The following is a 115,343-nucleotide window of genomic DNA, read 5'->3' as shown; positions in this document are numbered from 1 at the left end:
GTTTACGCGCATCGATATGAGCTGATCTCGTACCATTTCATGATCCTTTTCTGTAATACGATACTCATTGCCCTTCTTCTGGAACAAATAAAGATCCTCTTGCTTTGTTAAATCCTTCGTTAAATAGTTGCGAATAAAGGAGATATCCGACTCTATCTCTCTTACCTCAAACATTTTCTCTCGACCTGAGTTCGGTTGAACCCCTAACTTTATCATCTCTTCCGTTGGATGATTATAGCGATGTTCAATATCCTCAAAAATTTTCACGCCAAGGTAATAAGGATTAATAGATGTTTTTGAAGGCTGCACAACACCTGCATTTAATTTTGCATATTCAATCGTCTCCGCTGTTGTTAGCTTAAGCTCACGCATTATACGTTGGTGCCAAAAGGAAGCCCAGCCCTCATTCATAATTTTCGTCTCTAATTGCGGCCAAAAATAAAGCATTTCCTCACGCATCATCGTTAGTATATCTCGCTGCCAGTCCTCCAGTTCTCGACTATGCTCCTCTAAAAATTGCAATAAATCTTTTTCGGGCCTTGGCGGGAAGTTCTTTATTTTTCGCCTTATCAATTTATACTCTTTTTCCTTATCATCTAAACGCCATAGATCATCATACGGTGATCTTGCTGGAAGAATTTCTTCATCAAATTCTACCTCCGTATTCCAGGACAATTTTGGTCGTAAAAGGGATGGATCGATATGCTCCTGAATCGCTAAAACTGCATCTAAAAACTGTTCGACCTCATCCTTTCCATATTCCCTTTCGTACCCAGCTATCCGTTCAGCTGTTGCAGTCATGCTCTCCACCATATCTCTTCTAGTATTGGAGAAGCGTACATTATTTTTAAAGAAATCACAGTGCGCCAATACATGCGCAATAATTAACTTATTTTGTGTTAACGTATTTGTATCAAGTAAAAATGCATAGCATGGATTTGAGTTAATGACTAGCTCATAAATTTGGCTTAGCCCTAAATCATATTGAAGCTTCATTTTATGAAATTGTTTGCCAAAGCTCCAATGCGAAAATCGAGTAGGCATACCATATGCGCCAAATGTATAAATAATATCTGCTGGACAAATTTCATAGCGCATTGGAAAGAAATCTAAGCCAAAGCTTGAGGCAATTTCTGTAATTTCATCAATCGCTCGTTGAAGCTCTTTCATTTCCATTTTTCCGCCCCCTCCCTTGAACATGATTACTTACCATAATTCAACTTCGGTCACCATTTAAGATTCACTTTTTTTGAAAAAGCTCTTTAAGGCATCGTAAACATCGCCTTTTTTCCTCAAAATATGATACCTAAATTTAGGGTCATCTATTTTTTTGTATGTGTACATAAGTGTAGAAAAGCGGTTATGCTGATTGACTTCACCATACCCAAACATGCTCGATACGTCCATTAACTCTCCGACTAGCTTCAAGCACTTTTCATTGTCCATTGAAATATTTTCACCATCAGAAAAATGGACTGGATAAATATTGTAGCGAGAAGGATTATACTTTTCCCGAATTAGGTCTAATGCTTTTATATAGGCAGATGAGCAAATGGTTCCTCCGCTTTCTCCCTTCGTGAAAAATTCATCTTCTGTCACTACTTTCGCCTCTGTATGATGGGCAATAAACTCAATTTCTACAGTTCCATACTTTGAGCGTAAAAATTTCGTCATCCAAAAGAAGAAGCTTCTAGCACAATATTTTTCGAAGGAGCCCATCGAGCCACTTGTATCCATCATCGCAAGAACCACTGCCTTCGATTCAGGTTTCTCCACTTCATCCCAAGTTTTAAAACGTAGATCCTCATTATGAATCGGCGTAATTTCTGGTTTACCCTGCATCGCATTACGCTTTATCGCATTAAGGATTGTGCTCTTTTTATCAACATTCCCCATCAGACCTTTTTTCCGGATATCGTTAAACTCAATTTTTTCCGTTTTAATATCTGCTTTTTCTTTCTGTTGTAAGTTTGGTAGTTCAAGCTCATTAAATAGCACATTCTGAATTTCTTCAATACTTACTTCAGCTTCATAATAGTCATGACCTGGCTTGTCACCAGCTTCTTTTCCTTGACCATTAGCCTGATTGCCTCTGCTAGCATCACGTGCAACCACATCACCTACATTACTATCTCCTTGTCCTTGCCCAACATGCTTGGAATTATCATAGTTATATCGAATTTTATATTCATCAAGTGAACGTATAGGAATTTTAATAACCTCTCGACCATTGGACATCACAATACTTTCCTCGCTAACTAAATCAGGTAAATTATTCTTGATAGCATCTTTCACTTTTTCCATATGACGTTGCTGGTCCTGGTGCCCTTTACGATGGAGGGACCAATTTTCCTGAGAGATGACAAAGCGTTTATTTTCGTGTTCAGTCATTTTTATCCTCACCCATCTATCAAATTTGCTTTTTCTATACTATGCTAGTAATTCGCTTTCTTGAACTCCTTTAGTAAAATCAATTACACTTCGTTTTTTTAAATGAAGATAAAAGGAGTGCCCTAAAATGGGACACTCCTAATCACTCCTATCAATAGTCTTCATTTTTCCATTGAATAGGTCAAAACCATTAACGGTTTAACAGACTACCTACATATTGCAATAATTCATTAGCAGACGTTGTATTATAGCCATGTTCATCAACAAGTCTTGCTACAACCTCATTAATTTTCTTCAGCTGTGATTCATCCGGCATTTTCGAGGATGTTGTAATTTTCACGACATCCTTGAGATCCGCAAATAGTTTCTTCTGGATTGCTTCTCGTAATCTTTCATGAGAATTATAGTCAAAACGTTTTCCCTTTCGAGCATAAGCAGAAATACGAATTAATATCTCCTCACGAAATGCTTTTTTTGCATTTTCCGAGATGCCAATTTGTTCCTCAATAGAGCGCATTAATTTTTCATCAGGATTCATTTCTTCACCAGTCAATGGATCTAAAATTTTATTTTTATTACAAAACGCTTCTACATTATCGAGGTAATTATTCATCAATGTTTTTGCAGACTCTTCATACGAATAAACAAAAGCTTTTTGTACTTCGTTTTTGGCAATATCATCATACTCTCTTCGAGCAACTGCAATATAGTTCATATATTTTTCTCGATCTTCCTGAGAGATCGAAGCATGCTGGTCAAGCCCATCCTTTAGTGCTCGCAGAACATCTAACGCATTAATAGATGGTACCTCTTTTCGAATAATAGCAGAAGAAATACGATTAATAATATACCGTGGATCAATACCGTTCATGCCTTCGTTTGGAAACTCTTTTTTAAGCTCCTCTAAGTCAACGGAATTAAATCCCTCCACATTTTCTCCGTCGTACAGTCGCATTTTTTTAATAAGATCCACACCTTGCTTTTTCGGTACTTCAAGTCTTGTTAGAACCGAAAAGATTGCTGCGGCCTTTAATGCATGTGGCGCAATATGAACATGTGCCATATCACTTTCTTTAATCATTTTTTCGTAAATCAGTTCTTCCTGACTAACTTTTAAGTTATACGGAATCGGCATCACAATAATACGTGAATGCAACGCCTCATTCTTTTTATTTGAAATAAATGAACGATATTCCGTTTCGTTTGTATGTGCAACAATTAACTCATCTGCACTAATTAATGCAAATCGACCTGCTTTAAAATTACCTTCCTGTGTTAAAGACAGTAAATTCCACAAGAATTTTTCATCAAGCTTTAACATTTCCTGAAATTCCATCATACCCCTGTTAGCTTTATTTAGCTCACCGTCAAAGCGATAAGCACGAGGGTCAGATTCTGAACCAAATTCTCCGATTGTTGAGAAATCAATACTACCTGTTAAATCGGCAATATCCTGTGATTTTGGATCTGATGGCGTAAATGTTCCTATGCCCACACGTTTGTCTTCAGAAAAAGTAATACGTTCAACCATCACATTTTCAATACGTCCATCGTACTCTTTTTCAAGACGCATCGTATTTAAAGGCGATAAGCTTCCTTCAATTCGTATACCATACTCCTCATAAAAATCATTACGCAAATGATGTGGAATTAAATGTAGAGGATCCTCATGCATTGGACATCCCTTAATGGCGAAAACTGCACCTTCATCTGTTCTCGAAAATTGTTCGAGTCCGCGTTTCAACAAGGTCACTATTGTTGATTTACCACCACTAACTGGTCCCATTAATAACAAAATACGCTTCCTAACATCTAATCTTCGTGCTGCCGGATGGAAATATTCCTCCACCAGTCTTTCAATTGCTGTTTCAAGCCCAAAAATTTCTTGCCCAAAAAACTCATACATTTTTTGCCCATCGCGTTCCTCTACACCAGCACTTTTTACCATATTGTAGACGCGTGAATGGGCTGTTTGAGCAACTTCAGGTCTTTCCTTGATAATATTTAAGTAATCTGCAAATGTTCCTTCCCACTTCAACCGATTTTCTTCTTCGCGGTAGCTTTTCACTTTATCTAAAATGTTAATAGCCTTCCCTCCATTCAGGGCTTGATTTATAACATAGTATGAAGTAAATGACATTATGATGCCGAATACTTTTTTGCATTATTTAAAGATTTCTATGCAAAGTGCCTAACTACACCATTTACTAAAGATTTTTACGTTAAAAAATCATCCTATTCCCCTGAATGAAGCTAAAAAATCCATCTACATTTTGTCCAGTAGATGGGTTAAAATTATTTAACGTCGTCTCCGAATACGTTCTAACAATAATCCATCCGACTGATTATTTTCACCTATGACAAAATCCTTCATATAGTAAGTTAAGTAGTCTCCAAACTGATTAGTTGTATTTTTCAATAGTTCATCAACATAATAAGCACCTTTCTCAATATTATCTTTTAGTAAGACAGCTAAAGATGCATAAACGCCACATGCAACTTGAAAATACGTAGCATTCGTTTGAAACTGAGAAAAAATCTCTTCGTTTTTCATAACATTGTACATATATTTCTCCCGTCCTTTATAGACAAGCAAAATACCGCATAAATCCTCTCCATCCAATGGAGCATTCAGTGGGTCAAGCACTTCCATTTCAAAATCCCATAATACATCTAAATCATCAATATTAGATGTTATTAACTCAGTAGTATGCTCATTGACTTTATAAAGAAACCCACTTTCCACATTCAACATTTTTCCTAAGCTATACACTTCTTCATGAGGCATTAAACAACCAAAAAATTGTTTATCCCCTAGCGTCACTTTAAATTCTACGTCATACACTTTTTCGTATAAAAATAGCGGAGTTCTTTGACTCATGAACATGGGATAGCTCAATATAGCTTCATCTAAAAAACATTCCGGTGACCAAGTTGTATAAATAACATTTTTCTTGGCTTTGCTTTTATCCTTAAAGAAAGAACTATCATGCTCAACAATATAGCAAGCTACTAATGAATCGTCGTCCACTTCCTTTTGCAATTCAAATGCCATCCATTGTACAACACCAGGATTCATGCCAGAACACACTATTGCAACTGCATTTGAAATTTTCTCTTTGTGTTTTTCTAAATGCCTAATCCTTTCAATCAATCCAAAACCCTCATACAATTCCTCATTTTCATCTATAAATGGATTTTCTAATGCTGTATTTACATAATTAATGCCCATATTATTACAACATTTCATCACTTCCACTGTATCCGCCCAGGAAACATCAATGACAACAGTAGTATTTGTTTTTTTCAGATGTTCCATTAATGCTACTTGATTAATTAAATCAAATTGATGAATGACAAGCTGATTTTTTAAATTTGGATATAAATGCGCAAGAGACTTCTGATCAATTTCTCTTTTGTCTACTAAATGAATTAAGCTTTTTTCGATAATAGGATTAATAGGATCAGACTTGTCTTGAACTGTTTTATTTAATATCGCAAGTACCGCTTTCGCAACACCTCCGCAGCTACCTAGTATCGTAATAGAATTGTTATATACTACCATTCTATCACCTCACTTTCCTATAAATAGCATATGTATTAGAACGCATTTGACTTAGGTAGTAACCTTTCAAATAAGCGTTATAGATTGGCAATTTATGATGTGTAAAAGGACTTATGAAAAAATCTTTTTCGGTTATTCTAACTGTAGAAAGGAGGTCCATTATTGAATCGGCATTTTATTTTCCTGTTATCATGGATGTTATTATGGAGCTTTACTCTCCCCACTGTTGCTTTAGCAAAAGAAGAACCAACCCAAGAAGAAATTATGCAGGAACGTATGGCCTATTACGTACAATTTGACGAGTTACTTATCCCATGGCATTTCTTAGCAGCCATTGACCAATATGAACGAAATTTGCAATCTGTTCGTAAAGATATTCCGAAACGAGATGGTATCGTTGCCATTCAATTTTCTGATGAATATTGGTCAGGTGCTTTAAATCCTGTACGAGATGATACTCGCCCAGAAACAATTAGTTACTTTGGCGGGATGGGATTAGATGGCAATGGTGACGGAGTTGCCAGCCCAAAAGATGATGTCGATATAATTTTCTCCATGGCTACATTTTTAAGTAAATTTGGAACAAGTGATGAGGATTTTAAATTAGCTTTATGGGAGTATTACGGAAGTGAACAGGCTGTAAATCAAATCTTCACCATTTCCAAAATGTATAGTCATTTCAAAACAACTGAGCTCGATGCCCACACATTCCCCGTTCCTACTAATTACGATTACAGTTATCGGAGTACATGGGGTGCCAATAGGGGCTGGGGTGGACGCCGTATTCATGAAGGCACAGATATTTTCGCTAGCTATGGTACTCCAGTACTTTCTACCTCCTATGGAGTAGTGGAAATAAAGGGCTGGAACCAATTTGGTGGTTGGCGTATAGGAATTCGAGATAATCATAACTCATACCATTATTATGCCCATCTTGGTAGTTATAATAAGAAAATTAAAGTTGGAGACCTTGTCGAACCTGGTACTGTTCTCGGTACGGTTGGTAGCTCTGGCTACGGTAAAGAAGGGACATCCGGAAAATTCCCGCCTCATCTTCACTATGGCATATATAAGTTCAATGGTCGTACAGAATGGGCATTTGATCCGTATCCATCATTACTACAATGGGAACGACTAGCAAAAAAAGCAAAACAATAATGACAAAAACATTTTAGAGTACTTGCTGCATTTTTACAGTAAGTGCTCTTTTCATTAGGTAGGTAAAAATTCATAAAGGCATTAAGTAATTTTCAGAATTTTACTAAATATATATATATTTAACTACTCGCATCATTAACACCAAAGTGTTATTGTACTAAAAAACTATTTTTATTTTTTCCACCAAAAGTACTTATTTATAAATAGATTTAGTTATAAAATAATATTTGTACTATAACAATTGAAAAAGGAAAGGATGGGAAAGATGAAAGAGATTTTTCAGTTTAAAACACTTAAAGCCCGAATATTAAGTGCATTTCTTCTTTTAATCGTATTAGTTGTTTGTTTTAATACCTATACTTACATTTCCAATTCTAAGATGGAAAAACAAGCAGAAGATTTAGTGAAGGAAGATTTAATTGTCTTAATGGCAAGTAAAAATTTAGCACTGTCTGTGAACGTTCGTCTCTCTGCAGCTTTAAGCTATGTTGTATCAGGTAATGAAAAATACATAGAAACTTTTAATGAACATCGTAAAATTGCTGAGGAAAGCAATAGCATCATGGAAAAATACGATAAAAATCCTGAGCGTGAGAAGCTGGTAGAAATGGCACGCGAGTGGAGCAACCGTGTCAATACCGAGGTATTCGATGTCTATAAAAAAGGCGATAAAGAATTAGCAATAAAAAATTTAACGGCTACTAATGATCTTGTAACAGAAGTTCGTGATGGTTATGAAAAATTAGCCAATACTCGCTCAGCTGAAATTACGAAAGTAGGAGAAAACGTAGTATCTACAAGCTTAAACAATAAAACAATTGGGCTGATTGTTAGTATAGTATTGACAATTGTAGGTATTCTAATTGCCATAATCACTGCTAGCAAAATTTCTAAGCCCATTACGATTGTCTCAAAGCGTATGAGCGAATTAGCCAATGGTAATTTACAACATGAACTACTTCCAATAACTACCCAAGATGAGATTGGTCAATTAATGCTTTCAGCGAATGAAATGAATGAAAAATTAAAGCAAACGATCAGCTCTATTCATACTGTTTCCGAAACAGTAGCAGCTAGTAGCGAAGAGCTTGCTCAATCTTCTAATGAAGTACAAACAGGTACAGAACAAATTACCGTGACTATGCAGGAACTAGCCTCTGGTACAGAAACACAAGCATCCACAGCAGGTGATTTAGCCGAAACAATGGCTTCTTTCCAACAGAGTATTCATGAAACAACACAAGAAGGTATTGAATTAATAGAGCACTCCGATCATGTGCAAAATCTAACAACTACAGGTAAAGAGTTAATGGTACAATCCACACAACAAATGGCTGCCATTAATGAAATTGTTTTAGATTCAGTGAAAAAAGTTGAGGGCTTAAATGTACAGTCCGCTGAAATTTCCAAACTTGTTTCAGTCATTGACGACATTTCAAATCAAACAAATTTACTTGCCTTAAATGCTGCCATCGAAGCTGCACGTGCTGGAGAGCATGGAAAAGGCTTTGCTGTAGTAGCCGATGAAGTTCGTAAGCTTGCAGAACAAGTCCAATTCTCTGTCACTGATATTTCAACAATCGTCAACCGTATTCAAGGTGAAACGGGCAATGTAACAACTGCTTTACAATCAGGCTATGAGGAAGTAAAAAGAGGAACAACACAACTAAATCAAACAAATGAAACATTTGAACAAATTTCGGTAGCTGTTGAAGATATGATTCTTAATATAAATACCATTTCAGGTAATCTAAATAAAGTTGCTCACAGTTCCAAATCCATCAATGCGGCAATTGATGAAATGGCTTCTATTTCTCAAGAGTCTGCAGCTGGCGTCGAACAAACAACAGCAACTGTAGAGGAAACAGCCGCTACTATGGAAGAAATTTCAAAGAGCGCGAATCAGCTCGCTGGAATGGCTGAAGAGTTAAACTCACAACTACAGCAATTTAAAATTTAAAGTACAAGTAGCTCATCACCATAAGGTGTGGTTGATCTCCGTTCCGACTGGGTACTTTCCTGGGGGCGCCTCATCACTTCTTTGATGCACCCAAGCACTTTGAGGTGATACCTGATCATTTCTCTGTTGTACCCGAGCACTTCGGGGGATACTGATCATTTCTATTTCTCTGGCACACCCGAGCACTTCAAGTAGCTACCGGAGCATTTGAAATCTCTACCGAAAAAAGCTATCTCGACATTACGTTCGAGATAGCTTTCTACTTTAAGTTAATCTTATTGCCAATGTCTAATTGGTACCCTTTCAAGCTCATAGCGTTTAATAATAACACTAATTTTCTGAAACCATTCCTCACATAACTCTAGCGCTTCTTGATAGTCATCCTCTTCCCGTGATATCGGCTCACTGTTATCCATAAAAACATATTCTAAAATAGGGTCAGATAAGTTATCAGCTACAATTTTCAACGTCAATTGAGATACTTCGTTATCCTCAGCGTCCTCTTCATCTAATTCCTCTTCTATGTCGTGATCTTCCCCTAGTAATGAGCCACTTATTAAGTTATTACTAGTTCTTGCAATATACATTTCGTCCTCTACTATAGCAACTTCATATATTTTATTAAAGGGGATTTCTTGTTTAATCAATTCCTCTTCTAAATGTTCTCTACTTGCGAGGAAAAGTGTATTTGTAGGCTCATTTAATAATAAAGCACTTAAACAATCATTTGATATGATGCAATGTGTATGAGGAATAGCCATTAGCTCCTCCTCACTTGCCTCTTTCATTTCATTCAACCAGCTAATATAAACATATCGTTCTTTCACATACCGAATAACCCCTGTTATTACTAGCCCTAAACCAATTAAGAAATAACCCTTACTAAATATGGCTGTTTCGACTGCATTTGCTAGTAATAAATAGATAAGCCCTAGAAAAAAGAGAAAAAAGGTTTTCATCCATATCCCACCTTCAAAAGATAATCAATAGAAAAATTGCATCCATATTAGTAGAAATTTTATTCTAACGATTATCTTTTCATTCTTAATTTCTGTGGGAATTATCTACATTGCTAACACTAACATCAAACTTTGAAAAAAACGCATTGTAAATCTTTGAGATATCCCCCTCGATTTTATTCAGGGCGTAAAGAAAAAACAGCTACAACGCAATTATAAAACGTTGTAGCTGCTACTATGATTTTTTAATAATCATTCACCCCTAAATGATTATTCGTATAAAAGTTACTTATCCATTTATTGTCATAACTAGGACTGCCGGTACAAATGATACAGTAAACATACTCACATACCACAAAGATGTACGGCGTAATGAAAAACGAACTTGTTTCTTTTCTGCATAAAAGATATCTAACATAACTGAAGCAACAACAAGTGGGATCGTAACACATGCGATAGCAACTAATAAAATATCTAAACCAAACATAAAAACACCCCTCTGTTCGTGAACATTTATTTTCCCTTTGTGACAACTTTGTGTCAATTACAGTGTACACAATTTCGCCACATTTTGTCAACTAGATTTAATTAAGAAAATTTCGATTTTTACAGTATTTTTTTAATCTAATCGAGAAATTTACGTAAAACTGCTTGCAAAAAAGCAGCTACAAAATTGCAGCTGCTTTGTTATTCATTATTTTAATCTCTATATTTATATGTCAAACCTCTTAAAAAATTCCTCACGAATCGATCGCCACATTCCTTATAGTTGCGATGACCTGGATTTCTTAAAATGGCACCTAACTCGCCCTTCGAAACTCTAACGCCCCCATCATATAAAAGATCTAACATGTCTTCGCTCGTTAAGGCTAATGCAATTTTAACTTTCTTTAACAGCATATTATTAGGGCTTTCTTTCCCTGAAACAGGTAGTGGTCCTTCAGGCTCACCAGGCTTAGGCTTTTGTGGTCCTCGTTTAAATGTAATAAATCCATTTAAGAAAGCCTCTACCATTTTATTATTACATTTGATGTATTCTTCAGGTGCTTCTTCCTCATCATTAATTTTAATAAGCATGTTCAATACTTCTTCCTTTGTAAAATCCATGCCACCTAGCTTAAAAATTTCAACCATGTCCTTATTTTTAATATCTAGTGCATATCGCAAACGAATTAATATATCATTATTCGTCATTTAAAAACCTCCTTTATGTATTAATAAAGCCTAAATTATAAAATGCCAGGCTTAATTATAACAGAGAGCATCACTTTTTCAGCTAGCTTTCTGAAATTCCTATTATATTTAGACTGCGCATTTCCTTCTTTTTAAATGTATGAAAAGTAAACTCTCGACCATTCTAATCACAAGGAGGTGAGAAAAATGGCTAACAATAATCGCAGTTCAAATAAACTTCTTGTACCTGGTGTACAACAGGCTGTAGATCAAATGAAATATGAAATTGCCCAAGAATTTAACGTACAGTTAGGGCCAGAAGCTTCTTCTCGCGCAAACGGTTCTGTTGGAGGAGAAATTACAAAACGCCTCGTAGAAATGGCTGAAAAACGTTCAAGAGGTTTATAATTAAAATTTTTAAAAAAGAACGAATCCCTTTTGATTGGAATTCGTTCTTTCGTGTTTTCATTATTTTATTTCAACCGGTTGTAAATCCTCATTTGAACCCTTTTTTAAAGTCAGCATTACGATAAAGGAAATGCAATATAAGGCAGCTAAGTAGATCATTACGACCGTCATATCATAGCTTTGAAGAATATAACCTACAAAGATCGGTGAAAACCCTCCAATTGCTCTACCAAAGTTAAAAATCGTGTTTGTAGCTGTACTTCGAATTTGCACCGGATAGAAGCTACTAATTAAAGCTCCATACCCTGCGAACATACCATTTGAGAAGAAGCCGACAATCGCGCCACCGATTAAAATAGCGACACTTCCCGTTGCATAAGAGTATAAAAACACAGCACATGCAGAGGCAAGTAAAAAGATACCGAAAGCTCGCTTTGCACCAAATCGGTCCATAAATCGTCCAAATGTTAACATCCCGATAATCATGCCAACTGCTGTACTAATTGTCCAAAGAGCCGAGCTTGAAACCGATAATCCTTGAGATTGCTGCAACATAGATGGCAACCAAATCATTAAGCCATTGTAACCAGCAATTTGAACAGTTGCCATAACAATTAATGAAATTGTCGTTATCGACGTTCGAGGTGTATCAAATAGTTGTGCCAGCTTACCTTTTTCATGTTGCTTATCGATTTTTTTATTTTTCTGAGCAGCCAACCACTCTGGTGATTCCTCAAGATTCTTTCGTACAATAAATGCGAAAATAACAGGTACCACACCAACAAAGAATAAAGCTCTCCATCCTAAAGTCGGAAGAATAACGGCACTTAGTAACGCTGCTAAAATAACTCCGTATTGTGCACCTACACTAACATATGAAGAGGCTCTTCCTTGCTTATTCTTCGGCCAAGCCTCGGCAACAAGAGCCATACCAATTCCGTATTCGCCACCTGCACCAAGACCCGCGATAAATCTATAAATATAAACTTGTTCAATATTTGTTGCTAATCCAGTTAAAGCTGTACCAATCGCAAACAATAAGATGGTATAAGTAAATATTTTTACACGCCCATACTTATCTGCTAAAACCCCGAAAATGATGCCTCCTAACAGCATACCGATATTCGTTACAGAAGAAATGAGCCCACCCGTTGCGAAATCAATGTTAAATTCCGAAATAATCATTGTCATCGCAAAGGAGATAAACATAATGTCCATTCCTTCCAACGTTAAACCAGCTACTGAAGCTACCACTGTTTTCTTACGATAATCCATTCTTACAATCCTCCAGTTTTCATTGTTAAAATCTCTTTTACCTATTTGAGGGAATGGATTACACAAGTCTTGTCCATTCTCTTTTGAAGCCTCACGGGACTCCCTTTAAAAGAGGTACTATAAATCAATTTCGCCTTAGCGTAATTGCGTTCGGAATCGGCTTTGTGCTTAGGCCTGCACGATGCAGGTCAGTTAGCCGTTATCGCATGGATGCGATGATTTTAGGCTAACATCCTTTAAGAACTCCTTTCCGATTTCCGTGACATCCGCCGGAGGCTTTGGGCCAACATTATGTTGGTCACTCAAGCGTTTTCACAGGATGTGAAGTTCTTAGCCTGAGTTCCTCTATTTCAGTAGGTGTTTGAATAACCTTTGAAAGGGAACCATAAAAGCATTCATCTCACTATCTTTAGAGATGGAAGTCTTCTACTGAATGAAGATAAAAAAAGCCCTTCTGTCGTAGTGGACAAAAAGGGCATACCAAAGCAAAGATATTATTAGCTTAAAAATATCACGTAGCCCTTTTCAGCCTCTCTGGACCGTATTAAAGGAAATTTATTTCGTGATACATACTAGCAGAATAGAACATGTGATGTCAATAGCCGTTTCATGCTATAGAAGTAGATTAATATACTTCATTAACCCTCATAAATAAAGAACTTCTTATATAAATCCATATAGCGAATGGGTGAATACTCGTTAACATCTAGCAAAACATAGTTCTTATTTTTGGTACTACATGATCCAACGATATTCATTGATTACATTCCAGATTTTCACGTAGCTGTTCCTATCTCCTTGAACTTCAATCCATTAATTCTGTTTTTTTCAATAAAATCTTTAAAGTTTCGTGTACAAAAATAAAAACAATTAATTTTAATGTCTCTAAATAAAGTTTCATTTTCTATTTTTTCTAAATTAAATCTGATGTTTTCACCTCGTAACATTGCAAGAGATTCTTGCATATCTAAACCATCAAAATTAATTGCTGTCACCACATTCGTTAAATTTATATATATATATTCCTCTGAAATGCCTTTGATTTTTATTGGGAAGGTTTCTATAATGTCAGAAAACTCCTCAATAAAAAGCTTTTCAAATTTCTTTTTTACTATAAATGTAGCTCCATAACAACGTGAATCAAAATCTAACAATTTTCCTCTATTAAGTTTACCTTCTGAGATACCAAAAACCTCTTCGTTCCAATCCAGAGTAATCTTCTGTCCAGTAAAAGATGCAAAAAGATTAACATCTTCTTTCTCATTCAAAAAAGTTAACTCTTTAAAATCATAGTCATTTCCAAATCTATATACTTTCATTAACAACACCTCTTTTTACTAAATTTTAACATTAAATAATAGATCATTCCTTATATTCTCTAGTTCGGTTAGCACTGCTTCTCTCACTTTTGCTCCACCAAAACGTTCAGCAGCCCACATTTTAGACATAAAAAGATAATGATGTGACACAATTACAAATGGCTGAAATGCTAAATGTTTCGCAAAATACCTATAGTCAATATGAGACTAGTAAATTTGAATGGACTGCTAGCACTTTAATCAAAATTGCTGGTTATTTCAATTTCAGTATTGATTTCTTACTTGATCGAACAAACAGAAAAAATAGTAATGTTGAAAATAGTAAAATACAAAAATAAGTTAGATTTGTAACGAAAATGCAGAGAATTGCGATTAAGTAAAGTTGCAATTCTCTGCATTTTTAGTATCCATTTTCATAATCACTCAATACAAGAAAAGATTAAACAGTCTTAGCCATTTAGAGTTCAAAGCTCAAGCCGCTTACCGTTATTTTATTTCCAATATCCACCTGACAGGGTGCAGTTCATTTAAAAAAAGTGAAATACTTAGATGGTCATGAATTAATATGGTACCTGTAGTTAGGACACTTGAAAAAGAGTGTGCTAACTGCAGGTATTTTTTATATACTAGACTTTCAAGATTAAAGGATGAACTAGAGGCTACTATGAGTAAAATTTTATTTTCACCAAAACAGGTACTACAACTTCAAAAAAATCCAAACGTACAACAGGTTAGCGAACGTACGATTACCTATACAGATACATTTAAGAGTCAATTCATTGATGAATACTTCGCAGGGAAAACACCGAGACAAATTTTTAAGGAATGTGGCTTTGATGAAGAGATAATCGGGATCAAACGTATTGAACAATCAGCCTTTCGTTGGCGAAAAGCATATGAAAAGAACGGTTTAATTGGTTTAACGGATACACGCAAATCTGGATCAGGTAGACCGATTAAACGTGAATTAACAGCGGCAGAAGTCATTGAAAGACAAGCTGCACGCATTCAACTATTAGAGGGGCAAGTAGATTTACTAAAAAAGCTCGAAGCGACAGAAAGGAGGCTGCTAAACGACAGCCAAAAACTAAGCACAAATAAGGTCTTTCAACTCATTTCAGATACGCTCACTCAGTTTCCATTTGAACGGATGGTGACGTATTTTTGTGACCTCTTAAAGGTTTCTCGCTCAGGCTATTATAGCTATTTACAGGCGAGTGATGCGCGAGCCGTGAGAGAACAGAAGGATTTAAAGGCACGCGATTTGATTTTAAAAGCCTTTGATCGTCGTGGTTATAAAAAAGGCTCTCGTTCGATTAAAATGACACTCGAGCAGGATTTTCAATGTGTTATGAGCCGTAAAAAAATCCAGCGTATTATGCGCAAGTACGGGATTGTCTGCCCGCATCGTAAACCGAATCCCTATAAACAAATGGCGAAAGCAACGAAGGAACATCGTGTTGTGCCAAATAAATTAAATCGTGAGTTTAAGCAAGGTATCCCTGGGAAAGTATTATTAACGGACATCAGCTATGTACCATATAACGGAAAGTGTATGGCTTATTTGTCGACGATAAAAGATGCCTCGACGAACGAAATTTTAGCGTACCATGTCTCAGACCGAATCACGCTCGAAATCGCTACGGAAACGATTGAAAAATTGATCAGTAATAAGCGCATTCAGCTTCATCCAGAGGCCTTTATCCATTCAGATCAAGGGGTTCACTATACAAGCCCACGCTATCAAACGCTCTTAAAAAAACATGGCCTAGGTCAATCGATGTCACGCCGAGGAAACTGTTGGGACAATGCACCACAGGAATCGTTTTTCGGTCATTTTAAAGACGAAGTAGACTTTAGCTCCTTGAAGACACTTGAGGAACTAAAAGCCAAAATCAATCACTACATGGTCTATTACAATAATTATCGTTATCAATGGAATCTAAAAAGGATGGCTCCTGTGCAATACAGAAACCATCTATTAGCTGCTTAATCTCTTTTTTTAGTTTGTCCTTGACTTGGGTACCACATTAAATCATTCTATTTCTTTTTCACTTGTTGCTTTCCCTTTATTTATCTCCTCTTGCTTCTTTTAATAATTCTTCTGCATGATCTAATTCATAGTTTAAAAGATCATCGACATCGTCATCTTTTCCTTTTAGCGATAATGCTTTTTCTAAATACATTACTCCATCCTCTAATTTATTATCAGATAAAAAATATTCTCCTAAAATGCAAGAGCTTTTAATAGAATAAATAGTATCATTTTCTTCGACTGCACAATTATAGATTTTTTTCAAAATTTCAATAGCATCATCAAAATTCCCAAAATCTAGTAATATCAATGCCTTATTTAACTGGTTTTTATTATCCATATAAAATTCTCCTTTTATTTAATTGATATTGTAGTAACTCCCCAATTTGATATTAACTTAATTAATCAACAACATTTAAATAAGTATCCTAAACTATCAAGAGCACTGCCAGAAACCAGCAATGACCTCTCCTGTTTCATTATGCCTATATAGATATAATGCACCGTACATAAACACACAATCCATATTATCACTATAGCCTTCCTCCTCTATTTGGAGAAAAAAGGAATAATGATTATTTTCCAACTCTTTATAATAATAACTTTTAGGTTGAATAAGACGTGGTTCTCCCAAAACTTTAATAAACAAAAAATTATTCCCTTGGTTTTCCGAATAATCGCTTATTGAGTTCATACCTAAATCTAAAATACTTTTACCAGTATTGCTTCCAACTTCGGAGTATTTATGCTCTATAACTCTTACTTCAATTGAAGGATAAATATTTTTTCCAATAAAGTATCAAAATTCTTATGAATAATAATTGAAAGCATAACATCCTCTTTTTCTGGATGAACTAGAGTAGCATAAAACCTGAAATCATCAGGTATTTGTTCTTCAATCAATTTTGGAGGATTACCACCTATTCTACCTCTCACATGATCATCAAAAGGAATACATTGAGCAAACAATTAAAATCCACCCTTCCATTTTATTAGTTTTTAAGACATTTTATAAAACTTGTTCCTTAGCAAAATTAATTGCATCCGAAAGTCTTATCAAAAAGGCAAATGTTCATAAAAAAGAGTAGCAATAATTCCCAAAGAATTTGTGCTACTCTTTTGATGTAAATTAGAAATTGCGGTTTTCATCGGCACTACAGTGTAAGAATTAGAATTACGACTCTGTATGAAATGCTATAGTGTATTAGCAATTGCTGAAATAAAAACTAATTAGATACGAATTAGATACGACCTGTTTCTTTTATACTTTATCCCTAAACAAGTTAACAATTGTCAATTGTCTCTTATCCCAAAATCATTAAATTTGGAAAGAGTTTCAAGACTAACATCATAGTGATTTCCTATTGGTGTATTAAAATATTTCATACTTTCCTTTTCAATCAACCATGACAATTTTCCATCTTCTATAAATGTGTTTGAAACTAATCTAATAGATTCTATTGATTCTAGTTTATCTAAAAAATTTAATGATAGTATATTTCCACATGCTTCTATTGTTAATACTTTCAAATTTGGTAACGTTCCAATAACCTCCCAATCATTAACCTTTTTACAATTTTGAATCCATAACTCTTCAATAGAAGAGTTATTCTCAATTCCTTTAATTGATTCTAATTTTTGTAGATACCGTAATTCAACTCTTTGTAAAGAGTTTAACCCTTTTAAGCCATCGATATTTCGAATAGGTGATGACCATATTTCTAAGATTTCCAGCCTTTTTAAAGCTTTAAACTCTTCAGCATTATTGTTTTTATTTTTATAGTGATGAATAACTAATCGTTTTAAATTTGTACAAGCGAAAAGATTTCGAATCTTCTTATCATATAAAACAAGTAAATCTTGGAGTTTTGATAACGTAGATAAATCTAATTTTTCTTCAATACTTCCCTTAAAGCTTAGATACTTTAATTCATTTAAAGCTTCAATAGAGCTTAAATCACTAATGTTATTCCTTCCTAAATCTAAATACTCTAAATTAGGCAGTTGCTTTAAAAATCCAACATCTGATAAGGACCTATCATTAACCCGAATAGCAAGTCCATCTAATTCTTCATTTTCAATTTTATCCTTTATATTAGGCTCCATTAAAGGCGATCTTTGAACGTATACTTGATATTTACCAAAGTCTGTTTCCACATTTACCGGATTTCCCACTATATCACTCCTGAGATCTCTTACTTTTTCTATTACTATTTTTAAGTACATTTTATTTTTTTACCTGGACTGTTGATAGCATTTGAAAGTTCCATTTTATTCGGATTAAATTCAGAATCATCAAACATCTCTATTGTATCATCTTCTAATTTAAATAAATCTTTATCTGTTAAGGTATTCGGATCATGGATAAAGCCACTTTATCTAATACAGCTGGATCTAGTTTTCCTTTGTAGCAACATTTTTGCATGGCGAACTGATCACTTTGCTGAGATTGCTGATTATTTGTACTACCAACGACTTAGAAAGAAAACTATTCAAAACAACTTCTTAACGTTTGGTTGAGCAAATCTTTATTAAAATCTAATTTCTTAGCGATGCTTTTTTCCTTTATGGACTCCGAACTATATATTAAAAGTTTCATTAAAGCATTTTTGAACATCACTTCATTTCCGTCTTCATCATCACTCCAACCAGTTTCATCCATACAAATATGGAGATCCATACACTTTTTTTGGGGTTTATAACTAAGTTTATATACCCCACTTCTTTCGTAATATCTAGTCATATCTCCATTAATAAATAATAAATAAGAAATCTCTGTTATATCATTTCCATAATTTTCATTTTCGAATTTTTCCTTTATTAAATCTTTATATTTATAAACTGTTAATCGAACATTTGAAACTCCACCATTTGCCACGGTTATATATATATCCATCAAAAACTCTCCTCTACCACTATGGATGTGGACATGAGCTTCCTGCCCTTTCATATATTTTCTGCGCTTTGAGGCTTAATGCTTCACCTAGTTTACTACCTGCGTGTTTTTCTTTAATAATCAGCTAGAATGACATTCCCTATACCGTCATGTATACACGCTTTCTATATTAGAAGTTCAGTAATAAAGTATTAAAAAGGGCAACAAACCCTAAAACAAGGATTTATTGCCTTTTTAAAAAATTTCTTTGAAAAAGGTAAAGATTTTTTGCAAATTTAGATACCCTCTAAAAAATTATCATCTAACTGAATAATTATTTCTTTATAGAGTTTTTGAGTATCAATATCTAAATTTGTCTCATAAAGATACTCTTTTAATATTTTGCAAATAGGATATTTAATTTCATTCGGTATATTTTTTATATTGCCTTTTACAACCCACCTAAATAATCTCATAGACTTTATTTTGGGAGGAATGCTTGCCATTGAGATAATATAGTTCCATTTATTTGAATATTCCTCGAATTGAGGTAATTTAACAAGTCCTGCCGCTACTGCAAGTCTAATTTTATTATTTTTATGATTTACAAATTGTAGAAAGAAATTATAAATATTTTGGGTATCCGCTTCAAATTCATCATAAAGCTGGCGCATAGACCAAAAAACTCTATCAGAAATTTGACCTAATGACCATAGTACCTGTTCTACAACCTTTTCATCTGATTCATATCGATACCCAACATTAATTAATTTTTGTATAAAATCTGTATTAGATAAAAATTCCGAAATTGGTGATCCAGTCTCTAATCTAGTTGCTTTTTCAATAGTCTTAATTAATGATAATGGATTTTCTGGAGTCGAATTGCACAAATCTTCAAGTGCTTTTGTCACTGCTTCTAATTTTTTTATGTTGGACATTTTATTTTACCTCCTCTATCAACATTTACCGTTTTCGCTTTCTTCATTTGACTTTCTATTTCTGCCTGAGTTAAAAAAGTCCTACCTTTAGCTATTTTTTCAGGACCATTATATTGATGATAAAATCCTACTGAAACAGGTCTTGGAGCATTATATAAATTAGCATCCGCTTGGAATGCATGATATAATGCTGACCCTTCAAGATTTCTTGTTGCAATTCTGTCTGGAAGGGCATCTAAATAACTTACTTGACTAAATATTTTTTTGTAGTATTTCCATTAGCATGTTCTATAAGTCTCACTTGTATTGGCCTATCGGTAATACCATGATAAACTATATTTCCCAGATCATCTTTTAACTGATAATATGACCACAAGCCAAATGGATCAAATGAATTATTTGTATTTCTTACATATCCATACAGTGTTGGATTCCCACCAGCAAGTCCAATCGGATCTATTTAGGTATAATTCCCTTGTTCCGGGTCGTAGTATCGGAATCTATTATAATACAATCCTATTTCTACATCTTCATACTGTCCTTGATAACGGAATGGAATAAAGTCTTTCTCACCTGTAAATTCATTCACTCTACCGTTGATATCAAGCTCAGCTGACCAAACCCTATTACCTTGTTCACCATAGGCTTCAACAGGCGTTCCTAGATAATCACTAATAATGCTGTAAATACCTTCATTCGTAATTTTAGCTGAAGGTACGAACCCATCGTTAAATACCCATGTGACTAGATTGTCTGATATTTCAGACTTGTTATCTAAAGAATATCCCTCTAGATTTTCAAATATATCTGAATTATTCTCCGAGAAATACTCATGTAGGATAGTATTCCCATCCCAAACGAAACTTGTTGTTTTCTCGTCTGCATAAACGAAAATAATTTTTCTATATTCATTCCCTATCTTTTTTCCGCCAGAGCCTACAGCTTTTAACCTATTTTTCCTAGACTAATTTTATCAAAGTTTGAGCTCAATGTTTTTTTAACAAACAGCATTTTTTGTGTCCTGCACTTCAATAAGTAGCGCAATGATTGTTTCTGTAAACGTATCATTAAACTGATTGTTAGGAAAACATATGATATTTCCAGCTCGAATGTACCTAAAATTCCAGAGACAACAAACACTACGGATTGTCATTACACTCTTGGTTTCTCAAGGTATTATATAATATTCTGCTCTTTATTTGACTTGATTCACAAATGAATATCAAACCATAATAATTGAGTAGTACCCTTTGTTTTGCATATATTTTCGTTTCACATGTGAAAATATTGCTTTTCACACTATTCTGCATGTCCAACTTTTTCATATCGTAATCCTTTGATTTGATTATTATTCATTAAATCAATAAAAGAATCTGTAACAAAATAGCTCGCTGACATTTTACTATCTCTAAATATCGCTTGTTTTTTTACGATTGGAAGATCAAATACGTACCTATTATTTCTTACCATTTCCATTATTTCGTCTGAAGACATTTTATCTACATTTTTTATCGATATAATTTTATTAGTTACATTTATAAAATAATACGGGCCTCTATCTGTATTAACTGGCAAAACTTCTATTTCTTCACTATAATTAGCTTCAAAAATCCTTTTAAGGTCATTATTTACGATTAAGATACCATCAAAATAGCATGAAGCATCAAAATCTTCAAATCGTTTATCCTTTTTCTTTCCTTTTTCTTCGAAAATTTCTAACTCTAAAGGAATCCAATTATCCCCTAAGTTTTGACCTTCAAAGTTTAAATAGTTAGACGTACTTCCTGGTTTAAATACAAAAAACTTAAAAACCTCATAGTCACTTTTAATTTCATAAATATTCACAGCTAATACACCTTCTTGTCAAATAATAGTTCATTCCTAATTCTCTCTAATTCTTTTTCTACGGCGGATTTTCCTCCTGCTTTACTTGCATTGATTATTTGTTTGTTTACATCTTCATAATATATATTTGTATGAATCACCCTATGATATGCGCCTGGTTGTTTACTATTAGGGTTTATGTATTTCAAATAAATACCATTATCAGGCGATTCATCTGTGAAAATCTCACTCACAAAATAACTTTAAAACCCCTTTTTCTGATTAAGAAATAGGGGCGCTTTTTGTTATGTTTAAATAAAGTAAAAACAAAGGGCAATAAACCCTAATTAATGAATTTATTGCCACTTCTAAGTTTATTTACATAAATTGAACATCTAGTGATTTTTGCAAGTATAGATACCCTCTCATTTTTTTGCATTTAAAACATTTTAATATTCTTCGTCCCATATATTTGATTTCCAACTGTTGCTATCGGCATGAAATTTTCGGACATATGATTTCTATACACGAAATCTCCTCATTATAGTTCAATAGTTACTTTATTTCATCTGTCAACTTCATGGGGAGAATACCAGAGAATCAAAAACCAAAGTGCTTTTTGTAAACATCCTTTATTATTATTTCCTCTGTAATAGCTTTAAAATCTACTGATTTGTGATAACTACTGCTATCGGCATTATATTTCTGCTCTTCAAATGGTGCGGGAAAGGGAATACTATTGATATAAGTATAGTTTAACCCTTTTTTCAACTCATCCATTTTCTCCTTGGTTACTTTTTTTGGGAAACTAGCCACTAAAAAAGAACCGAACATATCATAGACTATATCTGCATAATCTGAAGGAAGTATTATCGCAGATATTTTCTTAGAAACAACTCTAATAGAAACTTCCTTTACCCCATTCATTTTTTTGGGTTTTGTATCTGGTCGGAATTTATTTTCTTCTGTATTAAACTGAGTTTCATAAAAAAATTTATGTAACTCTGAGTCGAATACTACAAAACTAAGTGTGAAACTATAATCAACTTTATCATCCTTCAAAAGTTTATTGGGAATGAGAATGTTTTCTCTTATATAATCGAAAACATACTCACTAATTTTATACGATACCCTTGGTCTATTAAGTAGTTCATTCGGCTCATGGCTAAAAAGCCTACTAATTATATATGTCATATTTTTTTCCTTTCTGTAAATGGGGGTTACTCACTCATGTTTTTGAGCACGGAGTGTCATATGGATTAAACACTAAATACACAGCACATTAATTTCATCTCTAATACACAAAAACATAGGTAAAGAAATCAAAGGCTACTTGCGTATGATTATCTTTCGCAAAAACAATATCGTCATAGGCCTTGTACTTTAATTGAACATCGTCAGAGAAAAAGCAATAAACCCTGCCAATGGATTTATTGCTAAAAATTAATTACATTGATTTAAATCGGTTTATTATTTATCTTTCCTTTATTATATCTATAGATATTCTGGACGTTGCAAACTGCCCTCTTTAATAAAAGTTACTCCATTAATTTTATTTTCTTTACACAAATTCACAAAAACTTCATCCACAACAATCAAATGTTTAGATTCTTCCATTCTGACGATATGATGCACACCGAGAGAATCAGGAATATATACAACATGGTTAATACTAATCGGACCATCAGGTATTGATTTTATCGATGGTTTATACTCAGATTTTTCTTTATTAAGACAAACTACAGAGTTTGAAACAATCATTGCGAAAAAATCATTATTGTGGTCTTTTGTTTCTGTTGATTTTATTTCAACTGGAATAAAGATACAATCATTTTCACAATGTCGTTCAATTATTTCTTTAAATTTTGCACTTACTAAAGGTGGACCTACAGTTGGTAAAATATCATATGCAGATAGATAAGCGTCAAATTTATCCACAATATATGTTAGATCCCCATCTACTTGACATCGATTTCCTTCCTCCAATTCTCGTCTATCGTATCTATTCTCGTCGCTATAAAAGAAGAACACATCCCTTTTATAAAAACATGATAATTTATGATACATAATCATCCCCCTATCCTTTACAGCGTAGTTTGACTTTCCCATGTCTTAACTCTTGTCTTTGTTCATTTATTAAAACCTGTATAGCCTCATAGTATTATCGTTGTGTTCTATTTTTATCTTTGCTCGCATCCATAATATCATCCAATCGTCCTCTAATAACAATTTCCCATTTTTAATGATAAGCAAAAAATCCTTTGCTAGCGAGGGTTTCTCCCCTTTGATTTTTCGTGTCAAATAAAATTGTCAGCAGAGGAGAGTATTAAGTTAAAAAAACACATGTAGATAGAAGCTTTTAGCCTCACCTTTACATGTGTTCATTTTTTACTCGCTTATTTAATATTAATTTACGTATTCACAATTCTAACCACTTTCTTGCAGTCCATAATTCTCGATTACTTATCAAGGTCTGAAGACCAATCAATTTCATCTCTAAACCAATTCTCTACTTTGATCTGCCCAGAATCCATTTTTATAGGAATTTCTTTTCCCCATTTTATAATATTATCAATAAATTCTTCGTTATCTAACCCTTCAAACGTTCTCTTTTTTAATGCTTCTCTTAAATATTCAATAAAGATATTTCCTAGATAATATCGTTGTTCAATCTTATACATTTTTATATAATCTTCCAATTTTACAGAAATATCAATAGCCAAACAATTATCTTTTTTTGTATATCTAATAAAAGATCTTCTCTTATAAGATTCTGGTAAACAACGAAACCCTACTAGAATAGTAACATCTACATAGGCATACTTACTATGAATTATAGGTTTTAAATAGTTACGTAACTCACTTGCCAATTCTCCAACCTTTGAACCCGCCGTATCAGTTACAATGTTAAAATGCATATGATATCATACCCTTTCACATTTAATGACGACATTTATTTCCTGATGGTAAATGTCCTTTCCATTGTTTATAAACCCGGAAACTAAATCCCCTATTGCTCTTTGATCATATTATTTTGTAATGTACAAGATATGATACAGCTTCATCATAGTTTGAAAAATTTTTTACTTGAGTTCAGATTTATTCAAGTGCTTAATGCCCCCATAATGTTAATTTATAATTATATTGTTTTTTCAGGTTATCAAATTCTAACGAAAGAAAATTATTCAAAACAACTTTTTAACGTTTGGTCGAACAAATCTTTATTAAAATCTAATTTCTTAGCGATGCTTTTTTCCTTTATGGACTCCGAACTATATATTAAAAGTTTCATTAAAGCATTTTTGAATATCACTTCATTTCTGTCTTCATCATCACTCCAACCAGTTTCATCCATACAAATATGGAGATCCATACACTTTTTTTGGGTTTATAACTAAGTTTATAGACCCCACTACTTTCGTAATATCTAGTCACATCTCCATTAATAAATAAAAAATAAGAAATCTCCGTTATATCATTTCCATAATTTTTATTTGCGAATTTTTCCTTTATTGAATCTTTATATTTATAAACTGTTAATCGAATATTTGAAACTCCACCATTTGCCACGGTTATATATATATCCATCAAAAACTCTCCTCTATCACTATGAATGTGGACATGGGCTTCCTGCCCTTTCATATATTTTCTGTGCTTTGGGGATTAATGTTTCACCTAGTTTACTGCCTGTCTGTTTTTCTTTAATAATCAGACCAAATGACATTCCCTATACCGTCATGCTGATACGCTTCGCCTCTTTTGTTGACGACTATCTCGATTAATCAAAACGTGGTTACTATATTCATCATAAGCCATAGGTAACTCGAATATCCATTAATCCATTTACCATAACCTTACAATAAAGATGAATAAATCTAATTTAAAGAAAGAGTGGCAATAAATCCAGATTTTATGGATCTTTGCTACTCTTTTATTAGGTTGAAATAAATGTTCTTTTTGTAAGAACAGCTAACAAGTATTAATTTCACATCTGAAGAAATTCTTAATTAACATAGAGATATACAAGCTTCCATTCAGAATTATATTATTTTAAATCAACAAATTCCGGACTACGTACATTTCCTTCTTTAACTAATAGAACACCTTTAATTTTTTCTGTTCTGCAAGCATCCACGAAAACTTCATCTACGATTATCTCTTCTTTTGATTCTTTCATTCTTACTACATGATATCCGTTTAGGGATTCTGGAATAAGAGCAATAATACTTAAACTAATTGGCCCATCAGGTATGGATTTAACTAGTGGTTCATAGTCTGATCTATTATGATCTAAACAAGGAATTTGATTTAAAACATTCATTACAAAGAAGGAATCATTTATTTCTCCCGTTTCTGTAGATTTTATAATTGCTGGGATAAACTCACAATCTGAACCTAATTCTTCTATTAGCATTTTTAGCTTTAAACTTACTAATTTACCACCGACTGTTGGTAAAATATCATATTGTTCTAAATAAGAATCGAACCTATCTACCACGTATAATAGTTTTTCACTCTGAGAATAAGGTATTCCTTTTTCCAAATCAAATCTATTATAATTGTTTTCATCAGAATAAAAGAAATATACATCTCGTTTGTATGAAGCTAACAATCTGAAATAACTCATATCATAATCATCCCGCCAGTCTCCAATCAACTTATATAACTGCCATACGTTTTAACAAATGTCATCCACAACTTTTGGTGATGAGCCACATATATGGCAATAGAATCTTTAATTGGTTATTTTTATCTGTAAATATGCTATTAAACCATAGTTAAAAAGTCAACATCCATACGAACTATTATTCTGAATAAACAAAAAAATAATACTGAAGGTCGGGAAAATTTGAATTTTAGTAGTTAGATATACTGTGTGAGAGAAGGATAAAGTGATACTTTAAGCAGTGGGGGGTATCTTGCTTTACGGACAGTTAATGTGGGATCAATCAGAAGGGCTTTATTGCAAAAGAAAATGGTACGGAAGATATTTCCGTACCATTAAAAAACAAAAGCAACAGCTTCTTTAATTTAATATTAAATTAAAACTAATTATCGCTTAAGGCTTTATACTTTCTTCCTTTTAAATTTAGCTTTGCTACGCACTCCACATGTACAGAGTATATGTGGCAACATAAGGATGCTGGTGGGTTTATTACATTCTTAAGAGTTACATCATTTCACTGTCCCCGTCCCATCAACATTCTTTTTCAAAGTTATCAAGCAATGCACGCACTTCATCTGTTGATTTCGTGTTCATCAATTGATTTCTTAATTCACCAGCTCCACGGAATCCTTTGACATAAATTTTGAAAAAGCGATGCAGCCCTGTGATTGAACGTGGTAGTGCTTCCGCATATTGATCTTGAAGATCAAGCTGCAGTCTTAAAAGATCAAGGTACTCTTTACTGCTATGCTCTTTTGGTTCCTTTTCAAAAGCAAAAGGATTTTTAAATATACCTCGCCCAATCATAACGCCATCAATCCCGTATTGTTCAGCAAGCTGCAGCCCAGTTTGACGGTCAGGAATGTCTCCATTGATTGTTAGTAGCGTATTTGGTGCAATACGGTCACGTAATTTTTTGATTTCCGGAATTAGCTCCCAATGCGCATCTACTTGGCTCATTTCCTTTCTTGTACGTAAATGAATAGAAAGGTTCGCTATATCCTGTTTTAAAATATGCGTTAGCCAATCCTCCCACTCATTTACATCGCTAAAGCCAAGTCGTGTTTTCACGCTGACAGGCAGTCCGCCCGCTTTTGCTGCTTGAATAAGCTCTGCCGCTACATCTGGACGCAAAATAAGGCCACTACCTTTCCCCCTCGATGCCACATTCGGTACAGGGCAACCCATATTAATATCGATGCCTTTAAATCCTAGCTCTGCCATACCAATACTCATTTGACGGAAGTACTCGGGATTATCCCCCCAAATATGTGCCACCATTGGCTGTTCATCTTCTGTAAAAATCAAACGACCACGCACACTTTTCATGCCCTCTGGATGACAATAGCTATCCGAGTTTGTAAACTCTGTGAAAAATACATCCGGTCGACCGGCTTCACTTACTACGTGACGAAAAACAACATCTGTCACATCTTCCATTGGTGCAAGTACAAAAAATGGTCGTGGTAAATCACGCCAAAAATTATCTATCATGTCAAACTCAAATCCTCTCACTATGGATACACCTTTAACTCTCGATCAAAAAGATAAAGCCCAATGTTCCACTTCTTTTACACTTATATCATGCTTAATAACTTATTATCAATACAAGTACATATGGACATTTATAATTTGTGAAAATCAGCAATGTTTATTTTAACGAAAGTCGGTGCTGAATGGTAATTTTTCTATATTAACTGCTTTTCTATTATACCAACTCCAACCAAGCTATCCCTTCACATTGTGGTGAGACTAGCCAGTTGCGGAACTTTAAAATAACAGTAAAAGCAGACGGCCAATTAGAGGTGCAATATCGCATTTCTAAACCGTCTGCTTTTTAATTTCAACGAATATTAAGTTAGCTATTCCAAGTTACGCACAGCATTCACTGTGTGCTGAGTGTTTGAAGCAACATAGGATTGTAGGTAGCTTTATGTAACCGGCTGCTAATCATTACTTCCATGATTTAATGAAGAAAGTAATTTTTCTGCATCATTTTTTAAATCTACAAGATACTCTGCTTCTTGAACTAGTTTTTGCATTGTATTTAATTCATCATCGCTAATTCCAACTAACTCTTCAAACATTTCTACTGATTCTCGCGAAATGAAAGAAATATCCTTCATTGCTTCCATAATTTGCAGAGAGCTCGAAGATAGTTCTTCTGTGCTTGCAGATGATTCCACATTATTTTCAGCAATAATTTTTGTAGTATCTACAATTTTTTCGAACATATTCCCGATTTCTAGTATTTTAGTATTTGTTTGTTCAAACTCTTCTGTTCCTTGCTTCATTGATATGACAACTTTGTTCGTCTCTTCTTGAATATTTTTTACAATATTCGAAACTTCATCAGCTGACTGACGTGATTGTTCAGCCAATTTACGAACCTCATCAGCAACTACAGCAAACCCTTTACCGTGTTCTCCTGCACGAGCTGCTTCGATAGCTGCGTTCAATGCTAATAAATTTATTTGCTCTGAAATCCCTGTAATTACTTTAACAATATTACCAATTTCGTACGATTTTTCTCCAAGTATATTGATTGCATCAAATGTCGTATTAATCGTTTGATTAAAATGCTCCATTTTCACCAACGAATCTTTTAACTTTTCATTGCCTTCTTGCGTTAATTCTAACGTCGTATTCGATTGTTCTGAAATTTGGTTAGATCTTATAGATAGCTCTTCAATAGCCACTGTGATGTCTTCGATAGAAGTAGCACTCTCTTCAGTAGCGACTAGTTGCTTTTTTAATCCTTTACCGACTTCATCGATTGCGGCCCTTACAGTATCAGCCTTCTCAGTTGCGTAATCTCCATGTTCTAAAAGATTTTTACTTTTTTCATTCACATTATTTGCGAATTTATTAAATTGCTCACTTACTTGACCTGCTGATATTTCATGCATTCCATTTAGTGCCTCTTTATTTATATGGGAATGACGTTTAAGTGAAAAATATCGGTAAGCAAAATACAAAGATGTACATAATAAAACGACAATAATTCCTAGCATAATAGCTTCCATGAAAAAAATTCTCCTATTCTACTAACGTATTAGTGAAGAAATTTTATAGTTCTTTTACAATGATGTAAATTCCATCTGCTACAGTCGGTGGAATACTGCTTAGATGTTCATTGCTTTCATATTTATGAACAATAAAACCCCCTTCTACGTTTACATATTTTGTTAGTCCGTGATACTTCTCCAGCACACGCATTGACTTTGGATTTGTCGCTTCAGCTAATACTAATCTTAAGCCTTCTTCTGTTGCTTTCTTTATTAATACATCGCCTAAATTTTGTACAATATCATGACGATTATGCTCACCAATTACACCTAATAAAAATAAATGTAACACTTCTCCATCTTCCATATCTTTTCCATAACGATTTTTATAATCTTCTAGGAAACGTTCATCAATATCCTCTAATACACGCATAACAATATTCATATCTGCAAATGTGCCTTCAAAAATATCCTCTTCGATAATTTCAAAGACATTCGTATCCCCAACTAATGCGCCTACAACATTTTGCTCTTGATCTAGTGCAACAGCACAGTATCCTTGATGAACATTTGCTTCAATATATTCCTTCGTAAATTGATAGAAATCTTCGTAAGGTAGTTTTAAGGCGTACCCGATAATCGGTTCTTGCACCCATTTGCCAGCAACCTCTACCCCAATAAATGTTTTTGCTAAACATTCTGCTGTCTTTTCAATTAAATCTGGTTGGTCCTTTGTAAGGATTTCATAAGTATATAATTCTTGAATTGTTTGCATCCTAAATTCCTCTTTTTCAAAATGTGATTATAGTTAATTAAAGACTAACGCATTGGTAATTGCGAAACATTGTCGACTACGGTTCCTGGGAAATTAACTCCCTCTAAAGCATTTCGCACTTGCACATAGGCAATTTTAGAGGTTGGATTAACAATAAATATATCTTTAAAGCCTAGTGAAGCATAAAACATTAATGTTTGTCCTAGTTCTGCAGAAATCTTTGAAGGGAGGGGTGATTGATGTGTTGCATCAACAACAAATGTATAGGTATTTTTCTGTACTTTTGACCCTGTCTCTGTCAAATCTTTTAAATAATCCTCTACAAGCGCTGGTTTAATAAACCCTATTATTTGGACGTGTACTTCTTTTTTGGCTTCATAAATCGCCATTTTATATTTCTCTTTATCAACGACTATCATCTCAAATCTCCTTTTTATAATTTTCTTAAAGCTGTTAGCATTTTTGTAATAAATATAAATAAATACATATTCAGTCCTTTGATTTTTTCCACAAAAAAACTATCCCTGAACATAATTAGGATAGCCAAAAAATCGCTTATCATCTTGGCAACCCGACTATCATTTTCCAAGAGGATTTTAGACTCGTAGCTTTGCGTCCTTACCTTTCGATAAGTTTGCCGTTTTCAATTTATTAAAATTACGCTGACATATTACTATTAGATTATAAATGTTTTGTAAAATTTTGTCGACTGTAGGTATTTTTCTCTAAAGAATATCGGAAGATTTAGAGAATTTTTCCGTATATTTAAAGGAATGGACAAGAAAATACTGTTTGGTGATTTTTTCACAGAGAGAATTTCTAATCATGCCCAGATTGTAGGAAAAGCAAATGGCTGCCTATTCTTTCACATTCATCTAATAAGAAGAATCAACTTCATTTTTCATAAATGCGTTATTTCACTTTATTCATTCCTTATTTGGAAACGTAACGATAAAAAAGAGTGGAATTTTAGGCTACATCCTAAAAATCCACTCATTATTATAATGCTACTTAAGCAATTTATCGATTATGCCTCGACACAATTGCGTCCGGAGGCTATAGGTCGACAGATGGTTTTAGTGCGAAAGCGTAGTGCTAACGCAACGGTAGCAACAGATAAATTGCCACAGGACGTGGTGTTCTTAAACTGAGTTCCTCTATTTTAGTGGATGTTTGAACACCCGCTGAAATAAGTTAAATACGAGTTCCACCATTGCCTTCCTGAATCTGTTCATTAAGCTGTTTCTTTACGTTCTCCGGTTTCTTCGACCAATAAGTAGCGAGAATCGGACCAGAAATATTATGCCAAACAGCACCAAGAACACTAGGTAATGCAGCTAAGGGACCAAAATGGGCAGTGGCTAACGCTACACCTAATCCAGAGTTTTGCATGCCCACTTCAATCGAAATAGCTCTTCGATTACTTTCATCAAGCCCTAGCACAAGAGCTGTTAAATAGCCAAACAGCAATCCGAATGCATTATGGAACACTACTGCCATAAAAATAATGGATCCTGCCGAAGCGATGCTATTGACATTACCAGCAACAACAGCAGAAACAATGATCATAATAGCAACAACTGAGATAAGAGGAACAACATTAATGCTTTTTTCTACGACCTGAGGGACCAATCTCCTTACAACAATACCTAGGATAATTGGGAAAATGATTACTTGAATAATTGAAGTAAACATTGCTATTGGATCCACTGGCATCCATTTGCCTGCAAGTAATAGCAGTATTAATGGTGTTGCAATTGGCGCTAATAACGTCGAAAAAGATGTCATTGTGATTGATAATGGTACATTGCCTTTAGCTAGATACACCATGACGTTTGAAGCAGTCCCCCCCGGCACAGAACCAAGAAGGACTAGCCCCGCAGCTAATTCCGCTGGCAAGTTCATAATATAAGCAATACAAAAAGCTGTAAGTGGCATGATAATATATTGGGCACATACACCAATGATGACGGGCATTGGATTCGTTAAAATCAGTTTAAAATCAACCGCTTTTAACGTCAGCCCCATACCAAACATAACAATGCCTAGCAAAATCGTGATATATCCTCCAAATATTAAAAATGGATCTGGAGCTATAAAGGCAATAACAGCTATACAGATGACCCATACGGCAAAGTATTTTCCAGCTATCGTACTAATGGCTTCTAAAATTTTCATACTTCCACCCCTATTTCTTTATTTTTAATATTTTATTTGGATTCAAAAGTGCGTCAGGATCGAGCGCTTGTTTAATCTTTTCCATCACAATCAATGCTTTTCCATGTTCTTTCTCTTGATATTTCTGTTTACCAATACCGACACCATGTTCTCCTGTACAAGTTCCCCCTTGTTCAAGTGCATACATCACAATCAATTCATTAAATTCATCCGCTTTTTTTATTTCATTAGAATCATTCATATCAATCATTAAAAGAACATGGAAATTGCCATCACCGACATGGCCAACAATCCCCCCTGTAAGCGCTAATAAATCAAGCGCTTCTCTCGCATGGGCAATAGCACCTGCTAACTCGGAAATCGGTAAACAAACATCGGTCACCATTAGCTTTTTCCCTGGATGTCCATGGATATAGGCGTAAGCTAAATTGTGGCGAGCTTCCCACAGCTGATTTCGAGCTGCATTATCGGTTTCAAATTCAATATTTTCACAATTGTGAACCACTACAATTTCTTTCATAAATTCAACGTCTTGCTTTAGGCCAGCTTCATTTCCATGAAACTCTAAAAATAAGGTTGATTGTTCCTTATAATCTGTTTTACTATGCAAGTTTATCTGTTTCATTGAAATTTCATCTACAAGTTCAACTCTTGCAATTGGGATTCCAGCTTGTAAAATACTAACGACTGCTTCGATAGCATCATTGACTGTTTTGAAGGATGCTCGAGCAGCCATAACATACTCTGGAATCCCATAGACTCGTACCGTCAATTCAGTAAAGCAACCAAGAGTTCCCTCAGATCCTACAAATAGACCGTTTAAATGATAGCCAGATGAAGATTTTTCTGCTAAATTCCCCGTGTGAATCACCGTACCATCTGAGAGAACAACCTCTAAATCTCGAACCTGATCGCGCAAAGTCCCATATTTAACAGATGTTGTTCCACTAGCATTTGTTGCTGCCATACCCCCAAGTGTTGCATCTGCTCCCGGGTCTACAGAGAAAAACAATCCGTATTTTTTCAACTCTTTATTCAACTGAGAACGCGTCACCCCTGGTTGAACTTTCACAAGAAAGTCCTTCTCCCTAACTTCTAATATTTTGTTCATGAGGGAAAAATCAACCATTATCCCATGGTCATAAGGAATAACATGCCCCTCTAAGCTTGTTCCTCTTCCATATGGCACTATCGGTACTTTATATTGATTTGCTATGTTTATTATTTTACTCACTTCTTCCGTCGTTGCCGGAAACACAACAATATCTGGTAAACTGGCACTATGATACGATTCATCACTGCTATGTTGTTCTAAAATCGTTTGATTGATTGTTACTTGACTTTCTGTAAGAATTCTCTGTAGAGCAATCACTAACTCTTCATTTGTCGTAATCATTTCATTCTCCCCTTTTTACTCTCATTCTTTCAAAGTATTTGCTAATGGTATTTTAGTTGTTTGAATTACAAATATATATGTCATACCAATTTATTGAATTATTCAAATTGGTCCAACCTTTATTAATTGTACTAAATATTCAGAAAATATCAATAATTATTATTTTTATTAAATTGATAATCCCGAAGTATTTCTGTATGATTAAAGCGTTTACAGTACTATGTATTTGAGGGGAATGACATAGGTAATGCCACAACCAAAGAAAAAAGCATATGAAGTAATTGTTGATCAAATAAGGGAATATTTTTTAAATGGGGAATTACAGCCCGGAGAAAAACTCCCGACGGAAAGAGAATTAGCGAGTCGTTTTAATGTAAGTCGAACATCGGTTAGAGAGGCACTTCGGAAGCTTGAAATCAAAGGAATTATTGAAATTAAACAAGGCAGTGGCAGCTTTATCAGAACACCAGAATACCATTCATTAGGAGAAGAACTTTCATCTACAATCATAAAAACTGAAAAAAAACTAATATATGAAATGTTAGAACTTCGCCAGGCACTTGAAGTTGAATGTGCCTTTTTAGCTTCACGACGAGCTACTTCTGAAGACTTAGAACGAATTGGTAAAGCATTAGAAATGATGGATCAAGTTAAAAATGATGTAGAATTAGGAATTCAAGCTGACCTAAGTTTCCATATTAATATTGTTCTCGCTTCACATAATTCGATATTCTTACAATTATTCCAAACCCTTAGTGAACATATGCAAGACACTATCCGTGTTACCCGAAGACAACGCTTGAATGATCCAGAACGTACGCAAGAGACCATTGATGAGCATAAAGAAATTTTCTTAGCAATCGCAGCTGGTGATGCAAATCAAGCCAAACAACTCATGGAAAAACATATTACGCAAATAAGGCGAGAATTGACAGAATCGCTTTTAAGTCCTATTGGAGAACAACACGACTAAAACCATGATCACTCCTAATAGACAACTATAGATTTCATAATGACGAGCGGTTTTAAATTGCTCTTGTCAGCGTGATTTTGTAATAAAATAAGTGAAAGTTAAATCAGTGGTTTTTTTCCGACGCACAAGATGTGCTAGTGTCGACTTTGCTAAAAACATTTGCGAGGAATAACCTTTGAAGCAGGACATGGTGTTTTTGATATCATTTTTATAAAGTACGGATGAAATTGTTGAATTTTTTATTAAATCATGCCAGAAAAAGACCCGGATTCGTATTGAATCAAATCCGGGATATTATTGATAAAGAACCTTAAATAAGAAAAGTTTATTTTAACTGAAAATCGGTCTTGAAACGGAAATTTTTATTTTGTTGATGAGATTTTTCTTTTATTTTACAATACTAACTCCAACCAAGCGACCGCTTCACAATGCGTTGAATGTGGGAACATATCCACTGGCTGAATCTCCTGTGTTTGATAGCCCCCATCCTCCAAAATACGGAGATCACGCGCTAGTGTACCTGGGTTACAGGACACATAAACAACACGTTTAGGACGTTGCTCTAAAATCGTCTGAAGAAGAGCCTCATCGCAGCCTTTACGTGGTGGGTCCACTACTAGGACATCCGCTTCCTTGCCTTCCTTATACCAGCGTGGGATCACTTCCTCTGCTGGGCCGGCCTCGAAATACGTATTCGTAAAGCCATTTAATGCTGCGTTGCGTTTTGCATCTTCAATAGCTTGTGGGACAATTTCAACACCCATAACAGCCTTTGCTTTTTCTGCAAGGAATAATGAAATGGTGCCGATCCCACAGTAAGCATCAATTACTCGCTCATCACCCTGTAAGTCAGCATAATCTAATGCTTGTTTGTAAAGGACTTCCGTTTGCTCAGGGTTTACTTGATAAAATGAACGGGCTGAAATTTCAAAGCGAACATCACCAATTGTATCGATAATAACGTCCTTGCCCCACAGGTTCACGGTTTCATCACCGAAAATAACGTTCGTTTTGTCGCTGTTAACGTTTTGCATAATGGATGTGACATTCGGGACAAGCTTCTGGATTGTCGCAACAGCTGCTTCTTTTTGCTGGAATTTTTTCTTTTTCGTTACGAGAACAACCATGACTTCACCAGTTGCTCGTGCTTTACGAATAACTACGTGGCGTAGCATTCCCTCATGTGTTAGCTCATTGTATGGTCGAATACCGATTGCCGCTAATTCCTTTTTCAAGCCTGTAAGAATAGCATCCGCTTCACCTGTCTGAATTAAGCAACGCTCCATATCGACAATGCTGTGAGACTTCGTTTTATAGAAGCCAGCAATTGCTTGTCCTGCTTCATTCGAGGAGAAAGGAATTTGGGCTTTATTACGATATTGCCAAGGCTCTTCCATGCCTTTCACAGGTAGAACAGGCGCATCAATTTTACCAATACGCTGCATGACATTACGCACCATATTCTCTTTCCATTTTAACTGTCCTTCATAAGACAGGTGCTGTAATTGACAGCCACCACACTGCTTGAAATATTCACAAGGTGCTTCTACTCGATCTGGCGATGGCTTAAGAATATCTACAACTTTCGCAAAGCCATAATTTTTTAACGTTTTTAAAACATGAACTTCCGCCGTCTCATTAGGAAGTGCCCCTTGGATAAATAATGGATAGCCATCGACCTTTGCAACGCCATTGCCATCATGTGTTAAATCTTCTATATAAACTGTTAATCGGTCATTCTTTTTCACGGGTGCTGACATTCGTACATCCTCCATTTCAATCTCTTTATTGTAGCATGTGTTGGCGGATGAAAAAAGAACAAGACTTGATCTTGTAAGCTATTTGCTCAACATCCATGACCTGAGCAGTACGACACTCCACCCGAGCAGATTCGTCTTCCACTTGATCACTTCTGCACACGACCCGAGCAGTAATGCCATATGCTCGAACCTTCCAAAGCTTAAAGTAGAAAAAAGAGCCGCTATTCGCGACTCTCTCCTTCCTCTTTTGTTACATGGTGATCTTTTGGTGCCCACCAGAAAGCAAACACAATTCCGAGGATGACTACTATAAATGGCGCATAAAACATGAGAAATTTCTCCATCACTCTAACCTCCTATGCGTGATTGTCTTCTTTTCCTGTCACGTAATTTTTGTTGAACAGGAATAATTTCAACAATAAAAATAGTGATGGAATAAGCAGACATAGACCTAAGATAAATGCGATGACGAGTGCAATCGCCATTTGTGTACTTGTAAAGCTATCGTAAATTGTTAAATATGGATACAGTAAATACGGATATTGTGCGATACCATAAGCGAAGAATGCCAAAGCAAATTGGGCAATCAATAGTCCTACTGCAAGGCCGTAATTTTTTCGCATCCAAATTAACACCACAGTAATGATAAATAGTACGGCTGAAATGGCGAACACCCACCATAAATTAACCATATTATTGTAAGTTTCAGGATTGATCGATTTCATTTCATACATAATACCAAGCGCGCTCACCATTAAAGGTATCGCCCAAACAAGTGCGTATTTTCGCATTAGTTTTGTTGCTTCTACATCCTTTGCTTTATGGGCATACCATGTTAAAAACACAGCTGAAATATAGAGTACCGCTGCAATGCTCAAGACGACAATACTCCAAGCAAATGGGCTCGTATACAATGTCCAATAGTTTAAAACCGGTTGCCCATCAACCATATCAACATAGCCACCTGCAGCAATCGCAAAGACAACAGAAAGTGAGGCCGGAATGAGTAATCCTGCTATACCATACGTTAGCGTGTATCCGATATGTCCACGTGAGCCATATGATTCAAACGCATAGTAGGAGCCTCGTATGGCAAGTAGCACTAGCGAAATACTAACTGGCACAAGTAAAATCGTTCCATAATAAAAGGCTGTTTGCGGGAAAAACCCAACAATCCCAACAAAGAAGAATACTAAAAAGACATTCGTTACTTCCCAAACCGGTGATAAATAACGTTTAATAATATTTGTTAAAATATGATTTTTGCCAACGAGTAGACTGTAGGCATTGAAAAAACCTGCCCCAAAATCAATTGAAGCTACAATGACATAGCCAAATAGGAAAATCCACAAAACTGAAATACCTAAAATCTCTAATGTCATAAGATGTCACCGCCTTTTTCAGAATGGCGATCTGCTAATTCACGCTCAATTGGATTCTTTTTGAACATACGAATTAAAACTACAATACTTCCTATGCCCAATACAGCATACACGCCTGCAAACAACAGCAGCATTAAATCCACATGGTCACTCGTTGTGGCCCCTTCTGGTGTTCGCATTAAACCATATAAGACCCAAGGCTGTCTTCCAACCTCAGCAAGCCACCAGCCCGCTTCAATTGCAATAATTGAAAGTGGTCCACCTGCAACGACAATCCATCTAAACCAACGTGTATGAATAAACAGCCAACCACGAGCTTTCCCGACTACATAAAGCAATGAAACTAATACCATAAACATGCCAATAAACACCATGAGATCAAAGAGATAATGAATATACAGTGGTGGTCGATCTTCTTCAGCAAATTGATCTAAGCCAATTACCTCTGCATTTGGATTATTATGCGCTAAAATACTTAGAGCATAAGGAATTTCAATTGCATATTTTACTTCGTCACCATCTAATACACCCAATAGAATAAGTGAGGCTTTATCGTCTGTTTCAAAATGCCACTCAGCTGCAGCTAATTTTTCTGGCTGATATTCTGCTAAGTATTTTCCTGAAAAATCTCCAATAATCGCCGCTGCAATGGAGAAAATCAGGCCAATCTTCATAAGTAAAAATAATGATTTTTTATGGTACACATGCTTAGAACCTCTAAGCATACGGTATCCTGCAATTGCTGCTAACACAAATGCTGCTGTCATATAAGCAGTAACGAGAACATGCGCTACCTTTGTCGGCATTGCTGGATTAAACATTGCTAAAAAAGGTTGAATATTTACAAGTTCTCCGTCCACAATGTCAAATCCTTGAGGTGCATTCATAAACGCATTCACAATTGTTATAAACACAGCTGACATCGAAGCACCCACAGCTACAGGAATTAATAGCAGCATATGCTTTTTCTGACTTTCAAAGCGATCCCAAGTATATAAGTAGATGCCCAGGAAGATGGCTTCAAAGAAAAATGCAAACGTCTCCATAAAGAGCGGTAATGCAATTGTTTGGCCCGCAAGCTGCATAAAGTTCGGCCATAGTAAAGACAACTGTAAGCCAATTGCTGTCCCTGTAACAACTCCGACTGCAACTGTAATAACAAAACCTCGTGCCCAACGTCTTGCCATTAAAATATAGTGCTCATCATTCTTTTTATATCCAGTCCATTGAGCAATCATAATCATTAACGGGACACCTACACCAATCGTTGCATAAATAATATGGAACGATAACGTCAGCTCCGTTAATACTCTACTCCAAAAGACTGCTGATTCATTCACCATTTCATTGCCTCCTAACTACCAAATATTCTTCCAAGCATGGAAAGTAGCATAATAATTGCAACGCCAAAGCTTAGCCATATGAGCTTTCTTTCCTGCGACTTATACAAAGTCAACACTTCCTTTCTTACCCCATACTCTTATTTTCCACTATTGCCATGAAAAAAACCTTTATAATGGACCGATATTTCGGCCTATTATAAAGGTTTCAAATTTTGTTCAAGTAATATACGCACATTTGCCAAACATTTTTCTTAATTCGTTCACAATCCTCATTATAGACAATTCTTATGGTAAAAATAGTCAATATTTAGGCACTTAGATACGGTCTTCCTCACGAATATCTTCAATGGGAACAAAAATTTCAATATGGCGCTTTAAGTTTTCAAATGTTGCAGGTGCATCCCCACCATACTCACCGTCTAAGTTTAAATGTATCTCGTCTTCAGTAGATACTTTTACAACACTTGCCTTTTTATAAATTACACGATCATCATTCAAATGCTCGCCCCTTAATGCCATTGCGGCAAGCTGAATAAATTCAGGTAAGCTTACTTTTTTCAATACTAATAAAGTAAAGTAGCCATCATTAATGCTTGCGTCTGGTGCAAGCTTTTCAAAGCCACCTACTGAATTGGTTAAGCCACATAAAAACATCATGGCATCCCCATCAAACACTTCACCATCATATTCGATACGCATATGAGAAGCTTTGATTGATGGAATCATTTCTACTGCTTTTACGTAATAAGCTAACTGTCCTAGCATTGTTTTCATTTTACTTGGTACTTCATATGTTAACTCAGTAATACGTCCACCAGCGGCAATATTGATGAAATAGCGTTCTCCATTTAATAAACCAACATCAACTGGTAACGTTTCACCTTTAATAATAATCTCAACAGCATCTGCAATATTACGAGGGATATGCACTGCACGGGCAAAATCATTCGTTGTGCCCATTGGAATTAGACCAACTTTCGGACGGTTTTCAAATGGACTTACACCTGAAATAACTTCATTTAATGTGCCATCTCCACCAACTGCAATGATTATATCAAAGCCACGTTCTACTGCATTTTTTGCTGCAACGGTTGCATCGCCTTCGCAAGTTGTTGCGTGACATGACGCCTCATAGCCTGCTACCTCTAGTTTTTCCAATACTTCTGGTAGATGCTTTTTAAATGCTTCACGTCCAGATGTAGGATTATAAATGATTCTTGCTCGTTTCATAACATACCTTCCTGCTTCATAAGATTCTATTCCTTCAACGAATTTTACGTTTAAATGTTGCATATCCTAATTCTTTGACATGCAGCCTTGTGATCTACAATTACTGCAATGCAGCTGTCACTTGCTTTTTGAAATCCTCATAAACAAATGTCCAGTATGATTTATTCGTCATATTCTCTTCACGAATTTCTGCATACAATGCCTTTTGTGCATCTTCAAATGTAGGATCTTCTTTATCAGGTAAACTAGCTCGTTTGCTCACTACTAGTTCCTGTAATTCTGGTGCACGTGGTCCCCATTTTCCAATCACCTGACCAACATCATCTAATAAAATATAAATTGGAATTGCACGGCCACCGTTTGTTAAATAGCGATCAATTAAATCTGTATCAGCATCGCGAAGTACTGTGCGTATTTCTAAACCTGCAGCCTCTGCTACACGACGAATAATCGGGTTATTTAACATTGCGTCTCCGCACCAATCTTCAGTAATTGTTAAAATTTTTGGCTGCTTGTCCTTTAATAGCCCGATAAAGCCATCGTTCGTTGGCACTTCAAAGCCATCATAAATACGGATGCTCTCCTCTTTCAACGTCGTCATATTATCCATATACTGCTGAATCGAAATCGCATCTTTGAAATATTGTTGTTCAGTTTTCATTGATTAACCCCCTAATGTTATTTCATGTTCTATTCTATATTTTGCTATGAAAACTTTTTTTAGACAACCATAAAGTGTTAAGTTGGTATTTTTTAGCTCATCACCATAACGTGTGGTTGATTTTCGTTCCGACTGGGCGCTTTGTTGCTGTCGCTTCGCTTTCGCGCAGATAAAACATTTGCCGCTGACGCTTCGCTTTCGCGCAGAGCAAAGCTTCCTGGGAGCATCCGATGAGCCGCTGATCCCCAAGAAGTCGCCCTGTCTCCACTCCAATCAACCCATATACAAGGCATAAATCTAAATAAATCTAAACAAATATCATCCACAACTTTTGGTGATGAGCCATTTTTTAGTATAACCCCACATCAAATGCTGAGAAAACACTTACCTAATCATCCAAGCGACTGACTGACAAACCTCTTCAATTTGTTGACACAAGCACTGTGCAGGACCTTAGCTAGCCTGTTTTTCGGCTGAACTGTCAGGGCATTCATTTCATCTTAAAATTGTAAATTGTATGGATACCTCAAACAAAAAGAATAGTACCTTTAGTATGTATTACTTTTTAAAAATAAAAAGCCAAGAAAGCGAATTTGCTCTCTTGGCTTTCTGTTGCAATGGCAATTAACGTTTTGCAATTTCTTGTTGTAATAATTTATTTACCATTGGCGGATTTGCTTGACCTTTAGTTGCTTTCATAATTTGACCAACTAAGAAGCCGATAGCACGATCCTTACCGTTTTTGAAGTCTTCGATTGATTGTGCATTGTTATCTAGAATTTCTGTAACAATAGCAAGTAATGCACCTTCATCAGAAATTTGAACTAAACCTTTTGCTTTAACGATATCTGCTGCAGAACCGCCTTTTTCTACTAGTTCAGCAAATACTTTTTTACCGATTTTAGAAGAAATTGTACCGTCAGTGATTAATTTCACCATTTCAGCAAGGTTTTCTGGTGTTAATGCAGTTTCTTTAAGATCTTTTTGTTCTGCATTTAAGTATGCAGAAACATCACCCATAAGCCAGTTTGCAGAAAGCTTTGCATCTGCATCATTAGCTACCATAGCCTCGAAGAAGTCTGAGATTTCTTTTGAAATAACAAGAACTCCTGCATCATATGGCGTTAAGCCTAATTCTTCAACATAGCGTTTTTTACGAGCGTCTGGAAGCTCTGGAATTTCTGATTTTACACGCTCTAACCATTCGTCATCAATTGATAGACGTACTAAGTCTGGCTCTGGGAAGTAACGGTAATCATCTGTTCCTTCTTTAACACGCATAAGAATTGTTTTACCTGTTTTTTCATCAAAACGACGAGTTTCTTGCTCAATTACTCCACCTGACAGAAGTACGTCTGCTTGGCGTAATTCCTCGTGCTCTAAACCACGACGAACATAGTTAAATGAGTTCAGGTTTTTAAGCTCTGTTTTCGTACCGAATTCTTCTTGACCGTATGGGCGGATTGAGATGTTGGCATCACAACGTAAAGATCCCTCTTCCATTTTACAGTCTGAAACATCTGCATATTGGATGATTGATTTTACTTTTTCAAGATACGCGTACGCTTCGTTTGGTGTGCGAATATCTGGCTCAGAAACGATTTCTACAAGTGGTGTACCTTGACGGTTAAAGTCAACTAAAGAGTGGTCGCCACTGTGAGACAGTTTCCCAGCATCTTCTTCCATATGAAGACGAGTAATACCAATACGTTTTGTGTAACCATCTACTTCGATATCAACCCAGCCGTTTTTACCGATTGGCTTGTCGAATTGAGAAATTTGATAAGCTTTCGGATTATCTGGATAGAAGTAGTTTTTACGGTCAAATTTTGTTTCTTGTTCGATTTCCATGTTAAGTGCAAGTGCTGCACGCATTGCGAAATCTACAACATTTTTATTAAGTACAGGAAGGACACCAGGATAGCCTAGATCGATCACTGTAGTGTTTGTATTTGGTTCAGCACCGAAGTGAGCTGGTGCTGGTGAGAAGATTTTTGAGTTTGTTTTTAACTCAACGTGTACTTCTAAACCAATGACTGTTTCAAAGTTCATGTTATTTTCCCTCCCAAATTTGAGGAACTTGTTTATGGAACTCCGTTGCTTGTTCAAAAGCATGAGCTACACGGTAAATTGTTGCTTCATCGAAATATTTACCGATAATTTGTAAGCCTAGTGGTAGTCCATTTTCAAAGCCACATGGAATTGAGATGGCTGGTACACCAGCTAAGTTCATAGGAATCGTTAAAATATCGTTCGCATACATCGTCATTGGATCATCGACGTTTTCACCAATTTTGAATGCTGGTGTTGGAGCAGTTGGTCCAATGATTACATCAAAGTCTTCAAATACTTTGTCATAGTCTGCTTTGATCAGTGTACGTGCTTGTTGTGCTTTTTTGTAGTAAGCATCGTAAGTACCTGCACTTAGTGAGTAAGTACCAAGCATGATACGACGTTTAACTTCATCACCAAAGCCTTGTGCACGTGTTTCTTTATAAAGGTCCATTAAGTTATTAACGTTTTCTGCGCGGAAACCATAACGGATACCGTCAAAACGAGAAAGGTTAGAAGACGCTTCTGAAGAAGAAAGAATATAGTAAGCTGCAAGTGCATATTTAGAGTGAGGTAGTGATACTTCTTCTACTGTAGCACCTAAGCCTTTTAATACTTCTAATGCTTCAAGCACTGATTGACGTGCCGCTTCGCCAACACCTTCACCAAGGAATTCTTTTGGCACAGCGATGCGTAAGCCTTTTACGTCACCTGTAAGGGCTGCTGCGTAGTTAGGTACTTCTACGTTTGCAGAAGTTGAATCGTTTGGATCTAATCCTGCAATTGCTTCAAGTAAAAGAGCGTTGTCTTCAACATTACGTGTAATTGGTCCGATTTGATCTAAAGAAGATGCAAATGCCACAAGACCAAAGCGAGATACACGACCATATGTAGGCTTCATCCCTACAACACCGCAATAAGCTGCTGGTTGACGGATTGAACCACCTGTATCAGAACCAAGTGAGAATGGTACTTCACCTGCTGCTACTGCTGCTGCAGACGCACCTGAAGATCCACCTGGTACGTGGTTTAAGTTCCATGGATTTTTTGTTGTTTTATAGTATGAGTTTTCATTTGAAGAACCCATTGCAAACTCGTCCATGTTTAATTTACCGATAGTAACCATACCGGCTTCACGTAGTTTGTTAACTACTGTTGCATCATAAATTGGCATAAAGCCTTCTAGAATTTTAGAAGCACAAGTTGTTTCTAAGCCTTCTGTAACGATGTTGTCTTTCACACCGATAGGAAGACCAAAAAGTGGTCCACGCTCTTCAAATGGCACTTTGTCCATTTCAGCTGCTTGTGCAGTTGCTTTTTCTTCGTTTGAAGCAAGGAAAGCTTGTACATCACCATCAAGCTTCGCCATACGTTCGTATGCTTCTTTTGTTAAGTCAGCGATTGTTAAGTTACCCGCTTTAATGTCAGCTTGTAGCTCCTTAGCTGAACGTTCAAATAACGTCATGAGGAATCCTCCTATGTTTTAGTCTTACATGATAGCTGGTACTTTTACTTGACCATCTTCTTGTTCTTTTACGTTTAACATCATTACTTCACGGTCTAATCCTTTTATTGCCACGTCTTCACGCATTACGTTTACTAGTGGTAAAACATGAGTTGTTGGTTCAACATTCGTTGTATCTAACTCGTTTAATTGCTCTGCGAAGTCTGTAATTTTACCAAGTTGCTCAGCAAATTTCTCTGCTTCTTCTTCCGTAATTGCAAGACGTGCTAAATTAGCAACGTGCTTAACTTCTTCTTTTGTTAGTTTTGCCATTTTTTACACCTCCAAATACTCATTCAATTTATTGCTTTTGTTGATAACAATAGGGTTGAATAAACTTAACCATGCAAATAATCATAACATTTTTCAAATTAAAAATCACAACTTTCACCAAAAATATAGAAACTTTCACTACTATGACGAAGTGTTGTCTCTAGTGACTGTTTTCAGCTTTATAAGACTTGTTTCCCACGGGCAAGTTGGATGAGCTCGGAATGACGTTCTATCCGTCATTTCGTTATTCTATCCGTCACTTCGATGGTTCTATCCATCACTTCGATAGTTCTATCCTTCACTTCAGCTCTTCTATCCATCATTTCGATAGTTCTATCCGTCACTTCAGCTCTTCTATCCATCATTTCGATGGTTCTATCCGTCATTTCAGCTCTTCTATCCATCATTTCGATGGTTCTATCCGTCACTTCAGCTCTTCTATCCATCATTTCGATTTTTTCATTTCTTCTCCAAAAAAATATAGTCAGCACGAGGCTGACTATATTTTAATAGATATGGACGAATGGTTCCTTTTCGTTGGCTTTCTTAATGATTAATGCCTCTGGGCCGTTCATCGAGGTAATACTTACTTCAACGTTAATGTTATCAAATTGATTGATCAGAACACCTGTTAAATATTGAGTAAAACCAGTAATTTCAGCCTTGCCGAAGAATTGGATTGGGATTTCAATGGTTAGCTTTTGAATTTTTTTGTTTTGATAGAAACCTGTTCCTATCACACTAGTATAGTTAGAAAAATATTTATCTACATCTTGTTTGAAATTCTTAAAGTTATTGCTAACATCTCGATAGACATCCTCTGATTCATCCGTTGGGAACAGTACATACTCTTCATCAATAGCTTTCCAATCAGCAATGTCGTTTTCTCCAGCTTTTGCAACGCCATAACTAAAATACGTTCCTGGAATAATGTCATTGCGAGCTTTCTGCTTAAACAAACCAACTACAATCGGTACATCTTTCAATTCATCTTGAGTTCTTAGGCGGGATACAATTTCCGCAGCCATCTTCTTCCCTTGTTCAACAAGCTTCGCCTCTGGAATTGGTTCCTCATAGTACTCCCCATATTTTTCTTTTTGATAATAGTAAATAGAGTTTAAGGAAAGTCCTATCGAAATACCACCTAATTTCACTTTATTATCATCTGTTTTTGTTAAATAATTTTGCTCAACAATATGTGATAAATAGATTGGGGCTTTCTTTGCACGTTCCTCTGCCGGCATTGAATCCGTCGTTGGAGGGTTTAATCCATTCTTCTTTTGCGAACTACGCGCCAGCCATTCAGTCACTGTGCTTTCGGCTAAATATTGCCCTTCTTGGAAGTAGTAGTCTTTTGTATCAAACTCATTTTGAGAAAGACGCATTAAACCGGTTTCAACTTCCTTCATATCATATTTAGTATAAATATTTGAAACTACTAATCCCCTGCTAGCACTTTCTTTATAAGGAATTAGCGTTCTATAATGTGTATCATCAATGTTAAAGCTTGGAATAATCGTTGTTTCCGCTTTTTCCTGTTGCGTCTCCTGTGTAAGCTCTGTTTCCTTCTCTTCAGAAGGCACACAGCCGACTAGCATTGCAGCAGCGATCATTGCTGGAATGAGTCGAAATGACTTCATTATTTTAAGACTCCTTTACTGAAATTAAATTTCTGCTCGACGAATCTGTGTATAGAACTTTGAAAAGCTCCTGTTTTCCTACTAAACAGCTAGGACAATTCGTCATGACTTTAGCTGTTTCACCGGAATCAGCTAAAGTCTATTTTTCATCTTGAGAAGTAGCAAACTTCTATTATTGAACGAGGTTAAGTTGTTCAATCAGGCTGTCTTCATTCCAAACTTCAATACCTAACTGCTCGGCTTTTGTTAGTTTAGAACCTGCTTCTGCTCCTGCAATGACAAGGTCAGTTTTTTTGCTGACACTACCTGTAACAATACCACCTAACTCTTCTATTTTCGCCTTTGCTTCGTTACGTGTCAATTGCTCAAGTTTACCAGTTAATACGATTGTTTTACCTGCAAAAGGATTATCCCCTACAACTACCTCTATCTTTTTACCTTTATACGTCATATTGACGCCTACTTCAGCAAGGCGACCAATGACTGCACGTGCATCCTCATTTGAAAAATACTCGACAAGCGATGAAGCCATCTTATCACCAATCTCATGGATTGCTACCAGTTGCTCCTCTGTTGCTGTCATAACCGCTTCCATCGTTTCAAATTCCTCGGAAACAATTTTCGCTGCCTTTTCCCCAACATGTCGTATACCTAGTCCAATTAGTAAACGCTCCATCGAATTTTCCTTGGAAGCCTGAATCGCATTGACTAAATTCGTAGCAGATTTTTCACCCATTCGCTCAAGCTCAACAAGCTGCTCTACAGTTAAGTGATACAAATCAGAGACATCATGAATTAAATCTGCACGTAATAATTGCTCAACGACCTTATCCCCAAGACCATCAATATTCATAGCATTACGTGAAACAAAGTATTTAATGCTCTCCGCAATTTGTGCAAAACATGCAGGATTTACACAACGTAATGCCACTTCACCTTCAATACGAATAAGCTCACTATCACAGACAGGACAGTTTTTAGGCATGACGAATGGAACTGAATCCTCAGGGCGTTGCTCTACTAACACGCCTACAACTTGTGGAATAATGTCGCCAGCTTTTCGGATTATGACTGTATCGCCTAAGCGGATATCCTTATCTCGAATTAAATCCTCATTGTGTAACGATGCACGTTGAACCGTTGTACCTGCAACTTGAACAGGCGCTAAAATGGCAGTTGGTGTAACAACCCCTGTACGTCCAACTGTTAAATCAATATCAAGTAATGTTGTGACTACTTCCTCAGCAGGGAATTTATAGGCAATTGCCCATCGTGGACTCTTTGCCGTATAACCAAGTTCATCCTGCTGTGCGTAACGGTCTACCTTAATGACAATGCCGTCAATTTCATAGGCTAAATTCGGTCGATTTTCAGTCCATTCTTCGATAAAGGCTAGTACCTCCTCAATCGTTGAACAGCGTTGACGCTCTTTATTTGAAGGGCAGCCTAGACCCTCTAAATAATCGAGCATCTCTGCATGACCGTCAATACCATACGCCTCTCCATCTCCCCCAATCGCATAAATAAAGGTTGATAGCTGACGACTCGCTGCTATTTTAGGATCTAACTGACGTAAAGAGCCAGCAGCTGCATTACGCGGATTGGCAAATAACTCCTCACCATTTTCAGTACGCTGAGCATTTAATTTTTCAAATGATTTTTTAGGCATATACGCCTCACCACGAACTTCAATTGTGATGGGCTCCTTCAATCGAAGAGGTATTGCCCGAATCGTTTTTAAGTTTGTTGTAATTTCTTCCCCTACAACACCGTCTCCTCGCGTTGCCCCCTGTACAAAAACTCCATTTTCGTATTTCAGAGAAATGGCAAGACCATCAATTTTCAGCTCACAAACATAGGAAAAGTTATCGCCGATTGCTTGACGCACTTTACGGTCAAATTCACGCAAGTCTTCTTCATTAAAAGCATTTGATAGACTAAGCATAGGATAATCGTGTGTCACTTTTTTAAAGCCTTCTACCACTGCTCCTCCAACACGCTGTGTCGGTGAATCTGGATAAATTAGTGACGGATTTGCTTCCTCTAATGCAAGAAGTTCATGTAATAATTGGTCATAAACACTATCGGCTACGACAGGTTTATCCAACACGTAATAGGCATGGCCATATTCATGTAACAATTTATTTAACTCCGCAATGCGTTGTTCTATTTCGTTCATTTAAGTTCCTCCGCTTACGCTTTTTCAATAGGTGCAAATTGTGCCAGTAATCGCTTAATACCGATAGGCTGTGGAAAGGCGATATCTAGCTCTGTACTATCACCCTCACCTTTTACACTGACAACCATACCTGTCCCCCATTTTTTATGGATTGCCTTATCTCCGGCCTTCCAGCCATGTTGATCTCCACCAGTTGTTTGTAAACGAGATGTCGCAGGTTGTGTTTTCTGAACCGCTCCAAGTGTACGTTTTTGATAGCCTCCTGCCGAACGGTTACTAGAGGCAAACGGTACTTCAGGCTTCGCGCCACCTTTAGAGATTGATTCCGTAATATCCTCCGAAATTTCACGTAAAAAACGTGAAGCATTGTTATAACTTGAACGACCAAAAATCGTCCGACTTTGTGCACTAGTTAAATACAAACGTTCCTCTGCACGTGTTATGCCCACATAAGCGAGGCGACGTTCTTCTTCCATTTCATCCATATCGTCAAGTGAACGAGAATGCGGGAAGATATTTTCCTCCATTCCAATGATAAAGACGACTGGGAATTCTAAGCCCTTTGCGGCATGCATCGTCATTAAAATAATGTTGCCCTTCGATGTATCCTCTTTATCAAGTGCATCAATATCTGCAATTAGAGCTAAATCTGTTAAAAAAGCAATTAAGCTCTTATCATCACTACGTTCTTCAAATGCCTTCGTCACTGATAAAAACTCTTCAATATTTTCTAAGCGACTTTCTGCCTCAATCGTCTTCTCATTTTGAAGCATTGCACGATAACCAGATTTTTCAATGACCTGCTCTACAATTTCAGTAACAGATAAATAATCCTGCATTTCTGTAAAACCTTTAATCATCGCATAAAACTGCTCAGCTGAAGTAGCAGCCTTCCCTGATAGTCCCATAAACAAGAGATCATTCATTGCATCAAAAATAGAGCGATCCTGTTCAATCGCATAGCGCGCCATTTTTTCAAAGGAAGTGGCACCAATACTACGCTTTGGTTCATTAATAATACGTGCAAGTGATAAATCATCATCATTATTGGCAATAAGACGTAAATAGGCAAGCAAATCCTTAATCTCTTTACGATCATAGAACTTAGTACCGCCAACAATTTGATAGGCCATATTGGACTTAACAAGCACTTCCTCCATCACACGGGACTGAGCATTTGTACGATATAGTATCGCAAAGTCATCAAATGTACGATCTTCTTTTTGAATAAGCTGTTGGATTGTTTGTACAACGAATTGCGCTTCCTCTTGCTCGTTATACGCTTTGTACAACACAATTTTTTCACCTTCTGCATTTTCTGTACGCAGTTCTTTTGGATAACGTGTTGTATTATTTTGAATGACGTCATTTGCCGCTTGTAGGATGCGTTTTGTTGAACGATAATTTTGCTCAAGCATAATGGCCTTAGCATTCGGATAATGCTTTTCGAATGACAGAATATTGCCAATATCTGCACCACGCCAACGATAAATCGATTGGTCTGAATCCCCAACAACACAAATATTTTTAAATTTTTTCGCAAGTAACTGCACTAGTAAATATTGGGATTTATTCGTATCCTGATATTCATCCACATGAATATATTGAAATTTATTTTGATAGTATTCAAGCACTTCTGGTACACGCTTGAATAATGTAATAGTTGTCATTATTAAGTCATCAAAATCGAGGGATTGATTGCGGCGTAGTCTTTTTTCATAACCTTTATAAACACGAGCAATCGTTTTTTCGTAAGGATTATTTTCATTGATTTGACCTGCATAATCGTCTGCAGCTATACATTCGTTTTTTGCTGAACTAATCGCATTTAAAACCGCACGTGGTTCAAAACGCTTCGTGTCAATATTTTCATCCTTCATAACATTTTTGACAACTGATAGCTGATCGGTAGAATCTAAAATTGAAAAGTTACGTGATATCCCAAGCTGATCAATATTACGTCGTAAAATACGCACACACATCGAGTGGAATGTTGACACCCACATACTATCGCCAGTTCCGTTACCGAGAATGCCATCAATACGCTCTCGCATTTCACGTGCCGCTTTATTTGTAAATGTGATTGCTAAAATCTTTGATGGATATACTTCTTTTTCGATTACTAAATATGCAATACGATGTGTTAATACACGCGTTTTCCCCGATCCTGCACCTGCCATAATCAACAACGGTCCTTCAGTTGTTTTTACCGCATTTTCCTGCTCAGGGTTCATACCTGCTAATAAGTTTTTCGTTAACTGCTCCATTTCGCACCGCCTTACAAACGTTTTTTCATCAATTATGCCTCGGCATAATTGCGTCCGGAATCGGCTTTGTGCTTGCACAAAGAACTCCTTTCCGATTCTGTGACATCCGCCGGAGGCTTTAACTTCTTTCAGCAGGTGTCTTTTGTACCGAAAGCGTAGCGACAGGTACAGGTGTTTGGACACCCACTGAAAAGTAACTTAAATCCGTATTCATCTCACCCCTATAGAGGTGGGGAAACTTCTGCTGAAAGAAGTTAAATTATATCGTATTTTTTACAGCCTTAACAGTCGCAAGTGCAGCTTTTAAATCTTCATAAATAATATTACCCACTACTACAGTATCAGCATATTTTGCCATTTCAGATGCTTGCTTAGCAGATGTAATACCGCCACCGTAAAACAGTCTCGTATTTTTCAGTTCGTTTTTCACAGCACTTACAACCTCAATATCGCCATAAGTACCGCTATACTCTACATAAAACACAGGCAATCTGAAGAAATTTTCAGCCATTCGTGCATAGGCGACAACATCATCAATTGATACATCCGTTTTCGCATTCGTTACTTCTGCTACTTTACAGGCCGGGTTTAAAATACAATACCCTTCCGCTACTAATTCATCCCACACCATAATATCTCCATATTCCTTAATGGCTTCATGGTGTAAATTTTTTATCCACTTTGGATCATCACTATTTAACACTGTCGGTATGAAATAATAATCATAACCTGGTGTTACTGAATCAATTGTAGAAATTTCAAGTGCAATTGGTACTTCAAAGCGTCGTACACGGACAAGCAAATCTAATACGCCGTCTAATGTTACACCATCTGTTCCACCAACTAAAATGACATCTGTACCTGATTCACAAATTCTTTCTAGTGCCTCATCTGAAATATCTTTCGCTGGGTCTAGCTTGAACACATGTCTCCATTCTAAATAATCCATCTATTTTACCACCTATCATTTTCTATCTATTCGTTTACAAGTATAGCTTATGACTGTCGACAAAAAAATGAAAAAGACTGAGCAGAACCTCTACCCAGCCTCTTTACCTACTATTCTTTTGGTGCTTGAAACGGCTTCTCATCTGGATACAAACGACCTAGCATTTCATCGTATGTATCATTCCCATAATCAAAGCAACGACGTACACGTGAAATAGTCGCTGTACTTGCGCCTGTTTCCTTTTTAATGGATTCGTAGGTTTTCTTTAAACGTAGTAAATGCGCAACCTCAAAGCGTTGTGCCAGCGATTGAATTTCACTAATCGTACATAAATCATCAAAAAATTTATAGCATTCTTCGATGTCTTTTAGCTCCAACACTGCTTTAAATAATTGATCTGTTTGATGCCCTCGAATTTTTTCGATTTGCATGCAATTTTCCTCCCTTTAAGGCTGCGTTTTCACCATTGCTTGTAACCCTGGTGAAGATGGTACGAAATGCACCCAAGACTTCCCTGGTACTAGCTTTACAAGCTCCCCAGACTCTTCTACAGCCATCGGTATTCCATCAATATTAGACCATTTGACTTCTCTCATATAGCCATTTTGAAATACATACGCATTTCCACCAGAAGTTAAATCAATTTCTTGGCGTCCCTCATTATCAATCGTTTGATGTTGCATTTCAAAAAATAGAACATTTGCCAATGATAATGTTTCGCCTGATAACATATCCTTTGTGTCAACGCCAGCCGATTGTCGTCCATAACGATTACTTTCATGATCATATACATATGAATTATGGAAATACTCACTATTTCCGTAGTAAATGTCAATTTGACTTGTTTCATTGCCTATTTTACCACGTTCATCGGGTTCATAAAAAGCCTGACTTACTTTTTCACGGTAAATCATTGAAGCGTCCACTTTTTCAGCTCCATTTAATATATTTTCAGACGTAATATACGAGTTGTGTGGAGCAACACGATCTTTTGAACGTTTAAAAAGTGTACCATCATAATCCATACCATTTATATTGTCGACTACATTATTACTAAGCAAAGATTTTGCCTCTGGGCTGTAGCCATGAGCTACATAAAATGCATCATAGCCCTTTGCAAGATCAACAAAATAAGAGCGAGCACTGCGAACAGGCCCTATATTTTCTGGCAGTTCACTTTGATAGACTGCTAAAAGACGAGTGACATTGCCTTCTGCTAACATTTCATAAATAATATCTGCTGCACCTATACCTGATTGCGGACGTGCTGCTGGATGATTATTAATAGTAACAATAATTGGGCGTTGTGTGATTTCTTCCTTAACAGCCTCACCTGTCAATGGAGCAAAATTCGTCTCTTCATTTATAGTTTCTTCAACAGCTGGTTCTTCATCAGCCTTTTTCGTATCGTCTTCTTTCACTTCCGACGAATCCTTTGAACATCCCCCTATCAACAAGGTACTAAAGGCCACGGCTATAAATAGTTTTTTTGATTTGAACACAAGTATTACTCTCCTTTTATCCATTGAAACGCTATAGTGAAACTTTAACTAGCGCATAACTGCTGGTAATAATAACTTATTCTTCATAACATCAAAAATCCCTTTTGGTGTTATACGGATATATGGTAAATGAGTAGATTGTAAAAACACTAAAGAATAAATGGCGTCTCCTAAGTGGTAACCGCGTTCTGCCAATGCTTGTTTTAAGTTCTTCTCTTTTTCTGTTAACTCCTTAACATCGCCATCATATAAAAAACCGCCAATAGTCAATGGTATAGCAGAAACTACTTCTCCTTTTTCAACAAGTACGATACCACCACGCATTGCCTTCATCTCTTCAAAGGCTTTGATCATATCTTCTTTATTTTTTCCGATAAGTAAAATGTCGCCTGTATACGAATAAGATGAGGCAAAGCCTTGAACACTAGTAGCAAAGCCTTTAATCATCGTGTTAACATGCCAATTACCTTCTCTATTGATGAGCATTAAATAGCATTCATCATGATTTGCTAGCTGCCCTTCTCTAGTAATTAACGAGTTATATGGTTTCGTAATAACATCATTGATTAGCTCAATTCCAAACGGCATCGAGAATTGAAAATCATGTGACGTTAATGAAAAATCTAAATTAAATTCAGGTAACGCTGAATAATCAATTGCCGCAAGCCTTTGCACTTGCTCTCCATCGCGTTTTAACCAAACTCCTTTTGATAGTACGCTTTCAGGAACTGGATGCCATTCATCTTGTAAAATGTTGAGTGAAGCAAATCGACCAGTTGCGATAAAGCCATGTAGGTTGGACATATTATAATAGCAAGCCACATTATAGGATGCCATTTGATAGGCATCTATTGGTGCTACACCTGCATCTAAGGCTACCTGAATACATTTATCCATCACACCATCCTCATGGAATGACGGTGGTGAGCCATCTGTTGTCATCATTAAATGGTCAAAAATAGGTAGCTCTTTTTCAACGATTCCCTTCAACAAATTTGGTAAATCTGGGCGAATGGAAGAATGACGCAATGTCACAGCATATCCTTGCATAATACGTCGTTCCACTTCTTCCACTGTCATAGCTTCATGATCACCATCTGCACCAAGTAGCTTCATACGTGCTAAAGTTCGTTCTGATGCTCCTGGGAAGTGCCCTTCTATTTTTTTCCCATAGCCCTTAGCCATTTGCATACGATATAGCATTTGGTCATCACCATGTAACAACCTTGGCCAGCCTGTTAATTCGCCACCAAGTAAAACATCATCTCGCTCTAACCATTCTAAAATGGATGTATTAGAGAAAATTTCTTCCTCTTGTTCCATTTCAGTTTGTGAATCGAAACGTGTCCACCAATAAAATGAAAATGGTAGCTTTTTCAAATCATTCAGTATTGAAAACGCTTTCTTATTTTCTAAAGATAAAACGAAGCTTAAATTATCAGAAATAAAAGTTGTAGTTCCGAGCTGTCCACAAAAATCAGCAAAAGATTGTGGATGATATAATTGGAACGGATGAACATGTGGTTCAATATATCCTGGTACGATTATTTTATTCGTACAATCGACCACTTCTGTCCCTTCTAATAACGGAGGCATTCTATCACCAGCATAGACAATACGGTCTCCTAAAATCCAAATGTTCCCTACTATCCATTGTTTGAGCATGCTATGTAAATAACGTGCATTTTTTAAAACAATATCTGGTGCTTTTTTGCCATCAATAACAGCTAATTGTTGGCGTAATTCTGTTATTTTCCATACTGGATCCATTCTATTCGCTCCTTCCTAAATTACGTAAAATTTCATTGTGTAAATTCAACTTGAAATCACATACTACTACTGCATAAACGCTTTTTTCCCTAAAAATAGTCCTTTATGCAATCATCTTGTTTCAATCGTAACACAGCACTTTCATAAAGCAAAGTGCCCCCCGCTTTATTTTTTCCACAATGACTAAAGGAGGAAATATGATGATGCAACAAGCTAACTTAAGTGAAAAAAATGCCTTCTGTCGATTTGCCATGGGTACAAGTATGACGGCATATGGAATCGCCAAGGTCTCAAGAAATCCTGATTGTACGAAAGGTCGATTAATGATTGCATTAGGTGCCATGAAAATGGCTGAGGGTATCTTCAAATACTGCCCAACTAAAGCTTTAATGAGCTCTTGTATGGAGAATTCTATGGGCAACAGCAATAACAATAGCACCGGCAACTCTTCTATGCAAAGTATGTTCAGCGGCCAAAATCCTATGTCATCTGAACAAATCGATAAACTCATGAAGGATTTCTCCTCTGCTATATCTGGAAATACGTCAGCATCAACTGCTACTACTGCAAAGCAACCTGACGCCAGCACTTCAACTCAAAATTCCTCAGTCAATAAAAATTCTACAAATAAAGCACAAAATCCTTCTTAGTCAAAGGAGCCGTCTCAACTGTATTTTTGAGACGGCTCTTCCCTTATCCATCATACGTTTGAAAACAATAAGAAGTTTCAAAGTATGAAAAATTATATATTTAATTTAAGCGTAGGGTTGATTTCCGTTCCGGCTAGGCGCTTTCCTGGGGGCGTCCGATGAGCCGCTTCACTCGCGTTGCTCGCTCCAGGGTCTCATCTGTGACGCTAATCCCCAAGGAGTCGCCTAGCCTCCACTACAATCAACTATTTGCATGGCATACGTTTTAACAAAATGTCATCTCTAAATTACGATGATGGACCAAAATTTATTAAAAATACTTGTATGACATATTACCACAACGAGGGGTTAATTACCGCTCGCCAACTATCGTTCCCCTATTCGCTTTGCTCCAAGGTCTCATCTGTGACGCTGATTCCCAACGCCCAGACTCCACTACAATCAACTAGAATGGGCGCCTATAAACAACTTATATTTTCGAAGTCGACACGCCTGATATTATACTACTTAAACGTGCGCCAGCCGATATCTTTACGGAAGAAGAAATTGTCCCATTTTTCTGTTGCAATGCCTGCGTAAACTTTTTCTTGTGCTTCTTTTAAAGTAGATGCTTTTGCTCCAACTAATAAAACGCGGCCACCATTACCGACAAACTTCCCATCGACATGCTTTGTACCTGCATGGAATACTGCATGTGAAGCTGAAAGAGCCTCTAAGTTAGGTAATGCATTTCCTTTTGCAACGTCCCCAGGATAACCTTCTGCAGCTATAACCACACCAAGCATTGCTTCTTCAGACCATTGTAGATCGAATGGCTTTTCATCCATTAATGCCATCATAAATTCACCAAAGTCAGATGCCATACGTGGTAAAACTACTTGTGTTTCTGGATCTCCAAAGCGTGCATTAAACTCAATCACCTTCGGACCGTTTTTCGTTAAAATCAATCCTGCATATAGGATCCCTGTAAACGATACACCATCTGCCTCCATACCCTTTACCGTTGGCTCAACAATTGTTTGATAAGCAACGTCCACTACTTCTTGTGAAATTTGAGGTACTGGTGAATAGGCTCCCATACCACCAGTGTTAGGTCCTTTATCGCCATCATATGCACGTTTGTGGTCCTGAGCAATGACCATTGGATAAATCTGTCCTTTATGGACAAATGACATAAAGGAGAATTCTTCCCCGTCTAGGAATTCTTCAATAACAACACGAGAAGATGATTCTCCAAAGCGTTGGTTACCTATCATATCTTGTACAGCTTCAATGGCTTCATCTTCAGTCATTGCTACAACTACACCTTTACCAGCAGCCAAACCGTCTGCCTTGATCACAATTGGTGCACCTTGTTCTTTAATATATGCTATAGCCTTATCTGCTTCAGTGAACGTTTCATGGGCTGCTGTTGGGATCTGATATTTATTCATAATATCCTTAGCGTATGATTTACTGCTTTCGATTTGTGCTGCTGCCTTTGTTGGACCAAATACTCGTAAGCCACGAGTAGTAAAGAAATCCACGATTCCTTCAGCAAGTGGTTGCTCAGGACCAACAAAAGTTAAATCTACTGCATTTTCTTTCGCAAATTGTGCTAGTCCTGCAAAATCCATTGTATCAATAGCAACGATTTCTGCATCGCCTCTCATACCGTCATTACCAGGTGCTACAAATACTTTATTGACAGATGGTGAAATATTAAATTGTTTAGCGATAGCATGCTCACGACCGCCACTTCCAATTACTAATACGTTCATTTTAGGGAATCCTCCTATTTGTAAGTAAGACCGAGATGAGCCAACATCTCGGTCTAGTTTTTAACATATTCTAATTAGTGTTTGAAATGACGTACGCCAGTGAATACCATTGTAATACCGTACTCATTTGCTTTATCGATGGAATCCTGGTCTTTAATAGATCCACCTGGTTGAATAATAGCTGTAATGCCCGCCGCTGCAGCCGCTTCTACTGTATCGTTCATTGGGAAGAATGCGTCTGATGCTAATGCTGCACCTTTTGCCTTTTCTCCAGCTTGCTCAAAAGCGATTTTAGCCGCTCCAACACGGTTCATTTGACCAGCACCAACACCAAGAGTCATTTGAGAATCCGTCACAACGATTGCGTTTGATTTCACATGTTTCACAACTGCCCAGCCAAGTTGTAATGCTTCCCATTCTTGTGCTGTCGGTTCACGGTCTGTCACTACTTTAATATCTGCATTTGCAAATCCATAGCGATCTGGTTCTTGTACAAGAAGACCACCTTCAACCGATACTACATTGAATTGATCTTGTTTTGCTTGCTCGAAAGGAATTGTTAATAAGCGAATATTCTTCTTCTTCGTTAAAATATCAAGTGCTTCTTGAGAGAATGATGGTGCAATAATAATTTCTAAAAAGATATGGCTTAATTTTTCAGCAGTTGCTGCATCTACTTCCATGTTTAATGCAATAATGCCACCAAAAATTGAAGTTGAGTCTGCTTCGTATGCTTTATCAAATGCCTCTTCTAAAGTTTCACCTGTACCAACACCACAAGGGTTCATATGCTTTACAGCTACTGCTGCAGGCATTTCAAACTCTTTTACAATTTGTAATGCTGCATTCCCATCTTGAATATTGTTGTATGATAATTCTTTACCATGTAGTTGCGTTGCATAAGCTAATGAGAATTCAGAGCCCAGACGTTTTTGATAGAAAGCGGCTTTTTGATGAGGATTCTCTCCATAGCGTAAGTTCTGTTTTAATTCATATGTCATTGTTAAGCTCTCAGGGAACTCTTCTTCTGTTAAGTGGTTTGATATATATGAATCATAAGCGGCTGTGTGACGGAAAACTTTCGCAGCTAACTTACGACGTGTTTCAATTGTCGTTGCACCCTGTGCCTTTAGTTCCTCTAATACGTTCGCATAGTCATTGCTATCTACAATGACTGTAACATATTGATGGTTTTTTGCTGCAGAACGTAACATTGTTGGACCACCGATATCAATATTTTCGATCGCATCGTCCCATGTTACATTAGGCTTTGAAATTGTTTCAACGAACGGGTAAAGATTAACACAAACAATCTCAATTGGCTCAATTCCATGCTCATTCATTTGTGCTTGATGAGACGCGTCATCAAACTTTCCTAATAATCCACCATGAATCATTGGATTTAACGTTTTTACACGACCATCTAGAATTTCAGGGAATTTAGTTACTTCATCTACTGCTGTTACGGCAACATTATTGTCTTGTAACATTTTTTTCGTACCACCAGTTGATAAAATTTCATAACCTAATGCTACTAATTCTTTTGCAAATTCTAAAATACCATCTTTATTGGAAACACTGATTAATGCACGTTTTGTCACAACGATATCCTCCTAATTTTCATCGTGTTTGCCACGAATATGTCTTGCTATTATTGATAGAGTAGAGTTAGGCTGTATTGTTCCAGAAGACCTAACTCCTCACCACTGAATTACTTTAATAACTGCTGTAAAGCTTTTGTATATAGTACATGCTCTTCCTTATGAACTGCCGTTTCTGTTGCCTCACGATTACCATCAACAACTGACACTGCCGCTTGTGCAATAATAGGGCCTGTGTCCATACCTTCATCTACAAAATGCACAGTTACGCCTGTTATCTTGACGCCATGTTCCATCGCTTGGCCGATGGCATCCTTTCCAGGGAAAGCTGGTAATAGTGAAGGATGAATATTCACAATGCGCTGTGGATATGCCGTTAGTAATACGTCACTAATTAAGCGCATATAACCTGCAAGCACGATCCATTCCACATGACATTCATGAAGAGCCTCGATTATAGCAGTCTCATAATCTGCTTTTGAAGCAAACTCTTTTGGACTTAAAGCTAGCACTGGTATATTAAAGTTTTCAGCACGTGTAACTACATACGCACCAGGCTTATCTGTAACAACAAGTTCGACCTTTGCATTCAGTTCGCCACGTTCAATGGCCTCTTGAATGGCCTGAAAGTTACTACCGCTGCCTGAAGCAAAAACGGCAATTTTAGTTGGTGCAGTCATTACACTAAACTCCCATCATGTGAGCCATTGAATACAACACCATCGCCTTTCACAACGCGACCGATTTTATATGCCTTTTCTCCATTTGCTTCTACTGTTGCAAGCACTTTATCTACTTCATCTGCTGGTACAGCTAAAACGAAGCCAATACCCATGTTAAAGACATTATATAAATCTTTGTCTTCTAGCTGTCCTTTTTCTTTTAAAAACTCAAATATACGTAAGACAGGCCAAGCACCTAAGTCAATTTCAGTTGCTAAACCTTCAGGCATCATACGAGGTAGATTTTCATAAAAGCCACCGCCAGTTACATGTGCACAGCCATGAACGTCTGCTGCTTTTAAAGCTGCAAGCACAGGTTTTGCATATAGTTTTGTTGGCACCAACAAAGCTTCCCCGATAGGACCAAGATCCTCAAAGCCTTCCACAATGGAATCAACAGCGTAATTATGATCAGCAAAGACAATTTTTCGTACTAATGAGTAACCATTTGAATGCACACCACTTGAAGCAATACCAACAAGCACATCACCTTCTACGATGTTCTCACCTGTTACGATGGCAGATTTTTCACAAGCTCCTACTGCAAAACCAGCCAAATCATACTCATCTTCTTCGTAAAGACCAGGCATCTCTGCAGTTTCACCACCGATTAATGCCGCACCAGATTGCACACAGCCATCCGCAACGCCTTTTACAATTTGTTCAATTTTCGCTGGCTCAGCCTTTCCAAGAGCTACATAGTCTAAAAAGTAAAGTGGTTCAGCACCTTGCGCTACAATATCATTGACACACATCGCTACACAGTCCACACCAATCGTGTCATGCTTGTCCACCATAAATGCTAGCTTTAGCTTTGTCCCAACACCATCTGTACCTGAAATAAGAACAGGTTCCTTAAGATTTAGTTCTGACAAGTCAAACATACCACCAAAGCCACCAAACGTTCCCATCACACCTAGACGGTTTGTACGTTCAACGTGAGACTTCATTCGTTTTACGGCTTCATAGCCCGCTTCAATATTTACACCTGCTTGTTCATATGCTTTTGACACGCAGAGTTCCTCCTTATCATCCAAATTGCCTTAGCACATCTGAATCTAAAATAGCTAGGCATAGTTAGATGTTTTTCTTAACGTAATAGTTCTTTTTCATGTGGTAAGATTGTATCTGGAAAAATTTCCGTTGGATATTTGCCTGTAAAACAAGCTAAGCATAGTCCACGGTTTTCATCTTCATATGGTCTTGCAATCGTCTCTACCATACCTTCAACGGAAAGGAATGTTAATGAATCGGCTCCTATCGCGTCACGGATTTCCTCTACATTGTGGCTCGATGCAATCAGTTCCTCATGCGTTGAAGTATCGATGCCATAATAGCAAGGATCCGTCATTGGTGGTGAAGAAATGACAACATGTACTTCTGCCGCGCCTGCATCTTTTAACATTTTTACAATACGTCGTGAAGTTGTACCACGAACGATTGAATCATCCACCATCACTACTCGTTTACCTTTTACGACTTGAACAACTGGAGAAAGCTTCATTTTCACACCGCGTTCACGTAATTCCTGTGTTGGTTGAATAAATGTACGACCTACATAACGATTTTTAATAAGACCCAGCTCATATGGGATACCACTTTCCTCTGCAAAGCCGATAGCTGCAGAAATACTTGAATCAGGTACACCAGTTACAACATCAGCTTCAATGTGTGCACATTCACGAGCAAGCTGTTTCCCCATACGTTTACGTGCCATATGAACGTTAATACCATCAATATCAGAGTCAGGACGTGCTAAATAAACGTACTCCATCGCGCACATTGCACGTTTATTCATATCTGCGAAACGATCAGATTTGACACCCTCGTCGTTAATAATTAATAACTCACCTGGTTCAACAGATCGAACAAATTCCGCACCTATTAAATCAAATGCACAAGTTTCAGAGGCTACAACCCAGCCATCTCCTAGCTTTCCAAGAGATAATGGACGTAAACCATGTGGATCACGTGCAACAAGCATTTCATCTTTCGTCATAATTAAGAATGAATACGCACCCTTTAATAATGAAAGGGCATTTTTCACCTTTGCACGGAATGGTGAATGCGAGCTTTTCTTAATAAGATGCGCTAGCACTTCTGTATCAGAGCTAGAATGAAAAATACTACCTTGTCGCTCTAAATACTGTTTTAAATGCGTTGCATTGACTAAGTTACCGTTATGAGCAATTGAAAGGCTACCAGTTGAGGAGTGGAATAATAACGGTTGTACATTTTCAATACCGCCTCCACCGGCAGTCGTATAACGAACATGAGCAATGGCTGCTTTTCCGTTAACCGCCTTTAATTTCTCTTCGTTGAAAACATCATTAACTAGTCCTTCGCCTTTCACCGCGCGAAGATGCTGCCCGTCAGAAACGACAATTCCTGCGCCTTCTTGGCCACGGTGTTGAAGAGCATGAAGCCCGTAATAACTAAGGTGTGCTGGACTTGGGTTACCCCAAATACCAAACACCCCACATTCTTCGTTTAAGCCTCTGAGTTCAGCAAGCATGGGATTGCTCCTTTCCAATTAGAACGGAATTCCTCCACTGTACCTTCTACAAGCACACCGTTGTCACCGTTAATTTTAACTAGCGCATTGTTTGTTACGACACCGATTTTTTGTGCATCTTTTACAATCTCTACAAATTCAGCTGCATTTTCTTCTTTTACTGATACAACGAAACGAGATTGTGTTTCACTAAATAATGCTGTAGTTGCAGAGCCAGTTAATGTAACCTCAACACCTAAGCCATTTGCGCCAAATGTTGTTTCAGCAAGCGCTACTGCAAGACCACCTTCTGCTACATCATGTGCAGATTGTACGATTCCTGCTTTAATTGCTTTTAGCAATGCTTGTTGACGTGCAGCTTCAATATCCAAGTCAATAGCTGGTGCTTTTCCTGAAATAACCCCATTATTTAATAATTTTTGAAGCTCAGACCCACCAAATTCAGTTTTTGTATCACCGATCACAAATACTACATCGCCAGTAGCCTTCACTTCTTGTGTTGTTACATGTGCTAAATCTTCAATTAGACCAACCATACCGATTGTTGGTGTTGGGTAAACCGCTTCTCCAGAACGTTCGTTATAAAGAGATACGTTACCACCGATTACAGGTGCATTCAGTGCCGTACAAGCTGCTGAAATACCATCAGCTGATTTTTCAATTTGCCAGAAGATTTCTGGTTTCTCAGGATTACCGAAGTTTAAGCAGTCAGTAATCGCTAATGGTGTACCACCAGTTGCTACAATATTACGAGCTGCCTCTGCTACAGCAATAGCACCGCCCACCTCTGGATCTAGGTAAATATAACGAGAGTTACAGTCTGTCGTCATCGCTAAGCCTTTGTTTGTACCGCGAACACGGATAACTGCTGCATCAGAACCTGGTGCAACGACTGTTGATGTACGTACTTGATAATCATATTGATCGTAAACCCACTCTTTTGAAGCGATTGTTGGCGCTTTTAAAAGTGCATTTAATGTTTCTTTGTTATCTGTTACAACTGGTTCAATGTTTTCCATCGCTTGGAACTCACCATAGTAAGCAGGCTCTGCAGATGGCTTATGATAAACTGGTGCATCTTCTGCAAGTGCATCAGCAGGTACTTCAGCTACAACTTCACCATTGTGTAATAAGCGAAGCATTTTATCATCTGTCACTCGACCAATTGCCACAGCATCTAAATCATATTTATCAAAGATCGCTTTAATTTCATCTTCGCGACCTTTTTTCACAACAAGTAGCATACGCTCCTGAGATTCAGATAGCATCATTTCATAGGCTGTCATGCCTGTCTCACGTTGTGGAACTAAGTCTAAGTTCATTTCTACGCCAGAACCAGCCTTAGAAGCCATTTCTGCTGATGAAGAAGTTAGACCAGCAGCCCCCATATCTTGAATACCTACTAGAGCGTCAGATTTTACTACTTCTAAACACGCTTCAAGTAAAAGTTTCTCCATGAATGGATCCCCTACTTGGACTGCAGGACGTTGGTTCTCTGATTCTTCTGTTAACTCTTCAGATGCGAATGTTGCACCATGGATACCATCACGACCTGTTTTTGCGCCAACATACATTACTGTATTTCCTACGCCAGCTGCGATTCCACGTTGAATATCTTTATGGTCAATTAAACCTACACACATTGCATTAACAAGTGGATTGCCTTCATAACAAGGATCAAATTGAATCTCGCCACCTACAGTAGGAATCCCGATACAGTTACCGTAACCTGCGATACCAGCAACTACCTCTTCAAATAAATATTTACCACGCGCTGATTTTAATTCGCCAAAACGTAGTGAGTTCAGCATCGCTATTGGACGTGCCCCCATCGAGAAAACGTCACGGATAATACCACCAACACCCGTTGCAGCACCTTGATATGGCTCGATTGCCGATGGGTGGTTATGTGATTCCATTTTAAATACAACTGCTTGTTCGTCACCAATATCTACAATCCCAGCACCTTCACCTGGACCTTGTAAAACTTGAGGACCCTTTGTAGGGAATTTACGTAACACTGGTTTTGAATTTTTGTATGAGCAGTGCTCAGACCACATTACTGAGAAAAGACCTGTCTCTGTCCAGTTTGGTAGACGTCCTAAAATACCTTCTACCATTGCAAATTCTTCGTCTGACATCCCCATACCAGCGTATAGCTTTTCATCTTTAATTTGCTGTGCTGTTGGCTCAAACTTAGTTGTTGACATGATTTTCCCTCCACTGCTTCACAATTGATTTAAATACTGCTAGACCGTCTGCTCCGCCCACTAGTGCATCAACAGCTCGCTCTGGGTGAGGCATCATACCTAATACATTGCCGCGCTCGTTTACAATCCCCGCGATATCTTCTAAAGAACCGTTTGGATTTTCACCTGAGTACGTGAATACGATTTGATTGTTGTCTTTTAATTTTTGTAGCGTTTCCTCATCACAGTAGTAGTTGCCTTCACCATGTGCGATTGGAATATTGATCATTTGACCTTGTTCATATTGGTTTGTAAATAATGTATTGTTGTTCTCAACCTTAAGCTGGATTGTACGGCACATGAATTTTAAATTTTTGTTGCGAAGTAATGCACCTGGTAATAAACCTGCTTCAGTTAAGATTTGGAATCCATTACATACTCCTAATACTGGCTTTCCAGCATCCGCTGCTTTCTTGACCTCTGCCATAATATTAGATTGGTTTGCCATCGCACCACAGCGAAGATAATCCCCGTATGAGAAGCCTCCTGGAACTAAAATACCATCAAAGCTACTTAAATCTGTTTCTGTATGCCATACATATTCTACTTCTTCACCTAGCTCGTCTTTAATCGCATGATACATATCGATATCACAGTTTGACCCAGGGAATACGAGTACTGCGAATTTCATGATTAGTTAGCCTCCTCGACTTCGTAACGGTAGTCTTCGATTACAACGTTAGTTAAAACCTTTTCACACATTTCTTTTACTAGAGTATCAATGTCACGTTCTGTATCTTTAATTGTTAGTTCAAGATATTTACCGATACGTAAATCTTCTACTTCAGCGTAACCCATTTTTACTAAAGAACCTTGTACGGCTGAACCTTGTGGATCAAGAATGCTCTCGCGTAATGTTACGTAAATTTTAACTTTTTTCATTGTTATTTGCCTCCGAGTCTAGAAAGTATAATAGTATAAACTTCAGTTAAATTACCAAGGTCTCTACGAAAGACATCTTTGTCTAACTTTTGCTTTGTAGTAGCATCCCAAAGTCTGCAAGTATCTGGTGATATTTCATCTGCCAGTAGTACATTTCCGTCATGGTCACGTCCGAACTCTAATTTAAAGTCAATTAGCGTAACGTTGACATCTGCAAATATTGGCTGTAGCACTTTGTTAACAGCTAGTGCACCGTCATAAATGGCTGTCACTTCTTCAGGAGTTGCAAGATCAAGTGCATCAATATGTTCCGTTGAAATGAGCGGATCACCAAGCTCGTCGTCTTTATAATAAAACTCAACGATTGGGCGTTTTAATGGTGAACCTTCCTCAAAGCCAAGGCGTTTCGCTAAGCTACCAGCCGCTATATTACGAACAACGACCTCAATCGGAATAATATCTACCTGTTTTACAAGCTGTTGCGTATCAGACAATTGTTTCACGAAATGTGACGCAATTCCGTAAGCTTGTAATTTTTCGAAAATTAACGAAGTAATGCGATTGTTTAATATGCCTTTTCCTTCAATCTCTTCTTTTTTCTCACCATTAAATGCTGTTGCACTATCCTTGTACTCAACGAGTAGAACATTTGGCTCCTCTGTTGTATACAATTTTTTTGCTTTACCTTCATACAAAAGTTGACCTTTAGTCATTTCGTTATTCCCCCTGGATATTATGAAATACATGCGGGTTCAGAATTGAATCGATCGTACAACGATTCAATTCTGTAACATCCGCTAGTGGCTCTACTTAGTTAAGTCCAAGACGTTCAAAAATCATGTCTACATGCTGTAAATGGTAGTTGTAGTCGAAGCACTCATCTAGCTCTTCCTTCGTTAAATGAGATGTAATTTTTTCACTTGCATCGACTAACGTACGGAACTGCACTTGCTCGTCCCACGCCTGCATCGCTAAAGGTTGTACTGTATCATACGCTTCCTCACGCACTAATCCTTTATCGATAAGTGCTAATAGAATACGTTGAGAGTAAATTAAACCGAATGTGCGACCCATATTACGTTTCATGTTTTCAGGGAATACTGTTAAGTTTTTCACAAGGTTACCGAAGCGATTTAACATATAGTTCAGTGTAATCGTTGCATCCGGTAAAATGACGCGCTCTGCAGATGAATGTGAAATATCACGTTCATGCCATAAAGCTACGTTTTCATAAGCCGTCACCATATAACCACGCATTAAACGTGACAACCCAACCATATTTTCAGACCCGATTGGATTACGTTTATGCGGCATCGCTGACGAACCTTTTTGCCCTTTTGCAAAGGCTTCTTCAACTTCTCGCGTTTCAGATTTCTGCAAGCCGCGAATTTCTGTTGCAAATTTTTCTATTGATGTTGCGATTAATGCCAAAGCACCTAAATACTGTGCATGGCGATCACGTTGCAATGTTTGTGTTGAAATAGGTGATGCTGTAAGTCCTAATTTATCGCATACATATTGCTCAACTCGAGGATCGATATTGGCATATGTTCCAACTGCTCCAGACATTTTCCCTGTTTCAATTACTTTTGCTGCCGCTTCAAAGCGCTCAAGGTTACGCTTCATTTCTTCATACCATAAACCTAGTTTTAAACCAAAAGTCGTTGGCTCAGCATGAACACCATGTGTACGTCCCATCATGACCGTATGCTTATGCTCTTTTGCTTTCGCTGCTATAATATCAATGAAATTCACGATGTCTTTACGTAAAATATCATTCGCTTGTTTAATTAAATAAGAAAGGGCCGTGTCAACTACGTCCGTTGAAGTTAAACCATAGTGCACCCATTTTCGCTCTTCACCAAGTGTTTCAGATACGGCACGAGTGAATGCTACAACATCATGACGAGTTTCTTGCTCAATCTCTAAAATACGATTTACATCAAATGAAGCATTTTCACGTATTTTAGCTACATCTTCTTTTGGAATGTCGCCTAATTCTGCCCAAGCCTCACATGCTAAAATTTCAACTTCTAGCCAAGCTTGATATTTATTTTGTTCTGTCCAAATTGCGCCCATTTCGGGTCTTGTGTAACGTTCGATCATTGCGTTTCTCCTTCTATTCTGACCAAATGCCAGAACTCTCGATTTGTTGTAGTGTTTCTTCTAAGTTTTTTGTCATAATCGTTACGTGGCCCATCTTACGGTTCACCTTAGCTTCAGCTTTCCCATAAAGATGTATAGACCATTCAGGATATTTAGCAATTGAGTTACTCAGTGGCATTACATGCTGCCCTAAAACATTTACCATAATAGATGGTGCCCAAAGTTGTGGTTTACGTAGTGGCCAACCACAAATAGCGCGAATATGCTGATGGAACTGTGAAACATTACATGCTTCGATTGAATAGTGACCTGAATTATGAGGTCTTGGTGCTAATTCATTAATTACGATTCCACCATCTTCTAATACAAACATTTCTACAGCTAGTGTCCCTACTAAATGTAAGTAATCAGCAATCTTCAAGGCTTCTCTTTCTGCAGCCAGTGCTGTTTCTTCTTTTATACGGGCCGGTACGATCGTTTCGTGTAAAATATGATGAACATGAATATTTTCTCCAACTGGCTGACAATATGATTCACCATTACCGTTTCTTTGGACAATGACCGATATCTCTTTCGCGAAAGGTACAAATCCCTCAGCAATACATTGTGAATGAGAGAAAAGGTCTTTTGCGAATGGTAGGTCTTCTACAGATTTTAAAAGCTGCTGCCCTTTGCCATCGTAACCGCCTCTTGCTGTTTTGACTATACAAGGATAACCAATCTTATCGATATTGGCTACTAATTCCTCATATGTATTCGCAACAATATAAGGTGCTACTGGACAACCTGCGTTCACAATCGCTTCCTTCTCAGTCACACGATCTTGAGTAATGCGCACTAGCTCTGGACCCTGCGGAACATAAGCAATCTGAGTTAAACGTTTTAAGCCTTCGTAATCGATATTTTCAAACTCATACGTTATAACGTCACTTACCTCAGCAAGCTCTTCTAAAGCTGCCTCATCATCATATGGTGCTACAATACGTATATCTGCAACCTGTCCACATGGCGAGTCCATTGATGGTTCAAGAACGGCAATTTTAAAGCCTACTTCTTTAGCAGCAAGTGCCATCATACGGCCAAGCTGTCCTCCTCCGATAATGCCTATCGTTTGCCCTGGATAAATAATCTTTGTCACACTAAGTCACCTGTGCTTTCCAATACTTGTTGCTTTGTGGCTTCACGTCTAGCATCTAGTTTATTAGCAAGCTCTGCGTCTGTTGTTGACAAAATTTGCGCCGCTAGCAAGCCTGCATTAGTCGCTCCTGCTTTGCCAATCGCTACTGTTGCTACAGGTACACCGCCAGGCATTTGAACGATTGATAATAGAGAATCAAGACCGTTAAGAGCACGAGATTGCACAGGTACACCGATTACTGGTAACGTTGTTTTAGCTGCTACCATTCCAGGTAAATGCGCAGCACCACCAGCACCCGCAATAATTACTTGAATACCTCGCTCCCGCGCTGCTTCTGCATACTCAAACATTAAATCAGGAGTACGATGTGCAGATACAACCTTTTTCTCGTACGGTACTTGTAATTCGTCTAATATATCACATGCATGTTTCATTGTTTCCCAGTCACTTGAACTACCCATAATCACACCGATTTTCGGATTCATGAATTGTCGCTCCTTTTAAACGATAGAAAAATGATCAAATATTGTGCAAGCCTCTATTCTTCAAATAGCTACTGCAATTCTTTACTTTTTGTACAAAGAAAATCCCCAAATAAACTACTCTCTACCATACACGTGAAAGCAGTTTACTTGAGGACTTATTATGAAAAGAATATGCAAATGTACATATCAGTACATATCCCTTCTCGTAACACGCCAAAAGTGCTTTCCCGCATAGTCCAGCATTTACGGTGCCGGGTAGAGACACTAGAGCCAATCCTCTAGCATATATGTGGGACTTATTTGTTTTTCCTACTCACATTTTAACAAGTGATTTCACTATCGTCAATGCAAAATGCGAACATTTTATTTTAGCTATTTATAAACGTTCGGATTTTAGTCAAATCTACTCAAAATCTTGACAGTTCATCGCTTTAAATTGTATTTTTTGACGTAAATACGTTGGTTCTCCATTAACTAAGTGGAAAACGGGCTCTTCTTTTCGTCCCACTGCCATATAACCATCTCGACGCATTCTTGCCAAACAATCTTCAATTGACTCGTTTTCTTCTACTTCATACCAAATTTGTTTTTTCCCCAAATCTTTCGCCCTTTCAATCTTGTATCCAATTATTTTTCCTCGTATGAGTTCCATTATACCTTGTGATTCTTCATTTAGTATGTATGATTTATTAATTCAAAGTAATTATACTTTTGAGGACAAAGTAAAAAGAACTGCAGGAATAAACTCTGCAGTTCTTTATTAAGGATTTTCAAATCTTTCTAATTCCGTGACATCCGCCAGAGACTTTAGGCCAACAAATGCTTTTTGTACGAAAGCGTAGCGACAGCACAAAGGTTTTATCTCCGCGAAAGTGAAGTGGCAGCGGCAGATGTTTTTTGTGCGAAAGCGCAGTGCCAACGTAGCGTCAACAACAGGATTTTATCTGCGCGAAAGCGAAGCGGCAGCGGCAACACGTGGTTGGTCACTCAATCGTTTTTACAGGATGTGCCTCAGTTCCTCTTGTCAGCAGATGTTTTGACATTAGCTCACAGAATTTACATATGCACCTAGGAAAAGGCATGATGAAAAAGCATGGAGCACAATAAGAACCGTACGGATATCACCTTTAATGCCAAAACTTGCGCTAATTATCCCTAGTCCCCCTAATATTAATGGCGTAAAAATACTGATATCGTAAAGGAAATTAAAAAAGCCACCATACCATTTTGTTGGATCATAGCCAAACATAAGAAATGTTATCATTAATAATAAAATAGATACAGTAGAAAAAATGTTATGCCTCATTTTATTTCCCCCATTATTAGACAACGATATGTGTTATAGATCTATTCAATTTTTTAACTTTAAATCCGCTAGTAAAGCTCGTTCAACTTTTACTTTAAGCTATAATCCTATATCAAATGTTGAGGTGAGGCACAGTGTGAAGCTTCCCGAAACCTTCTACGAACCTCTCTTCATGACGTTCTATTCATCGGTTTGATGTTTTAATAAGTCGATTCAATTATTCTATCCATCCTGTCGGTGCTTCTATCCTACTGTTCGATGATTCTAAACGTATTCCACCGGCGGTCTGCTAGGCTAGGGTTTCAGAAGGGACGTCGGGCTATTCACACTTATCTTAAATAGAATTTAATTTATCTTCATTCTCCAGACAAAATTATGCCAAGGCGAAATTGATTATGTAAATTTCGATTCCTTGTATTAAAAAAGATATGACAGCAATCATTATTTCGGAAAACAGCGTAGATATGGGGGTTCCTTTCGCTTTTTGAGCTGGAGTTGCACCTGGGAATCATGAAATTACAGGCAAGTGAAAAAGTACAAGGGCGCTCAGGGAAATACATATATTATGTCCGTCTGTGTGAGACCAACTTGAAAAGTATCTAGGGTCGAAATCGAGCTTTAAAAACGAAATATAAATAAATTGCAGTCAAATGAGGCAAGAAAAAGCATTCGTTGGCATATACTACGAATGCTTTTGAAGCATCTATGTCATGTTGCAAAACAGGGAACCATATAAAGATTCACAAATAGCTAGTTAAAATCCTAAGTTTTATACAAGGGAAGTTACCTCATGGTAGGACTCTACTTTATTGGCTTTTTTAGATTAAAACTAGCTTTACCTAGCCTGACCGAGAATATTCAAGGCTATAGAATTACTTATTTCCGCACAAAAAAACCACTGATTTCTCAGTGGCTGTTGTGTGCCTAGCGACGTCCTACTCTCACAGGGGGAAGCCCCCAACTACCATCGGCGCTAAAGAGCTTAACTTCCGTGTTCGGTATGGGAACGGGTGTGACCTCTTTGCCATCATCACTAGACTATTTTCGACCTCCAATACACGGCGTATTACTGCGTCAGCTTCTGTCGTTCAGTCAGTCACGTACTTGAGTACGCTCCTTCCCTCTCTCCATCGCTTCCTCGAACTACTCGTATCTTGAAACCCTTATATGAAAGGTTTTGTTCTTTCAAAACTGGATAAACGTGCATTGAATGTTTCAAACATTATGGTTAAGTCCTCGATCGATTAGTATTCGTCAGCTCCATGTGTCACCACACTTCCACCTCGAACCTATCTACCTCATCGTCTTTGAGGGATCTTACTTACTTGCGTAATGGGAAATCTCATCTTGAGGGGGGCTTCATGCTTAGATGCTTTCAGCACTTATCCCGTCCACACATAGCTACCCAGCGATGCCTTTGGCAAGACAACTGGTACACCAGCGGTGTGTCCATCCCGGTCCTCTCGTACTAAGGACAGCTCCTCTCAAATTTCCTACGCCCACGACGGATAGGGACCGAACTGTCTCACGACGTTCTGAACCCAGCTCGCGTACCGCTTTAATGGGCGAACAGCCCAACCCTTGGGACCGACTACAGCCCCAGGATGCGATGAGCCGACATCGAGGTGCCAAACCTCCCCGTCGATGTGGACTCTTGGGGGAGATAAGCCTGTTATCCCCGGGGTAGCTTTTATCCGTTGAGCGATGGCCCTTCCATGCGGAACCACCGGATCACTAAGCCCGTCTTTCGACCCTGCTCGACTTGTAGGTCTCGCAGTCAAGCTCCCTTGTGCCTTTACACTCTACGAATGATTTCCAACCATTCTGAGGGAACCTTTGGGCGCCTCCGTTACCTTTTAGGAGGCGACCGCCCCAGTCAAACTGTCCGCCTGACACTGTCTCCTGCCCCGCTAAGGGGCATGGGTTAGAATTTCAATACAACCAGGGTAGTATCCCACCGACGCCTCCTTCGAAGCTGGCGCTCCGAGATCTCTGGCTCCTACCTATCCTGTACAAGTTGTACCAAAATTCAATATCAGGCTACAGTAAAGCTCCACGGGGTCTTTCCGTCCTGTCGCGGGTAACCTGCATCTTCACAGGTACTATAATTTCACCGAGTCTCTCGTTGAGACAGTGCCCAGATCGTTACGCCTTTCGTGCGGGTCGGAACTTACCCGACAAGGAATTTCGCTACCTTAGGACCGTTATAGTTACGGCCGCCGTTTACTGGGGCTTCAATTCGCAGCTTCGCTTGCGCTAACCACTCCTCTTAACCTTCCAGCACCGGGCAGGCGTCAGCCCCTATACGTCACCTTACGGTTTTGCAGAGACCTGTGTTTTTGCTAAACAGTCGCCTGGGCCTATTCACTGCGGCTCTCATGCGCTTGCACGCTCAAGAGCACCCCTTCTCCCGAAGTTACGGGGTCATTTTGCCGAGTTCCTTAACGAGAGTTCTCTCGCACACCTTAGGATTCTCTCCTCGACTACCTGTGTCGGTTTGCGGTACGGGCACCTCTCACCTCGATAGAGGCTTTTCTTGGCAGTGTGAAATCAGGAACTTCGTCCATACGGACTCGCCATCACAGCTCAACGTTACAGTGTGCGGATTTGCCTACACACACGCCTTACTGCTTGGACGCGCACAACCAACGGCGCGCTTACCCTATCCTACTGCGTCCCCCCATTTCTCAAACGGTGAGGAGGTGGTACAGGAATATCAACCTGTTGTCCATCGCCTACGCCTATCGGCCTCGGCTTAGGTCCCGACTAACCCTGAGCGGACGAGCCTTCCTCAGGAAACCTTAGTCATACGGTGGACGGGATTCTCACCCGTCTTTCGCTACTCATACCGGCATTCTCACTTCTAAGCGCTCCACCAGTCCTTCCGGTCTGACTTCAACGCACTTAGAACGCTCTCCTACCACTGACATCGTAGATGTCAATCCACAGCTTCGGTGAATCGTTTAGCCCCGATACATTTTCGGCGCAGCGTCACTCGACCAGTGAGCTATTACGCACTCTTTAAATGATGGCTGCTTCTAAGCCAACATCCTGGTTGTCTGTGCAACGCCACATCCTTTTCCACTTAACGATTACTTTGGGACCTTAGCTGGTGGTCTGGGCTGTTTCCCTTTTGACTACGGATCTTATCACTCGCAGTCTGACTCCCGTGTATAAATATCTGGCATTCGGAGTTTGTCTGAATTCGGTAAACCGGGATGGCCCCCTAGTCCAAACAGTGCTCTACCTCCAGTATTCTCATCACGAGGCTAGCCCTAAAGCTATTTCGGAGAGAACCAGCTATCTCCAAGTTCGATTGGAATTTCTCCGCTACCCACACCTCATCCCCGCACTTTTCAACGTGCGTGGGTTCGGGCCTCCAGTAAGTGTTACCTCACCTTCACCCTGGACATGGGTAGATCACCTGGTTTCGGGTCTACGACCACGTACTAATTCGCCCTATTCAGACTCGCTTTCGCTGCGGCTCCGCCTTCTAAAGCTTAACCTCGCACGTAATCGTAACTCGCCGGTTCATTCTACAAAAGGCACGCTATCACCCATTAACGGGCTCTAACTACTTGTAGGCACACGGTTTCAGGATCTCTTTCACTCCCCTTCCGGGGTGCTTTTCACCTTTCCCTCACGGTACTGGTTCACTATCGGTCACTAGGTAGTATTTAGCCTTGGGAGATGGTCCTCCCGGATTCCGACGGAATTTCACGTGTTCCGCCGTACTCAGGATCCACTCAGGAGAGAACGAACTTTCGACTACAGGGCTTTTACCTGCTCTGGCGGACCTTTCCAAGTCGCTTCATCTAACTCGCTCTTTTGTAACTCCGTATAGAGTGTCCTACAACCCCAAGAGGCAAGCCTCTTGGTTTGGGCTCTTCCCGTTTCGCTCGCCGCTACTCAGGGAATCGATTTTTCTTTCTCTTCCTCCAGGTACTTAGATGTTTCAGTTCCCTGGGTCTGCCTTCAAGACGCTATGTATTCACGTCAAGATACTACGCGATTAAACGTAGTGGGTTCCCCCATTCGGAAATCTCCGGATCAAAGCTCACTTACAGCTCCCCGAAGCATATCGGTGTTAGTGCCGTCCTTCTTCGGCTCCTAGTGCCAAGGCATTCGCCGTGCGCCCTTAATAACTTAACCAAGTTATTAAGCCTATAAAAAAACTTAAAAAATAAATGTGTTTGTTACAATTTCAATGTCGTTTTATCCAGTTTTCAAAGAACAAGTTTTGAAGTAATTCATTCAGAAGAATGAACCTTCAAAACTGAACGCAAAACGTAATCTTACAAACCCTAGGTTTGTATTCCGAAAATATCCTTAGAAAGGAGGTGATCCAGCCGCACCTTCCGATACGGCTACCTTGTTACGACTTCACCCCAATCATCTATCCCACCTTCGGCGGCTGGCTCCAAAAGGTTACCCCACCGACTTCGGGTGTTACAAACTCTCGTGGTGTGACGGGCGGTGTGTACAAGGCCCGGGAACGTATTCACCGCGGCATGCTGATCCGCGATTACTAGCGATTCCGGCTTCATGTAGGCGAGTTGCAGCCTACAATCCGAACTGAGAACGACTTTATCGGATTAGCTCCCTCTCGCGAGTTGGCAACCGTTTGTATCGTCCATTGTAGCACGTGTGTAGCCCAGGTCATAAGGGGCATGATGATTTGACGTCATCCCCACCTTCCTCCGGTTTGTCACCGGCAGTCACCTTAGAGTGCCCAACTAAATGATGGCAACTAAGATCAAGGGTTGCGCTCGTTGCGGGACTTAACCCAACATCTCACGACACGAGCTGACGACAACCATGCACCACCTGTCACCGTTGTCCCCGAAGGGAAAACTATATCTCTACAGTGGTCAACGGGATGTCAAGACCTGGTAAGGTTCTTCGCGTTGCTTCGAATTAAACCACATGCTCCACCGCTTGTGCGGGCCCCCGTCAATTCCTTTGAGTTTCAGTCTTGCGACCGTACTCCCCAGGCGGAGTGCTTAATGCGTTAGCTGCAGCACTAAGGGGCGGAAACCCCCTAACACTTAGCACTCATCGTTTACGGCGTGGACTACCAGGGTATCTAATCCTGTTTGCTCCCCACGCTTTCGCGCCTCAGCGTCAGTTACAGACCAGAAAGTCGCCTTCGCCACTGGTGTTCCTCCAAATCTCTACGCATTTCACCGCTACACTTGGAATTCCACTTTCCTCTTCTGCACTCAAGTCCCCCAGTTTCCAATGACCCTCCACGGTTGAGCCGTGGGCTTTCACATCAGACTTAAAGGACCGCCTGCGCGCGCTTTACGCCCAATAATTCCGGACAACGCTTGCCACCTACGTATTACCGCGGCTGCTGGCACGTAGTTAGCCGTGGCTTTCTAATAAGGTACCGTCAAGGTACAGCCAGTTACTACTGTACTTGTTCTTCCCTTACAACAGAGTTTTACGATCCGAAAACCTTCTTCACTCACGCGGCGTTGCTCCATCAGGCTTTCGCCCATTGTGGAAGATTCCCTACTGCTGCCTCCCGTAGGAGTCTGGGCCGTGTCTCAGTCCCAGTGTGGCCGATCACCCTCTCAGGTCGGCTACGCATCGTCGCCTTGGTGAGCCGTTACCTCACCAACTAGCTAATGCGCCGCGGGCCCATCTTATAGCGACAGCCGAAACCGTCTTTCAGTATTTCACCATGAAGTAAAATAGATTATTCGGTATTAGCCCCGGTTTCCCGGAGTTATCCCAAACTATAAGGTAGGTTGCCCACGTGTTACTCACCCGTCCGCCGCTAACGTCAAAGGAGCAAGCTCCTTCTCTGTTCGCTCGACTTGCATGTATTAGGCACGCCGCCAGCGTTCGTCCTGAGCCAGGATCAAACTCTCCATAAAAAGAAATTTGATTAGCTCAAATTGTTTTGCTGGCATCATGTTTGATGTCCAAAATTTTGTTTCGTTCACTAACTCAAGGTCAGCTACTAAAAACTTTATTGATTACGTTTTGCTTGTTCAGTTTTCAAGGTTCATTTCGTTGCCGTTATCTCAGTAGCAACTCTTATATAATATCATGTCGTTCGCTAGATGTCAACAACTCTTTTTCATTTCATTGTTTTTCAGTAGCTGTCTTAACGACTTGTATAATATTACACCCTTAATTTAAAAAGGTCAACACTTTTTCTGAAATAAATTCATAGTTTTTAACTTTATTGAGAAACTTCCTATTATAATGATTAAGAAATAATTTCATATTAAACTTACAATCTGAAGTTACTTTAATGTCTTATTGTTATCTAACATATCATTTCTTCATAATTTCTATTAAAAAATCAAATAATAAGAGCCCGGGACATAAAAAAAGATGACTCCGTCAAGCATACCGAAGTCAACTAATTGCCGCATAGTACGGCACTCCTATCATCATCAAATACTAGTTCTGTAATTTTAACGTTAGGCGTTCTTCATTTGACTTCGTTCCAGAAATAGAGCGGTCCAAAATCTCCTAGTCTAACCTAAATACAAAAGCATGAGACTGTTTAAATGTGCAATCTCATGCTTTCTTTTTCTGAATTATTTAATTGTCAACTAATCCATGAAACACTTGTATATCATTTATTGGAAAGATTGGATTCCCATCACTCGGCATAACACACTTTAAATTTCTCTTTTTAATGTAACCAAGCTTATCAACATATGACTACATCTATTCATTCACAGGTACATTCTGCAGTATCCATTGTACCGTTCCGTCATATGCATCAGCTTTAGCAGTTCCGGCTGGCACTTCTAAATAAAGCCCATCTCCTTCTGGCGTCCATTCATTAGAAATGTTGATTTCTTCTGTGCCAGTTGTTTTCTTTTTATAAACCAGTGCTGAAGCATCTTTAGTAAGAGTTGAAACATTTCCACCATAACGGTAATATAAGCCATCTAATGTAGAATCTTTATTCTTCTTTCCTGTTAGCGGCTTAACTAGCTTAGCCGTCATCATCCAAGACGGATTTCTCGACAACGCACGACTATCTTTTACAGATAAAGACTCATCAAATTGAATGAGCTGATACGTTTTAGTTCTCGACGAAATCTTAAGCTTTTCCCCAAAGCCAATCACCCCAGGCGCAGAAACGAATTTCAACAAGCCAGAAATTTTGGTTTTCACTTCATTTGATGTCTGATTGACTTCATCACCTGTACTGTATTTCCCTGTAGCTGTCGCTTGACCTACAACAAAGTCTTCTTCTGCCGCACCTTCTTTCACCTTCGCATTAAAGGTGAATTTTACTTTGGTAGAGCGTAGCACTTCAGGGTTAGTATCGAGGGTTGCTACAATCTCATTTACATTGTATGTTGCTGTACCGATTTCTTTACCATTTTCATCTGTTACTTTAAGGTCTGTTGGCGATTCTAAATGTGGATCATATTTTTGTGAAATCGTAAATTGACCATATGTCCCTTTATCATCCGGAATATAGCCGGAATCTACTAAAATCTCATACTTCAATGTTTCACCTGGTGCAACTTCTGTTGGCACTTTACCATCCACACCAAACACTCGTTCTTCAATAGTTAATTCAGGTCGGATTTTTATTGTTTCAATATTAGATTGGAGCTTCTCGCCGTCTGCCAAAAATACCGTCACCGCATATACACTAATATCGTGATCTAATCCCTTCTTCACTTCATCTACTGGAATCGTATACCCCCACGATTCATCTGTATTTACACTTGGATTTTCTTCATGTGCGAATTTCTGAGGCTCACCGTCATCTACCTTATAATAAAGTTCGACAGAATCAGCTTCTTTCTCTTGATTGTTCCACGTCCCTGTAATACGGTATCCTTCATCTGTATATTCCCCATCATTATCCAATTCAACCTCTACTGGAACATCCGGTCTGTTACTTACCGTAATCTCCAAATTAAATTCCCTTACTGTATCCGGCTCTTGTACTTGCGGTTCCCATCTTAATGCCCAGGCTGGATGATACGTGTAAGGATACATCACATCCTTGCCGGGATCAGGAATACTTGGCGCATTTAGTTCATAAAAAAAGAGATCTTCACGAGCAGAACCACTAGAATCGAATGGTCTAAGCTGCGGGTTATCAGTTGCTCGCATTGCAGCTGGATTATTCGCATAACCATTATAGAAGAAATAAAGATAATAATCTTGACCGTCCCTCATATTCATCTCATGAAAATATAGCCCTTTATTATTTCCTAAAGAATACATTTTACTGTCCGTATGTCGTCCGCCAATATCCATATGCACGGAATAACCGATATTTGTATAAGGGTATCGCGTAGTTAAGTTCAAATATTTCATACTGACATTAATACGCCCTTTTCTCTCATTCGTCAGACTCATTTTAATTTTTAGATATCCCTCTACGTATCTCGGATTACTGCTATCTAGGACAGCTGCATAAGCAACCAACTCATGTGTCGTTTCATTTTTATATAATTTCAAAATTGGCATGACATCAGATTGCTTTTGTGCCGTATCGTTTTCTTGTCTCCCATAAGCAATCACAAGTCCATTACCCCTTTGGTGACTAGAACCCCTTCCTCCGGGATAATAATATGTTACAACACCATTAAGTGCATCAGGATTATAATCCTCAGATAGAACTGTTGCTACTGAGAAATTTTGTACCATTATATGTGCGTCAGACGCATACGCAAAATCGGAAAGTTTTGTATTCATAGAAGGCAATGGACGTCCCCAGTCATCATAATATCGATAATAAGAGTTCATCTCTTTTAAGGAGTTCCGTGGCCGATCATTGTTAATATCCCCAAATAACATGTAATAAGATCTGCCTTGGTGGCTCTCTCTTGTTGGAAGTTCAAGGCCTACATTTGTACTCATTTGTGTAAACCCATCTAATTCATTCGGAGAATCATCCAACATCGAAAAATCAATATTGCCGATTTTACCAACTTGTGTTATAGGAATTCCATTATAACCCGCTCGAGGACTAGCAATTCTTTTACATTTAGGTGCTGATTTTTCTTCACTATCTAATTCTTCTTGTTCTTCACCTGCAGTTACTAGTTCTTCTTCAATGTTAGACTCTAGCTGCTTCTCTTCTTCAATGTTAGACTCTAGCTGCTCCTCTTCTTCAATGTTAGACTCTAGCTGCTCCTCTTCTTCAATGTTAGACTCTAGCTGCTCCTCTTCTTCAGCCACTAGTTCTTCTCCTTCAATGTAAAACTCTTCCTCACAGTCAACTTCCAAATTTTCTTCAATTTTAGGCTCTTCCTCTTCTTCACAGTCAATTGCTAAATTTTCTTCATCATCAGTCTCTAGCTGTTCCTCTCCTTCAATTACCAAATTTTCTTCAGTTTCATACTCTTGCTGCCTCTCACACGCATTCGCAAGATTTTCTTCATCTCCAGATTCTCGCTGCTCCTCTTCCTCAGTTGTTGGAGCTTCGCCATTTTCATTCTCTGGTTCTTTCTCTCCCTCGGTTGTTGGTGCTTCGCCATTTTCATTCTCTGGTTGTTCCTTATCTTCAGTTGTTGGCGCTTCACCACTTTCAGACTCCGGCTGTTTCTCTCCTTCAGTTGTTGGCGCTTCGCCATTTTCAGATTCCGGTTCCTTACATTCAGTTGCTAGATTTTCCTCGCCATCAGACTCTAGTTGTTCCTCACATTCAATTTCAGACTCTGTAGGATCACCCATAATTGTTTCTGCTATAGATACACTCAGCTCCGAAAAGACTAGAACAAAAACTAATAACGATATTACTATTTTCCGCATATTTCTTTTCACCGACCTTTTTACATGTTAAGCAGCTTCATAACGAACAATGAAGTTAACCGCATACTGATTACTTTGCTCATCTTCTCATTTTTTCAAATTAACTTTTTCTTTTTAATTTTTAACAAGTGATTCATCTGAATTTTTATTGATTCACTTGTTAAAAAACCAATCGCTTGTCGTAGTCAGCGTTAACTATATACGCCCCCATCCTGCATCTCAGAAACATAAATTGGTGCATAATTTTTCTAAAACGAAAAGTCAGCAAAGTAACCAGTACAGCTACTTCCAAAACAAAGGCGTATTTTTGTTCAATTAATTTATTTCTTGTTGTTTCTTCTGCTTCTTTTTGCTATAAAATATAAACAATAGTAACCCTGCTACTAGAAGAATTAGCAATCCTACCAAATACGCTAGATAATTCGGTCCTTCAATGGATACATCGGTTGCGTTAAATTGCTTTACCTCTTCCCCTTTAATGGTAAAATCCTTCTCAAATTCCCATGATTCTTCGCTCGACTTAGCATTTACATGTAACGTATAGGTTCCAGATTTAAATTTTTCTCCATTTAGTGAAATCGGGTATTCAAAATTTGAATTTGGCGCCATTTGCATGTCTTGTTTTTCCGATTTATAGAGTACCTCTGTTTTCCCTTTTTTCGTAACTTCCGCGTCCACTTCAAAACGGTTTAAATACGTTGCCGTTGGATTTTGAAGCGTAGCATTAATCACATTACGGGCATTCACTTGTCCAGCTTTAACATCGTGTAATTGCAAATCTTGCTTCACTGTTTCATCAGTTTCTTGTAGGGTAATTCCCACTACATAAGCATATTTATTTTCAATACTTAAACCTTTAGTTGTTTCCTTGGTATTTTTTGACTTTACTTTCTTCTCTTCTAATGTAATACCGCCCGCTAAAATCCCATCGAATTCTTCTTCAGGCATTGTTACATTTAACTGTAAATCCTTACTTCCCTTAGCCGGAATCGTAATTTCCTTCTCAGTTTGAATTAAATCCCCTAATTCATATGGCAATGAAGAATCACGTTCAGCACTTGTAGGACCGTACTCTACAACTCCATTAATATTCGTTGTAGCAGAATGAATGATCGGCTCAATGACGACATCCTCTTCGGTATCATTTTTCAATTGAATCGTTAATGTCTGCTTTTGATTAGGCTCCATTTTCAGATTGAAATAAGATTTTTGTTTATCAATTTGGTTGTCTGGAATGACGGTATACACACCAAAATTAAATTCAGATGCAGACGCAAATGGTGTTAACCATACTAGGCTTACAATCAATATTCCGAATAAGGTCCATAACGTATTTTTCCTCATATTTTCTACCATCCTTACTACTTAAAAGTCTTCAAAGATTTAAAATTATTGGTAAAAACCCGCAATGCTTTCCTCTAACAATGGAGCAACAGGATGCTACGAAGTCTCGTACTCCTGTCGCTACACGTTAACTCGCACTTATTCGAATTAACAGGATTTACACGGGTTTTTACCTGTATCTCACAATATTGCACTGAAATGATAGAATACTATTTTTATTTTTATAACAGTTCCCATCAGGAAATTTTTACATTTCTTGTTCTGTTTATTATTGTCCAGGTACGTCAGTCAGTGTCCATGTTAATGACGTAGAATATTTTTCTGCATATTTTGTAGTTGAACCTGGGATATTAAGTTCAATACTTTCCGCTGCTGTAGCGTCATCACCAAATACTAATAAATAAGTACCCAACCCTTCTCCTGCTTTGGCAGACATAATGTTGTCAGCTACACCCTTCCCATCCGGATTTAAACTAAATGAAGTTTTTACAATAGATGGTTTTGGAGATGCAGAGGCTGTACTCACCCAAGCATTTTTAAAAGTAATTTCAGCACCCGTTAGTTCTTTATCTGTAGTGCTCTTGAATTGACCATTTTGTTTCACTTGCAATGACCAACCTTTTTCTGTACCACGACTATCTGTAACTTGAACATAGTTCGGGCCGTCGCCACGACCTCCAAATTTTTGCGGTTTTACTTTGTAATCTTGATTGGTAGAAGTAATTTTTTGCTTACCAAAATCTAAGCTAGAAGCATAGTCAATACTTAATGGACCTGGTGTTCCTGGTTTTGGACCGTTTGGATCAGTTGGATCTACTGGATCTACTGGATCTGGATTACCTGGATTAGTTGGATCTACTGGTGGTGTTATGATGTTAGTAGCTGGTTCAAATTCGATAATTGCATTCGTTTGATACTCGCCACCATCTGCCGCATAAGAAGTGATACTTCCTCCTAATACCAAACCTGTTAACATTGTTGTAGCTACGCCTAGTGCTTTTAAATTAGTATTGATTTTCATGTTTCATCATCCTTTATTATTATTTGTTACCTGGAACATCCGATAAATTCCATGTTAATTTTGTACTGTATGTAACAGCATCTTTTGGCGTTTTCCCTGGAATAGAAAGAGAAATCGCTTTGTTTTTTTGTACTTTCTCACCTTTAGCATTCGTCACCTCATCTACCTGTCCCCAACGGTTTACCCAAAGTCCAGCTCCTTCTGTTGGCTTTGCTGACATGACAAGTGACTCAGCTCCATTTGGATCTAACTTAATTTCTTTAGCTGCTGTTGGCGGTGTCACTTCTGTTTTACCTGTAACAGTCGGATTCACAAATTTGATTTGTGCGCCTGTTAATTTTTTATTTTGCGCTGCAGCATTAGCAAACTGACCTTCTTGTTTAACGGTTAATTTCCATCCGGCATTTTTTCCGCGATTATCTGAGATTTGGGCATAGTTTGGTACATATTTATTTCCCTCACTAGAAGTTAACACCTGTGCATTCGCATAATAAATTTTTTCTTTGTTCGAGATTTCATTAATACCAAAATCGAGACTCGATACAAAATCAATACCTAGCGAGCTTCCAGTTCCTGAGTTTGGACCTCCTGGATCGGTCGGATCTACTGGATTTACTGGCTTCTCTGGATCTGGATCATTCGGATCTACCGGGCGTTGTGAATCTTCATTTGGAATAAATACCACCATCCCATTCGATCCGTAATTAACTTTTTTTTCTTTTTCTTCTGCTGAAGCAAATAATGGTGAAATCGCCGTACAACTTAGTAAAGTGGTAATTGCTGCAAGTTGCATAGCCTTATTCTTCATTGTTTAAATTCTCCTTTCATGTATTTTTTATATTTACGTATTAGATAAAATGCTAATACGGTAAATAACACTTACTACTTAATAGTTGAATTAAAATTAACTATTTTTAAATACTTTGTAATAAAATTACAGTTTTTAAGCAAAAAAGGACATCCTTTTCATTCAACCATCCTCTCATTTCTTATTGCATATTTATTTATATTTACGTATCAGATAAAATGCTGGTACGGTAAATAACAACATAGAAAATGTTATTCTTATAATAAGATACATCCCTCATTTGCGGATTTTTTCTTGGCCCATAAACGATGGAAGCTTTCCGATTCAAAGGCTTACGATTTCGTATTAGATGAAAAAGAAATAGTTAGAAACATCACTATTATTATCACAAATACTAGATTATTTACTTTTTACACTTAACATATACCTCAATTTGAACTTCTTTAAACATATTTTTTCTCTTTTATTTCTTTTTTTACTTTTCATTCCTTACAATTACCGATTGTAGCGTATTTTAAAAAAGAATTAAAATCAACTTTTGTTGCTTTCTTAGCATAATTTGATAATGCTGAATTTCTCTGAAAAATTCTTAAAATTCTAACTTCATTTGAATAATTTCTATTAGGTATCTCCAAAATAATTGTTACAATTGGGATGTTATTCAATAATTTGACATTCTAAATAGCGATGGTACACCTTCTGTATTGCTTGCAACAATTCAATTATCGATAACCATTCTCTAACTACTTTTTTAAAATTATTTCATCATTAAATCGAAACAAAAGGAATTCCTTTTATCTTAAGGATTATACTTATTAAGGTTAAAACCTACGAGGAAAAGATGCAAATCAACTTTTTGGTCACTTTTGAACAAAAATTGATAAACTGCTTATTTGACTCATTATGATAATTATTTTCAACTTTATATTGGAGCTTGGATCGCGATGTTCCCGCTTAAAAATAGGACTCTCTCATCCTTTTTTCTATAAGTTCATACTCATACCGAGTTGCACATAGAAAAAGAGATGTATCGAATATACGATACATCTCTTACGCATATGCTATTGCATGCCTATAAACTTATACCATCTAGCAAATGTATACCTTTCTTTGTCAGTGCCGCTGGGGCTTGCAGCAATTCATATTCTAATATTCCCTTATAAGGTACTTCACTTCATTACTTCCGGACACAATTATGCCGAGGCATAATTGTGTCCGGAATTGGCTTTGCGCTTAGGCCTGCAGATGAGTTTTGTGCGAAAGCGTAGCAGCGGGTTTTGTGAAAGCGTAGCGACAGCGGCAAGATGTTGGTCACTCAGTTTAAGCGGATGTTTGGACAGCTGCTGTAAAGTAACTTAATACCGCATTAATCTTACCAGCTATAGTAGTGGGAGACTTCTATACCTGTCGCTACGATTTCGGTACAAAAGACATTTACTGAGAGAAATTAAACCTAAATTATCAGTTCGTTTTCCATAGTTCAAGGGATTATTTATTTTCACACAAAAAAAGCCGAGGAATAAATCCTCGACTTTTCTAGGTGCCTAGCGACGTCCTACTCTCACAGGGGGAAGCCCCCAACTACCATCGGCGCTAAAGAGCTTAACTTCCGTGTTCGGTATGGGAACGGGTGTGACCTCTTTGCCATCATCACTAGACTATTTTCGACCTCCAATACACGGCGTATTACTGCGTCAGCTTCTCTCGCTCAATCGGTCACGTACAGAGGTACGCTCCCTCATTCACTCGTTTGCTTCCTTGTACTACTTGTGTCTTGAAGCTCTCTTCGGCTTTCAATATATATCGTATCTTGAAACCCTTATATGAAAGGTTTTGTTCTTTCAAAACTGGATAAACGTGCATTGAATGTTTCAAACATTATGGTTAAGTCCTCGATCGATTAGTATTCGTCAGCTCCATGTGTCACCACACTTCCACCTCGAACCTATCTACCTCATCGTCTTTGAGGGATCTTACTTACTTGCGTAATGGGAAATCTCATCTTGAGGGGGGCTTCATGCTTAGATGCTTTCAGCACTTATCCCGTCCACACATAGCTACCCAGCGATGCCTTTGGCAAGACAACTGGTACACCAGCGGTGTGTCCATCCCGGTCCTCTCGTACTAAGGACAGCTCCTCTCAAATTTCCTACGCCCACGACGGATAGGGACCGAACTGTCTCACGACGTTCTGAACCCAGCTCGCGTACCGCTTTAATGGGCGAACAGCCCAACCCTTGGGACCGACTACAGCCCCAGGATGCGATGAGCCGACATCGAGGTGCCAAACCTCCCCGTCGATGTGGACTCTTGGGGGAGATAAGCCTGTTATCCCCGGGGTAGCTTTTATCCGTTGAGCGATGGCCCTTCCATGCGGAACCACCGGATCACTAAGCCCGTCTTTCGACCCTGCTCGACTTGTAGGTCTCGCAGTCAAGCTCCCTTGTGCCTTTACACTCTACGAATGATTTCCAACCATTCTGAGGGAACCTTTGGGCGCCTCCGTTACCTTTTAGGAGGCGACCGCCCCAGTCAAACTGTCCGCCTGACACTGTCTCCTGCCCCGCTAAGGGGCATGGGTTAGAATTTCAATACAACCAGGGTAGTATCCCACCGACGCCTCCTTCGAAGCTGGCGCTCCGAGATCTCTGGCTCCTACCTATCCTGTACAAGTTGTACCAAAATTCAATATCAGGCTACAGTAAAGCTCCACGGGGTCTTTCCGTCCTGTCGCGGGTAACCTGCATCTTCACAGGTACTATAATTTCACCGAGTCTCTCGTTGAGACAGTGCCCAGATCGTTACGCCTTTCGTGCGGGTCGGAACTTACCCGACAAGGAATTTCGCTACCTTAGGACCGTTATAGTTACGGCCGCCGTTTACTGGGGCTTCAATTCGCAGCTTCGCTTGCGCTAACCACTCCTCTTAACCTTCCAGCACCGGGCAGGCGTCAGCCCCTATACGTCACCTTACGGTTTTGCAGAGACCTGTGTTTTTGCTAAACAGTCGCCTGGGCCTATTCACTGCGGCTCTCATGCGCTTGCACGCTCAAGAGCACCCCTTCTCCCGAAGTTACGGGGTCATTTTGCCGAGTTCCTTAACGAGAGTTCTCTCGCACACCTTAGGATTCTCTCCTCGACTACCTGTGTCGGTTTGCGGTACGGGCACCTCTCACCTCGATAGAGGCTTTTCTTGGCAGTGTGAAATCAGGAACTTCGTCCATACGGACTCGCCATCACAGCTCAACGTTACAGTGTGCGGATTTGCCTACACACACGCCTTACTGCTTGGACGCGCACAACCAACGGCGCGCTTACCCTATCCTACTGCGTCCCCCCATTTCTCAAACGGTGAGGAGGTGGTACAGGAATATCAACCTGTTGTCCATCGCCTACGCCTATCGGCCTCGGCTTAGGTCCCGACTAACCCTGAGCGGACGAGCCTTCCTCAGGAAACCTTAGTCATACGGTGGACGGGATTCTCACCCGTCTTTCGCTACTCATACCGGCATTCTCACTTCTAAGCGCTCCACCAGTCCTTCCGGTCTGACTTCAACGCACTTAGAACGCTCTCCTACCACTGACATCGTAGATGTCAATCCACAGCTTCGGTGAATCGTTTAGCCCCGATACATTTTCGGCGCAGCGTCACTCGACCAGTGAGCTATTACGCACTCTTTAAATGATGGCTGCTTCTAAGCCAACATCCTGGTTGTCTGTGCAACGCCACATCCTTTTCCACTTAACGATTACTTTGGGACCTTAGCTGGTGGTCTGGGCTGTTTCCCTTTTGACTACGGATCTTATCACTCGCAGTCTGACTCCCGTGTATAAATATCTGGCATTCGGAGTTTGTCTGAATTCGGTAAACCGGGATGGCCCCCTAGTCCAAACAGTGCTCTACCTCCAGTATTCTCATCACGAGGCTAGCCCTAAAGCTATTTCGGAGAGAACCAGCTATCTCCAAGTTCGATTGGAATTTCTCCGCTACCCACACCTCATCCCCGCACTTTTCAACGTGCGTGGGTTCGGGCCTCCAGTAAGTGTTACCTCACCTTCACCCTGGACATGGGTAGATCACCTGGTTTCGGGTCTACGACCACGTACTAATTCGCCCTATTCAGACTCGCTTTCGCTGCGGCTCCGCCTTCTAAAGCTTAACCTCGCACGTAATCGTAACTCGCCGGTTCATTCTACAAAAGGCACGCTATCACCCATTAACGGGCTCTAACTACTTGTAGGCACACGGTTTCAGGATCTCTTTCACTCCCCTTCCGGGGTGCTTTTCACCTTTCCCTCACGGTACTGGTTCACTATCGGTCACTAGGTAGTATTTAGCCTTGGGAGATGGTCCTCCCGGATTCCGACGGAATTTCACGTGTTCCGCCGTACTCAGGATCCACTCAGGAGAGAACGAACTTTCGACTACAGGGCTTTTACCTGCTCTGGCGGACCTTTCCAAGTCGCTTCATCTAACTCGCTCTTTTGTAACTCCGTATTGAGTGTCCTACAACCCCAAGAGGCAAGCCTCTTGGTTTGGGCTCTTCCCGTTTCGCTCGCCGCTACTCAGGGAATCGATTTTTCTTTCTCTTCCTCCAGGTACTTAGATGTTTCAGTTCCCTGGGTCTGCCTTCAAGACGCTATGAATTCACGTCAAGATACTACGCGATTAAACGTAGTGGGTTCCCCCATTCGGAAATCTCCGGATCAAAGCTCACTTACAGCTCCCCGAAGCATATCGGTGTTAGTGCCGTCCTTCTTCGGCTCCTAGTGCCAAGGCATTCGCCGTGCGCCCTTAATAACTTAACCAAGTTATTAAGCCTATAAAAAACTTAAAAAATAAATGTGTTTGTTACAATTTCAATGTCGTTTTATCCAGTTTTCAAAGAACAAGTTTTGAAGTGTTTCATTCAGAAGAATGAACCTTCAAAACTGAACGCAAAACGTAATCTTACAAACCCTAGGTTTGTATTCCGAAAATATCCTTAGAAAGGAGGTGATCCAGCCGCACCTTCCGATACGGCTACCTTGTTACGACTTCACCCCAATCATCTATCCCACCTTCGGCGGCTGGCTCCAAAAGGTTACCCCACCGACTTCGGGTGTTACAAACTCTCGTGGTGTGACGGGCGGTGTGTACAAGGCCCGGGAACGTATTCACCGCGGCATGCTGATCCGCGATTACTAGCGATTCCGGCTTCATGTAGGCGAGTTGCAGCCTACAATCCGAACTGAGAACGACTTTATCGGATTAGCTCCCTCTCGCGAGTTGGCAACCGTTTGTATCGTCCATTGTAGCACGTGTGTAGCCCAGGTCATAAGGGGCATGATGATTTGACGTCATCCCCACCTTCCTCCGGTTTGTCACCGGCAGTCACCTTAGAGTGCCCAACTAAATGATGGCAACTAAGATCAAGGGTTGCGCTCGTTGCGGGACTTAACCCAACATCTCACGACACGAGCTGACGACAACCATGCACCACCTGTCACCGTTGTCCCCGAAGGGAAAACCATATCTCTACAGTGGTCAACGGGATGTCAAGACCTGGTAAGGTTCTTCGCGTTGCTTCGAATTAAACCACATGCTCCACCGCTTGTGCGGGCCCCCGTCAATTCCTTTGAGTTTCAGTCTTGCGACCGTACTCCCCAGGCGGAGTGCTTAATGCGTTAGCTGCAGCACTAAGGGGCGGAAACCCCCTAACACTTAGCACTCATCGTTTACGGCGTGGACTACCAGGGTATCTAATCCTGTTTGCTCCCCACGCTTTCGCGCCTCAGCGTCAGTTACAGACCAGAAAGTCGCCTTCGCCACTGGTGTTCCTCCAAATCTCTACGCATTTCACCGCTACACTTGGAATTCCACTTTCCTCTTCTGCACTCAAGTCCCCCAGTTTCCAATGACCCTCCACGGTTGAGCCGTGGGCTTTCACATCAGACTTAAAGGACCGCCTGCGCGCGCTTTACGCCCAATAATTCCGGACAACGCTTGCCACCTACGTATTACCGCGGCTGCTGGCACGTAGTTAGCCGTGGCTTTCTAATAAGGTACCGTCAAGGTACAGCCAGTTACTACTGTACTTGTTCTTCCCTTACAACAGAGTTTTACGATCCGAAAACCTTCTTCACTCACGCGGCGTTGCTCCATCAGGCTTTCGCCCATTGTGGAAGATTCCCTACTGCTGCCTCCCGTAGGAGTCTGGGCCGTGTCTCAGTCCCAGTGTGGCCGATCACCCTCTCAGGTCGGCTACGCATCGTCGCCTTGGTGAGCCGTTACCTCACCAACTAGCTAATGCGCCGCGGGCCCATCTTATAGCGACAGCCGAAACCGTCTTTCAGTATTTCACCATGAAGTAAAATAGATTATTCGGTATTAGCCCCGGTTTCCCGGAGTTATCCCAAACTATAAGGTAGGTTGCCCACGTGTTACTCACCCGTCCGCCGCTAACGTCAAAGGAGCAAGCTCCTTCTCTGTTCGCTCGACTTGCATGTATTAGGCACGCCGCCAGCGTTCGTCCTGAGCCAGGATCAAACTCTCCATAAAAAGAAATTTGATTAGCTCAAATTGTTTTGCTGGCATCATGTTTGATGTCCAAAATTTTGTTTTGTTCACTAACTCAAGGTTCGCTACTAAAAACTTTATTGATTACGTTTTGCTTGTTCAGTTTTCAAGGTTCATTAATTCGTCACAACTGAGTGACTTTCTGTACTTTAACATAATGTTAACTCTACGTCAACTCTTTATGTTAATGTTTTTTAAGTTGCTGTTTATTTCGTAACAACGTGTTTAAATATATCACTATTCTTCTAGTAATACAACCGTATTTAAAAAGAAAAATAATTCTGTGAAATGTATTTATATAGAAAACTGAATCCTTTCCTATATAAATGTTTACGCAAAGAAATTATTCTTGTAACAAAAAACTGCTCACAAATATCGTCATACCGAATTTGTGAACAGCTTCTATTTTATAAAGTTGCTAGATACAATAAGAAGATTACCGCGAAAACATACATAATCGGATTTACTTCTTTTGCTTTCCCTTTAATAATCATTGTTAATGGATAGAAAATGAACCCTACTGCAATACCAGTTGCGATTGAATATGTTAATGGCATCATAATCATTGTTAAGAATGATGGTACTGCGATTTCAAAGCGATTCCAAGCAATTTGGCCTAAAGAAGCAACCATTAAAACTCCTACTATTATTAATGCTGGAGCAGTAACAGCTGGGGTAACAACACCTAATAACGGTAAAAAGAATAGTGATAGTAAAAATAAACATCCAGTTACGATTGAAGCGAAACCTGAACGTGCACCAGCTGCTACACCTGAAGAAGATTCTACATAAGATGTAATAGTAGATGTACCAAGAATTGAACCAACAATCGTTGCAATTGAATCAGAAATTAAAGCTTTACCTGCGCGTGGTAAACGATTATCTTTAACTAATCCCGCTTGGTTAGCTACCGCAATTAATGTCCCTGCATTATCAAAAAAGTCTACAAATAAGAAAGTTAAAATTACTGACAACATCGATAATGTATAAAAGCTTGGATCAGAGAAAGAACTGAATAACGCTCCGAATGTTGGTGAAATGCTAGGTGGTGCTGATACAACTTTTTCAGGAATATCAACCAGTCCTGTAAGCATACCCACGATTGATGTTAACACCATACCGTAGAATACGCCGCCTTTAATACCACGCACCATTAAAATAACTGTTACTATAATACCGAATATTGCTAGTAATACCTCTGGTTCGTGTAAATTACCGATACCAACTAAAGTTGCATCATTATTAACTATAATGTGTGCATTTTGCATCCCGATAAAAGCAATGAATAAACCGATACCAGCACCTACTGCTAATTTTAATTCCATAGGGATCGCATTAATTAATTTTTCACGTAAGCCTGTTAATGTTAGTAATAAGAAAAATAGACCTGAAATAAATACTGCTGCTAGTGCATGCTGCCATGGACTACCGTTTACTAATACTACTGTATATGCAAAAAATGCATTAAGACCCAAACCAGGTGCTAAGGCGAGAGGATACTTTGCCAAGAACCCCATAATAAAACAACCAATTGCTGCTGACACAGCAGTTGCAACAAACACTGCCCCATAATCCATACGTAAAGCGTCTGGTAAATCCTTTACATTCGCTAATGTCAATGTTACTGGGTTTACTACTAAAATGTAAGCCATTGCTAAGAACGTTGTAAAACCACCAAGAACTTCGCGGCGATAATTAGTTCCTAATTCATCGAACATGAAATACTTTTTCATTTTAAAGAAATCCTCCGTATGGTCGTCTTCAATATCGACAACAAAAAAGACACGCTGACTACTCTACTAGTCGCATGTCTACGATACATTTCACTACAGTTTTTGTGTGAAATTAATTAGTGTCTATACATTGATATATATATAACTAAAATCGTAGTCAAGTTATTTACGGTAACTTGGTAGAAACTCACGGGCCTTATCCCCGACATTATACGACGACTTATTTAATTTACACTCGTAATATATCATTTCATTTTTTAGATTTCAACCCTATTTCCGAACATTTTTCGAAAATAAAATACGAAAGTTCGTGTAAAAAACTTATTTAATGTTCACATTTTAAGAAACCGTTGCATAAATAGGCTAGAACTGAACGTTTTATCGATAGTTATAAAATAAAAAATTCCGCTAGCACTCATTCGAATACTAGCGGATTTTAATACAGCGATTAGGGGAGAGCTCCCTTGATCGACATATGTTTAATTTATTACTTTACTTTGCAAGAGCTGAATTCTTTTTTCTAATTTTTGTTTCCAATCTTCTGCTAACGCATCAACTGCTTGTATACGTTTCATGGCAAGTGCATCTTCGTTTTTAAAATACACTTCGTTGCAATGCAAAACTGAAACACGCGCAGGGTCCTTTTCCACTAATTCAATTTTTGAATCTGCACAAATTTTCCCTTCTTCCAGTACACGCGCAAGGTAGCCCGTATAACCTGTTTCAATTAACCGTTTGAGTAATATGTTCGCCTCAGTATATTTATCAATCGTACTGCATGGTACACGTCCTTGGGTAATCTGGATGACAGCATCACCTATTTTATAAATATCGCCAATACAAATATCCGCTTCCAACATATTCGTTACTGTTAAGTTTTCACCGAATGCTGCTGTCGGCAACGGTTTACCGATTTCCTGTTCCCATTGTATGTAATGCTCCGCAGGATATAAACAAACGGCACGGTCTGGACCACCATGATGTTTTTTATCTGCTACATCGTCCCCCTCAAATCCACGAGTAGACAAATAAACTTCTTGTATTTTTCGTTTTTCAATCCCTGTAATCATAGAGCGCCCATTACTATCATGCAATTCTTTCGGCATACCAATAGCAAGTGTATGAATCATCGCTATATTTTTTTCCATTTCAATCCCCCCTAAACTAAACACTGACATCCTATTTACATTACTAGTTTACTATACCTAACGCTTCGTAAGCAGGATTTTCTATTTACACTTATAGTAGGATTACCTGTATCATCTTTAGAATTTAGTAATAACCGAATATCATCTGGAGACATATCTATATCACTAATTACATCCATCACTTCATCTAAAATCAGTGTATAGTGTTCTGCTTTAATAAGTTATCACTTTAAACAATAGGTACATAAATCGATGTACGCTGGTTTTCTCTCTTGAATTTACTGATTCAAACGAAAATCATCTATTAGTTCAAGAATTTCAGACACAAAAAAACCCCCTTTCATCCGCAAAAACACGAATAAAAGAGAGTTTAATTTTCGTAATAAATAGTTGTACGTTAGCAATTTATTTTACTAACTAAGAACACACGTTAAGGTATTGATATACCAACATTTCAGCATGTGTAAGACCTCAACAATTCACAAGGTCTATTCCCACTCGATTGTTGCTGGTGGCTTAGATGTAATGTCATACAGCACGCGGTTAACGTGTTTTACTTCGTTTACTAGACGTACAGACACTTTCTCTAATACATCCCAAGGAATACGTGCCCAGTCAGAAGTCATACCGTCGATAGATGTTACCGCACGGATACCGATTGCGTAGTCATACGTACGAGCATCGCCCATTACGCCAACTGAACGGATGTCCGGTAATACCGTGAAATATTGCCAGATGTCACGATCAAGGCCAGCTTTGGCGATTTCTTCACGTAGGATGAAATCAGATTCGCGTACGATTTCTAGTTTTTCTTCTGTTACTTCACCAAGTACTCGGATACCTAGACCAGGACCTGGGAATGGTTGACGCCAAACGATTTTTTCATCAAGGCCAAGCTCTAGCCCTAATGCGCGCACTTCATCTTTAAATAATGTGTTAAGTGGCTCAATTAATTTGAATTGCATATCTTCTGGAAGACCACCAACGTTATGGTGTGATTTAATAGTTTGGGCAGTTGCTGTACCAGATTCAATGATATCTGTATAAAGCGTACCTTGTGCTAAGAAGTCCATTCCTTCAAGTTTAGCCGCTTCTTCATCGAATACGTAAATAAATTCGTTACCGATAATTTTACGTTTTTTCTCTGGGTCAGAAACGCCAGCAAGCTTATCCATGAAACGTTGACGTGCATCAATTTTAATAAGATTCATATCAAAGTCTTCAGTGAATGTTCTCATTACTTGTTCAACTTCACCTTTACGGTTTAAGTTGTGGTCTACGAACATACAAGTAAGCTGATCACCAATTGCTTTATGAATTAATACGGCTACTACAGAAGAGTCTACACCGCCTGAAAGTGCACATAATACTTTTTTGTCCCCTACTATTTCGCGGATCTTTGCGATTTCAAGTTCAATGAAGTTTGCCATCGACCAGTCGCCTTTTGCTTCACAAACATCGAACACGAACTGACGTAATAAGTCATTACCGTATACAGAGTGACGTACTTCTGGGTGGAATTGTACTGCGTAAAGTTTACGTTCTACATTTGCCATTGCAGCGATTGGGCAAGCAGCACTTGTTGCGATTACCTCAAAGCCAGCAGGCACTTCTGTTACATGGTCACCGTGGCTCATCCATACGATTTGTTCTGTTGGTAACTCACCGAATAGTTTGTTTGAAGCTGTTACTTGGATCTCAGCTTTACCATATTCGCGTGTTTCAGCACCTTCTACTTTACCACCTTGTGTATGTGCCATTAATTGCATACCGTAGCAAATACCTAGGATTGGTAAGCCTAATTCGAAAATAGCAGGGTCTACATGAAAGGCCTTTTCATCATAAACAGAGTTTGGACCACCTGAAAAGATAATACCTGCTGCGTTCATATTTTTAATTTCTTCTGCTGTAATCGTATGTGGATGTAACTCACTGAATACACCAAATTCACGGATACGACGCGTAATTAATTGGTTAAATTGGCTACCGAAGTCAAGAACGACGATTTTTTCTTGCTCTTTTAATAAAGGGCTAGCTGACAATATTTCCACCTCTTCTACTATTTTTAAAGGAACTTTTCATATGTTCAAAGAAAAACGCGTATGAAAGTAAAAACTTCCTACGCGTTCATAAGCTCTTAATTTATAAAGGCGAATGCGTAGCAAAGACAAGTATTTTACTAACCTTCTCACCTATCCAAAACATTCACCTTCATAGAGAAATCATTTTTGGTGATTTCGTAGAAACATCCGAACCTTATTATCGAACTTATATGAAAGCAATCCTAATCATATATAATTTTTTTTAATTTTACTCTTTGTCCCCATCAAAATCAACTGATAGTGCGATTGATTAAATATTCCCAACTTTCTTTTAGTTTCATAAAATCAACCTCTTGTTTATCCTTGCCATAAATATGTTGTTCATATACAGCGGTCAGTTTTAGCATCTGCTCTGTCTCTAACGATGCATCAACTCGTTCAGCAAATGCTCGTAATGTCTCGCCATCTTTCCGGCGTAATCCAATACGAGATAATTGCTTCGTTAAAGCATGGTACGAAGCATCAAAGTTTGTCCAGTTCGCTTCTTTTTTACGATATGCGCGTACTTGCATTTTAGGTATCCACGTTTTACGTTGCATAAACAGCGTAATGCCAACGATAATCATCAAAATGCCTAGAGCAATCCATACATAAGTAAGTTTTTTAACCCACGTCCATACTGTATCTAAGCTAAACGTTGAGCTAGATGTTTCTTTCTTTGGTGCTGACTCTTCCTTCTCTGGTTGCTCTTGTTTTTTTTCTGGCTGCAATACTTGCTCTTGCTGAGGAGTGTCTTGCTTTATATCATAGTCAATATTAACATTCCCTGAAAAGCCAATCGTTGGTTCGAACTCCATCCAGCCAGTTCCAGGTACATATGCTTCTACCCACGAGTGTGCATTATCATTCGTAATTCGATATTCACGTAAACCATCTGACATCGGACCAGATTCACCAGGTGCAAAGCCTTTTACCCAGCGTGCGGGTATCCCCACGGAACGTAGGAGCACGACCATTGATGTTGAGAAATTATCACAGTAGCCAATTTTAGTTTCAAATAAAAACTGGTCAACATAATCTTGATCCTCAGCTGGGATTGCTACTTCTGTTTTATCGTATCTAAAGCCATGAGTTGAAAAATATTTTTCAACTGCTTTTATTTGATCGTATACCGAAGCTTTATCTTGTGTGATTTCTGTCGCTAAATTCCCAACACGTTGTGGAAGTGTATTTGGCAACTGTAAAAAACGATCAAAGGACGAATCTAATGTTCCTAACATGGACGGTTTTGACGTTTGGAGCTGCTCCATGCTATATACTGGCTCACTATAATCTATCGTATAGTTAGACAATAATTTTGACTCGCCATTTTGTTGCTCTATTGCTATTTTTTCAGTACGTCCATCCTGAATAAACAAGGGTGAATCTTGGGCAGAAACAGATAGCATGCCATACGTTTGAATTAAAAATGGCATTGGAGCAGCGATATCCATCTGAATCTGGCGTTCATTGTCAGGAGTTCCAACTTGTAACGAAGTTAGGATAGGGGTATTGTTCTGATAGACATTTTGTCCGAAGTTCCCATCTGAAAGAATCCAGCCCTTCGATGTATAAGTATCCTTTGTATCGATTCTCCAATAATGACGATCACGGGAAGTTGCAGTGAAAACTAGTGTATTATCACCTTGAAACGGTCCCCCTAATCGGCTATCATCCTCGCTGTAACCAACTGTTTTTTTACCTGTCCCTAAGTCCCCTTGCCCTGCAACCCCTTGAATAAAAGGCACTGGATCAGCCCAAGTCGGACCTACCTTAGGTAAAAAGAATGCCACTGTACTAACAAGCATTACCGAAACAATCATCGGTATAACTAGCTTCCACTTTCCTATTACATTGCCTGGTGCATCCGTTTGAAGCCATAAGCGTTTGACAAAAAGAAAGCCCGTCATCATTAATCCAAGTACAATAACTTTAACAATTGCCACCTTTCCATCATATTCACTAAACGTATCAAGCGTGGCAATAAAGAATACCGTTAACGCAAAGAAATAGAATATATTTTTCTTCACGGTGATCCAGTGGTGAATTAGATATATTAACATCCAAATAAGCGCAAGGAATAGCATAGTCCTAAACGCATCTGATACTTGTCCAAAATCGCCCGAAAGAATGACTGACATATTCCATTTCCATTCATTTATCAAAAAGGGTAATGTCTGTCCAGAGAAAAAGGGATTATCACTATAAACAAACACTATAAACCAAGTAACATAGCCAAATTTCACTAATCCCGACAGAAATGGATGTACTTGAAATAAACTGAGAATCAGTGATAGACCAATAAACACTAAAAATAAATGCAACCCACCTGTATTTGTTAGCTCCATTACAGGAATAAGCCATTCACGTAAAATTAGAAAAATAATTACGTATGCTATTGCTAATTCTATAAAATCTCCTTGTGATTTTTTCACGGCTTCATCACCTCCGTGAACAAATGGTAATAATCTGTTGGATTTACATACACAACTCGAATTTGCTTATAACGCTTTACTAGCTCTGATTGCATAGGTGGCTGCTCCGCGACTACAAAACAAATACAGCTTTTTACCCTAGTGGCAAGAGTATGAAGTAATTCATCTGATACTTCACTCGTAACATACAGTAATGTTGCAACATGCTTAAAGACATGTTGATCTCGTAATTGGAATTTGACAGTCTCCGCAGGTTTTAAAGCAGCTAAATGATGCATTACTTGATCTAGCTGCTTATTACCTTGAATAATCGGAAACACCTTCGTTTGAGCACCAGCTGAAACAATTGAAATATCTCCACGTTCTTCAACAATTGTTTGTAACATCGATGCCACAAGCTCAATTTTTTCTTCAAATAACGGAGTCTTTTCGGCATGGAGTACCAACATTAACTCCTGTGATTGACGATCTTCAAATTCCTTAGATTGCAATGTTTGCGTTTTCGCAAATGATTTCCAGTGAATCCATGAAAAACGGTCTCCTGGAACATATTCACGTAAGCCAACAGCCATTGAAGTATCCTTAACAATCGAATAAGGTGACATCATTGTACCAACATCAAATTTTGTTTGAAGTGCGGCATACTTCATCTCTCGTACTCTCGGATAAATTAAAATGACTTGTTCCTTTTCCGCCACAACTTTCTTTTTTGCCCAGCCAAAAAAATCACAGAAAACAATAGTAACACCTAAGTAACGATGCTCGCCACGGGGCATATTTTCCAGTACGTAATTCCAACTAAATTTCTTCCTGAAGCCTACAAACTTAATGGCATTTGTTCCTTGCACTTTCGATTGAACAAGGGCTTCACTGTTTACAAGTTCCTCCATCAGCATATAAACAAACGGAAAGCGCGTTTTTCGTTCTACCGTAATTGTAACCTTAGCAGATTGTCCACTCTCAATATGAGAAGGCTCAATTTTGCGTTCCACAAGTAAAATATCTTCTTTTACTAATAAGAAAATAAATGCATATAACAAAAACGGACTAACCGTAAAAAATACAAACCAGCTGACAAACCCACCTTGGAACATGGCATAACAAAACGTTATGATCAATAACAAAAATATTAATAAGAAATGTTTACTTTTCTCTATTAAAGCTTGCCATTTCTTCATTGCTCCGCAAACCTTTTTGTTGGCACAGGTGTTTTCGCAATAATACGCTCGATAATTTCCTCTGCCGTCACGTTATCATAACGGGCATCTGGTTTTAATACTAAACGATGGCTAAAAACAAATGGCACTAAATATTGGACATCGTCAGGAGTAACATAACTACGCCCTTTTATAAATGCATAAGCTTGTGAGGCTTTCATTAAAGCAATTGTTGCCCGAGGGCTTACTCCTAAATGTACATAGCTATCTTCCCTTGTTAGAGTCGCTAGCTCGACCATATAATTTTTAACAGAGCCTTCAACATATACTCCCTGTACAAGCTCCTGTAGTTCAATTAATTGTGCAACAGTTAGCACAGATTCAATTTTTTCAATCGGCTTACCATGTTCAGCTCGGCGTAGAATCTCCACTTCTTGTCCTCGTGTAGGATAGCCCATTTTTATTTTTAGTAAGAAACGATCCAGCTGTGCTTCTGGTAACGGATATGTGCCTTCATGCTCTATTGGATTTTGAGTGGCCATAACGAAAAATGGCTGGTTAATGATTAAGGTTTTACCATCAACTGTGACAGATGCTTCCTCCATCCCCTCAAGCAAAGCAGATTGTGTTTTCGGAGATGTACGATTAATTTCATCCGCTAAAATGACATCTCCCATAATCGGACCAGGTCGAAACTCGAATTCCAACGTTTTTGGATTATAAATAGATACCCCTAAAACATCTGATGGCAATAAATCAGGTGTAAATTGAATTCTTTTAAACTGCGCATCAAAGGATTTTGCCAGTGCTCGCACCATCATTGTTTTGCCGACACCTGGTACGTCCTCAAGCAAGACATGTCCCCTTGCCAGCATGGCTACTATGCTAAGCTCCGCAACCTCTCTTTTGCCGATCATTACTTTTTCTATATTCTCTAATACATCTTGTATTTGTGAATTCATAAATCAAAAAACCTCCTATTTCACCCAACAATTGTTTGAATTGCACGATAACTTTCTTAAGCATATCGAAATATGTTTTATAACACAATTATATGAAGCGTTCATCTATTACTTTATCCTCATAGTTCGAGCAACCTGCAATTAATTAGTAGTAATAAAACCTTAGCATGAAAAAGAAGGCTTGTCTGAATTCTCGTTCAAACAAGCCTACCTCCTAGTATAACGCCATTACCTCTCAGAATGTTACAGATTTAATTTTTTTAACCATAAATTCTCTAATGAAGATGAATTTTCTTGTAAAAGTATTTCCTCTAATTCACCAGAAATAAGTATGTTTCCTTCATGTAAAACTAACACATCGTCCGCTACTTCCTCCGCAAAAGCAAGCAAATGCGTGGAAAATATTACAGTACAACCCCTTGTTTTTTCTTCTAACATCATTTTTTTGAGCTCTGCAATCCAAAACGGATCTAGACCATTAGTCGGCTCGTCTAAAATAAGCAAAGAGCCTTCACCAAGTAAGCTTTGGGCGAGGTTAAGCCGTTGACGCATCCCCTTTGAGAAATGCTTTACTCTTTGCTTTCGAACATCCCATAAAGCAACGCGTCTCAGGACATCTTCTTGTTCTTCTTTACCGATTTTCTTCAAAGAAGCAAGAAGTTGTAAAATTTCTGCTGCTGTTAACATGGACGGAAAATCCACATCATCAGGCATATATCGAATAGCTTGTGGCTTATGCCATATTATTTCTCCTGATTTTTGTTTTTCCTGACCGGTTAGCAGGCGAATTAAAGTACTCTTTCCTGCACCATTTCCTCCTACAAGCGCTAAAATACGCCCTGCTTGTAAAGAAAAGGAGGCTTCTTGAAGACCTCTATTATTGTCATAGATATTCGATAATTCCTTTGCTTCTAATAGCATCATCTTCTTTCCCCTTTCTTCAAAAGTGCGCTAGCGTAAGCTAATGGACATGCTATCCAAAGTAATGTCACCGCCACGTACACAGCATAACCTAGTGGTGACGAATAAAACTGCGTTATATCATAAAATGCTGGGCCAAGCACACTAGCCTGATCTGTAAAAATAAAGTAGCCAAAGCGTAGCCACTCTACAGGATTAATGTGCATCGCTATAATCGTCAGTTTTTGTAGAACGTGCCCCGCAACAACAGTTCCAATAGCCATTAAAGCGTAAGAGATAAGCAATAAAAAAATTGACCAAAAAACAAGTGATAACGACAGTGCATATAATCTTGTTTTCGCAAATGCTCCAACCGCAATGGCCAATGACACGAAAATGAATATACATAGCAATGTCAGGATAATGAAAATAATCGGTAAACGTACTCCACCTAAAAATCCACCAAGCGCTAGTATAACCCCAAATGCCACTACAACAACCAATAAAAAGGCCAGCACGGTTGCCATATACTTTCCTGCAATATATTGCGTACGTGTCATCGGATATGTCTTTAATAAAGAAAACCACCCTGATTCCACGTCACCAGCTACGCTCATACTTCCGATGGTTAATATAAAAAGTGGTAATAAAAACAGCAATACATTTAAAAACGAGGCTGTTTGTCGTGTAAAGCCCTCTACATCTGGTAATGCCATTTGCTGAATGACAATGATAGCTGTAAAAACAAGTGTGAAAAGTATACCGACCAGTTGCATCCAACGACTTCTGAGCATTTGCTTCAATTCTAGTTTGATAAGCATACTATACATTACTCATGGATCCCCCATTTAAAATCGTGTAAATCCGTATAAGTAAGTAGCTGACCGTCCCCCTCTGTAGACATCCACTCCTGTGCCGCTTCCTTCGTATCGAATGCAACTACCCCATAATTCATCGGTGTCCAATAATCCTTGTTGTACACATATACAGCTTCAAAAACGTCAATCCATTCATCTTTTGCTGCATCTTTTATATAGGCTGCTCCAACCTCATCTTCGCCATTTGCTTCTATATATTCCATAAGACAGCCAATGTCATCGAAAATTTCATAATCACCATTCTTCAACGCAATCTGACCAGCATATGCATTATGAACTATACTCATATTGCAAATTTTACAAACATCAGTTTCACTAACTATTTCACGAGGCTCATATGTTTTTTCACTACACCCTATCAACATAACGCAACATAGCATTACAATTATCATCCATTTTTTCATTCTGTTATTCCTCTTTTCCATAGCCATAAACTACTTAATAGTAAGGATAAACCTAATAGCATTTGCACGATATTTATCTTATTCTTTTCTTTCTTACCCTCCATCGCCAATCTCGGAGTATGATCAACGAGCATATTCTTTTCAGTTTTGTTAATTTGCTGATCAAGCGATGTCAGCAGAATGACACTCGGAGATTCTACAAAATATTGGTAAACAGGCTGACGTACCATCCATTGACCAAAGCTTGACACCGCCACGTACGGTACATCACCGAGACCATTGTCTTCTAAATCAATTCCCGAATAATCATCATAATAATTGCTTTCTAGTTTAAAGCCTTGCTTATCGGAGCGAGCAGTTAAAATATTACCTGTAAAGTTATTATTACTAGCTTTCGTGTCGTCACTCACCTTCGTGCCCTCAAGAGCTGTTTGGTTCATCTGAAAATCATTCGTTTCAATTTGAACATTTGAACTTTTCTGCAATGCTACACCCGTTCGATTATTCTTGATGGTGTTATGCTTAATTTTTGCTTGCTGTACATCGTAGAGGAGCATACCGTAGCCATTAAAATCAATATGATTTTCTACTGTATTGCTTTCAAGGTGGATGTCTGTTGTCATCATAATCATAAGACCCGTGACATTATGATGGTATGTATTCAAAAGTGCTTCAGCATCACTCGTATACATAAAATGCGTACCGTAACGACTGTTCGTAACCTTATTTCGTTGGACTACGATACGCTTTACATCCTCTACATAAATTCCATCCTGCACTTGCTCAATAGTATTGTTCTCGATCATGATGTTCTCACTCTTAAAAACAGCCAACCCATTACCTTTTCTTGAATAATGCCCCACATTACCGGTCACATTAACTTCATGTATACGTACATTTTTAGAACGTTGTATATGAACGCCGGAATGAACGTCTTTAATTTGTAATTTATGTAGCTCAAGTCCATCTACATTACTAGCAACAATCGCTTTGTTTTTTCCTGATAAATTTATATTTTCTACAGTTATATTGGCAGTATTTTCAATTCGAAGTGCTGGCTCGTTTTTTTCTGCAATTAGTTCAGTTCCCTCTTCACCTTTTAACATTATCGGTTTTGTCACGATGAAATTGCCATGGTAACGACCAGCAGGAATATGTACAACCTCTCCAGGTTTGGCTGCATCAATTGCATGCTGTACATCGAAATCTGCGTACACCGTCTGGCTTATGAATAGAAAAAACAATAAGGCAAACCCTATTTTTTTCATCAATCCCTTACCTCCCAGTTCAGCACGAAAAGACTAGAGGAATTCCCCCTAGTCCATTCGATTAATGACCTTGACCATCATGATTCTTCTCTTCCATATGCATAGAGTCAGATTCACCTTTGGCTTCTTTTTCAGCTTTTTCTTTCATTTTCTTGTTACGACGCTCTAATGCATCGTCTTTAATTTTTTGTAATTCTTCTACATGTGCAGTTGGATTGTCAGCTATATATTTGTCAGCATCAGCTTTATCATTGAAATAAACATATCCCCAATTCATCGGAGATTTTAGGTCTGTTTTGACGATCGTTGCATCATCAACCTTTACCCAATCTTTTGTATTAAAATCACGTACAAATTTTTCGTTCTTTTCATTATTTGCAACCTCAGCATTTACTAAACAGCCGATGTCATCATAAAAGGCAATTGTTCCATCCTCTTTAATTGCTTGAGTAGAAAATTCACCCATCTCTTCGTCCTTCATATATACTTTCATATTACACATTTCACACATCGTATCTTCTTTCGGCTCTTGTAAACGTGAATCAGCTACAGAAGTTTCTTTTTCAGACTTATCCTTTGCTTCTGCTTCAGTCGCCGCAACATCTTGCTTAGATTCTTCTTCCTTAACTTTCTCTTTTTCCGTACCACAAGCCGCGAGTAATAGTAATACCGCTAGTACAGGTAACCATAATTTTTTCACAACTACTTCCCCCAATTTCTTTTTTCTGTTCCTACTAAACACTTTACAGGTAAGTTGTGAAATAAGTTAAAAATTACTGTGAAGCATTGGAAAAATTATCTTGAATATTCATTGAACATCTCGATTTCAAATATTTTGAATATAATATATATAATCTCCATTTTTTGTGATTTAAATTAAAAGTTAATGAAATAAAGGTATACCAGACCTGTTGTCGAAGTTTCTTTTAATTACTATAAATTAAAATGATATGCCAGAGGATACAACCCTTGCCGAAGTAGTTGATTGGAGTGGAGACTGGGCGACTCCTTGGGGATTATCGATAGAGGAACGAAGACTAAGAGCATCACATCCTGTGATAACGCCTTCGTGACCAACATCGTGCTGCTGCCGCTACGTTAGCACTACGCTTTCGCGCAAAAAACATCTATTGCCCCAAGCGGCTCATCGGACGCCCCCAGGAAGCTCTGCGCGAAAGCGAAGCGTCAGCGGCAAATGTTTTATCTGTGCGAAAGCGAAGCGTCAGCAACAAATGTTTTATCTGTGCGAAAGCGAAGCGTCAGCAACAAATGTTTTCTGTAGCGAAAGCAAAGCGACAGCTACAAATGTTTTCTGTAGCGAAAGCAAAGCGACAGCTACAAAGCGCCCAGCCGGAACGGAAATCGCCCTCCTTTAAAGTCCACAACATTCTTAAGGATTTCATTAACATCATTGTATTTTTTATCACAATAAAAAACTCTCTACATCCAAAATGATGTAGAGAGTTCGATTTATGATGTTATACAGAAGAGCGGTAACTATTGAGAAGCTTCTTTCGCTTGCTGACAAGACTTAGCTTAACGGCAGTTTCATTTAATTCATTGCGTATTTGTAAATCGTATGCGCCGTCCAAATAACTAGCCTCTATTTTATTTGAGCGTTGTTGAAGTTGTTTAGTGTTGTCCGTACTCTTCTTATCTTTATTTTTTTGCATACTCTTTTTAAACTGTTGTTTCGGATTTTGTCCAAAATTGTGACTTATATCCCCTGCATGTAAATACTGTTGCTCGTTCCGAAATATACTACTTGTCGTCGCACTTACTCTAGAAGTCCTCATAAATAATTACCCTCCTTTACTTTTTATCAACTCTATAGGTATTTATATCGACATTATATGCGAAAAATTAACAGCGTAGAACCGAATCTTAAAAAAAAAGGAGAAAAGGGCTATCCGAAAAAGTAATAATCACTTTTTCTTATAACTCTTTTCCCAAATATTTATTGGCTTATCACAGAAGTTAAGAATGACATTTGTTAAAGCGTATGCCATGCAGATAAGTTGATTGGAGTAGAGACTGGGTGATAGCCTATATATTACTTCCAAAAATCATCAAATATTGTAATCGGCATATGACGTTTATGTTGAGAACGTAAATAATGCCCTTCTAATGTTTTACGAGCTTCTTCAGGGATTTCCTTCCCTTCTAAATAATCATCAATCTGGTCATATGTCAGACCAAGTGCTGCTTCGTCTGGTAAAGAAGGGCGATTTTCCTCTAAATCTGCAGTTGGTACCTTTAAATAAAGATGCTCCGGGCAATTAAGCGCAGTTAATATTTGTTTACCCTGACGCTTGTTGAGACGGAAGATTGGCATTAAATCCGCACCACCATCTCCAAACTTAGTGTAAAAACCTGTAATTGCTTCTGCAGCATGATCTGTCCCAAGCACAACAGCATTATTCATAGCAGCAATAGAATATTGCACCTTCATTCGCTCACGTGCCTTTTCATTTCCTTTTACAAAATCACTTACCTCAATACCTGCATTAGCTAATGATTCCATACTAGCATCGACGGCATTTTTAATATTTACTGTGAAGGTTTTCGTAGGTTTAATATAATCAATGGCATCCTGACAGTCCTTTTCATCAGCCTGCACACCATATGGTAAGCGGACAGCCCAAAATGAATACTTTGCTTCCCCGACCTCGGCATTTAACTCATCAACTGCAAGCTGTGTTATTTTTCCCGTTAATGTGGAGTCTTGACCACCTGATATCCCGAGAACAAATCCCTTTACAAAGCTATAGCGACGAGCATATTCCTTTAAAAAATCGATGGATTTGCGAATCTCTTCCTGCTCATCAATAGTAGGTAATACACGTAATTCCTTAATGATTTCTTGCTGTAATGTCATTTTGTCCTTCACTCCTTACGCTTTACAATCGATTGACCATTTCACTTACTTCTTCAATATTACGCATTTTATTATTCCAGCATTTTTGGCTTAAATCGACTGGGTATTCCTCAGGATTCATGGCGCGTTTATATTCATCCCATAACAACTCTAAATTATTAGCTGCATAATCGCGCATTTCTTCCAAAGTAGGATTTTGATAATGTATTTCACCATTTTTAATCACATGATGATGTAAATTCTTAGCTTCAAAGTTCGTTACAAATTTTGATACGAATGTATGAACAGGGTGGAACATTTTAATTCTTTCCTCTGATTGAGGATTTTCATCTTGCATCGTGATGTAATCTCCCTCTGCCTTGCCATTCTTTCTATCAATAATGCGATATACGTGTTTAAGACCTGGCGTCGTTACCTTTTCAGCATTCGCAGAAATTTTAATCGTATCTTCTAATTGCCCATCGTTATTTTCAATAGCGACCATTTTATAAACAGCCCCTAAAGCTGGTTGATCATATGCAGTAATAAGCTTTGTACCAATTCCCCACACATCAACTTTTGCACCTTGAGCCTTTAAGTTTAAGATCGTGTATTCATCTAAGTCATTTGATACGATAATTTTAGCGTTTTGGAAGCCCGCCTCATCTAACATACGTCGTGCTTCTTTTGACAAGAAAGCTATATCCCCACTGTCTAATCGAATTCCAATAAAATTAATTTTGTCTCCAAGTTCTTTAGCCACTTGGATCGCTGTTGGCACACCCGATTTTAACGTATTATAAGTATCTACAAGGAATACGCAATCACGATGACGTTTTGCATAGGAGTGAAATGCATCATAATCATTTTTATAGGCCTGTACAAGTGCATGTGCATGTGTACCTGATACTGGTATATTAAAGAGTTTACCTGCTCGCACATTACTAGTTGAAGCAAAACCACCAATAAACGCCGCACGCGTTCCCCAAATTGCTGCGTCCATCTCCTGAGCGCGTCGTGTACCAAACTCCATCGCCACTTCATTTTTTATAATTTGTTTAATACGACTAGCCTTTGTTGCAATTAAGGTTTGGTAATTCACAATGTTAAGTAATGCGGTTTCAATTAGTTGCGCCTCCACTAACGGCGCTTCAATGCGGATAATTGGTTCATTAGCGAAAACAGTTTCTCCTTCCACCATAGAATACATATCTCCAGTAAAACGAATATTTTTTAAATACTCGATAAAATCCTCTTTATAACCAACCTCTTCACGCAAATACGCTATGTCCGAATCACTAAAGCGAAAATCACGTAAATACTCAAGAATTCTCTCTAATCCCGCAAAAATTGCATAACCATTGCCAAAAGGTAATTTTCTAAAATATAGTTCAAAAACTGCTTTTCTATTATGTATACCATCAGCCCAATACGATTCTGCCATATTGATTTGGTACAAGTCCGTGTGTAGCGCTAAGCTATCATCTGCATAGTTTGATCTCACAAGAAACCCCTTCTTCCGCTTTGATAATTAGTCCTAGTATACACTATATACCCAAATTCTTGCGTTTTACATTCCTCTATTTTAATGTGAGGTTTCCTCACATTAAAATCAGAAAATTTTGAATCATACACATTTTAGACACATTTTTTAGTACCGCTTTCATTCCCCTTATAAAAACCTTTTTCCTAAACTAGTACGAAATCCGAAATATACTATGTAATAAAACATAACATGCATTATAAAAAAACCATTGCACCGTTTTTTATGCCGTTTTAACATGTAAATTACAATTACGACAAGGAGCTGGTAGTGATGAAAAAAATAGAAGCAATCATTCGTCCCGAAGTTTTCGGTGCTGTTAGGGACGGACTGGCACAGGAAGGAATTGCAGGACTAAGTGTTTCTGAAATAGCTGGCTGCGGAAAGCAATTAGGTCGGACTGGGTTATTTCGTGGAAATACCTATGAAATTGAATTTTTGCCAAAGTTGAAATTAGAAATGATTGTTGATGATGAAAAAGTAGATCCTATTGTAGAAGTTTTATTACGTGATGCAGCAACCGGCAAGGTTGGAGACGGAAAAATCTTTATTTATCCAGTAGAACAAGCAATTCGTATCCGCACAAAAGAAGTCGGATCGATTGCTGTAGAATAAGGGGGCACATATATGGATGAAGTAATATTATCTGTAAATTTAGTTTGGGTAATGCTCGGTACAATTTTAGTATTCTTTATGCACGCTGGTTTTGCGATGGTTGAGGCTGGCTTTACGCGTTCAAAAAACGCAGTCAATATTATTATGAAAAACTTCCTTACTATTTCACTTGGCGGTATTGTCTATTTTCTATGTGGGTACGCAATTATGTTTGGTGATTCTGCTGGCGGTTTCTTCGGTACAAGTGGCTTTGCTTTAAATGGTGTAGATGATCTTTCCTTCTTTATCTTCCAAACGATGTTTGCAGCAACTGGAGCAACAATTTTATCTGGAGCAGTGGCGGAGCGTACTAATATCTTTGCTTATATCGGCGTTATTATTCTCATGTCATCACTTGTTTATCCTGTTGTTGGCCATTGGGTGTGGAGTGATCAAGGTTGGTTAACAGATCTTGGCTTTGTTGACTTCGCAGGATCTACCGCTGTTCACTTAACAGGTGCAGTTGCGGCACTTATAGCAGCAGTCATGGTCGGTCCTCGTTTTGGAAAATATGAAAATGGTCGTGTTAACGTTATTACAGGACATAGTATCCCATTAGGAGCTCTAGGTGTATTTTTACTTTGGTTTGGTTGGTTCGGCTTCAATGGTGCTTCTACATTAGCCGCTGATCCTAAACTTGTTCCTATTGTAATCGCAAATACATTTTTCGCAGCGGCTGCTGGAGTTGTCGCAACTGCCTTTTATACGCAGTTTCGATATGGTCATATTGATGGCTCACTAACATTAAACGGTGCTTTAGCAGGGCTCGTAGCTATTACTGCCGGGGCTGCTAATGTTAGTATTATCGGTTCAATTATGATCGGCTTGATTGCTGCTCCCTTATTAGTTGAGGGTGTCCGCTTTATTGAATGGAAATTAAAAGTTGATGATCCTGTTGGGGCAATTGCTGTACATGGTATCTGTGGTACTTGGGGTACCTTAGCAGTTGGCTTGTTTGATATTGGTGGTCTAGGGTTATTTTATGGAGGGGGCTTTGGCCTATTAGGTGTGCAAGCGATTGGCGTTATTGCTACAATTGCCTGGGTTAGCGTTTCAGTAACAGCCGGTTTATTTATCATAAAAGCATTTGTGCCATTACGTGTTTCTTCTGAAGAAGAAGTCTCTGGCCTAGATGTCATCGAACACGGCGCTCCAGCTTATGAATTTCAGGATATTTTCAAAGGCTCTGCCGTACGAGGAGAAACATTTGCACATCGTTTAACTCATTTCGGTAAAACACACACCGTTGTCCAAGAAGAACATGTATAGTGTCCAGCAAGCTTTTATTCCTTCTCAATAAAGAACAAGAATGTGCATAAGAAGCAGCTTATGCACATTCTTGTTTATACTCTCTCTAGCTCAAGTAAAAATTCTTTCATCCCTAATCCACTACGAAAACCTGTTAGCTTACCATTTTTTCCAATCACACGATGACACGGAATAATCGCTAATATAGGATTGGCACCTATAGCACTACCTACTGCTCTTACCGCTTTCGGATTCCCAATGCGATGTGCAATGTCTGAATACGTTGCAGTTGCACCGTATGGCAGCTCCTTTAAGGCATCCCATACTGCTAGTTGAAATGGAGTCCCTTTGACATGTATCGGCAAATCAAATTCAGTAAGCTCTCCATTAAAATAAGCTGTTAATTGCTTTATATAAGGTTGTAACTTGACTTTATGTTCTTCAAAGCGATAGCCTTTAAATGGCTTTTTCGCCCACACTTCTACCTCGTCAAACGATACATTTGGTGTTCCGATATATACAAGACCTTCATCTGAGGCAACGATATACATAGTGCCCTGTGCATATGTTAGTGTATCTACATATAATACATCCATCCCCTGCTCCCCTTACATTCATAATGATCATCAAAATCTACAAAATGCAAAAAATGTAAAACGGCTGTAGCTCTCCATAATTTCATGCTACAGTTATTTTACTTACTATTATAAAGGAGTTCAACTATATGAATACGTTATACGAGCCTGCTATTCACCTTCAACAGGTCAGCTTTTCAGCTAATAACAAAACGATATTAAAAGCGATTACGGGGTCATTCCCTAAAGGCAAAATCACAACTTTAGTTGGTCCTTCAGGTGCTGGTAAAACAACTCTGCTCAAATTGTGTAATGGTCTATTAACGCCAACAGATGGTCAAATATTAATTGATAATCAATCTATTTCTACATACGAACCAACTACTTTAAGAAAACATGTAGGCATCGCTCTTCAAGCAGCACCCATGATAGCGGGCACAGTGTTTGAAAATCTTGCACTTCCTCGTTCGTTACAAGGAAAAAAACTGACAAAGCAAGAAGCCATTCAATATTTACAAGATGTTGGATTAGATCAGAGCTTTTTACAACGTCCTACAAATGGGTTATCAGGCGGACAACGGCAAAAGGTCTCTATTGCCAGAACACTTATTAATCAATCTTCTATTTTATTGTTAGACGAAATCACATCTGCATTAGACCGTCAATCCGTGCAGGAAATTGAGACACTTATTGCTTCTATCAATAAAAAATACAATGTCACAATGATTTGGATAACGCATAATTTACAGCAAGCATTAACAATCGGGCACTATACTTGGGTCATGATGGATGGCGAGCTAATTGAAACAGGTAGAAGCTCCTTACTAAACGCCCCTACAGATCCACGTGTCGCAGAATTTGTACAGGGGGTAAATGCATGACCTATATATCGCTTTCCCTAACATTAATTTTTGTTTTTATCCCACTGTTACTGTCCAAAACGTTAAAGCTTGGACTTGAAAAAGATACAATCCTTGCAACAATACGTTCCATTATTCAACTGCTTGCAGTAGGCTATATTTTAAAATTTGTTTTTGATGCCCAAAGCTATATGTATATTTTTCTTATGGTTGCATTAATGATCGTAGTGGCAACATTAAATGCACGCAAAAAAGGAAAGGGTATTAAAGGCATTACTTGGAAAATAGCACTAACTCTTATTGTAATAGAATTTGTTACACAAGGTGTATTGCTTGGCTTTAATATTGTTCCAGCAACTGCACAATATATTATTCCAATTAGTGGTATGATGATTGGCAACTCAATGGTATTATCTATTTTATTTTTAAATCGTTTTACAGCAGAAATTACAAGTCACCAAAATGAAATTGAGTTAATTTTATCCCTTGGAGGCACACCAAAACAAGCAATTCATCGACAGCTAATTAATGCGGTAAAAGCAAGTATGATCCCTACAATCGAAAGCCAAAAAACGATTGGTCTCGTACAATTGCCAGGTATGATGAGCGGCCAAATAATTGGTGGTGCAGACCCTATTCAAGCAGTGCAATTTCAACTCCTAATCATTTTTGCCCTTCTAACAACTGCGACATTATCGAGCATAATGATAGGTTTTTTAAGCTATCCTGCACTTTTTAATGAACGCATGCAACTACTTGAAATGAAATAATTGTTATAGTGAAATCAATATATATTTTCTAAATTATGTTATACTAAGAAGAAAATGCAGTGAGGAGAATGACCATGTTATTACGCGATTTTTTCATCCACTTATCTGAAAACCAACTATTAAATAGTTCTGCCAAAAAATACGGTCTAAAATTAGGAGCACAAAATGTAGTAGCTGGTACAAATATTGAAGAAACAATTGCAAGCATCAAAGAACTTAATGCACATAATATCTCTTGCACAGTAGATAATTTAGGGGAATTTGTTTCAACTGAAGAAGAAGCAACGAAAGCTAAAGAACAAATCCTTGCTGTTATTGAAGCTATTCATGAAAACAGTGTTAACGCACATATTTCGTTAAAGCCCTCTCAATTAGGCTTAGATATTGATGTTGATTTTTGCTACGACAATTTATATGAGATTGTAGAAAAAGCAGCAGCATATGATATATTTGTTAACTTTGATATGGAAGACTACGGTCGTTTACAAACTTCCTTTGATATGGTTGAAGAGCTATCCAAAACTTTTAATAATGTGGGTACTGTTATCCAATCTTACTTTTACCGTGCAAAAGACGATATCGAAAAATTCAAAAACTATCGTCTACGTATCGTAAAAGGTGCTTATAAAGAACCTGTAGAAGTTGCTTTCCAAGATAAATTAGATATCGATTTAAACTTCATTGAGTTAATCGAATATCATTTACTAAACGGTAAATTTACGTCCATCGCAACACATGACCATAATGTGATTGCTCACGTAAAACGATTTGTAGCAGACAATAATATTCCGCTCGATAAATTCGAGTTCCAAATGCTTTACGGCTTCCGTACAGATATGCAAAAAGAGCTTGCTACAGAAGGCTATAACTTCTGTGTATATGTACCATTCGGTGAAGATTGGTATGGCTACTTTATGCGCCGTTTAGCAGAGCGTCCTCAAAACATTAATCTTGTGACAAAGCAAGTATTTACGAAAAAAACGAACACAGTCCTTGCTGTAGCAGCAGGTGCATTCGTTCTTGGACGTTTAACAAAACGTAAGAAATAAGGTTTATATATAAAGAAGCCAGAAGCTTAATCGAATAAGCTTCTGGCTTTAGTTTTGGCTATTTAAAAGGGCTATACGGCGAAAATAACTTGTTACAATTTGTTCCTCTAACTAAAGTTGCTCTAATATTTACATAGGCAATTATCAAGCCTCTTTCCCCACTGCGTTCAGTTTAGAGCAGTAAGACTCCCTCCTCAAAATTCTGTAAAAGCAATGAATGTAGGCTGGAAGTTAACTGCCCGATTAGTGAAGAGTGATCATCAGCGGAGATGAAGAACCCCCACTGATTGAAGTTTCTCTTTATTCAACATGTAAAGCAATAGTTGAAACAATTGTTTCTGCTGCGTACTCCCATTTACCATCAATATAGCTTCCTAATTTTTGCCCAAGTTCTTGTATCATTTCTAGCGTAATCGGGATATCATTTTTTTCTGCTAATGCAGCAATAAATGGCGCTGATAAACTTGTCCATCCACCTCGATCAATTTTGATCTCCACTTTTTTTACTTCTCCGTTTTCTTTTTCAATATGGTAGTACAGCTGATCATCTGGACGCCAACTTAAATGATGGGAGATCTGACCATCTACTACTGTTAGTTCATTTTTTTTCGTAATAGCAGCTGGTTTCACATTAAATTCATGACCTAGTACATTTAGTTTTTTAATTTCAGGGCCGACTAATGCTGCCTGAACAGCTTTGTCCATACTATTTTGTAATGGGATAGATGTCTCTGTCTCAACTACTGGATCAACCATATCATCGCTTGCAGCAAAAACGGCTGAAGGATATGCGCTAGTCACGGCAAATGTTGTTGCTAATAATGCTGTTGAAGTAATTTTCATAATTTTTCCCATGATCATTTCCATCCTTCTTATTAAAATATTTATAGTTTTCTAAATATTATCATTAGTAGTCTAAAAATACAATATCCTAATATATTTTTTAAATGACAAAAGGCACTGAATTTAAAATGATTCAATGCCTTTTGACTATTTTTAATCCATATATTTTCTTAGGTATAAGGGTATTCACGATAGGTTCTTAAGCTACTTATTTATTCCAACCTTTTTCTTTAAAGCGGGCAATGGCTTCAATACGATTCCCAACATTTAATTTTTCTAAAATAGTGGAGATGTAATTACGAACAGTCCCTGCTGATAAAAATAATTCTGCTGCAATTTCTTTTGTCGTTTTTCCCTCTGCAACAAGTGTCAGCACCTGACTCTCACGTTCAGTTAAAGGATTTTCACTATCATCCTCGTAGACAAAATCAACCAGTTCAGGCGCATAAATTCTTTTGCCATCCATAATCGTGCGAATACCACTGACCAATTCTTCTATTGGACTATCCTTTAACAGGTAGCCTCGAACGCTAGCCTTTCTTGCACGCTCAAAATAACCCGGCCTTGCAAATGTCGTTAATATAATTACTTTACAATCGGAACCAGAGGAATGCAGCTCCTCGGCAGCATCCAGTCCTGTTTTCAATGGCATTTCAATATCCATAATACAAATATCAGGCTGATGCTCTTCTACAAGCGCCAATGCCTCCTCACCATTTTTTGCTAAGCCGACGACCTCCATATCATCTTCCATACTAAGTAAAGAACGAAGTGCGCCTAATAGCATACCCTGATCTTCAGCAATTACAATTCGTATCATGTCACAATCCTCTTTTCTATATGTTCTTCAGATTTTCTTTGACCTTCTGATGCGTAATCGCCACTGGAATCGACACCGTTAATGTAGTGCCCTCTGTACTTTCGATTTTAAAGGAACCGTTAATAAACTCTAAGCGTTCACGCATTCCCTTCAATCCGTTTCCTGTTTTCCAAGCTTGTTTTTTTGTGATGCCATGTCCATTATCACGAACTACTAAATATACTTCCTTAAAATTTTGATGGAAGGCTATTTCGCATTTTGTAGCACCACTATGCTTAACGACATTATTAACTGCCTCTTTTAAGCACATGGATAATACATTTTCTACAAGTGGTGGAACTTGCAGTTTATCTTTATCTCCATCAAATACGAATTCCATTTCGGCCGCCTTTAACATTTGAGAAATACGCATAAGCTCATCCTCAAACCTAGCTGTTCGCATATCTGATACTAATTCACGTACCTCTTTTAATGCGATACTCGCCGTTTGACGAATATCCTTAATCTCTGTTAGAGCCTGCTGTGGATCGCGTTCAATTAATCTTGAAGCTAAGTCACTTTTCAAGCCTATCATCGATAATTTTTGACCGAGCGTATCATGTAAGTCACGAGCAATACGTTGTCTTTCCTCAAAAACAATTAACTCAGCTATTCGTTCATTAGCAGTCTCAAGCTGACCCTCTAAATTTTCACGTTTATTTTTTGAATAAATCGTTAGTGGCATAAGCACCACTACTAAAATCGTTAAAACAACAAATGGTAGTTGTGATAAAAATAATTGCAGCTCAACAAAGAAGCCAATACCTGTCGAAATAACCGTAAAGCCAATATGTAATCCATATATAATATAGAAGCCAACCGGTCTACGA

General features: G+C 38.3%; 95 protein-coding genes, 6 rRNA genes and 4 riboswitches (2 of these 105 only partly in view). Of the genes, 14 read left to right on the top strand and 87 right to left on the bottom strand.

All coding sequences use genetic code 11. The features are described from left to right. From ACB089_RS02635 to ACB089_RS02620, 4 genes are all read right to left on the bottom strand, one after another. Positions 1-1,176, bottom strand: the 5' portion of a protein-coding gene (locus ACB089_RS02635) for a SpoVR family protein (RefSeq protein ID WP_374965204.1). Its footprint begins 228 nt before the window's first position; 1,176 of the gene's 1,404 nt are visible here — the first part of the coding sequence; its start codon is at positions 1,174-1,176; its stop codon lies beyond the left edge, outside the window. Between the two features lie 57 nt (positions 1,177-1,233). Next, positions 1,234-2,391, bottom strand: coding sequence for a sporulation protein YhbH (yhbH, locus tag ACB089_RS02630; RefSeq protein WP_374965203.1), 1,158 nt, complete (start codon positions 2,389-2,391; stop codon positions 1,234-1,236). Between the two features lie 190 nt (positions 2,392-2,581). Then, positions 2,582-4,477, bottom strand: coding sequence for a PrkA family serine protein kinase (locus ACB089_RS02625; protein ID WP_374967651.1), 1,896 nt, complete (start codon positions 4,475-4,477; stop codon positions 2,582-2,584). 213 nt (positions 4,478-4,690) lie between these two features. Beyond that, positions 4,691-5,956 (bottom strand): saccharopine dehydrogenase NADP-binding domain-containing protein, encoded by a 1,266-nt coding sequence (locus ACB089_RS02620; RefSeq protein ID WP_374965202.1) that lies wholly within the window; start codon positions 5,954-5,956, stop codon positions 4,691-4,693. Between the two features lie 162 nt (positions 5,957-6,118). Here ACB089_RS02620 and ACB089_RS02615 point away from each other — a divergent pair, with 162 nt between their 5' ends. Together ACB089_RS02615 and ACB089_RS02610 are read left to right on the top strand one after the other, a co-directional pair. Next, positions 6,119-7,114 (top strand): M23 family metallopeptidase, encoded by a 996-nt coding sequence (locus ACB089_RS02615; protein ID WP_374965201.1) that lies wholly within the window; start codon positions 6,119-6,121, stop codon positions 7,112-7,114. A 265-nt stretch (positions 7,115-7,379) separates the two neighbouring features. Beyond that, positions 7,380-9,074, top strand: a complete 1,695-nt coding sequence (locus ACB089_RS02610; protein WP_374965200.1) for a methyl-accepting chemotaxis protein — start codon at positions 7,380-7,382, stop codon at positions 9,072-9,074. A gap of 275 nt (positions 9,075-9,349) precedes the next feature. On the opposite strand, the gene ACB089_RS02605 is transcribed toward ACB089_RS02610, so the two are convergent. The 3 genes from ACB089_RS02605 to ACB089_RS02595 form a co-directional block, all read right to left on the bottom strand. Continuing rightward, a complete protein-coding gene (locus tag ACB089_RS02605; RefSeq protein WP_374965199.1) occupies positions 9,350-10,033 on the bottom strand; it encodes a hypothetical protein in 684 nt (227 codons plus the stop codon). Between the two features lie 289 nt (positions 10,034-10,322). Next, positions 10,323-10,520, bottom strand: coding sequence for a hypothetical protein (locus tag ACB089_RS02600; protein ID WP_068986356.1), 198 nt, complete (start codon positions 10,518-10,520; stop codon positions 10,323-10,325). A 212-nt stretch (positions 10,521-10,732) separates the two neighbouring features. Next, a complete protein-coding gene (locus ACB089_RS02595; protein WP_223554811.1) occupies positions 10,733-11,227 on the bottom strand; it encodes a DUF1456 family protein in 495 nt (164 codons plus the stop codon). A gap of 186 nt (positions 11,228-11,413) precedes the next feature. On the opposite strand from ACB089_RS02595, the gene ACB089_RS02590 reads away from it, so the two are divergent. Next, on the top strand, positions 11,414-11,614 hold the full coding sequence (locus ACB089_RS02590) for an alpha/beta-type small acid-soluble spore protein (RefSeq protein ID WP_068986358.1): 201 nt from the start codon (positions 11,414-11,416) through the stop codon (positions 11,612-11,614). 60 nt (positions 11,615-11,674) lie between these two features. On the opposite strand, the gene ACB089_RS02585 is transcribed toward ACB089_RS02590, so the two are convergent. Then, complete coding sequence (locus tag ACB089_RS02585) at positions 11,675-12,889, bottom strand: MFS transporter (protein ID WP_223554809.1); 1,215 nt, start codon at positions 12,887-12,889, stop codon at positions 11,675-11,677. 776 nt (positions 12,890-13,665) lie between these two features. Beyond that, positions 13,666-14,208 (bottom strand): imm11 family protein, encoded by a 543-nt coding sequence (locus ACB089_RS02580; RefSeq protein WP_374965198.1) that lies wholly within the window; start codon positions 14,206-14,208, stop codon positions 13,666-13,668. A gap of 143 nt (positions 14,209-14,351) precedes the next feature. Between ACB089_RS02580 and ACB089_RS02575 the strand changes: the two genes are divergently transcribed. Together ACB089_RS02575 and ACB089_RS02570 are read left to right on the top strand one after the other, a co-directional pair. After that, complete coding sequence (locus tag ACB089_RS02575) at positions 14,352-14,546, top strand: helix-turn-helix domain-containing protein (RefSeq protein ID WP_374965197.1); 195 nt, start codon at positions 14,352-14,354, stop codon at positions 14,544-14,546. A 326-nt stretch (positions 14,547-14,872) separates the two neighbouring features. Continuing rightward, positions 14,873-16,201: an IS3 family transposase gene (locus ACB089_RS02570; RefSeq protein WP_374964033.1), complete on the top strand. Its 1,329-nt coding sequence runs from the start codon at positions 14,873-14,875 to the stop codon at positions 16,199-16,201. Positions 16,202-16,277: 76 nt separating this feature from the next. Here ACB089_RS02570 and ACB089_RS02565 read toward each other — a convergent pair whose 3' ends face one another. From ACB089_RS02565 to ACB089_RS02475, 19 genes are all read right to left on the bottom strand, one after another. Then, complete coding sequence (locus ACB089_RS02565; RefSeq protein ID WP_374965196.1) at positions 16,278-16,583, bottom strand: hypothetical protein; 306 nt, start codon at positions 16,581-16,583, stop codon at positions 16,278-16,280. A gap of 419 nt (positions 16,584-17,002) precedes the next feature. Further along, complete coding sequence (locus ACB089_RS02560; RefSeq protein WP_374965195.1) at positions 17,003-17,212, bottom strand: hypothetical protein; 210 nt, start codon at positions 17,210-17,212, stop codon at positions 17,003-17,005. Positions 17,213-17,536: 324 nt separating this feature from the next. Continuing rightward, positions 17,537-18,418 carry a hypothetical protein gene (locus ACB089_RS02555; RefSeq protein WP_374965194.1) on the bottom strand — a complete coding sequence of 294 codons (882 nt, stop codon included), beginning with the start codon at positions 18,416-18,418 and terminating at the stop codon, positions 17,537-17,539. A 313-nt stretch (positions 18,419-18,731) separates the two neighbouring features. Next, positions 18,732-19,139 (bottom strand): Imm12 family immunity protein, encoded by a 408-nt coding sequence (locus tag ACB089_RS02550; protein WP_374965193.1) that lies wholly within the window; start codon positions 19,137-19,139, stop codon positions 18,732-18,734. A 275-nt stretch (positions 19,140-19,414) separates the two neighbouring features. After that, complete coding sequence (locus ACB089_RS02545; protein WP_374965192.1) at positions 19,415-20,056, bottom strand: hypothetical protein; 642 nt, start codon at positions 20,054-20,056, stop codon at positions 19,415-19,417. 460 nt (positions 20,057-20,516) lie between these two features. Beyond that, positions 20,517-20,645, bottom strand: a complete 129-nt coding sequence (locus ACB089_RS02540; RefSeq protein WP_374965191.1) for an RHS repeat-associated core domain-containing protein — start codon at positions 20,643-20,645, stop codon at positions 20,517-20,519. A gap of 710 nt (positions 20,646-21,355) precedes the next feature. Further along, positions 21,356-21,901: an imm11 family protein gene (locus tag ACB089_RS02535; RefSeq protein ID WP_368638301.1), complete on the bottom strand. Its 546-nt coding sequence runs from the start codon at positions 21,899-21,901 to the stop codon at positions 21,356-21,358. Between the two features lie 2 nt (positions 21,902-21,903). Next, positions 21,904-22,134: an AHH domain-containing protein gene (locus tag ACB089_RS02530; protein ID WP_374965190.1), complete on the bottom strand. Its 231-nt coding sequence runs from the start codon at positions 22,132-22,134 to the stop codon at positions 21,904-21,906. 346 nt (positions 22,135-22,480) lie between these two features. Beyond that, a complete protein-coding gene (locus ACB089_RS02525) occupies positions 22,481-23,074 on the bottom strand; it encodes a hypothetical protein (protein ID WP_374965189.1) in 594 nt (197 codons plus the stop codon). Between the two features lie 300 nt (positions 23,075-23,374). Beyond that, positions 23,375-23,947 (bottom strand): imm11 family protein, encoded by a 573-nt coding sequence (locus ACB089_RS02520; RefSeq protein ID WP_374965188.1) that lies wholly within the window; start codon positions 23,945-23,947, stop codon positions 23,375-23,377. A gap of 392 nt (positions 23,948-24,339) precedes the next feature. After that, on the bottom strand, positions 24,340-24,798 hold the full coding sequence (locus ACB089_RS02515; RefSeq protein WP_223554797.1) for a hypothetical protein: 459 nt from the start codon (positions 24,796-24,798) through the stop codon (positions 24,340-24,342). A 391-nt stretch (positions 24,799-25,189) separates the two neighbouring features. Then, complete coding sequence (locus ACB089_RS02510) at positions 25,190-25,468, bottom strand: hypothetical protein (protein ID WP_374965187.1); 279 nt, start codon at positions 25,466-25,468, stop codon at positions 25,190-25,192. A gap of 457 nt (positions 25,469-25,925) precedes the next feature. After that, positions 25,926-26,507: an imm11 family protein gene (locus tag ACB089_RS02505; protein WP_374965186.1), complete on the bottom strand. Its 582-nt coding sequence runs from the start codon at positions 26,505-26,507 to the stop codon at positions 25,926-25,928. Positions 26,508-27,077: 570 nt separating this feature from the next. Beyond that, on the bottom strand, positions 27,078-28,040 hold the full coding sequence (locus ACB089_RS02500; RefSeq protein WP_374967650.1) for a tRNA dihydrouridine synthase: 963 nt from the start codon (positions 28,038-28,040) through the stop codon (positions 27,078-27,080). A gap of 452 nt (positions 28,041-28,492) precedes the next feature. Beyond that, a complete protein-coding gene (locus tag ACB089_RS02495; RefSeq protein ID WP_068986364.1) occupies positions 28,493-29,572 on the bottom strand; it encodes a methyl-accepting chemotaxis protein in 1,080 nt (359 codons plus the stop codon). Positions 29,573-29,615: 43 nt separating this feature from the next. After that, entirely contained in the window at positions 29,616-30,329 is a 714-nt protein-coding gene (locus ACB089_RS02490; RefSeq protein ID WP_374965185.1) for a hypothetical protein, read from the bottom strand. 44 nt (positions 30,330-30,373) lie between these two features. Next, positions 30,374-30,748, bottom strand: coding sequence for a hypothetical protein (locus ACB089_RS02485; RefSeq protein WP_068986366.1), 375 nt, complete (start codon positions 30,746-30,748; stop codon positions 30,374-30,376). A 143-nt stretch (positions 30,749-30,891) separates the two neighbouring features. Beyond that, positions 30,892-30,978, bottom strand: a riboswitch (cyclic di-GMP riboswitch). Positions 30,979-31,523: 545 nt separating this feature from the next. Beyond that, on the bottom strand, positions 31,524-32,507 hold the full coding sequence (locus ACB089_RS02480) for a bile acid:sodium symporter family protein (protein ID WP_368638400.1): 984 nt from the start codon (positions 32,505-32,507) through the stop codon (positions 31,524-31,526). A gap of 10 nt (positions 32,508-32,517) precedes the next feature. Next, complete coding sequence (locus ACB089_RS02475; protein WP_374965184.1) at positions 32,518-33,903, bottom strand: FAD-binding oxidoreductase; 1,386 nt, start codon at positions 33,901-33,903, stop codon at positions 32,518-32,520. A gap of 247 nt (positions 33,904-34,150) precedes the next feature. Here ACB089_RS02475 and ACB089_RS02470 point away from each other — a divergent pair, with 247 nt between their 5' ends. Further along, complete coding sequence (locus tag ACB089_RS02470; protein WP_368638398.1) at positions 34,151-34,876, top strand: FadR/GntR family transcriptional regulator; 726 nt, start codon at positions 34,151-34,153, stop codon at positions 34,874-34,876. A gap of 392 nt (positions 34,877-35,268) precedes the next feature. On the opposite strand, the gene rlmD is transcribed toward ACB089_RS02470, so the two are convergent. From rlmD to gatC, 10 genes are all read right to left on the bottom strand, one after another. Beyond that, a complete protein-coding gene (rlmD, locus tag ACB089_RS02465; protein WP_374965183.1) occupies positions 35,269-36,636 on the bottom strand; it encodes a 23S rRNA (uracil(1939)-C(5))-methyltransferase RlmD in 1,368 nt (455 codons plus the stop codon). A 221-nt stretch (positions 36,637-36,857) separates the two neighbouring features. After that, on the bottom strand, positions 36,858-36,980 hold the full coding sequence (locus ACB089_RS02460; protein WP_263297518.1) for a hypothetical protein: 123 nt from the start codon (positions 36,978-36,980) through the stop codon (positions 36,858-36,860). A 12-nt stretch (positions 36,981-36,992) separates the two neighbouring features. After that, positions 36,993-38,018: a cytochrome d ubiquinol oxidase subunit II gene (locus tag ACB089_RS02455; protein ID WP_374965182.1), complete on the bottom strand. Its 1,026-nt coding sequence runs from the start codon at positions 38,016-38,018 to the stop codon at positions 36,993-36,995. Then, a complete protein-coding gene (locus ACB089_RS02450) occupies positions 38,015-39,361 on the bottom strand; it encodes a cytochrome ubiquinol oxidase subunit I (protein ID WP_374965181.1) in 1,347 nt (448 codons plus the stop codon). Before ACB089_RS02450 ends, ACB089_RS02455 begins: the two co-directional genes overlap by 4 nt. Positions 39,362-39,676: 315 nt before the next feature. Continuing rightward, positions 39,677-40,591: a diacylglycerol kinase gene (locus ACB089_RS02445; protein WP_374965180.1), complete on the bottom strand. Its 915-nt coding sequence runs from the start codon at positions 40,589-40,591 to the stop codon at positions 39,677-39,679. 100 nt (positions 40,592-40,691) lie between these two features. Then, positions 40,692-41,252 carry a thioredoxin family protein gene (locus ACB089_RS02440; RefSeq protein WP_374965178.1) on the bottom strand — a complete coding sequence of 187 codons (561 nt, stop codon included), beginning with the start codon at positions 41,250-41,252 and terminating at the stop codon, positions 40,692-40,694. 100 nt (positions 41,253-41,352) lie between these two features. After that, positions 41,353-41,520 carry a hypothetical protein gene (locus ACB089_RS02435; RefSeq protein ID WP_374965176.1) on the bottom strand — a complete coding sequence of 56 codons (168 nt, stop codon included), beginning with the start codon at positions 41,518-41,520 and terminating at the stop codon, positions 41,353-41,355. A 356-nt stretch (positions 41,521-41,876) separates the two neighbouring features. Further along, entirely contained in the window at positions 41,877-43,304 is a 1,428-nt protein-coding gene (gene gatB, locus ACB089_RS02430) for an Asp-tRNA(Asn)/Glu-tRNA(Gln) amidotransferase subunit GatB (protein WP_374965174.1), read from the bottom strand. 1 nt (position 43,305) lies between these two features. Beyond that, positions 43,306-44,769, bottom strand: a complete 1,464-nt coding sequence (gene gatA, locus ACB089_RS02425; protein ID WP_068986373.1) for an Asp-tRNA(Asn)/Glu-tRNA(Gln) amidotransferase subunit GatA — start codon at positions 44,767-44,769, stop codon at positions 43,306-43,308. 24 nt (positions 44,770-44,793) lie between these two features. After that, positions 44,794-45,081 carry an Asp-tRNA(Asn)/Glu-tRNA(Gln) amidotransferase subunit GatC gene (gene gatC, locus ACB089_RS02420; protein WP_068986374.1) on the bottom strand — a complete coding sequence of 96 codons (288 nt, stop codon included), beginning with the start codon at positions 45,079-45,081 and terminating at the stop codon, positions 44,794-44,796. A 221-nt stretch (positions 45,082-45,302) separates the two neighbouring features. Between gatC and ACB089_RS02415 the strand changes: the two genes are divergently transcribed. Next, on the top strand, positions 45,303-45,638 hold the full coding sequence (locus ACB089_RS02415; RefSeq protein ID WP_374965172.1) for a hypothetical protein: 336 nt from the start codon (positions 45,303-45,305) through the stop codon (positions 45,636-45,638). Here ACB089_RS02415 and ACB089_RS02410 read toward each other — a convergent pair. The 7 genes from ACB089_RS02410 to ACB089_RS02380 all read right to left on the bottom strand — a co-directional run bounded on the left by ACB089_RS02410 (position 45,588) and on the right by ACB089_RS02380 (position 55,388). Then, on the bottom strand, positions 45,588-46,721 hold the full coding sequence (locus ACB089_RS02410; protein WP_374965170.1) for a CamS family sex pheromone protein: 1,134 nt from the start codon (positions 46,719-46,721) through the stop codon (positions 45,588-45,590). The two genes, ACB089_RS02415 and ACB089_RS02410, sit on opposite strands and share 51 nt — an antisense overlap. Before the next feature lie 172 nt (positions 46,722-46,893). Beyond that, a complete protein-coding gene (ligA, locus tag ACB089_RS02405; RefSeq protein ID WP_374965168.1) occupies positions 46,894-48,900 on the bottom strand; it encodes an NAD-dependent DNA ligase LigA in 2,007 nt (668 codons plus the stop codon). 14 nt (positions 48,901-48,914) lie between these two features. Continuing rightward, positions 48,915-51,167, bottom strand: a complete 2,253-nt coding sequence (gene pcrA, locus ACB089_RS02400; protein ID WP_374967649.1) for a DNA helicase PcrA — start codon at positions 51,165-51,167, stop codon at positions 48,915-48,917. A 259-nt stretch (positions 51,168-51,426) separates the two neighbouring features. Further along, positions 51,427-52,116: a heptaprenylglyceryl phosphate synthase gene (locus ACB089_RS02395; protein ID WP_374965166.1), complete on the bottom strand. Its 690-nt coding sequence runs from the start codon at positions 52,114-52,116 to the stop codon at positions 51,427-51,429. 110 nt (positions 52,117-52,226) lie between these two features. Further along, complete coding sequence (locus ACB089_RS02390) at positions 52,227-52,547, bottom strand: YerC/YecD family TrpR-related protein (RefSeq protein WP_004225717.1); 321 nt, start codon at positions 52,545-52,547, stop codon at positions 52,227-52,229. 15 nt (positions 52,548-52,562) lie between these two features. Next, positions 52,563-53,618: a DUF3048 domain-containing protein gene (locus tag ACB089_RS02385; protein WP_068986380.1), complete on the bottom strand. Its 1,056-nt coding sequence runs from the start codon at positions 53,616-53,618 to the stop codon at positions 52,563-52,565. A gap of 48 nt (positions 53,619-53,666) precedes the next feature. Further along, entirely contained in the window at positions 53,667-55,388 is a 1,722-nt protein-coding gene (locus ACB089_RS02380; RefSeq protein ID WP_374965163.1) for an adenine deaminase C-terminal domain-containing protein, read from the bottom strand. 200 nt (positions 55,389-55,588) lie between these two features. Between ACB089_RS02380 and ACB089_RS02375 the strand changes: the two genes are divergently transcribed. Beyond that, on the top strand, positions 55,589-56,038 hold the full coding sequence (locus tag ACB089_RS02375) for a hypothetical protein (RefSeq protein ID WP_375122128.1): 450 nt from the start codon (positions 55,589-55,591) through the stop codon (positions 56,036-56,038). A 503-nt stretch (positions 56,039-56,541) separates the two neighbouring features. On the opposite strand, the gene purD is transcribed toward ACB089_RS02375, so the two are convergent. From purD to ACB089_RS02200, 35 genes are all read right to left on the bottom strand, one after another. Beyond that, the gene (purD, locus tag ACB089_RS02370) at positions 56,542-57,798 is read right to left on the bottom strand and encodes a phosphoribosylamine--glycine ligase (protein WP_374965160.1); all 1,257 of its coding nucleotides are present in this window, start codon (positions 57,796-57,798) and stop codon (positions 56,542-56,544) included. A gap of 74 nt (positions 57,799-57,872) precedes the next feature. Beyond that, on the bottom strand, positions 57,873-59,399 hold the full coding sequence (purH, locus tag ACB089_RS02365; protein ID WP_368638618.1) for a bifunctional phosphoribosylaminoimidazolecarboxamide formyltransferase/IMP cyclohydrolase: 1,527 nt from the start codon (positions 59,397-59,399) through the stop codon (positions 57,873-57,875). A gap of 110 nt (positions 59,400-59,509) precedes the next feature. Then, entirely contained in the window at positions 59,510-60,079 is a 570-nt protein-coding gene (purN, locus tag ACB089_RS02360; RefSeq protein WP_374965158.1) for a phosphoribosylglycinamide formyltransferase, read from the bottom strand. Then, complete coding sequence (gene purM / locus ACB089_RS02355) at positions 60,079-61,134, bottom strand: phosphoribosylformylglycinamidine cyclo-ligase (protein ID WP_374965156.1); 1,056 nt, start codon at positions 61,132-61,134, stop codon at positions 60,079-60,081. The genes purN and purM overlap by 1 nt, the downstream gene beginning before the upstream one ends. A 77-nt stretch (positions 61,135-61,211) precedes the next feature. Next, complete coding sequence (purF, locus tag ACB089_RS02350; RefSeq protein WP_374965154.1) at positions 61,212-62,636, bottom strand: amidophosphoribosyltransferase; 1,425 nt, start codon at positions 62,634-62,636, stop codon at positions 61,212-61,214. Then, positions 62,612-64,846 (bottom strand): phosphoribosylformylglycinamidine synthase subunit PurL, encoded by a 2,235-nt coding sequence (gene purL, locus ACB089_RS02345; protein WP_374965152.1) that lies wholly within the window; start codon positions 64,844-64,846, stop codon positions 62,612-62,614. Before purL ends, purF begins: the two co-directional genes overlap by 25 nt. Beyond that, positions 64,833-65,516: a phosphoribosylformylglycinamidine synthase subunit PurQ gene (gene purQ, locus ACB089_RS02340; protein WP_223556708.1), complete on the bottom strand. Its 684-nt coding sequence runs from the start codon at positions 65,514-65,516 to the stop codon at positions 64,833-64,835. The genes purL and purQ overlap by 14 nt, the downstream gene beginning before the upstream one ends. Positions 65,517-65,518: 2 nt before the next feature. After that, positions 65,519-65,767, bottom strand: a complete 249-nt coding sequence (purS, locus tag ACB089_RS02335) for a phosphoribosylformylglycinamidine synthase subunit PurS (protein ID WP_053482994.1) — start codon at positions 65,765-65,767, stop codon at positions 65,519-65,521. A 2-nt stretch (positions 65,768-65,769) separates the two neighbouring features. After that, positions 65,770-66,480, bottom strand: a complete 711-nt coding sequence (purC, locus tag ACB089_RS02330; protein WP_374965150.1) for a phosphoribosylaminoimidazolesuccinocarboxamide synthase — start codon at positions 66,478-66,480, stop codon at positions 65,770-65,772. A gap of 97 nt (positions 66,481-66,577) precedes the next feature. After that, positions 66,578-67,873, bottom strand: coding sequence for an adenylosuccinate lyase (gene purB, locus ACB089_RS02325; protein ID WP_374965148.1), 1,296 nt, complete (start codon positions 67,871-67,873; stop codon positions 66,578-66,580). 13 nt (positions 67,874-67,886) lie between these two features. After that, positions 67,887-69,011 carry a 5-(carboxyamino)imidazole ribonucleotide synthase gene (gene purK, locus ACB089_RS02320; RefSeq protein WP_374965146.1) on the bottom strand — a complete coding sequence of 375 codons (1,125 nt, stop codon included), beginning with the start codon at positions 69,009-69,011 and terminating at the stop codon, positions 67,887-67,889. Beyond that, positions 69,008-69,496, bottom strand: coding sequence for a 5-(carboxyamino)imidazole ribonucleotide mutase (purE, locus tag ACB089_RS02315; protein WP_004225751.1), 489 nt, complete (start codon positions 69,494-69,496; stop codon positions 69,008-69,010). Before purE ends, purK begins: the two co-directional genes overlap by 4 nt. 212 nt (positions 69,497-69,708) lie before the next feature. After that, a riboswitch (purine riboswitch) is annotated at positions 69,709-69,807 on the bottom strand. A 92-nt stretch (positions 69,808-69,899) separates the two neighbouring features. Next, a complete protein-coding gene (locus ACB089_RS02310; RefSeq protein ID WP_374965144.1) occupies positions 69,900-70,094 on the bottom strand; it encodes an NETI motif-containing protein in 195 nt (64 codons plus the stop codon). Positions 70,095-70,538: 444 nt separating this feature from the next. Then, positions 70,539-70,802, bottom strand: a complete 264-nt coding sequence (locus ACB089_RS02305; RefSeq protein WP_374965142.1) for a hypothetical protein — start codon at positions 70,800-70,802, stop codon at positions 70,539-70,541. Positions 70,803-71,724: 922 nt separating this feature from the next. Further along, positions 71,725-71,840, bottom strand: a 5S ribosomal RNA gene (gene rrf / locus ACB089_RS02300). A 186-nt stretch (positions 71,841-72,026) separates the two neighbouring features. Next, positions 72,027-74,954 (bottom strand): 23S ribosomal RNA (locus tag ACB089_RS02295). Positions 74,955-75,135: 181 nt separating this feature from the next. Further along, a 16S ribosomal RNA gene (locus tag ACB089_RS02290) occupies positions 75,136-76,687 on the bottom strand. The 16S, 23S and 5S rRNA genes sit together here, the layout of an rRNA operon. Before the next feature lie 808 nt (positions 76,688-77,495). Then, positions 77,496-80,558: a hypothetical protein gene (locus ACB089_RS02285; RefSeq protein WP_375122127.1), complete on the bottom strand. Its 3,063-nt coding sequence runs from the start codon at positions 80,556-80,558 to the stop codon at positions 77,496-77,498. A 315-nt stretch (positions 80,559-80,873) separates the two neighbouring features. Then, entirely contained in the window at positions 80,874-81,902 is a 1,029-nt protein-coding gene (locus ACB089_RS02280) for a DUF916 and DUF3324 domain-containing protein (RefSeq protein ID WP_374965138.1), read from the bottom strand. Positions 81,903-82,170: 268 nt separating this feature from the next. Beyond that, the gene (locus ACB089_RS02275; RefSeq protein ID WP_374965136.1) at positions 82,171-82,923 is read right to left on the bottom strand and encodes a WxL domain-containing protein; all 753 of its coding nucleotides are present in this window, start codon (positions 82,921-82,923) and stop codon (positions 82,171-82,173) included. Between the two features lie 19 nt (positions 82,924-82,942). Continuing rightward, on the bottom strand, positions 82,943-83,731 hold the full coding sequence (locus tag ACB089_RS02270) for a WxL domain-containing protein (protein WP_223557131.1): 789 nt from the start codon (positions 83,729-83,731) through the stop codon (positions 82,943-82,945). A 1,542-nt stretch (positions 83,732-85,273) separates the two neighbouring features. Then, positions 85,274-85,389 (bottom strand): 5S ribosomal RNA (gene rrf / locus ACB089_RS02265). Between the two features lie 222 nt (positions 85,390-85,611). Then, positions 85,612-88,539: ribosomal RNA gene (locus tag ACB089_RS02260) — 23S ribosomal RNA — on the bottom strand. 180 nt (positions 88,540-88,719) lie between these two features. Continuing rightward, positions 88,720-90,271: ribosomal RNA gene (locus tag ACB089_RS02255) — 16S ribosomal RNA — on the bottom strand. Positions 90,272-90,696: 425 nt separating this feature from the next. Then, the gene (locus ACB089_RS02250) at positions 90,697-92,022 is read right to left on the bottom strand and encodes an NCS2 family permease (RefSeq protein ID WP_374965134.1); all 1,326 of its coding nucleotides are present in this window, start codon (positions 92,020-92,022) and stop codon (positions 90,697-90,699) included. A gap of 134 nt (positions 92,023-92,156) precedes the next feature. Continuing rightward, positions 92,157-92,258, bottom strand: a riboswitch (purine riboswitch). 243 nt (positions 92,259-92,501) lie between these two features. Continuing rightward, positions 92,502-93,170, bottom strand: coding sequence for an MOSC domain-containing protein (locus ACB089_RS02245; RefSeq protein ID WP_374965132.1), 669 nt, complete (start codon positions 93,168-93,170; stop codon positions 92,502-92,504). 488 nt (positions 93,171-93,658) lie between these two features. Continuing rightward, positions 93,659-95,212: a glutamine-hydrolyzing GMP synthase gene (gene guaA / locus ACB089_RS02240; RefSeq protein WP_368638157.1), complete on the bottom strand. Its 1,554-nt coding sequence runs from the start codon at positions 95,210-95,212 to the stop codon at positions 93,659-93,661. Between the two features lie 152 nt (positions 95,213-95,364). Next, a riboswitch (purine riboswitch) is annotated at positions 95,365-95,466 on the bottom strand. Between the two features lie 36 nt (positions 95,467-95,502). Continuing rightward, positions 95,503-97,686: a DUF3488 and DUF4129 domain-containing transglutaminase family protein gene (locus tag ACB089_RS02235; protein ID WP_374965130.1), complete on the bottom strand. Its 2,184-nt coding sequence runs from the start codon at positions 97,684-97,686 to the stop codon at positions 95,503-95,505. Continuing rightward, the gene (locus ACB089_RS02230) at positions 97,683-98,864 is read right to left on the bottom strand and encodes a DUF58 domain-containing protein (protein WP_374965128.1); all 1,182 of its coding nucleotides are present in this window, start codon (positions 98,862-98,864) and stop codon (positions 97,683-97,685) included. Before ACB089_RS02230 ends, ACB089_RS02235 begins: the two co-directional genes overlap by 4 nt. After that, entirely contained in the window at positions 98,861-99,805 is a 945-nt protein-coding gene (locus tag ACB089_RS02225) for an AAA family ATPase (RefSeq protein WP_368638154.1), read from the bottom strand. Before ACB089_RS02225 ends, ACB089_RS02230 begins: the two co-directional genes overlap by 4 nt. Positions 99,806-100,048: 243 nt before the next feature. After that, positions 100,049-100,729 (bottom strand): ABC transporter ATP-binding protein, encoded by a 681-nt coding sequence (locus ACB089_RS02220; RefSeq protein ID WP_374965126.1) that lies wholly within the window; start codon positions 100,727-100,729, stop codon positions 100,049-100,051. Then, a complete protein-coding gene (locus ACB089_RS02215; RefSeq protein ID WP_374965124.1) occupies positions 100,726-101,535 on the bottom strand; it encodes an ABC transporter permease in 810 nt (269 codons plus the stop codon). The genes ACB089_RS02220 and ACB089_RS02215 overlap by 4 nt, the downstream gene beginning before the upstream one ends. Further along, complete coding sequence (locus ACB089_RS02210; protein ID WP_374965122.1) at positions 101,535-101,987, bottom strand: nitrous oxide reductase accessory protein NosL; 453 nt, start codon at positions 101,985-101,987, stop codon at positions 101,535-101,537. The genes ACB089_RS02215 and ACB089_RS02210 overlap by 1 nt, the downstream gene beginning before the upstream one ends. Continuing rightward, positions 101,984-103,255 carry a nitrous oxide reductase family maturation protein NosD gene (locus tag ACB089_RS02205; RefSeq protein WP_374967648.1) on the bottom strand — a complete coding sequence of 424 codons (1,272 nt, stop codon included), beginning with the start codon at positions 103,253-103,255 and terminating at the stop codon, positions 101,984-101,986. The genes ACB089_RS02210 and ACB089_RS02205 overlap by 4 nt, the downstream gene beginning before the upstream one ends. Before the next feature lie 61 nt (positions 103,256-103,316). Beyond that, complete coding sequence (locus ACB089_RS02200; protein ID WP_068986408.1) at positions 103,317-103,955, bottom strand: nitrous oxide reductase accessory protein NosL; 639 nt, start codon at positions 103,953-103,955, stop codon at positions 103,317-103,319. A gap of 430 nt (positions 103,956-104,385) precedes the next feature. On the opposite strand from ACB089_RS02200, the gene ACB089_RS02195 reads away from it, so the two are divergent. Continuing rightward, on the top strand, positions 104,386-104,631 hold the full coding sequence (locus tag ACB089_RS02195; protein WP_374965120.1) for a hypothetical protein: 246 nt from the start codon (positions 104,386-104,388) through the stop codon (positions 104,629-104,631). A gap of 102 nt (positions 104,632-104,733) precedes the next feature. Here ACB089_RS02195 and ACB089_RS02190 read toward each other — a convergent pair whose 3' ends face one another. The 3 genes from ACB089_RS02190 to ACB089_RS02180 all read right to left on the bottom strand — a co-directional run bounded on the left by ACB089_RS02190 (position 104,734) and on the right by ACB089_RS02180 (position 107,616). Then, positions 104,734-105,051: an NAD synthetase gene (locus ACB089_RS02190; RefSeq protein WP_374965118.1), complete on the bottom strand. Its 318-nt coding sequence runs from the start codon at positions 105,049-105,051 to the stop codon at positions 104,734-104,736. Between the two features lie 257 nt (positions 105,052-105,308). After that, complete coding sequence (gene nadE, locus ACB089_RS02185; RefSeq protein ID WP_374965116.1) at positions 105,309-106,133, bottom strand: ammonia-dependent NAD(+) synthetase; 825 nt, start codon at positions 106,131-106,133, stop codon at positions 105,309-105,311. A 22-nt stretch (positions 106,134-106,155) separates the two neighbouring features. After that, positions 106,156-107,616 (bottom strand): nicotinate phosphoribosyltransferase, encoded by a 1,461-nt coding sequence (locus tag ACB089_RS02180; protein WP_374965114.1) that lies wholly within the window; start codon positions 107,614-107,616, stop codon positions 106,156-106,158. Positions 107,617-107,928: 312 nt separating this feature from the next. Here ACB089_RS02180 and ACB089_RS02175 point away from each other — a divergent pair, with 312 nt between their 5' ends. Both ACB089_RS02175 and ACB089_RS02170 read left to right on the top strand, forming a co-directional pair. After that, the gene (locus tag ACB089_RS02175) at positions 107,929-108,270 is read left to right on the top strand and encodes a P-II family nitrogen regulator (RefSeq protein ID WP_068986411.1); all 342 of its coding nucleotides are present in this window, start codon (positions 107,929-107,931) and stop codon (positions 108,268-108,270) included. Between the two features lie 12 nt (positions 108,271-108,282). Beyond that, positions 108,283-109,578, top strand: coding sequence for an ammonium transporter (locus ACB089_RS02170; RefSeq protein WP_374965112.1), 1,296 nt, complete (start codon positions 108,283-108,285; stop codon positions 109,576-109,578). Positions 109,579-109,652: 74 nt separating this feature from the next. Here the strand turns inward: ACB089_RS02170 and ACB089_RS02165 are convergent, their stop codons facing one another. Continuing rightward, entirely contained in the window at positions 109,653-110,153 is a 501-nt protein-coding gene (locus tag ACB089_RS02165; protein WP_374965110.1) for a methylated-DNA--[protein]-cysteine S-methyltransferase, read from the bottom strand. A gap of 128 nt (positions 110,154-110,281) precedes the next feature. On the opposite strand from ACB089_RS02165, the gene ACB089_RS02160 reads away from it, so the two are divergent. From ACB089_RS02160 to ACB089_RS02150, 3 genes are all read left to right on the top strand, one after another. After that, a complete protein-coding gene (locus ACB089_RS02160) occupies positions 110,282-111,013 on the top strand; it encodes a phosphate ABC transporter ATP-binding protein (protein WP_374965108.1) in 732 nt (243 codons plus the stop codon). Continuing rightward, positions 111,010-111,762 carry an ABC transporter permease gene (gene fetB, locus ACB089_RS02155; RefSeq protein ID WP_068986415.1) on the top strand — a complete coding sequence of 251 codons (753 nt, stop codon included), beginning with the start codon at positions 111,010-111,012 and terminating at the stop codon, positions 111,760-111,762. Before ACB089_RS02160 ends, fetB begins: the two co-directional genes overlap by 4 nt. 74 nt (positions 111,763-111,836) lie before the next feature. After that, positions 111,837-112,811, top strand: a complete 975-nt coding sequence (locus ACB089_RS02150; RefSeq protein WP_374965106.1) for a proline dehydrogenase family protein — start codon at positions 111,837-111,839, stop codon at positions 112,809-112,811. Positions 112,812-113,111: 300 nt separating this feature from the next. Here the strand turns inward: ACB089_RS02150 and ACB089_RS02145 are convergent, their stop codons facing one another. From ACB089_RS02145 to ACB089_RS02135, 3 genes are all read right to left on the bottom strand, one after another. Continuing rightward, a complete protein-coding gene (locus ACB089_RS02145; protein WP_374965105.1) occupies positions 113,112-113,666 on the bottom strand; it encodes a methyltransferase in 555 nt (184 codons plus the stop codon). 196 nt (positions 113,667-113,862) lie between these two features. Further along, complete coding sequence (locus ACB089_RS02140) at positions 113,863-114,474, bottom strand: response regulator (RefSeq protein WP_368638141.1); 612 nt, start codon at positions 114,472-114,474, stop codon at positions 113,863-113,865. Between the two features lie 16 nt (positions 114,475-114,490). Continuing rightward, a protein-coding gene (locus ACB089_RS02135; protein WP_374967647.1) for a sensor histidine kinase crosses the window boundary here: on the bottom strand, positions 114,491-115,343 show its 3' portion. It continues 155 nt past the right edge of the window; 853 of the gene's 1,008 nt are visible here — the last part of the coding sequence; its start codon lies off the right edge, out of view; it ends in the stop codon at positions 114,491-114,493.

The organism is Lysinibacillus sp. RS10, assembly GCF_041956855.1.
Taxonomy (GTDB): Bacteria; Bacillota; Bacilli; order Bacillales_A; family Planococcaceae; genus Lysinibacillus; species Lysinibacillus xylanilyticus_A.
The sequence above is the reverse complement of the archived record's forward strand: the minus strand, read 5'-3'. Positions and strand labels throughout refer to the sequence as shown.

Bases quoted from the DNA above. Each gene is read 5' to 3' on its own strand.
- yhbH (WP_374965203.1), bottom strand. From the start codon at position 2,391: ATGACTGAACACGAAAATAAACGCTTTGTCATCTCTCAGGAAAATTGG.
- ACB089_RS02620 (WP_374965202.1), bottom strand. From the start codon at position 5,956: ATGGTAGTATATAACAATTCTATTACGATACTAGGTAGCTGCGGAGGT.
- ACB089_RS02610 (WP_374965200.1), top strand. From the start codon at position 7,380: ATGAAAGAGATTTTTCAGTTTAAAACACTTAAAGCCCGAATATTAAGT.
- ACB089_RS02605 (WP_374965199.1), bottom strand. From the start codon at position 10,033: ATGAAAACCTTTTTTCTCTTTTTTCTAGGGCTTATCTATTTATTACTA.
- ACB089_RS02600 (WP_068986356.1), bottom strand. From the start codon at position 10,520: ATGTTTGGTTTAGATATTTTATTAGTTGCTATCGCATGTGTTACGATC.
- ACB089_RS02595 (WP_223554811.1), bottom strand. From the start codon at position 11,227: ATGACGAATAATGATATATTAATTCGTTTGCGATATGCACTAGATATT.
- ACB089_RS02590 (WP_068986358.1), top strand. From the start codon at position 11,414: ATGGCTAACAATAATCGCAGTTCAAATAAACTTCTTGTACCTGGTGTA.
- ACB089_RS02585 (WP_223554809.1), bottom strand. From the start codon at position 12,889: ATGGATTATCGTAAGAAAACAGTGGTAGCTTCAGTAGCTGGTTTAACG.
- ACB089_RS02580 (WP_374965198.1), bottom strand. From the start codon at position 14,208: ATGAAAGTATATAGATTTGGAAATGACTATGATTTTAAAGAGTTAACT.
- ACB089_RS02570 (WP_374964033.1), top strand. From the start codon at position 14,873: ATGAGTAAAATTTTATTTTCACCAAAACAGGTACTACAACTTCAAAAA.
- ACB089_RS02565 (WP_374965196.1), bottom strand. From the start codon at position 16,583: ATGGATAATAAAAACCAGTTAAATAAGGCATTGATATTACTAGATTTT.
- ACB089_RS02550 (WP_374965193.1), bottom strand. From the start codon at position 19,139: ATGGATATATATATAACCGTGGCAAATGGTGGAGTTTCAAATGTTCGA.
- ACB089_RS02545 (WP_374965192.1), bottom strand. From the start codon at position 20,056: ATGTCCAACATAAAAAAATTAGAAGCAGTGACAAAAGCACTTGAAGAT.
- ACB089_RS02525 (WP_374965189.1), bottom strand. From the start codon at position 23,074: ATGACATATATAATTAGTAGGCTTTTTAGCCATGAGCCGAATGAACTA.
- ACB089_RS02520 (WP_374965188.1), bottom strand. From the start codon at position 23,947: ATGTATCATAAATTATCATGTTTTTATAAAAGGGATGTGTTCTTCTTT.
- ACB089_RS02515 (WP_223554797.1), bottom strand. From the start codon at position 24,798: ATGCATTTTAACATTGTAACTGATACGGCGGGTTCAAAGGTTGGAGAA.
- ACB089_RS02510 (WP_374965187.1), bottom strand. From the start codon at position 25,468: ATGGATATATATATAACCGTGGCAAATGGTGGAGTTTCAAATATTCGA.
- ACB089_RS02505 (WP_374965186.1), bottom strand. From the start codon at position 26,507: ATGAGTTATTTCAGATTGTTAGCTTCATACAAACGAGATGTATATTTC.
- ACB089_RS02500 (WP_374967650.1), bottom strand. From the start codon at position 28,040: ATGATAGATAATTTTTGGCGTGATTTACCACGACCATTTTTTGTACTT.
- ACB089_RS02495 (WP_068986364.1), bottom strand. From the start codon at position 29,572: ATGGAAGCTATTATGCTAGGAATTATTGTCGTTTTATTATGTACATCT.
- ACB089_RS02490 (WP_374965185.1), bottom strand. From the start codon at position 30,329: ATGCAAACAATTCAAGAATTATATACTTATGAAATCCTTACAAAGGAC.
- ACB089_RS02485 (WP_068986366.1), bottom strand. From the start codon at position 30,748: ATGATAGTCGTTGATAAAGAGAAATATAAAATGGCGATTTATGAAGCC.
- ACB089_RS02480 (WP_368638400.1), bottom strand. From the start codon at position 32,507: ATGAAAATTTTAGAAGCCATTAGTACGATAGCTGGAAAATACTTTGCC.
- ACB089_RS02475 (WP_374965184.1), bottom strand. From the start codon at position 33,903: ATGATTACGACAAATGAAGAGTTAGTGATTGCTCTACAGAGAATTCTT.
- ACB089_RS02470 (WP_368638398.1), top strand. From the start codon at position 34,151: ATGCCACAACCAAAGAAAAAAGCATATGAAGTAATTGTTGATCAAATA.
- rlmD (WP_374965183.1), bottom strand. From the start codon at position 36,636: ATGTCAGCACCCGTGAAAAAGAATGACCGATTAACAGTTTATATAGAA.
- ACB089_RS02460 (WP_263297518.1), bottom strand. From the start codon at position 36,980: ATGGAGAAATTTCTCATGTTTTATGCGCCATTTATAGTAGTCATCCTC.
- ACB089_RS02455 (WP_374965182.1), bottom strand. From the start codon at position 38,018: ATGACATTAGAGATTTTAGGTATTTCAGTTTTGTGGATTTTCCTATTT.
- ACB089_RS02450 (WP_374965181.1), bottom strand. From the start codon at position 39,361: ATGGTGAATGAATCAGCAGTCTTTTGGAGTAGAGTATTAACGGAGCTG.
- ACB089_RS02445 (WP_374965180.1), bottom strand. From the start codon at position 40,591: ATGAAACGAGCAAGAATCATTTATAATCCTACATCTGGACGTGAAGCA.
- ACB089_RS02440 (WP_374965178.1), bottom strand. From the start codon at position 41,252: ATGAAAACTGAACAACAATATTTCAAAGATGCGATTTCGATTCAGCAG.
- gatB (WP_374965174.1), bottom strand. From the start codon at position 43,304: ATGAACTTTGAAACAGTCATTGGTTTAGAAGTACACGTTGAGTTAAAA.
- gatA (WP_068986373.1), bottom strand. From the start codon at position 44,769: ATGACGTTATTTGAACGTTCAGCTAAGGAGCTACAAGCTGACATTAAA.
- gatC (WP_068986374.1), bottom strand. From the start codon at position 45,081: ATGGCAAAACTAACAAAAGAAGAAGTTAAGCACGTTGCTAATTTAGCA.
- ACB089_RS02415 (WP_374965172.1), top strand. From the start codon at position 45,303: ATGACGTTCTATCCGTCATTTCGTTATTCTATCCGTCACTTCGATGGT.
- ACB089_RS02410 (WP_374965170.1), bottom strand. From the start codon at position 46,721: ATGAAGTCATTTCGACTCATTCCAGCAATGATCGCTGCTGCAATGCTA.
- ligA (WP_374965168.1), bottom strand. From the start codon at position 48,900: ATGAACGAAATAGAACAACGCATTGCGGAGTTAAATAAATTGTTACAT.
- pcrA (WP_374967649.1), bottom strand. From the start codon at position 51,167: ATGGAGCAGTTAACGAAAAACTTATTAGCAGGTATGAACCCTGAGCAG.
- ACB089_RS02395 (WP_374965166.1), bottom strand. From the start codon at position 52,116: ATGGATTATTTAGAATGGAGACATGTGTTCAAGCTAGACCCAGCGAAA.
- ACB089_RS02390 (WP_004225717.1), bottom strand. From the start codon at position 52,547: ATGCAAATCGAAAAAATTCGAGGGCATCAAACAGATCAATTATTTAAA.
- ACB089_RS02380 (WP_374965163.1), bottom strand. From the start codon at position 55,388: ATGGATCCAGTATGGAAAATAACAGAATTACGCCAACAATTAGCTGTT.
- ACB089_RS02375 (WP_375122128.1), top strand. From the start codon at position 55,589: ATGATGCAACAAGCTAACTTAAGTGAAAAAAATGCCTTCTGTCGATTT.
- purD (WP_374965160.1), bottom strand. From the start codon at position 57,798: ATGAACGTATTAGTAATTGGAAGTGGCGGTCGTGAGCATGCTATCGCT.
- purN (WP_374965158.1), bottom strand. From the start codon at position 60,079: ATGACTGCACCAACTAAAATTGCCGTTTTTGCTTCAGGCAGCGGTAGT.
- purF (WP_374965154.1), bottom strand. From the start codon at position 62,636: ATGCTTGCTGAACTCAGAGGCTTAAACGAAGAATGTGGGGTGTTTGGT.
- purL (WP_374965152.1), bottom strand. From the start codon at position 64,846: ATGTCAACAACTAAGTTTGAGCCAACAGCACAGCAAATTAAAGATGAA.
- purQ (WP_223556708.1), bottom strand. From the start codon at position 65,516: ATGAAATTCGCAGTACTCGTATTCCCTGGGTCAAACTGTGATATCGAT.
- purS (WP_053482994.1), bottom strand. From the start codon at position 65,767: ATGAAAAAAGTTAAAATTTACGTAACATTACGCGAGAGCATTCTTGAT.
- purC (WP_374965150.1), bottom strand. From the start codon at position 66,480: ATGACTAAAGGTCAACTTTTGTATGAAGGTAAAGCAAAAAAATTGTAT.
- purB (WP_374965148.1), bottom strand. From the start codon at position 67,873: ATGATCGAACGTTACACAAGACCCGAAATGGGCGCAATTTGGACAGAA.
- purE (WP_004225751.1), bottom strand. From the start codon at position 69,496: ATGAATCCGAAAATCGGTGTGATTATGGGTAGTTCAAGTGACTGGGAA.
- ACB089_RS02305 (WP_374965142.1), bottom strand. From the start codon at position 70,802: ATGAGGCATAACATTTTTTCTACTGTATCTATTTTATTATTAATGATA.
- ACB089_RS02285 (WP_375122127.1), bottom strand. From the start codon at position 80,558: ATGCGGAAAATAGTAATATCGTTATTAGTTTTTGTTCTAGTCTTTTCG.
- ACB089_RS02280 (WP_374965138.1), bottom strand. From the start codon at position 81,902: ATGAGGAAAAATACGTTATGGACCTTATTCGGAATATTGATTGTAAGC.
- ACB089_RS02275 (WP_374965136.1), bottom strand. From the start codon at position 82,923: ATGAAAATCAATACTAATTTAAAAGCACTAGGCGTAGCTACAACAATG.
- ACB089_RS02270 (WP_223557131.1), bottom strand. From the start codon at position 83,731: ATGAAGAATAAGGCTATGCAACTTGCAGCAATTACCACTTTACTAAGT.
- ACB089_RS02250 (WP_374965134.1), bottom strand. From the start codon at position 92,022: ATGAAAAAGTATTTCATGTTCGATGAATTAGGAACTAATTATCGCCGC.
- ACB089_RS02245 (WP_374965132.1), bottom strand. From the start codon at position 93,170: ATGGAAAAAAATATAGCGATGATTCATACACTTGCTATTGGTATGCCG.
- ACB089_RS02230 (WP_374965128.1), bottom strand. From the start codon at position 98,864: ATGAAGAAATGGCAAGCTTTAATAGAGAAAAGTAAACATTTCTTATTA.
- ACB089_RS02225 (WP_368638154.1), bottom strand. From the start codon at position 99,805: ATGAATTCACAAATACAAGATGTATTAGAGAATATAGAAAAAGTAATG.
- ACB089_RS02220 (WP_374965126.1), bottom strand. From the start codon at position 100,729: ATGATGCTATTAGAAGCAAAGGAATTATCGAATATCTATGACAATAAT.
- ACB089_RS02215 (WP_374965124.1), bottom strand. From the start codon at position 101,535: ATGTATAGTATGCTTATCAAACTAGAATTGAAGCAAATGCTCAGAAGT.
- ACB089_RS02210 (WP_374965122.1), bottom strand. From the start codon at position 101,987: ATGAAAAAATGGATGATAATTGTAATGCTATGTTGCGTTATGTTGATA.
- ACB089_RS02205 (WP_374967648.1), bottom strand. From the start codon at position 103,255: ATGAAAAAAATAGGGTTTGCCTTATTGTTTTTTCTATTCATAAGCCAG.
- ACB089_RS02190 (WP_374965118.1), bottom strand. From the start codon at position 105,051: ATGAGGACTTCTAGAGTAAGTGCGACGACAAGTAGTATATTTCGGAAC.
- nadE (WP_374965116.1), bottom strand. From the start codon at position 106,133: ATGACATTACAGCAAGAAATCATTAAGGAATTACGTGTATTACCTACT.
- ACB089_RS02175 (WP_068986411.1), top strand. From the start codon at position 107,929: ATGAAAAAAATAGAAGCAATCATTCGTCCCGAAGTTTTCGGTGCTGTT.
- ACB089_RS02170 (WP_374965112.1), top strand. From the start codon at position 108,283: ATGGATGAAGTAATATTATCTGTAAATTTAGTTTGGGTAATGCTCGGT.
- ACB089_RS02165 (WP_374965110.1), bottom strand. From the start codon at position 110,153: ATGGATGTATTATATGTAGATACACTAACATATGCACAGGGCACTATG.
- ACB089_RS02160 (WP_374965108.1), top strand. From the start codon at position 110,282: ATGAATACGTTATACGAGCCTGCTATTCACCTTCAACAGGTCAGCTTT.
- fetB (WP_068986415.1), top strand. From the start codon at position 111,010: ATGACCTATATATCGCTTTCCCTAACATTAATTTTTGTTTTTATCCCA.
- ACB089_RS02150 (WP_374965106.1), top strand. From the start codon at position 111,837: ATGTTATTACGCGATTTTTTCATCCACTTATCTGAAAACCAACTATTA.
- ACB089_RS02145 (WP_374965105.1), bottom strand. From the start codon at position 113,666: ATGGGAAAAATTATGAAAATTACTTCAACAGCATTATTAGCAACAACA.
- ACB089_RS02140 (WP_368638141.1), bottom strand. From the start codon at position 114,474: ATGATACGAATTGTAATTGCTGAAGATCAGGGTATGCTATTAGGCGCA.